The organism is Novosphingobium sp. Fuku2-ISO-50, assembly GCF_001519055.1.
Classification (GTDB): Bacteria; Pseudomonadota; Alphaproteobacteria; order Sphingomonadales; family Sphingomonadaceae; genus Novosphingobium.
In genome coordinates this window covers 1-115,343 of sequence record NZ_KQ954294.1, presented here as the reverse complement: position 1 = coordinate 115,343, position 115,343 = coordinate 1, and the positions used below count along the sequence as shown (strand labels likewise).

Below are 115,343 nucleotides of genomic sequence, written 5' to 3'. Positions count from 1 at the left end.
CGTGCGCATAAGTCCAGGCGGTGCCCATGCCGTTCCAGTCCTCAAGGGCGGAACCGAGCGCGCGGTGACGGCTGGAAAGTGCGGAATGACGCCAGGAATCGGGCATGAACAACCTCTTGTGCAGCAGGCGGCGCGCCCGGTCGAAAAGACCAGTGGCCGGCCTGAAATTGGTTTCCTCTACGGAAAATCCGTTTATCAAGGGGGGTGTCTTCTGTCGAGGCGCCATTTGCCTCATTGACAATTATATTTCCTCTTGAGAAAGTTTCCGCTCATTCACGCTTGGAGTCCGTCATGTCTCCCGCTTTGTTTTTCCCCTGTCAAAGGGTTCTGACTGCATGAGTACCGGAACCGCGAGCAACCGGCCGCGCTATGCCCCGCTTGCGCCCGATCCGCGGGCGCGGGCGCATCTGCTGGTGACGGATCATCAGGACATCGCCGAGGCCGCCTTTGCGCCGGGCATCGGCCTGGCCGATTTTCCCGAGCGCTGGGATGTGGTGGCCCATGCGCTTGTCCTGCCCGAACCGTTTGGCGGGCCCGGCGTGCAGCATTTCCGGTCGGCAAGCCATTTGCTGGCTCTGTTGCGCCATCGCCTGGCCGCCGAGACGATGGGGCTGCGGCTTTATGTCACCGGCAGCGAGCCGTTTGTCTGGGATGCCGCGCGGGTGGCGATCGAGGCGGGCATGGGGCGCGAGGAAATGCGCCTGTTTGCGACCGGAAAGCCGGTGCGCCGGGTCAGTTGCGTGCATTGCCGCACGATCAATCCGGGCGTGACCACGACTTTGGTGACATGCGCCGGCTGCGGCGTCGTGCTGACCGTGCGCGACCATTTTTCCCGCGTGCACAATGCCTGGATGGGCGTGCAGTGCGATGCCGAAGTGCCGGGCGAAGTGCCGGCGATCGAGGATCTTTCCGCATGACGAATGCCCGAACGCTCCATCTGAAAGTTGCGCGTGCCGATGGGATCGCACCGACCTTGCGCCGCGTGCATCTGGTCGCGGCGGACGGCGCGCGGCTGCCCCCTGCCGCGCCGGGCGCGCATATCACGCTGACTCTGCCTGCGCCTGCGGGCGGACGGCCCCTCCACAATTCCTATACGCTGGTCTCGGCCGATCCCGAGGCGGGGTACGAAGTGATCGTGCGCCTGTCCGAGCGTTCGCGCGGGGGATCGCGCCATGTTCACGAGAGCCTCGCGCCCGGCGACGGGATCGAGGCGACGGCGCCGCACAATCTGTTTGCGCTGCACAGCCAGGCCAAAAAGCATCTGTTGATCGGCGGCGGCATCGGCGTGACTCCGATGATCGCCTTTGTCACCCATTTGCGCGAACAGGGTGCGTCGTTCGAACTGCACCAGATTGCGGCCCCTGCCGAAGTCGGCGTCTTCGAAGCGTTGCTGGCGCCGCGTGCCGGAGAGCGCATCCATATCCACGCCGGTCGCGACGCGTTCGGCCTGACTGCGCTGCTCGCCGCGCAGCCGCTGGGGACGCATGTCTATGCGTGCGGCCCCGCCGGGCTGATGGACGGGGTCGAAGCCGCCGCCGCCGCGCTCGGCTGGCCCGAAACCCATGTGCATCGCGAGGATTTCGGCGCGGCAGGGGGCGAACCTTTCGTGCTGCGCCTCGCCGCGTCGGGGATCGAAATCGCGGTGGCGGGCGATCAGACCATGCTCGAAGCGATCGAGGCGGCGGGTGTGGACACGCCGTCGCTGTGCCGCGGTGGGGCCTGCGGCGTGTGTATGCTGCCGGTCAGCGAGGGCACACCCGAACATCGCGATCATTATCTGAGCGAAGCCGAGCGCGGGGCAGGCTGCCTCGTCATGCCATGCGTCTCGCGCAGCCGCAGCGCGACGCTCGTGCTCGACATCTAGTTTAGACCTGAGGATTTTTTGAACAATGGCGACCCGGTTCAAGTCCGACGAGACGTTTCGCGACGATTATCGCTATGGCAACAGCGATGAGGGCGTTTTGCGCTTTCCATTTCCGTTCGTCGAAGACAGCTACATGTATTCGGTCAACATGGAGCCGCATACCCGCTCCGCAACGCCGGGGGTGTTTGCCGCCGCGTTCGATGTCGACGAACACTATGTCACCGAATGCGCCGAACGCGCCAGGGCGCTGGCGCTCGAACCGGGCCGCTGCATGGTGCTGCCGCACATGCGCGATGCGGAATGGGACACGCTCGAGCTGATCATGGAAAGCCTGGCGCTCGATTATCCCGATCAGTTCACGCTCGAACGGCACGGGCTCGACTGGACCTGGACCAATCGTCCGCTGGGGATTCACCAGAGCTTTCGCTTTGGCGATGCCACGACTTTGCCGCATCCGCCGTTCGAATATATCGTGCGTCAGGCGCAGGGCGATTTCACCTTGCAGGATCAGCGCGACGGCACGCTTTATATCGACGGCGGCGTTGCCACGACTCCGGCCGACTGGAGCCTGGCGTTCGATGTGGGGATGACGTTCCACGAATGGCATGGGCCGGTGCCGCTGGCGCATCAGGCCGGGGTATTCGACCGGGCGCTGCAATATCTCATGCGCATCCGCTATGGCGAGCCCGCGCGGCGGCTCAACTGGACGATGACGGTCCATCCCCGGCTCGACACGTCGCCCGAAAACTATCCGCTGTGGGGCCCCGATCGCGCCGGTCTGACGGCTGAAAACATAGGTTCGCAACTGTTTCTGCGTGTCGAATTGCAGAGCCTGTTTCGCCTGCCGCGATCGAATGCGCTGCTGTTCGGGATTCGCACGTATCTGGCCAGCCTCGATGATCTGACGCGCGTGCCCAAGTGGGGGCGGCGCCTGCACCGGGTGATGCGCGATCTGCATCCCGACATCGCCGGGTACAAGGGCCTGACTCGCTATCACGACGTGCTGGTCGCGCATCTGGCCCAATTCGACGACGGTGAGCCGACGACGCCGGGCATCGCTGCGGACATTGCGGTGTTGCCCGCCTGATTGCATGCCAATGCTTGTCTTTCCGGGCTTTGCGCTTCTATGCTGAACGCCTTGGAGGACATGATGGCACGACGCGCGCGCGGGACCGAAGATCAAAACCGGACAGGGCCGGATGCACCGCCGTCGGCGGAGCATTTCCCGACCGGCTCGGGTGCGCCGCGCAACGATCCGCGCGCGCTGGAAAAGGCGCTCGGGCTGCGCGTGCGGCAATTGCGTCGTCAGCAGGATCTGTCGGTCGCCGATCTCAGCGCAGCGGCGGGGCTGTCGACCGGCATGCTGTCGAAAATCGAAAACGGGCAGATTTCGCCTTCGCTGACCTCGGTGCATTCGCTGGCGCAGGCGCTCAATGTGCCGATTTCGGCCTTGTTCGCGCTTGCCGAAGACCGGCAGGATTGTTCCTATGTCGCCGCCGGGCAAGGGGTGAAGATCGAGCGGCGCGGCACCAAGGCGGGCCATATCTATCAATTGCTGGGCCATTTGCTCAGCGGCGATCTGGCGATCGAGCCCTACATGATCACGCTGTCGGCCGATGCCTTGCCCTATACCAGCTTTTCGCACAGCGGGACCGAGCTGATCTACATGCTTGAAGGCGAGCTTTGCTATCGCCACGGCGATCGCAGCTATGATCTCAAGCCGGGCGATACGCTGTTGTTCGACAGCCAGGCCCAGCATGGCCCCGAAACGATGGGGCAGGGCGTGATTCGCTATCTTTCGATCATCGTCTACCCGCGCGCGGGCAATACCGGCGGCTGAACGCCCGATTGCGCGCCATCGGCGTGCGCCGGACATTCTTTTTAAGAAATTATTTTTCTCCATAGTTGACCCATGCGGACCTGCCGGTTATCCCATGATCACCGGGCGGGAGAAGTTTGGATGTGCGCAAACGTCGCGCTTCACAGTGGGGTTGTGGGTTTTGCCCAAGTCCTGCCGCGAGTGCGGGGCGGGATCGTCATTCAAATTGCGGCGTTTTCCCAGTCGTCATGCCCAATCAGCGATTTTGTTGTGGCGAACAGTCGTTCGCGCTTTTGTGATCATCTCGGGTTTTCGCGTTGAATTTTCAGTAAACACGCGAAAACCTTGCCTGGAGACGGGAGGCATTCATGGCCAAGCGAATTGCAGTGATTGGTGCCGGTGCGAGCGGACTTGCCGTGTTGCGGGCGTTTCAAAGTGCCAAGGCCAAGGGGATCGACGTTCCCGAAGTGGTCTGCTTTGAAAAGCAGGAAGATTGGGGCGGCCTGTGGAAATACACCTGGCGCACCGGGCTCGATCAGTATGGCGAGCCGGTCCATGGCTCGATGTATCGCTATCTGTGGTCCAATGGGCCCAAGGAATGCCTTGAATTCGCCGACTATTCCTTTGAGGAACATTTCGGTCGCCCGATCCCGTCGTATCCGCCGCGCGCCGTGCTGCATGACTATATCATGGGCCGGGTCGAAAAGGCCGGGGTGCGCCCGTTCGTGCGTTTCAACAGCCCGGTCCGCTGGGTGTCGTGGGATCCCGAAACCAGCCTGTTCACCGTGCGGGTCAAGGACCAGATCGCCGATGAAACCTATGAGGAAACGTTCGATCACGTGATCGTCTCGTCGGGCCATTTCTCCACGCCCAACGTGCCCGAATTCGAAGGGATCGAAACGTTCCCCGGTCGGGTAATGCATGCGCACGATTTCCGTTCGGCCGATGAATTCGCCGGCAAGGACGTGCTGATGGTCGGCAGTTCCTATTCCGCCGAAGACATCGGGACGCAGTGCATCAAGTATGGCGCCAACTCGGTGACCTTCAGCTATCGCACCAATCCGCTGCCGTTCGACTGGCCCGAACAGTTCGAGCAGCGCCCGTTGCTGACCAAAGTCGAAGGCGATATTGCGCACTTCATCGACGGCACGTCCAAGAAAGTCGACGGCATCGTCTTGTGCACGGGCTATATCCATCACTTCCCGTTCCTGCCCGACGAACTGCGCCTGATTACGCACAACCGGCTCTATCCGGGCAACTTGTGGCAGGGCGTGGTCTGGCAGGACAATCCGAACCTGTTCTACGTCGGCATGCAGGACCAGTATTTCACGTTCAACATGTTCGATGCGCAGGCCTGGTTCGTGCGCGACCTGATCCTGGGCAAGCTCGACCTGCCCGATGCCGAGACCCGCGCGGCCAGCATCGCCGATTGGCAGGGCCGCGAGGAAGCTGCGGGCACTCCGGAAGAGCAGATCGATTTCCAGGCTGCCTATGTCAGCCAGCTGATCGCCGCGACCGACTATCCCACGCTCGATACCGCCGCCGTGGCCGCGCTGTTCAAGCAATGGGAGCACGACAAGGAGGCCGACATCATGGGCTATCGCGATCATTCCTATCGCTCGGTCCTGACCGGCACGGTCAGCCCGCGCCATCACACCCGCTGGATGGAAGCGCTCGACGATTCGCTCGAAGCGTTTCTCGCCACCAGCGACGCCACGGTCTGATCGCGAAGGAGCGGTAGGCGATTCCATGACAAGCGCCGCTCTCGCCGAAGTGCCTTTCCCGACCCCCGGAGACGTCCTCATCGTCGTTTCCGGGGGCGGCGAGGCCCGGTTCGATCTTGCTCCGGGCGACCGGGTGCGGATCATCGATCCCGAAGGGCTTCAGCCGGGCGTGCTCGTGCTGCGCGGGCCCGAAGGTGAAGACCGCATCGCGCTGTTTGGCGATGCATCGCCCGCCGGGGCGGACCATGGCTTTACCGCGCAGACGGCGCTGTCGTGCACGCTGTCGGCCCCCGGCACGGCGATGGCGCCCGATGCGCAGGACGCGGCCACCGATCTGCATGTGCGCATCGCGCGCGCCGATCCGGCCAGCGACTTGCCCCCGCCCTTGGCCGAGCCGCTGCTCGATCTGCGCGTGCCGGCGGCGAGTGCGCGCGCCTATCGCGTGCGGGCGGGCGATTATATCCAGATCATCGATGTCGCCGGGCGGCAATGTTCGGACTTTGTCGCATTCGATGCCGCCGCGCTCGATCAGGGGCGCGAACTCGGGATCGATGCGACAGTCACGCGCACGCTGATGGGGCGCAGCTTTTCCAGCCCCGGGCTGCATGCGCGCTATTTCGATGCGGGGCTGCGGCCGCTGGTCGAAGTGGTGCAGGATACCGTCGGGCGCCACGATACTTTTCTGCTCGCTTGCGCTGCCAGGTATTACGACGATCAGGGCTATCCCGGGCATCCCAACTGCACCGAGAATTTCAACCGCGCGCTCGAACCGCATGGCGTTGCGCCGCGCGCGGGTTGGCCGGCGATCAACTTCTTTTACAACACCTTCGTCGGCGCCGATGAAACGATCGCGATGGACGAACCGTGGTCGCGACCGGGCGACTATGTGCTGTTGCGCGCGCTGACCGATCTGGTTTGCGCTTCATCGGCCTGCCCCGACGACATCGATCCGGCCAATGGCTGGAATCCGACCGATATTCACGTCCGCCTCTATGACAGGAGTGCCGCGCCCGCCGCCGGCAATGCCCATCGCATGACACCAGACGCACCCGCCCGGCTCACCCGCGAGACCGGATTTCACCCGCGCACCACAGATCTCACCCGCCAGATGGTCGATTATCGCGGATTCTGGCTGCCCACGGCTTATACCAATCATGGCGCGATCGCCGAATACTGGGCCTGTCGCCAGCGGGCCGCGCTGATCGACCTGTCGCCATTGCGCAAGTTCGAAGTGACCGGCCCCGATGCCGAGGCGCTGATGGATCTGGCCGTGACGCGCGACATGACCAAGCTCGCCGTCGGGCAGATCGTCTATACCGCGATGTGCCACGAAACCGGCGGGATGATCGATGACGGCACGGTGTTCCGGCTGGGCCCGACCAATTTCCGCTGGGTTTGCGGCGATGACTGGTGCGGGGTCTGGCTGCGGCAACTGGCCGCCGAACGGGGGCTGCAGGCCTGGGTCCGTTCGTCGACCGATCAGCTTTCCAATGTCGCGCTGCAAGGGCCGCTGTCGCGCGCAATCCTGTCTCCGCTGGTGACGACCCCGGCGCATCGCCCGACGGTTGCCGAACTGGGCTGGTTCCGCTTTACCACCGGGCGCATCGGCGACATTCCGGTGGTCGTTTCGCGCACCGGCTATAGCGGCGAACTCGGCTATGAAATCTGGTGCCATCCGACGCGCGCGCCGGATCTGTGGGATGCGCTGATCGAAGCCGGTGCGCCGCACGGGATCTTGCCCTGTGGGCTCGATGCGCTCGACATCCTGCGGATCGAGGCGGGGCTGGTGTTCGCCGGCTATGACTTCTGCGATCAGACCGATCCGTTCGAAGCCGGGATCGGCTTTGCCGCGCCCAAGTCGAAGCGCAGCGCGTTTATCGGATCCGAAGCGCTCGCGCGCCGCCGGGAGCATCCGCAGCGCGTGCTCGCCGGGCTGGCCATCGAAGGCGCAGAACATGTCGGCCATGGCGATCCGGTCTATGCCGGTCGCGTGCAGGTCGGCGTGATCACCAGTGCCACGCGCTCGCCCATTCTGGGGCAGACCATTGCGCTGGCGCGGCTCGATGTCAGCCAGGGCGCGCTCGGCACTGCGCTGACCATCGGCAAGCTCGACGGTCAGCAAAAGCGCATCGGCGCCGAAGTCGTGCGCTTTCCCCACTACGATCCGGACAAGACGCGCGTCCGTTCCTGATCCCCCGCTATTGCCCAACGGCAAGAAGGACAAATGATGGCAAGTGTGGCGCAGGCCGAAAGTTCCGGCATCCCGGCAGAGACGGCTGGCCTGCAACGCGGGATCGACTGGACCGGCGCGTTCTGGATCGCCAGCGGCGTGCCTGCGCTGGTGCTGTTTTCGATCGGCACGATTGCCGCCTCGGTCGGCATGGCCTCGTGGCTGGTGTGGATGGTCTCGATCCTGTTCGGGTTTGTCCAGGCCTTCAGCTATGCCGAAATCGCCGGGCTGTTTCCCAACAAGTCGGGCGGGGCCTCGGTCTATGGCGCGGTTGCCTGGGCGCGTTATTCAAAGCTGTTTGCGCCGGTTTCGGTGTGGTGCAACTGGCTCGCCTGGTCGCCGGTGCTGACGATCGGATCGGGACTGGCGGCGGGTTTTTCGCTGTCAATCCTGTTCGGGCCGGATGCCGCGATCAACACCTGGCATCTGACTTTGCTCGATCTGTCGTTCCTCAAGGCGGGGTTGTCCTTGCGGATCAATGCCACGGCGATCATCGGCGCGGCGTTTTTGCTGATTGCCTTTGCGATCCAGCATCGCGGGATCAGCTCGACCGCGCGCACGCAAGTCGTGCTGGGGGTGATCGCGCTGCTGCCGCTTTTGCTGATCGGTCTGGTCCCGCTGATCACCGGGGACATGCCGCGCCACAATCTTTGGCCGATCGTGCCGCTGGCGCACGATGCCGCAGGGCACCCGGTCAATGGCCATTGGGACGCGGCGGGGATCTCGATTTTCCTCGGCGGGCTGTTTGTCGCGGCCTGGTCGACTTATGGCTTCGAGACGGCGGTTTGCTACACGCGCGAATTCCGCGATCCCAGCAAGGATACGTTCAAGGCGATCCTCTATTCGGGTCTGTTGTGCATTGTCGTGTTCACGCTTGTCCCGATCAGCTTTCAGGGCGTGCTCGGGCTGAACGGGATGCTTTCGCCCGAAATTGCCAACAACATGGGCGTGGCCAAGGCGATGGCCGGGATGATCAAGGTCGGGCCGGTGATCGGCCCGGTGATCGGCAATATTATCGTGGTGATGATGATTCTGGCGCTGCTGCTGGCGATCATCATGTCGATGGCCGGGTCATCGCGCACGCTCTATCAGGCTTCGGCGGACGGCTGGTTGCCCAAATATCTCAGCCGGGTGAACCGTGCCGGTGCGCCGACGGCGGCGATGTGGACCGATCTCGGCTTCAATCTCCTGCTGCTGTCGATGTCGGACTATGTCTTCGTGCTCGGCGTGTCGAACGTCTGCTATATCCTGTTCAACTTCCTCAATCTCAATTCGGCGTGGATTCACCGGCTCGATCGGCCCGGCTGGGAACGGCCCTATCGCGCGCCGACGCTCTTGCTGGCGGCGGGCACGATCCTGTCGTTCGTCAATCTCGCCCTGATGGGCGTGGGCGCCGACATGCTGGGCAAGGGCACGCTTTACACCGGGATTGCCTGCGTCGCGCTGATCGTGCCGGTGTTCATGTGGCGCCACTATGTCGTCGACAAGGGCCGCTTTCCCGAAGACATGCTTGAAGACCTGCACTTGCGGCCCGAACCCGGCGTCAAGACCGGCGCGGGATACCTGCCGCATCTGACCGTTCTGGCGGGCATCGCCGTCATCGCGGTCAGTCACTGGCTGGCGGTTTTGCCCTAAGCGGCAGGTTCGCGAAAGGCTTCGTCGATTTCGACTTGCCAGCCGATGGCGAGGCGGTTGGTTTCGTTGGCCAGCCCGACGATCGCCAGCAATTCGCCCAATTGTTCGTCGGTCATGCCCTTTTCGCGCGCGGCGGCGGTATGCGAGGCGATGCAATAGGCGCAATTGTTGGTGGCGCTGACTGCGACATAGATCATTTCCTTGGTCAGCGGGTCGATCGCCGAAGGGCGCCCCATGACCTCCTTGATCGCGCTCCAGATCCGGCGCAGCGTTGCCGGGTGATGCGCGATCACCAGCCAGAAATTGTTGATCCAGTCGCGCTTTCGCGTGGCGCGGATGTCATCATAGACCGCGCGGACTTCGTCGCTGGCATCGGCATAGACAATCGGTTTGGGCATGGCGGTTCCTGAATCGAGAGTGGGGGGCGATCAATCCTGAGGGACGATCGCGACGACGCGGGCGGGAAAGCCCGAACCCTTTTCCGGCTTGGGAAAGCTGACCATGACCAGCGCGCCCGCTTCGGGCACCTGATCGAGATTGGCGAGCAGCTCGATCTGGAAATGGTTGGTGCCCAGAATATAGCTTTCGAGCGAATAGTCGTCGCGCGTCGTGGCCACGCCCGGATCGGTGTCGGTGGTTTCATGGCCCGAGCTGGTGATGTGGCGCGTTTCATACAGATACGTCAGCACCGGGCGGCTCCATCCCGGATAATGCGCAACCCCTTTGGCATCGACATTCTGCAGCGCATCGTTGTCGGGCCAGCGATGCGACCAGTCGGTGCGCAGCGCGACAAAGGCGCCTTCGGGAATCGGCCCATGGCGGCTTTCCCACGCGCGCACATCGTCCATCGTCACGACATAGTCGGGATCGCGCGCCACTTTGTCATGCACGTCGATGACCACCAGCCGCAGCAGGAATTCGCGCGGATCGATCTGGTCGACCGTATGCAGCCCTTCGTGGAAGTGCGCGGGCGGATCGACATGGGTGCCCCATTGCCCGGGGTGGGTGAAGATGTCGATGTTGAACTGATCGTGCTTGATCGTGAAAGGGCGTTCGACGTGTTCGTCGGGCATGCCTTTCCAGTGCGGCGTGCCAGGCGCAAAGCTGTGCGTGAGGTCGACGAACCGACCGGCGTGGAGCGTCCGGTACGCCTGATCAAAGGCTGCTGCGCCGGAATCGGGCGCGGCCTGCGCGCTTGCCGCCATGATGGACAGCGATGCGGCGATCGCCAGCGGCATGCGGAAGATGGTGCGCATGATGGGGGTCTCCTTCAAACCGGGAATGGATGCCGGGGGCCTGTTTCGCCCCGGCCGAACGTATGGGCAAGAGCCTGCATCCCTTTTTGCGGGAGGGCCTTTTTGCGGGAGGGCCTTTTTGCGGGAGGGCGCAGCAAGGGCGGCCCGGACGACGCGCTGCCATGCTATCGATGCAAGGGGTGTCTGCATGGAGCGTTTCAGGCATTACAACTTTTGCGCGTGTTGACAGATTCTGTATCATTCAATACGTTTCGCCGACCTGACCGGAATTTGCAAGTACCCGGCGATGCAGGCGAGCCCGATGGACCTCAGCAACGACGACATTTCCGGCCCGCGCGCGGGCGAGCGGCTTGGCGGGCATCTCGGTCTGGCGGCGGTGATTGGCCTGTCGGTGTCGGTGATCGCGCCGTCGATGGCGGTTGCGTTCAATGCGACGCTGGCGGCGGGGGCCGCTGGCGATGCGGTGCCGCTGGTGTTCCTGCTCGGGGCGGTGATCATGGTGCCGATCGCGCTGGCCTTTGCCGGATTCAGCCGCGCGATTTCGTCCGCCGGGTCGGCGATGACGTTTGTCGGCGCCAGTCTGGGCGCGCGTCCCGGCGCATTGGCGGGCTGGGTGCTGATGCTCGGCTATGCCGGATTTGCGGCGGGAAGCTGCGGCCTTGCCGGGAATTTCGTCGATGCGGCGATGGCGGGGCTGGGCTATCCGCCGGTGAGTTTCGGCGGGGTGCGGCTGTGGTTCATGCTGGGCATGGCGACGATGATCGGATCGACCGCGCTGGCCTACAGCAATGTCGATGTGGCGACACGGCTGATGCTCTGGCTCGAAGGGGTGTCGCTGCTCGCGGTTCTGGCGTTGGTCGTGGTGATCATGGTGACATGCCATCCGGGCGCGCGCGAATTGGCCCATGGCTTTGTGCCCGGCCGCGCGAGTGCGAGCGGGGGCGGGGGCGGCTGGTCGGGCGTGGGCTATGCGATCGTCTTTGCGTTCCTGTCGTTCGGAGGGTTCGAAGGGGCGGCGACGCTGGGCGAGGAAACCGCCAATCCGCGCCGCGACATTCCGCGCGCGATGATCGGGACGATCGCGACGCTGGGCATGATTTTCGTGATCATCACGCTGGCGCAAGTGATCGGCTTTGCCCATATTCCGGGCGCTTCGCTGGCGGCGGCGGATGCGCCGCTTGACGTGCTGGCCACGCATTATGTCGCGCCATGGTTTGCTGTCGCGCTCGATCTGGCCAATGCGGTCTCGGCCTTTGCCTGCACGCTGGGCGCGGTGACGGCGGCGGCGCGGCTGGCCTTTGCGCTGGGTCGTGCCGGAATCCTGCCGGGGCTGGGGCGGGTCCATCCGGTTCACGGCACGCCTGCGCTGGCGGTGATTGCGGTCGGCACGGCCTGTCTTGCCGCGTTCTGCCTGTTTGCCCCGGCGGTCGGCGCGGGGCGGTTCTATGGCTATGCCAGCACGATCGGCGCGCTTGGCGTGATGGTGGTCTATGGCGCGGTGCTCGGGGCCTTTTGCGTCGGTGGGCAGGCCGTGCGCGCGGCGCTACCCGGCTCCGGCCCGGCCCGTCTGGCGATCGGGCTTGCCGGGGCGATCGGCGTGTGCTGGCCGCTTTACAATACGCTCTATCCCGTTCCGGCCTATCCCGACCGGTTGTGGCCTTATGTCGTGCTCGGCTGGATCGGGCTGGGCGCGGGATTGATCCTGCATCGTTTTCCGCGCGCGCGGCGCGTGCCCGCTTTGGAAGGAACTGCGTCCTGATGTCCGCGACTGCCCTCTTGCCCGAGCCGCTCGGCTTTATCGGAACGTGCGACTTGTCCGGCCATTTCCGGGGCAAGGGCTTTCCCATGGCCGATCTGGCCGGGCGGATGCGTTCGGGCTTTGGCCTGGCGCCGACCAACATCATGATGTCGGCATTCGGGCCGATCCATGCGACGCCGTTCGGCACGACCGGCGAGCTTGTGCTGAAGCCGGTGGCGGAGTGTGGCGCGCTGGTGCCGATGGGGATCGCGGGGACCGACGTGACGCTGTTTCCCGCCGATCTGGTGACGCAGGAGGGCACGCCCTGGGTCTGCTGCCCGCGCGGATTTCTGACACGCGGGCTCGCCGCGCTGGAAGCTGCGGCGGGGCTGCGCGCTTATGCGACGTTCGAGCAGGAATTCGTCCATACCGGCATCGCCGAGCGCCCCGGCATGCCCTATCGCTTCGATGCCTTTGTCGAAGCCGGCGGCTTTGGCGGGACACTGGTTGCCGCCTTGCGCCGCGCCGGATTGACGCCGGATTCGTTCCTTGCCGAAAACGGGCCGAGCCAGTTCGAAGTGACGATTGCCCCGACGATCGGCGCGCGCGCCGCCGACGAAGCGGTAATCGCGCGCGAATTGACGCGTGCGGTCGCCGCCGCGCAAGGTCACCGCGCGATCCATGCGCCCATGCTCTCGCCCGATGGCGCGACCAGCGGCACGCATATTCACATCAGCCTGCTCGATGCCGACGGGCTGGCCGTGATGCACGATCCGGCGCGGCGCCTTGGCCTGTCGCACGTGGGCGAAGCGTTCGTTGCCGGGATCGTCGCGCATCTGCCCGCGCTGGTCGCGCTGACGGCGCCGTCGGTGGTGTCGTATTATCGCCTGCGTCCCGGCAAGTGGGCGCCGACGCGGGCCGATGTTGGCGTGTTTGACCGGGGCCGGGCGATCCGCCTGTGTGCGAGCAAGGCCGATGATCCCGAGGCGGAGCGGCGGCGCTACAACATGGAATTTCGCGTCTGCGATGCGACGGCGAGCCCCTATCTCGCGCTCGGCGCGCTGATCCATGCCGGGGCCGACGGTATCGCGCGCGGTCTTTCGCTCGATCCCGCCGCGCCGTCGCCCGCCTTGCCCGCCAGTCTGGGCGAAGCGCTCGACCTGCTGGAGACATCCGACGCCGTGCGCGGGTTTCTCGGCGCAGAGCTGGCGGGGGCCTATGTCATGCTCAAATGCTCGGAAATCGCCGCGCTCGACGGCCTGACCGATCAGGAGATTTGCGACCGCTATGCCGCTGCATACTGACAGGACGGGCGCGCTGCTCGGCCCCGGCGATCCGGCTCCGGTCGAGGCGCTGCGCCTCGATGGACGTTCGCCTTTCGTGCTGACCGGCGATCATGCCGGGCGGGCGATACCCCGCGCGCTGGGCGATCTGGGCGTGTCGGCGGCCGAGCTTGATCGCCATATCGCGTGCGACATCGGCATTGCCGGAGTGGGGCGGCGGCTGTCGGCGCTGCTCGATGCGCCTCTGGTGTTGCAGACCTATTCGCGGCTGGTGATCGATTGCAACCGCGATCCTGCGGTCGAAAGCTCGATCGTCACGCTGAGCGAGGCGACCGCGATCCCCGGCAACGAAGCGATCCCGGCGGCGCAACGCGCGGCACGGCGTGCGGCGATCTTCGACCCCTATCACGCAGCCATCGCCGCCTGTCTCGACCGCCGCGCCGGGCGCGAGACGATTCTGGTTTCGCTGCATTCGATGACCCCGATCTATCTCGGTGTCAGCCGGTCGATGCACGCCGCCGTGCTCTATGATCGCGACGATCGTTTCGCCCGGGCGCTGGCCACCGCGCTGCGCGAACCGGGCGACTGCCTGATCACCGAAAACGAGCCTTACGCGATGAGCGCGGACAGCGATTACACCGTGCCCGTTCATGCCGAGGGCCGCATGCCCTGTGCCCTGGTCGAATTGCGCCAGGATCTGATCGCCGAGCCGGCGATGCAGGATGCGTGGGCCCATCGCCTGTCCCAAGCGCTCATCCGCGCGCGAACCCTTTTTTCAGGAGAATGTCTGTGACCACGATCACGAGCCGCGATGTCCCGGTCAAACCGTCCGAAGCGGCCTTGCTGTTTGTCGATGTGCAGAATTACGGCTGCGACCCGCGCGGGAGCGAATATGCCGGGCTCGATCCGGCCGAGCGCGAGGCAAAGCTGGGCTATTTCCTGCGCACGCTGCGCGAAACCGCGCTGCCCAACATGGTGCGCCTGCGTGCCGCCGCGCGCGAGGCCGGGGTCGAAGTGATCTATACCGTGATCGAAAGCCTGACCCGGGACGGGCGCGATCGCGGGCTCGATTACAAGGTCACCGGATTCCACGTGCCCCCGGGATCGTGGGACGCAAAGATGGTCGATGATCTCTTGCCCGGACCCGACGAGATGGTCTTTCCCAAGACGTCGTCATCGGTGTTCATTTCGACCAACCTTGACTATATCCTGCGCAATCTCGGCACGCGCTATCTGATCGTCGCCGGTTGTCTGACGGATCAATGCGTGGATTCGGCGGTGCGCGATGCGTGCGATATCGGCTATCTGGTGACTACGGTGACCGATGCCTGCGCGACGCACAGCGAGGAACGGCATGTCTCTTCGCTGCGCAATTCGCGCGGTTACAGCCGTCAGGTGACCACGGAGCAGATCGTCGCCGAACTGGCGGAGTACCGTGTGAATGCCGATAACCCAGTCTGACCCCCGTGCGACCGCGCCGCAGAGTGTGGCCGCCGCGATTCGCGAAGGGATCGGCACGCTGACTCCGACCGAGCGCAAATGCGCCGGAGTCCTGCTTGCCAATTATCCGGTCGCCGGGCTTCAGACGGTCAGCGCGCTGGCCCACGATGCCGGGGTCAGCGGGCCGACCGTGCTGCGGCTTGTCGCCAAGCTCGGCTTTGGCAGTTATGGCGAATTTCAGCAGCGGTTGCGCGACGAACTGGCCGCGCGAATGCGCATCGCGCCTGCCGATGCGATCGCGGCTGCCCCGGAGGCGGATTTTGAAGCGAGCGCCGTGCCCGAGGGTGGGGACGAGGTCGATGATTTGCTCGACCGGTTCCGGCGCTCGCTGGTGCGCACGGTGGACGAGACGCTGAAATCGATTCCGCGCGCGACATATACGGCGATCGGCGCCGTACTCGGCAATCCGCGCCGCCCGGTAACGATCATCGGCGGCCGGTTCACGTCGTGCGCGGCGTCCCAGCTCGCGCTGCAATTGCGCGAAGTGCGCCGCGATGTGGAACAAGTGACGGGCCCGACGGCGCGCTGGCCGGAATACCTGATCGATGTGACGCGGCGCGACGTGTTCGTGGTGTTCGACATTCGCGGCTATCAGCCCGATGTCGTGCGCTTTGCCAAGGAAGCGGCGCGGCGCGGCGCCGAAATCATCCTGATCACCGATATTTACCTCTCGCCGGTGGCCGCCGTCGCCGACCATGTCGTGTCGATCAGGACCGACGGCCTGTCGAGCTGGGAATCGATGACTTCGCTCAGCGCGCTGGTCGAAACGATCATGACGTATCTCAGCATCGCGCGCTGGTCCGAGATCAAGGCGCGGATCGAAAGGATGGAATCGATCCGCAGCTATCTCGAAGGATCATCGGACCCGCTCTGAGCGGTCTGGCGGCGCAGCGCCCGCGCGCTGGAATATATGATACAGCTTAAAAAGAATTTCCGGTATGCTGTAACGCCCCATACACTTTGGACAGCGATGGCGCCGCGCGCGGTCATCTGTTCATTCAACGGGGTCAGGCATCCGATGTTCATGCGTCCTTGTCACTCGCGCCGCCGTGCGCTGCTCGCCATAGCCATGTCCACCACGGCGCTGCTGGCCCAGCCCGCCTCCGCCGATGCCCCGGCCGATTCGACGTCTGGGGCAAGCGGCGCCAATGCCGAAATCGTGGTGACTGCGGAAAAGCGCGCTTCGACCGTACAGAGCACGCCGATCAGCATGACCGCGATTTCGGGCGAACAGCTCGCCGCGCGCGGGATCACGCAGATGATGGCGGTGATCCAGTCGACGCCGGGCCTGTCGACGCGCAGCGCGGGGCCGGGCCAGACCGAGCTTGAGGCGCGCGGGCTCGCCTCGTCGGGCGGATCGTCGCCGACGGTGGGCTTTTATCTCGATGATACCCCGCTTAACCCGCCCGCCGCCGCGCAAGTCGGCAAAGTGGTGATCGATCCCGATTTGTTCGATCTCAAGCGCGTCGAAGTGCTGCGCGGGCCGCAGGGCACGCTCTATGGTTCGGGTTCGATGGGCGGCACGGTCAAGCTGGTGACCAACGAACCCGATCCCAGCGGCATTCACGCCGCCGTCGACGGCAACATTTCGGCGACGCAAAGCGGCGGGATCAACGGCGGCGGCAGCGCGATGATCAACCTGCCGCTGGGCGCCAATGCCGCCTTGCGCGTGGTGGCGACCGACAAGCATCGCAGCGGCTGGATCGACCGGGTCGTCCTGTCCGATTTTCCCGCCGAAACCAACCCGAACTGCGCTCCGTTCAATGGCTGCACACGCGGCGATGTGGCCCATGCGCCGGTTGCCAGGACCTATCACGATGTCAACGACGTCGATCTTCAGAACGTGCGCGCCTCGCTGCTGCTTCAGCCCACCGACCGGCTGAAGCTGGTCGGCACGTTCTTCTGGCAGTTGATTCGCCAGGGCGGCTATGACGAATTCGACATCCCGCCGGGCTCGACCCGCATGGCGCACTATTCGGCTGTCGATACCGCAGAACCCATTCGCGATGTCGTCACGATCGGCTCGCTCAGCGCGACGTATGCCTTTGACGGGGTCAGCCTGACCAGCGCGACATCGTATTGGAAGCGGAATCTCAGCCAGACGCAGGATGCCTCGGAATCGGTCTACAACTTGTTCGGGCTGAGCTCTTACGTGCCCGTACCCTATAGCGAGGTCGACCCGTCGCATCAGTTCAGCGAGGAAGTGCGCCTGGCATCAACCGGCACCAGCCCGCTGCAATGGGTGGCCGGGCTGTTCTACAGCGATTTTCATTCGACCTGGATCGAGCTCAGCGCCAATCCGGCGCTGTCCGGCCTCTCCCCGGCGGGCACGAACCCCGACGGGATTCTGTTCGATTCCAACAATCCCTATCACATCATCCAATATGCGGCGTTTGGCGAGGCTTCGTACAAGTTTTCGCCCGAACTCAAGTTCACCGCCGGGGTGCGCTATTTCAACTACAAGTCGACGATGACCAACGATCAGTGGGGCATCGCGTCGCAGACCGGGACTGCCGACCATCTCGTCGAATATATCGAGGCGAAAGATCACGGCTTCAATCCGAAGTTCAACTTGTCCTATACCCCCAGCCGCGATCTCACTTTGTACGGCACGATCGCCAAGGGCTTTCGTCCGGGCGGGGTGAACCAGTCGGTGCCGGTATCGGGGCCGGGATCGTGCCTCGCCTCGCTGCAGGCGGTCGGGCTTAACCAGGTGCCGCATTCGTTTGGCCCGGATTCGATCTGGAACTACGAAGTCGGGGAAAAGGCACGGCTGGCCGGCGGCCGACTGACGATCAACAGCAGCCTGTTCTATCTGTCCTGGCAGAACGTGCAGCAGAATGTCGCGCTGACCTGCGGCTATCTCTATACCGCGAACGCGGGCAAAGGGCACAGCTATGGCCCCGAAACCGAAATCACCGCGCAAGTGACCAAATCGCTGACTTTGACGCTCAGCGGGAATTACATTGCCGCCTCGATCGACAAGGTCAACGCGCAGACCGGGCTGGTGGCGCCGCTGCCGATCCTCAATGTGCCGAAATATACCGTCAACGGATCGGTGGTCTATGCGCACGAAGTGGGCAAGGATGCGACGCTGGTCACCCGCATCAGCGACGTGTTCGTCGGGCCGGTCAAGGATCAGGCCTATTTCTACTATGACATCCCGACCTACAATCTGGTCAATTTCCGCACGAGCCTTGAAAAGGGCCCGATGACGCTGGCACTGTTCGTCGACAATGTGACCAACAAACACGCGATCTATTCGATCAACAACACCAGTTTCCAGTTCAACATGCCGGCGCTGATGCGCGCCTCTACCAATCAGCCGCGCACGTTCGGGTTCGATGTCGGTTACCGTTTCTGATCGGCGCTTCTGATCGACCGTTCAGGCTGCCGTCGTGTGGTTCCATGGCGCGGCAGCGAGGCGGCGGGCAAGGAAATCGATCAGGACGCGCACGCGCGCGGGGCGTTCGCGACCGGGCGGGGTGACCAGGCTGAGCGCAATGTCGGGCGCGCGCCAGTCGGGCATGACTTCGACGAGCGCGCCGCCGGCCAGGTGATCCCAGACCATGAAATCGGGCTGGACGGCAAGACCTTCGCCCGCAAGCAGCGCAGGGGTCAGCGCGTCGGCGTTGTTGGCGGCAAGCCGGCCCTGCATCGTCACGACGTAGTCGCCCTCGGTCGCATGGGTAAAGCGCCAGTGCGCCGGGCTGTCGAGATTGGTGTAGAGCAGCGCGCTGTGCGCCGAAAGCTCGCGCGGGTGCCGGGGCACGCCGTGGCGCGCCAGATAGGCCGGCGCGGCAACGAGCGGGCGGCGCACAGTGCCAAGCCGCCGCGCGCGCAGCGATGAATCGGCAAGCCCTGCGATACGCACGACAAGGTCATGCCCGCCACCCACGACATCGACGCGCGCGTCGGACAAATCGAGATCGATCGACACTTCGCCATGGCGTGCGAGGAATTCGGGCAGGATCGGCACGACATGGCGCAACCCGAAACTCATCGGCAGGGCCAGCCGGACCAGCCCGCGCGGTATCTCGCCCTCGGCCCGCGCGCCGGCCTCGGCGGCTTCGCCATCGGCCAGAATGCGCCGTGCACGGTCGAGCGCGGCGCGCCCGCTTTCGGTCAGGACGATGCGGCGGCTGGTGCGGTGAAGCAGCGGCACGCCGAGGCGCGCTTCAAGCCGGCTGATCGCCTTGGACACGGTCGGGCGCGACAGCCCCAGCGCGTCGGCAGTGGCGGCGAACGAACCGAGATCGACCACTTTGCCGAAAATTGCCCAGGCTTCGAGATCGGGCAGGTTCATCGATAAAAATCCTTCACCAGTGAAGTTCCATCATTGCCATTTTCCTGCAAAAGCCAATCCCTAGGGCGTAAACTCATAAACCACGCCATCGAGGCGGCAAAATGGCGAACATATCGGGCGGAAATGCGCGCCGCGAAGGCTGGTTGCCTTTGCCAGCGCATTTCTGTTCGAGATGGAAGCCATTTTGCCGTCCCTTCGGGATTTGACCCAAAAGGCCCATCGCAGCGTTGGATAGGTTTGAAATAAAACCACTATTCCTGCACCTATCCGCCTCGCGCTGGGCCTTTTGGCCTCAAACCTCGATGGTGTGGTTTATGAGTTTACGCCCTAGATTGGGGGCAATCGCCGGGGGACAGATCCCCGGCATATCGGAGACATCGGATGATCGAACTGCGTCCCTTTGCCGCTATCGGCCATGCCAATCATGGCTGGCTCGACGCCCGCCATCACTTTTCCTTTGCCGACTATCACGACCCGGCGCGGATGAACTGGGGCAATCTGCGCGTGTGGAACGATGACACGATCGCGGCGCAAAGCGGCTTTCCGCCGCATCCGCATCGCGACATGGAAATCGTGACGTATGTCCGCACCGGCGCCATCACGCATCAGGACAGCCTGGGCAACAAGGGGCGCACGGCGGCCGGCGATGTGCAAGTGATGAGCGCGGGCACCGGCATCACGCACGCCGAATACAACATCGAGGATGAGGCGACCACGCTGTTCCAGATCTGGATCATGCCGACACGGCGGGGCGAACAGCCCGCCTGGGGCGCGCGTCAGTTTCCCAAGGGCGATCGCGCCGGGCAATTGGTCGTGCTCGCCTCGGGCTATGCCGATGACTTGCCCGGTGGCGGGGGGGAAGCCCTGCCGATCCGTACCGAGGCGCGGCTGGTTGCGGGCACGATCCGCGCCGGGGAAAGCGTGACGTATCCATTGGGTGCCGAGCGCAAGGGCTATCTGGTCCCGGCGACCGGGCGGATCGTCGTCAACGGCGTCGAAGCCGGCACGCGCGATGGTCTGGCCATAGCGGACGAAGAAACCATCACGATTACCGCGCTCGACGAGGCCGAAGTCGTGCTGGTAGACACACTGTAAAGCCGGGAGGCCCGACCATGTCCGATGCCGCTGTCGAAGCCGTGATCGTTCCGCCGCTGCGCGACCTCGGCGACGGGTTTACCGTGCGGCGCGCGCTGCCCGCGGTCCATCGGCGCATGGTCGGGCCGTTCATCTTTCTCGATGAGCTTGGCCCGATCGCCTTCACCGGGGATCGGGCGCTCGATGTCCGGCCCCATCCGCATATCGGGCTCGCCACGATCACCCATCTGATCGAGGGCGAAATCCTGCACCGCGATTCGCTGGGCCATGTCCAGCCGATCCGCCCCGGCGCCGTCAACTGGATGACCGCCGGGCGCGGCATCGTTCATTCCGAGCGCACCCCGCCCGCCGCGCGCGGGGTGGGGGCGCGGCTCCATGCGATTCAGCTGTGGGTCGCGCTGCCCGTTGCGCAAGAGGAAATCGCCCCGTCGTTCCGCCATTATCCCGCCCAGGCGCTGCCCGTGGCAGAGGATCGCGGGGTGCGTCTGGCCTTGCTGGCGGGGGTGGCGGATGGGATGACTGCGCCGGTCGAGACCGCCTCGGACATGATCCTGGCCGAGTTGATGCTGGCGGCGGGCGGGCGCTATGCCTTTGGCGCGGCCCATGTCGAACGCGCGGTCTATGTGGTGTCGGGCGCGGTACGCGTCGAAGGGCAGGAGGGTGCATTTGCCGCCGGGCAACTGGTCGTGCTCAAACCCGGCGCGGAAGTGGTGCTCGCTGCCGATATGCCCAGTCGGCTGATGCTGGTTGGTGGCGAGCCATTTCCCGAACGACGCTATGTCTGGTGGAATTTCGTCTCGTCGCGGCCCGAGCGGATCGAGGCGGCCAAGGCAGATTGGCGCGCGGGGCGTTTTGACGGCGTTGCGGGGGATGACGAATTCATCCCCCTGCCGCCCGACGTGCCCGGAGTGCGGCTGGTTTAAACCAGATTGTTGCGCGCCAGCGTGGTGCCTGCGCGCCAGGACACGCCGATTTCGTGCCAGTATCCGGCGATCTTTTCGTGCGGTGCGATGTCGAGCAACTCTTCGACCGGCGAATCGAAGTACGCCAGGTCGAAATCGCCCTTGAAACAGCGGCCGCGTTCGACGTCGAAGCTCGCCATCGTGACGACTTCGTCGAGGCTTTGCGTGCCGTCGGTTTCGATCGTGGGGAGCCAGCGGTTGTGCGCCATGGGCAGGCCGTTGACGAAGCCGGGGGCATCGGCGGGGCCGGTGATCGTAAAGCGCCCTTCGGCGAGGCGACGGTCGGATGCGGCGAGCGTGACGCCGAAGGTGCCGCCGGTTTCGAGGCGCGGGCCGGCCTTGCCGACGACGACGGGGCGGCTCATGTGGATGCTGCCGAGCTTTTTGGGATAGCCCTGATGCTGCCCGCGCAGCATGGCAAAGTCCTTGTCCACCCAGATATAGACGCAGCGCGACCAGGTCTTGCCCTGAAACTTGCAGCGCACGACTATGAACATTTCCTTGTACTGCACGCGCACCGGATCGAGGATTTGCGTCGGATCGTCGCTGGTCGATTGCCAGTCGGCCCAGATCGCGGCGACCGCGCCGGGGTCTTCGTCGGCCAGCGTAAAGCCTTCGGGCAGGAGCGCGGCCACTTTGGCCGGGTCGGTGCGATATTCGAGCGTGATCAGTTCGCCCGAATAGTGCCACGGCACCGGCGGGACGATGCTCGCCTTGCCGGTCGGGGTGCGCGGATAGAACAGGCCCTTCAGGTCACTCATGTTTGCCTCGTTGTGCTGGTGCGGCCTCACGGGGAAATCGGGATCGCGCGGCCATGGTCGCGGTGGTTCTATCGCATTGGCGCGCGCAAGCTTGGCCGCAACGGCCAAAGCCAATTGCCCTTGCGTCGGGTTATGAAGGGCGGGACGAATGGACACAAAGGGATCCCCGCCCATGACTACCGAATACCGCCGCATCCTGCTCGACGGCTATCCGATCCTGGCCACGCGCCATGGCGATGAACTGGTAACGCGCGACGGGCGCAGCGTCGGCGTCGATGAGGCGGTGCATCTGGCGCCGTGCAACCCGTCAAAGATCATCTGTGTCCATTTGAACTATCACAGCCGGGTGCAGGAATTCATCACGAAGCTGCCGGCCGCGCCGACCTATTTTCAGAAGCCGGTGACCGCGCTCAACACGCACAAGGGCGCGGTGGTTCGCCCCGAACGCTGCAAGTGGCTGAATTACGAAGGCGAAATCGCCATCGTCATCGGCAAGACGGCGCGCAATATTTCGCCGGACGAAGCGGGCGACTATATCCTCGGCTACAGCGTTTCCAACGATTACGGCCTGCACGATTTCCGCGATACCGATGCCGGCTCGATGCTGCGCGTCAAGGGCTCCGACACGCTCTGCCCGATCGGCCCCGGCCTCGTCACCGGCTGGGATTTCCGCGACAAGATGATCCGCACGTATGTCAACGGGGAATTGCGCCAGGAAGACACCACCGCCAACATGGAATGGGACATGCATTATCTGGTCGCCGACATCGCGCGGACGATCACGCTCGAACCGGGCGATGTGCTGTTGTCCGGCACGCCCGCCAACAGCCGCCCGGTCCAGCCCGGTGATGTGGTCGATGTCGAAGTCGAAGGGCTGGGCCGCCTGTCGAACACCATCGTCCATGGCCCGACGCCGATCCGCGACGATTGCGGCGCACAGCCGACCGAGTCCGAAGAAGTGATCTCGACCGCGATGGGCGGCGACTGGGAACATCGCGGCAAGCGCGCGGCAGGCGGGCAAGGCGCGGCATTCTACGAATCCGCGCTCGACAAGAAGTAAGAGGGCTTTGTCTGTGATGTCGGGCACCGGTCCGGTGCCGGACATCATCAAAGGCATATCGGCGTTGCCACAGGGGCAACGCCGCGACATGGTGCCGCGATGGGTCAACCGGTCATCGCGGCACAATTCCTGCGTCACGTTGCCAACTGCCTCGAACTGACGGGGCGGTCGGCGGCGGATCTGCTTGGCGAAGTGGGGCTCGATCGCGACGCCATCGAGGGCGCCGATGTCGAAATCCCGCTCGAAACCTTCCTGATCTTTTTCGAGCGCGCCTCGGTGCTGGCGCGCAATCCCGCCTTCGGGCTTCACGCCGGGCGGCTGGTCGGGTCTGACAGTATCGGCCCCTTGAGCTTTCTGTTCCTCAGCGCGCCCGATTTGCGCGGCGCCTTTGCCAGCTTTACCCGCTATCTCGACACCATGCAGCAAGCCTCGCGCAATCGCTTTGCCGTCGAGGGGCCGTTTGCGATGTTCGAATACAAAGTCGTCGATCCCGCGCTGCCGTTTCGGCGGCAGGACGCGGAATATTCGATCAGCGCGATGTTCAGCCTGGCGCGGCAATATACCGGCGGCGCGATCGAATTGTCCGAAGTGCGCTTTGAGCACGAGCGCGCGGGGCCTTACGGTGTCTATCGCGACTATTTCGGCTGCGACGTGTTCTTTGAACAGGATACCAACCTGCTGGTTTTTCCGGAACGGCACCTCGCGCATCGCGGCCGCGTGCTCAGCCCCGTGCTGCATCCGATTCTGGAAGACCATTTGCGCCGTCGCGCCGGGGCTGGCCACGAAGGCAGCCTGACCGAGCGGGTCAAGGCGATGATCGCCCATGCCCCGCTCGACCGCCCGCCGCAAGTGACCGAAGTCGCGGCCCGTCTCGGCCTGTCGCAGCCCACGCTGCACCGCCGCCTGCGCGCTGCGGGGACAGGTTGGCGCGTGCTGCTCGATGAACACAGGATGGTCGCCGCCGAACGCATGCTGCGCGAAACCAGTCGCAGCGTGGCAGACGTTGCCCTGACGGTGGGCTATGCCGAAAGCGCGAGCTTCAGCCGGGCGTTCTCGCGCCACTATGGCCGCAGCCCGAGGGCGTGCCGGGGGTAACTGCAAAAAAGAAGGGGTGCGCCGGGCGAACCGGCGCACCCCCAGGGTGGAATGTGTTGGTGTTCGCGCTCAGTAGCGCAGCGTTACGCTCGCGCCCCAGGTGCGGGGCTTGGCATAAGTCTGGTTGGTGGAGCCGAGCAGGCCTGCCAGATCGAGATTGTAGACGCGATACCATTTGTCGGTGACATTGTTGACGAAGCCGGCGACTTCGACTTTGCCGTCGAGGATCGCATAGCTCACGCGCACGTTGCCGATGGTGCGGCCCGGTTCGTAGTCGTCGGGGGCGTTGTTGGTTTCGAAGAAGCTGCCCGATTCGTGCTTCCAGTCGGTGCCGAGTGTCAATTGGCCGGGGCCGACCGGGAACTGGTAATGCACCTGCCAGCCAAGCGAGAAGTCGGGCGCCTGCGGCAGGACGCGGTCGGCGACGAAGCCGTCGGGCAGGGTGATGTTTTTCACCTTGGACGACAGGAACGTCATGAACGTGCCGAGGTAGAGCCCCTTGACCGGGCGCGTGTTGAATTCGAACTCGGCGCCGTGTTCATAGGCCTGATGGTTCGAGATGTACTGGTTTACCCCGACATTCTGAAACGCCTGATAGCCCTGATAATTGTAGAAGAATACCGAGCCGTTGAAATGGGTCGTGCGATTGAGCAGGGTCAGCTTGAAGCCGCCCTCCCAGTTGGTCAACACTTCCTGCCCGAACGGGATCGCCTGAACCAGCGGTGCGCCGGTCGCGGTCGAAACCGCCGCGCTGTCGGTATAAGGCGCAGGCGAGGAAACCGTGCCGAACCCGCCCGCCTTGGTGCCGCGATTGACCGAGGCATAGATCAGCGTGTTGCCGTCGGGCTTGTAATCGACTTCGGCCTTGCCCGACCAGTTGTTGAACGTGGCAAAACGCAAGTTTGCAACATCGGGGATCGTCGTCGCCCAGTCAAACAGCAGCGTGCCGTTCGAATAGTCCTGAAATTCGATGTGCTTGCGGTCATGCGAATAGCGCAAGCCGCCGATCAGCGAGACCGTCGGCGTCACCGCATATTCGCCTTGCGCAAAAGCGGCGAGCGAATCGGTGTTCTGCGTGCCGCCATAGTTGAGCGTGCCGAAGCCGGGAACGGTGCCCGCCGGGCTGACCACCTGATACTGGTTCGCAGTGTGGATGTTCATGGCGTAAAGCCCGGTCACCCAGTTCAGCGCGTCGGTCTTGCCCGACAGGCGCAGTTCCTGCGACATCTGATACATGCGCTGATGCGTGTCATAGTTGAACGCGGCATTGGGCGACATGTCGGAATCTTCGCCGTAGTCCTTGGTCATGTGCTGGTAATCGGAAATCGATGCCAGCTCGCCCCACCCGAAATCGTGGGTATAGCGCGCGCTGATGTCCCAATACGTGCGGTTGAAATAGGGCACGCGGTCTTCGCTCTGGACGAAGGGGCTGCCCGATGTGTTGGTATAGCCGTTGGCGTCGGCGCCTTGCGCCGCACCGCCCGGATTGCCGCCCGGAACATTGGCGGCATAGTTGCCGAGGCCATGGTCGTTGGGATCGGGATAGGCTGCGGCCCAGCTGTAGAGGCCGCCGCTGCGCTCGTGCGCATTGCGCAAGGTCTGGACTTTGACGATCAGCTTGTCAGCCGGGCTGAGATCGGCGGCGATCTGCCCGCGCAGGCCATAGAACTTGGTGTTGCCAAGGCTCGGGCCCATCGTGTTGGTGATATAGCCGCCCGCGTCGTTGGTGGTGAACGACAGGCGCGCCCGCACGGCATCCGAAAGCGCGCCGCTGAGCGCGCCTTCGGTCGCGACCTGGCCGTAAGAGCCGGTGGTCAGCGTCACGAAAGCTTCGTTCTTTGCGGTCGGCTTGGCCGAAACGAACTGGACCAGCCCGCCGGTGGCGTTGCGGCCAAACAGCGTGCCCTGGGGCCCGCGCAGGACTTCGGCGCGCTCGAGGTCGAAATTCATGCCGGTGATCGCGCCCAGCGAGGCGATGTAGACTTCATCGTCGTAGAACGCGATCGGCGCTTCCTGCGCGTCGGTGAAGTCGTTTTGCGAGACGCCGCGAATGTTGAACACGGTGATCGTCGGCGAATACTGGTTGACCTCGAGGTCGGGCACCTGGCCCGCCAGCGCGGTCACATCCTGCCGCCCGATCGCGGCGATGGCGTCCTTGCCGAGCGCGGTCACGGCGATGCCGATCTTCTGCGCGCTCTGTTCGCGCTTTTGCGCGGTGACGACGATTTCGCCCGGTTGGGGGGCGGCGTCCGCTGCACGCGCGGCTTGCGGAATCAGCGCTGCGGCCAGCGCAAAAAGCGCGACCCGCGCGGAAAAAGTCCCTCTGATGCTCATGGTATGCAAAACTCCCCGCGATGGCGGCTGGCCATTGCGGCCACGACCGATCGGACGTTTTGACGCCCTGTGATTGCATCATGCTGCGGCTTTGCTGCGCGCACTTGTCAGATGCGGCCAATCAGCGCGCAGGCGGAAAGAAGGCGCGCTCAGGCCGCCGCGTGCAGCCTGCGATGGACGCGGCTGGGGATGCGCAGCAGGACAAAACTGATCAGGAACAGCGCGATGCACACCAGCTCGACCAGTCGATAGCCCTTTCCGTCGATAAGCGGCGCAGCAATCAGCGGGCCGCCGCCCAGCCCGATCATCTGCATCGCGATGGCAAACGACATCATCCGCCCGCTTTCGTCGAAATCGCCGATCCGCCCGAGAATGAACGGCAGGACGAAGTTCCACAGCACGTTGAATCCGCAGACGCCGAGCGTAAACAGAATGGGCCCCGGATGGCCGAGCAGGAGCGCGATGCTGGCCGCCCCGCCCAGAATGCCGCCCGCGATCGCCAGATCACGCGGAATGCGCTCGGCCAGAAAGACCGAGGCCAGCGCCCCGCCGACCGCGAGTATCTGCGACAGGAACAAGGCGTTGGCGACATCCTGTTCGCCGATCCCCGCGCTGGTGCCGACCAGAAACAGCACCGCCCACGCGATCCCTTGCGCAATGTTGTAGGCGAGCACGGCGGCCAGCGCGATCACCAGCATGGCAATCGGCAACTGGCGCACGCCGGGCCGCGCCGCTTGCGCCGCGCCATAGCCATGCGGCACCAGCGGCACGGTCACGAGCGCCAGCCCGGAGAGCGCGGCAAAGACCAGAAACATGCCGGAAATGCCCGCAAAATCGAGAAACACGGGCAAATACCACAGCCCGAACGCGCCATAAGTGAGCAAGAGCGCGAGATAGAGCGCGACATTGCGCTCTGCCTTGGCGGTGATCCCGACGAAGGTAAAGCTGATCGAGATGATCGTTCCTTCGCCAAATCCGGCGATCAGCCGCAGCCAGCCGAACGAAGGCGCGTGCGTCGCCATGGCCGAGGCGATGTCGCCAAATGCCGCAATCATCAGCCCGCCGCCGACGATCGCGCGCCAGTCGATCCGCGTGCCGATCAGCGCCATGAACACCGTCGCCAGGGCAACGCCCAGCATTTCGAGGCCGACCAGATCGACCGCGCGCGAATCCGATACGCCAAGATGGGTGACATAGCCCTGCACGATGCCGGGCTGGATGATGAACGACAGCACGCCGATCGTGCCCAGCGCGATCGCGCTGACGATCGCGGGCAAGCCGTTGACATTGATCTCCCTGGGTCGCCGTTGTGTCATGCGCGCCGCTTTTCCATTATGATTTCGCCCCAGCCGAGATTGTCATGCTGCGCGAAGCCGGGCTTGGCCGATATGGCCAATGGTTGCGGTCGTCGGTCACGCGCAGCCCTTTCGCGAGCACGATCGAAAATATCATGTTGTGACGATTATGATCAATTCGTGACCGCCCTCTTGCGATAGCCTCGCGCTCATAAAAGCCAGGGGAGATCTGTCATGCCAAAGGCGCCGGACGCTACGCCATTTCTGTGCTATTCCCAAATGGATCAACTGCATCAGCATCGCCACGTCGGGTTTCGGGATCAGCCGAATCGGGCCCGGTCCAGCCAGATTCACGCCAGCGCACTCAACGGCTGGGACGCCCTGGTCGAAGCCGCCGACGTCCCGGAAATCCATGCATTGCGCGATTTGCGGCCTTGCGATATCAGCCGCCCGTCGATTCCGCTCGCCGAATTTGTGCGGTTTTCGGAAAGCATCGTGGCGCGGCGGCGCGACGCGTCGATTCCCTGGGCTGCGGGCATGCGGTTCGATCTGGGTGCGCTCGGCGGGGCGCTTGGCGAACCCGTGCTTGGCGCAACGCGCGTGGGCACCGCGTTGAAGCGCCTGGTCGACTTGTTCGTCGTCCTGCAGGACTGCACCGAAATGACGCTCGATCGCGAAGAGACCATGGCCAGCGTCAGCTATCGCATTCTCGATCCCGACATCTGGCCGCGTCATTACGATGCGATGTTTACCCTCGGCATTGTCGCGCAGATCATCCGGCGCGGCGCGCACGCGCTAAGGGGCGGTGGTGAAAATGGCTGGGCTGGCTGGGACAAGGTCGAATTCACGTTCGAGGCCGAAGCGCACGAAATGCGCGGCGACATCGGCAAAGTGGTGAACGCGCCGTGCAGCTTTGGCGCCGATACCAACCAGATCCGTTTTCCGGCGGCGATGCTCGATTTGGCGCTGCCGGCGGCGCGCCCCTCCAACGACATGTCGGTGGTCAATCGGGCGATCGTCGAACACCGCCGCCGGACCCCGCTGGTCGAACGGTTGGCGCAAGTGGTGTGGCGCGACATGAATTGCCGCTCGATCGAGCAGGAGCGTATCGCGCGTGAAATCGGCATGTCGAGCCGGACCATGCGGCGCAAGCTGGCCGAGGAGGGCAGCTCGTTTCAGGAAGTGCTCGACGAATGCCGCATGCGTCAGGCCCTGTTTGAATTCCGCACCCGGCCCGATCTGTCGATCGCGGAAATCGCGCTGCGTCTCGGCTATGCCGAACACAGCAATTTCACCCGCGCGTTTCACCGCTGGAGCGGGGTTTCGCCCCAGGCATACCGCGCGCAGATGATGCAACAGGCGCATTGATGACCCGCCTGTTGCTGCTCGAAGGCAATCCCGCCGATCGCCGGGCCGTCGCCCGCGAGCGCGGTGTCCGCTGGTCGAGCGAAATCTATGCCGAAACGATCGCGGCGCATTTCCCCGATCTGGCGCTCGATGTGGCCTTTGGCGCCGACCCCGGCGAAGGTCTGCCCGATGGGCGCGACTGGACGGACTATGCCGGGCTGGTCGTGACCGGTTCTGCGCTCCATGCCTATGACAGCGACGAGGCGGTCACCGGCCAGATCGCGCTGATGGTCGCGGCGGCAGAGCGCGGCCTGCCGGTGTTCGGGTCGTGCTGGGGCCTGCAGATCGCGGTCGTGGCCGCCGGTGGAGAGGTCGCGCGCTCCGCTCGGGGGCGAGAAGTCGGCATCGCGCGCAAGATCGCTCTGACCGAGGCTGGCCGTGCGCATCCGATGTTTGCGCAAAAAGGCGCGGTGTTCGACGCGCCCTGCATCCACTACGACGAAGTGACGCGCCTGCCCGACAACGCGACGCTGCTCGCGGGTAATGGTCACAGCGCGGTTCAGGCTGCGCTGATCCCGCTGGGGCGCAGTACGGTCTGGGCGGTGCAGTACCATCCCGAATTCGATCTGGCCCAGATCGCGCAGCTCAACCGGCTCGATCAGGACGAGATGGTCGCGCAGGGCTTTTTTGCCGACCGCGCCGCAATCGCGGCACACAATGCCAAGCTCGAAGCCCTCCATGCCGATCGCACGCGCGCGGATCTCGCGTGGCAATTGGGCGTCGATGCCGATGTGCTCGACGATCGCCGCCGTGCGGCGGAGATCATTGCCTGGATCGAGCATGAAGTTTTGGGGCGGGGCTAGTGGTCCGATTCTGACATTTGCACCCGCTCTCGGCTAGGTAGTGCGCAAATGTCAGAATCTTTTTGGGCCACTGGAAACTTTTGATTCTAGTGGATTTTCTGTTTTTGACATTTGCGACCGTGCTATCCGGATGGCGGGATGCAAATGTCAAAAACAATCCACCAGGCCCGCCCTTCATCCGGTCCAGCCGTCTTCCGGCTTGTCGAACCAGACGTGGACCTGGCTGGTGCCGGTGGCGTTTTCGTAGTCGGAAAACTGCCGGCCTTTGGCTTTCCAGTCGCGTCCGCCGCAGGCCGCCGCCATCATCAGGTAATGGCCAAAGCGCGCTTCGGGGGCGTGGCGCAGATAATCCGGCATCGTGTCGATCACGGCGGCGTGGTTGCCTTCGGCAAACCAGCGCAGGCGTTCATAATCGGCTTCGCGTGCGGCGGGGCTGGAAATGTGAATCGGGTCCGACGTTTCGTGCAGCGGGATGTCGCGGAACGACCAGAAACGGTGGCTCATCGATCCGCTGGCGATCAGCACCACGCGCTTGTCGGATTGCGCGATGGCCTGGCCGATGCCTTCGCCTACGCGCAGGAAATCCTCCGGGTCGGCGGAATAGGCGTGGCTGACCGAAACCCATTCCTCTTCGCCCTGCAGGAAGGTCGACAGATTGACCGTGGGATAATGGATCGGCAGGCACGGATCGTCGATCGCGGTGGTGCGGATGCCGTTGGCCGTGGCCTTTTCCGCCATGGCAAAGGCGAGCTCGGGGCTGCCTTTCAGGTCATAGGGGATCTGGCGCATGCCGCGCGGCAATTCGTCGGAGGTATAGAGCCCCGACCGGCGCCCCTGCGCCGCGATGCAGAATTCGACGATGGTGAACCAGTGCGAATCGAACAGCACGATCGTATCGGGCTTCAACACGTCGAGCACTTCGGATTTCAGCCGGTGGAGCCCGGGGACAAGGCTGATTTCCTTGCCGTCGTTCAATTCGTAGCGATCCTCCTTCGACATCATGATGGTCGGGGCGTGAGCAACAATTCCGGCACCGATGATTTCGCCCATGGCGAAGGCTCCCTGATTGGCTGAAATGGCGTTGAACGAGTCTTTAGGCACTGGGCGCGCCCTTCGGAACGGGCGGGGCCAAGTCTGTCCGTTTCTGCCAAGTGCATCACGGGTGGGTCGGTTTAGCTGGTGGGCATCAAGGGAGTGATCCGATGCCATTTGCCTTTTCGCGTTCGACCGACCCGCATGTCGACCTTTCGTCGCAAGATGCGTTCAATGACGGGGCGCCGTTTGCGACCTTTGACCGCATGCGCCGCGAAGAACCGATGGCCTGGTCGGACATGAGCAATGGCGACCGGGGCTTCTGGTCGGTGACCCGCCATGCCGACTTGCTCGAACTGAACCGGCAGGCCGATCTGCTGTCTTCGGCCAAGGGCATCCGCATGGAGGACCAGTCCGAAGAGGAATACGAAGCGCGCAAGACCTTTCAGGAAACCGACGCGCCGGTACACCGCGCCTTTCGCGCGCTGGTATCGAAAGCCTTTGCCAAGCACACCGTCGCCGGGTTTGAAGATCAGATCCGCACGATCGTCACCGACTTGCTCGATGTCGCGTTGGGCGAGGGCGAATTCGATGCGGTCGATCGCATCGCCCGGCGCCTGCCGATGCAGATGCTGGCGCAGATCATGGGCGTGCCGGTCGAAGACGGGCCGATGCTGGTCGAATTGGGCGATGCGCTGATTTCCAATTCCGACCCGGACTATACCGACTTCGTCATCGACAAAGTCGATACCGAGGCATACCGGCTCTTGCCGTTCCGCTCGCCTGCGGCGGTCAAGCTGTTCGACTATGCCAATGATTTGCTCGACCGCATGGACGCGGGCGAACAGATCGGCGTGCTCAATCTCGTGCGGCAGACCACCAGCCACGGCACGCAGATGTCGCGCGATGAATTCCGCAATTTCTTCTGCCTGCTGGTTGCGGCGGGCAATGACACCACGCGCTACAGCCTTTCGGCGACGATCCATGCGCTGGCCAACAACCCGCATCTCTTGCGCCAGTTGCAGGCCGGGAATTTTGAAAACTGGGAAGCGGCGGCGGACGAAATGATCCGCTGGGCCTCGCCCACCACGCATTTCCGCCGCACCGCAACGCGCGATTTCACCTTTCACGACAAGTCCGTGCGTGCCGGCGACAAAGTCCTGCTGTGGTTTCTTTCGGGCAACCGCGATGAAACCGCGATTGCCGATCCCTATACGCTGCGGCTCGATCGTCCGCGCAATCCGTTCCTCTCGTTCGGGCAGGGCGGCCCGCATATCTGCCTCGGCATGTGGCTGGCCAAGCTCGAAGTCGCGATCGTCATGCAGGAACTGGCCAAGCGGCTCGATACGATCGAGCAAGTCGCCGAACACAGCTATCTGCGGTCGAATTTCATTCACGGGATCAAATATTTGCCGGTTCGCGTCAAAGCACGCTGAAAACAGCGCCGCGCAAACCACCAAAAGGCCGATTGGGGAGTATCAATGCACAAGCTTTCGCCGGTTTCGGCCGATCAGACGCGCTCGGTCGCGTTCGAGCGCTGCCGCCTGCTGTTCGCCGACCAGCTCAATCTCGCGCGCGGCAAATATGTTCCGATGACCGAGGCAGGCAAAGGCCATGCCCGGTTTTGCGTCGGCACGTATGCGGTCACATATGACAAGGCGCTTGTCGCAGCGCCCGGCGGCGGGATGCTCGACGGGCTGCCCGATATGGAAATGGTGTTCGATCCCGATACCTTGCGCCCGTCATGGGAAGCGGGCACGAAAATCGCGCTGGGCGCCCTGCACTTCAAGGGCGAACCCTTTGCGCTGTGCGGACGCGGCGCGCTGATCCGCGCGATTGCCGCCTGGCGCGCGCGGGGGCTCGAACCGATGGTCGGGATCGAGATGGAAGCCTATGTCTTTCAGCGCGATGCAAACGGGCAATGGGTGCCTTATGATACGCCCGGCGCTTTCGTCTATGGCACCGGGCCGTTCACCGACCCGGCGGGACTGGTCGATGCGATTTGGGAAACCGCGCATGCCTGCGGCATTCCCATCGAATCGATCAATGCCGAATACGACGCGCCGCAATTCGAATTGACGCTGCGCTTTGCCGACGCGCTCAAGGCTGCCGACGATGCCTTCCTGTTTCGCCAGATGGCGCGCGAAGTCCTGCTGCGCAAAGGCTATCTGCTGTCATTCCTGCCCAAGCCGTTTGCCGACAAGAGCGGCAGCGGGCTTCATTTCAACATCAGCTTTCGCGATGCGCAGGGGCATAACGTCTTTGCCGACGATGTGGCGACCGGCGCGCTGTCGGACACGATGCGCGGGGCGATTGCCGGGATGCTGCATCATCACGAGGCGCTGGCCGGGATTCTGGCTCCGCTGACCAACAGCTATGCCCGGCTGCAACCGGCCAGCCTGTCGGGATACTGGGCCAACTGGGGCATCGACCATCGCAGCGTCACAGTGCGCGTTTCGGCGGAAACGGGCGCGGCGGCGCGGATCGAACACCGCATGGCCGATTGCGCGGCAAGCCCCTATTTCGCCGTCGCCGCGTTGCTTCAGGCGGCGCTGATGGGGGTCGAACAAGGGCTCGAACTGGCGGCGCCCGAAACCGACGACGGGCTGGAGACGATCAACACCGATCGCCACACGCCGCATGACCTTGGCGCCGCGCTCGACGCGCTGGAGGCCGATACCGTGCTGACAGAGGCGATCGGGGCCGAGCTTGTCGCCAATTACCTCGCGATCAAGCGCGAAGAGCTGCGCATTGTCGGCGAGTGCGACGACGCGGGCCAGATCGCCTATTACCTGCCCTATATCTGAAAGATTCCCCATGGACACGCGCATCGACATCGCCGGCCATTCGGTATCGCCCGATCACTATATCGGCGGGCGCCGGGTATCATCGCCTTATACGTTCGAAACCCGCTGCCCGTTTGACTGGTCGTGGAAACTGGCCGACATCGCGCGCGGCACGATCGCCACGGCTGCACAGGCGGCAGAGGCGGCCACGCAGGCCTTTCCGGCCTGGGCGGCGCTGAGCGCGGCGGAGCGCGGCGTCTATCTGCATCGGCTGGCCGATCTGATCGAGGCCAATGTCGAAAAGCTGGCGATGATCGAATGCCTTGACATGGGCATGCTGCTCGAAAGCCTGCGGCTGCGCGTGATCTTGCGCGGGGCGACCAATTTCCGCAACTACGCCGATCTGGCGAGCGCGCATGAAGAGCGCGTGTGGTCCTCGCGCGGGACGGCAAACCGGGTAATCCGCCAGCCTGCGGGGCCGTCGCTGATCATCACGCCGTGGAACGCGCCGTTCATGCTGTCGACATGGAAATGCGCGCCGGCGCTCGCGGCGGGCAATACCGTGATCCTGAAGCCCGCCGACTGGTCGCCGCTGTCGGCCTCGGTGCTGGCCGACCTGATCGACGAGGCGGGTTTCCCGGCAGGCGTGTTCAACATTGTCCAGGGGCTCGGCGCGGAGCTCGGCAATGCGCTGACCGGCGATCCCCGGATCAAACGGATCAGCTTTACCGGCAGCGTGCCGACCGCGCGGATCATCGGCAAGGCGGCGGCGGAAAACATCGTGCCGTTTACCGCCGAACTGGGCGGCAAGTCGCCCTTGCTGGTGTTTGCCGATGCGGACATCGATGCGGCGGCGAAAAAGGCCGCCGGGCAATATGACGACAGCGGCCAGGTCTGCATGGCGGGCACGCGGATCATCGTCGAAGACAGCGTGAAGGACGCCTTCCTCGAAAAATTCCATGCCTATGCCGATGCGCATGTCATGGGCGACAGCCGCGATCCCGCCACGACGATGTCGGCGCTGATCCATCCGCGCCATGTCGAACGCGTGCTCGGCTTCATCGATCGCGCCCGCGCGGCGGGCGATACGATCGTGCGCGGCGGGAAGCTGTGGAAAGAGGGCGGCAACTGGATCGAGCCGACGCTGATCGTGCCCCGGGACAACGATGCCGAAGTCGTCCAGAACGAAGTGTTCGGCCCGGTTTTGACATTCCAGACGTTCCGCGACGAGGCCGAAGGCGTCGCGCTGGCCAATTCGACCGCTTATGGCCTGTCGGGCATCGTCTATACCGGCAGCGCCGCGCGCGCCGAACGCGTCGGGCGGCAGGTTCGCGGCGGCACGGTCTGGGTCAACACGTTCCTTGTCCGCGATCTGACCGCGCCGTTTGGCGGGATCGGCATTTCGGGCATCGGCCGCGAAGGCGGCGACTACGCGCTCGATTTCCATTCCGACCTGAAAACGCTGCAAATCCTCGAAGGCAGCGTCGCCTGAAATAGGCCTGAACCGCCCCGGATGGGGCGGTTCAGGTGTCAGGGCAGGGATTTCAGGCCAGGGCTTTGGCCATGACCCGCGCGAGGCGATCGGCGAAGGCGCGGGCATCGTCGGGCAGTTCGCCATCGGCAATGCGCGCTTCGTCGAGCAGCAAGTGCGCGCCGTCGGCTTTCAGCTCCGCATCGTCGGGCAAGGCGGCCAGCCCGGTCACCAGATCATGGCGCGGGTTCAGTTCGAGCACCGGCCTGGCCCCGTGCGGCGTCTGGCCATTGGCGCTGAGCAGGCGTTCGAGCTGACGATCGATGCCGTGTTCGCTGGCCACGAGGCAGGCCGCGCTGGTGGTCAGACGTTCGGACGTGCGCACATCGGAGACCGCTTCGCCCAGCCGTTCCTTGACATAGGCGATAAAGGCCTCGGCCTCGGGCGCGGCGGGTTCGGGCGGCTGTTCGCCTTCGAGCGGTTCGATCAGGCCGAGATCGGTCTGGCCTTGCGTGACCGATTTGAACGGCTTGCCGTCGTAATCCACGCCCGATGCCGCCCAGAAGCTGTCGACCGGATCGGTCAGCAGCAGCACTTCGATCCCGCGTGCGCGGAATCCTTCGATCTGGGGCGAGGTGGCCAGCCGGTCGCGATCGGTGCCGGTGGCGTAATAGATCGCGGTCTGGTTGTCGCGCATCGTGGCGACATAGTCCTTGAGCGAGCGCCAGCCATTGCCGCCATCCTTTTGCGCGGCCGTGCTGCGGAAGCGGGCGAGGCCGAGCAGCGTTTCGCGGCGACCGTAATCTTCGTAGATCCCTTCCTTGAGCACCGCGCCGAATGCGTCCCAGAAGGCCGCATATTTGTCGGCGTCGCTGTTCGACAGCTTGTCGAGCTCGCTCAGGATCTTGTTGGCCACGCCCTTTTGAATCGCGGCGAGCAGCGGGCTTTCCTGAATCATCTCGCGCGACATGTTGAGCGGCAGATCGGCCGAATCGACCAGCCCGCGCACAAAGCGCAGATAACGCGGCAGCAGCTCCGCCTCATCGGTGATGAACACCCGGCGGACATAGAGCTTCATCCGCCCCTTGCGATCGGGATCGAACAAGTCGAACGGGCGGCTTTCGGGAACGAAAGCCAGCACATTGTATTCGTGCTTGCCCTCGGCGCGGTAATGCAGCGTCAGCGCGGGCTGATCGAACTGACCGGCCAGACTGCGATAGAAATCGGTATAGTCCTCGGCGCTGATGTCCGATTTGGGCCGGGTCCACAGCGCGCTGCCATCGGTGATGTCACCGGGTTCCGCATCGGGCTTTTCGATCAGCGCGATCGGCACGGGGACATGGCCTGACTGCGCGCGCACGATGCGCTCGACCGTGTGGCGCTCGGTGTATTGGGTCGCATCGTCCTTGAGATGCAGCACGACGCGCGTGCCGGGGGCCGGGGCCTCTGCGAGATCGGCGGGCTCGATGCTGTAGGTGCCGAGCCCGTCGGAGGTCCAGCGAAAGGCCAGTTCGGTCCCGGCGCGGCGCGAAAAGACCTCTACCTGATCGGCGACCATGAAGGCCGAATAGAATCCGACGCCGAACTGGCCGATCAATTGCGCCTTTTCGCCGTCCCTCGCCGCCGCCAGACCTTCCATGAAGGCGCGGGTGCCCGAACGGGCGATCGTGCCCAGCGCCTCGATCATGTCGGCCTCGGTCATGCCGATGCCGTTGTCGGTAACGGTCAGCCGCTTTGCCTCGGGATCGAGCGCGATGGTGATGCGCGGGGTTTCGCTGCCTGCCAGATCGGGGCGGGCAATCGCCTCATAGCGCAGCTTTTCGCAGGCGTCGGCGGCATTGGCGATCAGTTCGCGCAAGAATACGTCGCGATCGGAATAGACCGCATGCACCATCAGGTGCAGCAAACGGGCGACATCGGCTTCGAACGAGCGCGTCTCGGGCGCAGTGGTTTCGCTGGTGCTCATGGCGTTTCCGGTGGATCCCCTTTGACGTGGTCGGATGCACCGGAAATGGCGAGCGCGCAGGCCGCTTTCAAGACCGGCCCCGCATGGGATTACGCCGGCTGCAGCTCTTTCACCAGCCGCAGGATGTCCGCCGGGCGGGCGAGGTCGGTGCCGGGATGGAGCACCGCAGCGGTGCCGGCAGCCACACCCATGCGGAACGCGGCGTCGTCGCTCTGCCCGGCGCACAGTGCAAAGACCATCGCGGCGAGAAAGCTGTCGCCTGCGCCGACCGTGCTTTTGGCTTCGACCGGGATTGCCGGGTAATCGATCACGCCGCCTTGGCGGGCGAGGATCGCGCCTTCGTGGCCCAGCGTGACGGCGACCATCTGTGCCTGGCGCGCCTCGATGATCGCCATCGCCGCTTCGGCCACCGCCGCGCGCGTCGGCAGGCTTGTCCCGGCCAGCGCTTCGAGTTCGCCCCGGCTCGGCTTGACGAGGGTAATGCCGCCACCGGCAAGCCCTGCGCGCAGCGCTTCGCCCGATGTATCGAGCACCACGCGCACGCCGCGCGACGCCATCATACGGGCGGCTTCGGCGTAGAAATCCTTGGGCACCCCGCGCGGCAGCGACCCGCTCATGACCAGATGGCTGCATTCGATCGCTTCGAGCCAGGCGAGCGCGGCGCGCCATTCCGCTTCGCGCACTTCGGGGCCTTCGGGGGTGATACGGTATTCGAGCCCGGACGATTTTTCCAGCGTGGTGACCGCGATGCGGGTGTGGCCTGCAATCGGTACGCGCGTGCGCACCAATTGGTGCAGGTCGAGCAAGCCGTCGAGCGCGACCCCGGTCGGCCCGCCCGACAGATAGACGCAGCGCACATTGCCGCCCAGCCGCACAAACACCCGCGCGACATTGATCCCGCCGCCGCCGGGGTTGGAATATTCGCGCGCCGTCCGGATCTTGTGCGTGGGAAAGACCTTGTCGACTTCAAAGGCGACGTCGATCGTCGGGTTCATCGTCAGCGTGGCGATCGCCGTGTCGGGGATGGCGCGATCGCCCAGGCTGTCAGACGGCGAAGCGGAGGGCATAAGCGGATCGGGCCTCTTGCGCAGATGATGGGGCAGCACTTTTGCATGCGAGTGTTACAGAGCGATTGACGGTCGTCAAAGCGCCAGGAGGCAAAGAGCGGTGGGTGCCCTTGTTCGCACAAGGGGGCATCGGTATGCCGCAACAGCTATTCGGCGGGGATCATGACATCAGTATGACGGGGATGGCGTATGACGGGCGCATGTTGACCGGGCGTTCATCGACCCGCTGGGGGATTCCCGTGCTGTTGGGGGCCATCGCGGTGCTGACCGTATGGCTGCGGCTGCGCCATGCCGCCGCGTCGATGGTCTTTGACGAAATGGCCTCGATGTATTTTTCGGACCAGCCGTGGAGCCGGCTGTGGGGCTGGTGGATGGCGCGCGAGACCAATCCGCCGTTGTTCTATTCGCTGTTGAAGGCGTGGCGCATGGTGGTGCCGATGGGGCACTGGTGGATGCGTGCGCTGCCGCTGACGATCGCGCTGGCGCATCTCGTGGTGTTTGCGCGGTTTGTCCGGGCGCGGCTGGGCTGGCCGGCGGCCATGCTCGGTCTCCTGTTGTTTGCGGTGTCGTGGTCCGACATCTATCAGGCGGCCTATCTGCGCGGCTATGGCCTGGCCAAGCTGATGGTGCTGGTCTCGTTCATCGGGCTGGTCGATGCTCTTTCGGGGGAACGGGCGCGCGCCTGGCGGGGTTGGGCGCTCTATGTCGCGGGCGCGGTGGTGGCGATCTATTGCCACACGACGATGCTGCTCTGGCCGGTCATCGCGACATTTGCGGCGCTGGCCGATGCGATGGTGTGCCGCGATCGACGCTGGCGGTCGATCGTGGCGCTGCCGATTGCCATGCTGATCGCGGCGAATATCGCGATCGTGGCGCTGTCGGGCTGGGTGCTGGCGATGGCCGTGGTGCAATTGCAGAGCCGGGCGGCGGCCAATCTGTCCTGGCTGCAGCCGCTTGACTGGGCCGATTTCCGGACCACCTGCAATCTGCAATTGCTGACCGGCGGCACGGTGGGTGCGGGGCTGATGGCGGCGCTGATGCTGATCGGCGCCTGGCGCTGTCGGGGGCGGCGGGACGTGCGGCTGGCCGTGCTGGTGGTGATCGGCACGCTGGTCCTGTTCAAGGCGACTGACAGGGTTCACCCGATCATTTCCGATTTCACGCTGCACTGGTGTTACAGCTTTACCGCGCTGATCGCCGCCGCCGCGTTGCCGGGGGCTGTCGCGGGCGAACACCCGGCCTGGCGCGTGATGCGGCGCATTTCGGCGCTGGCGGTGCTGGCCTCGGTCGCCTTGGCCGGACTGATCGACTTGCTGGTGATCGACTATATCCAGCAGCCGCAGGATTGGCGTTATGCCGTCCACCGGGTGGCCGACGATCCCGGCGCGGTCCTGCTGGCGTCACACGAATCCATCGGGGTGGTGATCGAACAGACCTGTCTGGTCGAATTCGGCACGCCGAACTGCCCGTTTCCGCTGGTGGTCATGGCCGATCCGAAACAGACCGACAACTGGGCGTTCGGCGGCTATCGCGGACATCTCGTCGCGCCTGCAGGCGTGCGCGCCGCGCTGGGGCGAAACCGCGTCGTGTTTGCCTTCAGCCGCTATTACTACACCCCGTTGCAGCACCTCGGGCTCGATCCGCGCGACTGGTTCGAAGTGATGTGGGACGATGGCGAACTGATCGGCCCTATCCCGGTCACGGCGTTCGATCCGCCCCGCCCGGGCGACCCGCCGCGCTTGCCCGATCCCGATGCGCAATATACCGGCGCGCCCGAATAGAAGTGATGGCGAAACGGAGTGATGGGCAGCTCAGTGCCCCGACTGATTGCGCTTCATGCTTTCGGCCATCCGCGCCAGCTGTTCGGGCGTGGCTTCGGTCTGGAACCGCGCTTTCCATGTCGCGGCGGGCATGCCGTGGATGGCCTCGCGCGCAGTCGTCTTGTCCAGCGGGGCGCCGGCCTCGATGATCCAGTCGGCCAGGCAATTGCGGCAAAATCCGGCCAGCCCCATCAGATCGATGTTCTGCGCATCGTGGCGCAGGCGCAAATGGCGGACCAGTCTCCGAAAGGCCTCTGCCGCTACGGAATCGGGCAGGGTGTCGATCGGATCGGGCGCTGCGCCGGTTGGGAAATTCGTATCCATGGGAATGGTCCTGAGGGGATTGGGCCTTGGGTTTTAACGCGCCTTGGGCCATAGCGCCGACGACGTCCGGTGGCCAGTTGTTCTCATGCAGTGGGGCCGCAAAGGGCACACCCTGGCAAAACGAGGCTGACACTGTGGCGAACACGGATCCGACGATAGAGGGCCCGCGCGGGCGCAAGGTCAAGATCCTGGCAACGGTCGGCCCGACCAGCCGGTCCCCCGAAATGCTGGAAAAGCTGTTTCGCGCCGGTGTCGATGCGTTCCGCGTCAACATGAGTCATGGCGATCATGCAACGCACGCCGAAACGATTGCCGCGATCCGCGCGCTCGAAACGCGGGTGAACCATCCGATCACCATCCTGTGCGATCTGCAGGGGCCAAAGCTGCGCGTCGGCGTGTTCAAGGGCGACCGCGCGGTGATCCGCCATTCGGCCCATTTTACCCTCGACCGCAATCCCGAGCCGGGCGATGAAACGCGCGTCTGCCTGCCGCATCCCGAATTGTTCGGCGTCCTGCAAAAGGGGCAACGGCTGCTGATCGACGATGGCAAGCTGCGGCTGCGGGTGATCCGTGCCGATGCCGATGCGATCTTGTGCTCCGCCGAAGTCGGCGGGGTGATTTCCAACCGCAAGGGCGTCAATGTGCCCGACGCGGTGGTGCCGGTGCCCGCGCTGACCGACAAGGACCGCCGCGATCTCGCCTTTGCTCTCGAGCAACAGGCCGACTGGATCGCGCTGTCGTTCGTGCAGCGGCCCGAAGACCTTGCCGAAGCGCGCAAGCTGATCAGCGGGCGCGCCGCGCTGATGGCCAAGATCGAAAAGCCCGCCGCGATCGGTCGGCTCGACGAGATTATCGAACTGTCCGACGGGATCATGGTCGCGCGCGGGGATCTGGGCGTCGAGCTCAATCCCGAGGAAGTGCCGCCGCTGCAAAAGCGCATCGTCGCGATGGCGCGGCGCCAGGGCAAGCCGGTGGTCGTTGCCACGCAGATGCTCGAATCGATGATCGAGGCGCCGACGCCGACCCGCGCCGAAGTGTCCGACGTCGCCAACGCGGTCTATGACGGCGCCGACGCGGTCATGCTGTCGGCCGAAACCGCCTCGGGCGCCTGGCCCGAAGAAGCGGTGACGATCATGAACCGCATCGCCGTGCAGGTCGAACGCGATAGCGGCTATCAGGCGCGCGTCCATTTTACCCAGACCCCGCCCGATCCGACCACCGCCGACGCGCTGGCCGGGGCTTGCGCCTCGATCGTCGCGACTTTGCCGATTTCGGGGATCATCGTGTTTACCGGATCGGGCTCGACCGCGCGGCGCGTCGCGCGCGAACGCCCCGGTGTGCCGATGCTGGTGCTGACGCCTGCTTTGCGCATCGCGCGGCGGCTCGGCCTGTTGTGGGGCGCGCACGCGGTCACCACCAAGGACATCGGCAGCTTTGAGGAAATGATCGCCAAGGGCAAGCGCATGGCGCTGCGCCACGGGTTTGGCGTCGCCGGGTCAAAGCTGATCGCGCTGGCCGGTGTCCCGTTCGGCACGCCGGGGTCGACCAATCTCCTGCACGTGGTCACGCTCGTCGGCGACGAACTCGCGCGCTATGGCGAAGGCAACAGCGACGGCTGATCAACGTAATGTCAGCCTGACGCCAAAGCCGATGAACAGCGCGCCGCAGGCCCGGTCGATCCGGCGGGCAAAGGCGGGGCGGGCCATGATCGGGGCAAGGCTGCGCGCAAAGGCGATCAGCGCGGCAAACCAGACCAGCGTCAAGCCGACATGGATGCCTGCGAGCAAGAGCCCGTCGCGCGCATTCGTGCCTTGCGGCAAAAACTGCGGCAGCAGGGTCAGATAGAATACCCCGACTTTGGGATTGAGCAGATTGGTCAACAGCCCGCGCCGAAAGGCTGTCCGCGCGGGCGCGCTGCCCGGCTCGGCGGGGTGATGCGGGCGAACGATCAGGCCGATCCCGATCCAGCCGAGATAGACGGCACCCGCCATGCGCAACCAGCCAAAGGCAAGCGGGCTGGCCACAAGCAGGGCGCCGAGCCCCATCGCCACGCCAAAGCCCCAGATCAGGCAGCCCAGCGCAATCCCCAGCGCGGCGCGCCAGGCCGCCCGGGCCCCGCCAAGCCCGGCGGTGCGCAGGACCAGCATGGTATCGGTGCCGGGGGTTAATGTCAGCAGCGCCGCGACGGGTACAAATGCGGCAACCGTTGCCGCCGCGATCATCCCGCGATTATCCCGCGCGCGCGCCGAACAGGGCGCTGCCGATACGCACATGCGTCGCGCCGAGCATGACGGCGGTCTCGAAATCCTCGCTCATGCCCATCGACAGCCCGGACAGGCCATTGTCGGCGGCGATCTTGCCCAGCAGCGCAAAGAACGGGGCAGCCTCGATCCCCGCCGGGGGGACGCACATCAGCCCTTCGACCGGCAGGTCGGCGGCGCGTGCCTCGCTCAGCAAGCCGGGGACATCGGCAATCGCGCAGCCGCCTTTCTGATCTTCCGCGCCGATATTGACTTGCACGAACAGCGGCACGCGGCGGCCTGCCTTGTCCATCGCGCGGGCCAGCGCATGAAGCAGCGAGGGGCGGTCGAGCGAGTGAATCGCGTCGAACAGCCGGACGGCGTCTTCGGCCTTGTTCGATTGCAACTGCCCGACGAGATGGAGGCGGATGTCGGGATGGGCCTCGATCAGCGCGGGCCATTTGGCTTGCGCCTCCTGCACGCGGTTTTCGCCGAACACGCGCTGGCCTTCGCCGATCAGCGGCATGATCGCTTCGGCAGGCCTGGTCTTGGAAATCGCGACGAGCGTGACATCGGCGGCCTTGCGCCCGGCCAGCGCGGCGGCGCGGGCGATCCGCGCGCGGATCGCGGCAAGGGGGGGAAGAGCGAGGTCGTTGAGGTGGCTGGCGGCAGTCATGCGCGGTGCTATAGCGCGCACATGGCAAATCGCCAGCCTGTCGCGACATCCGTGCGCCCGAGATCCGTACCTCGCCTTGTCCTGTTGAGCGATGCGCGCAACGACGCCTGGCTCGAACGCGCCTTGCGCCGCCTGCCGCCGGGATCGGCGCTGGTGTTTCGCCATTATCATCTCGATCGCGCGGCGCGCGCGGCGCGGCTGCGCCGGCTGGCGCGGGTGGCGGCCCTGTGCGGGATCGCGATCGTGCAGGCGGGGGTGGGCTATGGCCCGGCGCCCATTCTGTCGCGCAGTCGGTCGCGTATGGGCGCCTTGCGGCTGGCCACCGCGCATGATTTGCGCGAAATCGGCGCGGCGGCGCGGGCGGGGGCCGATGCCGTGCTGCTGTCGCCGGTCTTTCCGACGCGATCACACCCCGGCGCGCGCGTGCTGGGTGCCTTGCGCTTCAATCTGCTCGCGCGGCTGTCACCTTTGCCGGTACTGGCCTTGGGGGGCATGACGCGGCGGCGGTTTCGGCAGGTTCGCGCGCATGGATTTGCGGCGATTGACGGGTTGACCTGAAAACTGGCGGAATTCCTCGACTCGTGGAAAATCCTAGGATTCTTGACGTTTCATACCCCTTTGGCGCATGATGCGCGTGAGTACAGGAAGGGTTTTGCAGGTATGGCATCGCGGGCATTCACTCCGGCGCGCAAGGGCGCCGGGTCCGGTTCGGGGGGGCGTGCGGCTCGTTCGGACTGGCGTGCGATCCTGCGCCGCAGCTTGCGCCGCAGTGCCGAACTGATCGGTGGCGCGCTGCTGTTTGCCACGCTGGTGTTTCTGGCGCTCGCGCTGGCCAGCTATACCCAGACCGATCCTTCGGGCTCGACCGCGTCGGGCAGCCCGGTCGAAAACTGGATGGGGCTGGCCGGGGCCTGGGCGGCGGAACGCGTGCTGATGCTGTTTGGCTGGCCGGGCGGGCTGATTTTGCCGTTGTTGTTCATTTTTGCACGGCGGCTGTGGGATGGCACCGGCGATCTGATCGAAGAAGTCGAAGACGATGCCGATGTGCCCGCACTGGTCGCAGGCTGGCGGCTGGCGCTGATGCTGGCGCTGGCGGCTGTGCTGATCGATGCGACGCTGGCGCTGGCGTTTCCCCGCGCGGGCGGCACTCTGCCGGCGGGCGTCGGCGGCGTTGCCGGGCTGATCGGGGCAGGGGTCGTGCACTGGTGCGCGCATTTCGCGGGCGCCGCTTCGGGCTGGGTGGTGATCGCGCTGGCGGTGATCCTTGGCGGGGCCGGGCTGTTTACAGGCGGGCGCGTGTTCGTGCTCGAAGGCTGGGCATTCAATCCGCTGGCGCTGCTGCCGCGCCGTCGCGAGGTCGATGGCGATTTCGACGACGAGGACGCCATCGCGCCCGCGCCGCGTGCCCGCGCCAAAAGCGGCGATACGCAGGTCGTGCCGCAGATCGAAGAACCGCGCGGTGCCTCCGGGGGCGCGGGCGAAGAGCACGCCTCGCCGCGCCGCCCGACCGAAATCACCGATCCGAGCCGCAGCCCGGCCCCGGCGCCGCTGCAAAAGGCGCGGCAGGGCGATCTGTTCGACAAGTTCGAATTGCCGCCGATCGATCTGCTGGACGAACCGCAAGTCAGCACCGCGCCAAAGATCGACAAGCTGGCGCTCGAACGCAATGCGCGCCTGCTTGAAAACGTGCTCGACGATTTCAACGTCAAGGGCGAGATCATGGCCGTGCGCACCGGGCCGGTGGTCACGATGTACGAACTCGAACCCGCGCCGGGGATCAAGGCCAGCCGGGTGATCGGCCTTGCCGACGACATCGCCCGCAACATGAGCGCGGTTTCGGCGCGCGTCTCGGCGATTCCGGGGCGCACGGTGATGGGTATCGAATTGCCCAATGTGGTCCGCGACATGGTCTCGTTTCGCGAACTCGTCGGCTGCGACCGCTTCGTCAATGCCAAGGGGCTTTTGCCGATCATCCTGGGCAAGGACATCACTGGCGAACCGATCGTCGCCGATCTTGCCGCGATGCCGCACTTGCTGGTCGCCGGGACGACCGGCTCGGGCAAGTCGGTGGGGTTGAACTGCATCCTCTTGTCGCTGCTCTATCGGCTGACCCCGCAACAGTGCCGTCTGATCCTCGTCGATCCCAAGGTGCTGGAATTGAAGAGCTATGACGACATTCCCCACTTGCTGTCGCCGGTGGTGACCGAGCCGGCCAAGGCCGTGCGCGCGCTCAAGTGGGCGGTCGAGGAAATGGAACGCCGCTATCGGCAGATGAGCTCGATCAGCGTGCGCAATCTGACAGGGTTCAATGAAAAGGTCCGCGCCGCCGCCGCCAAGGGCAAGCCGCTCGGTCGGCGCATCCAGGTTGGCTTTGACCCCGACACGGGCGAGGAAATCTACGAGGAGCAGCAGCTCGATTACCAGACGCTGCCGCAGATCGTGGTGATCGTCGACGAACTGGCCGACCTGATGGTCACGGTGGGCAAGGAAATCGAAGTGCTGATCCAGCGGCTGTCGCAAAAGAGCCGCGCGGCGGGCATTCACCTGATCATGGCGACGCAGCGTCCCTCGGTCGACGTCATCACCGGGGTGATCAAGGCCAACTTGCCCACCCGGATCAGCTTTGCCGTCACCAGCCGGATCGATTCGCGCACGATTCTGGGCGAACAGGGCGCCGAACAGCTGCTCGGCAAGGGCGACATGCTCTACAAACCCAACACCGATCCGGTCAAACGGGTCCATGGCCCGTTTGTTTCGGACGAGGAAGTCGAGCGCATCGCGGACCATTGGCGCAAGCAGGGTTCGCCCGAATACGTCGATTCGGTTACCGAAGAACCCGCCGAGGGCAGCTTTGGCTTCGACGATCTCGAAGCGACCGCGTCGGACAACCCGGAGGAACGCAAGTACCGCCAGGTCTGCCAACTGGTGTTCGAAAGCCAGAAGGCCTCGGCCAGCTGGATTCAGCGCCAGATGGGCGTCGGCTACAACACCGCGTCGAAATGGATCGAGCGGATGGAAGCCGACGGCCTGGTCGGCCCGCCGAACCACGTCGGCCGCCGCGACATCTATCGCGACAAGGATGGCAATCCGCTTTGAAACAGGTGCGCGCTTAACCATTCCAGCGTCCTGCCGTTCTCGTCACATGACCGGCGGGGCGTGCCACCTCCATCCCGAACGGACGACCCGTCGGTCACTGTGCGGGAAGGATCGTGCGCGGCATGGAAGCGCTGACCCAGTGCTGGTATACCCGGATGCATCGTCCGGAGCGCGCGCGCCATCGCGAAAGCGACGGCTCGGTGACCAGCACCTGCCGCTATTGCCGGCGCCCGCTGGTCAGTTGGGACCGCGTGAACTGGAGCTTGTCCAACGGGCTCGATGTCTCGCACCTCGCCGAGATCACCAGCGGCCGCACGCTGACGCTGATCGACACGCTCGATGATCTGATCATCCGCCGGTTTCCCGTGCGCCATCTCGGCAGCGAAGCCGAAGTCGATGCCTTGAAGCAGGAATTGCGCGCCGAATACGCGCTCGACGAACCCGGATCGACTCTGGTCCTGCGCGATAGCGCCCAGCCGCGCGGGCGCCGCCGGGCCAAGGCGCCGCCCGACCTGCCCCCGGGGATTACTCCAAACGTGACCGACCTTCCGTCAGATCCAGCCTGACCTCTGCGGGGGGTCTGATCCTGGCCGGGGGGGCTTCATCCCGCATCGCTCAGGCGAAGCTGCCACAGGATGAAGGCGAATTCCTCGGCGGTTTCCTTCAGGCTTTCAAACCGGCCCGACTTGCCGCCATGGCCTGCGCCCATGTTGGTTTTCAGCAAGAGCGCATTGTCGTCGGTTTTCAGTTCGCGCAGCTTGGCCACCCATTTGGCCGGTTCCCAATAGGTTACGCGCGGATCGTTGAGCCCGGCGGTGACCATCAGCGGCGGATAGGCCTGCGCGCGCACCTGATCATAAGGCGAATAGGACCGGATCAGGTCGAACGCGGCCTTGTCCTCGACCGGATTGCCCCATTCGGGCCATTCGCCGGGCGTCAGCGGCAGGGTTTCGTCGAGCATGGTGTTGAGCACGTCGACAAACGGCACATGCGCGACGACCGCGCCCCACAGATCGGGATCGGAATTGATCACCGCGCCCATCAGCTCGCCGCCCGCCGAGCCGCCGCTGATCGCGATCCGCCCGGGCTGGGTCAGGCCGCGTTCGATCAGGCCTTTGGCGACATCGACAAAGTCGTTGAACGTGTTGGTGCGCTTGTCGAGCTTGCCGTCCTTGTACCAGCGCCGCCCGAGGTCGTCGCCGCCCCGGATATGCGCGATGGCAAAGACCATGCCGCGATCGACCAGGCTCAGCCGTCCGGTCGAAAAGCCCGGCCCGATGGCAATGCCATAGGCGCCATAGCCATAGAGATAGAGCGGGGCGGGCCCGGCAATGTCCTTGCGCGCCATGATCGAGACGGGAACCATCGTGCCGTCGCGCGCCTCGATCTCCAGCCGCTCCGTCCGGTACAGCGCGGCATCATAGCCAGACGGAATTTCCTGCACTTTCAGCGGTTCGAGCGCGCGCGTCGCGACGTGGTAATCATAGACCGTCGCCGGGCTGATCATCGATTCGTAGGTCAGGCGCAGCCGGTCGGTCGTCCATTCGGGATTGTCGGCCAGCCCCGCCTCATAGCTCGCCTCGGGAAAAGTGATCGGCTCGATCCGGGCGGGATCGGCGTAAGAGCGCACTTCGATCCGGTCGAGCCCGCGCACCCGACCTTCGGTCACATAGAAATCGCGGAACAGGTCAAACCCGGTCAGGTAGAAGTCTTCGGTGCCTTCGACCAGCGTGGTCCATTCGTGCGGCTTTGACAGCGGCGCGGTGGCGAGGCGGAAATTTTCGTGCGTGTCGTTGGTGTGGATATAAAGCACGGGCTCGGTGCCGTCGCCGAGGTCATGGACGTCGACGTCGTATTCGACCCCCGTTTCGCGCGCGCGCACCAGAATTTGCGGCGCGGTCGGGTCGGCGGCGGGGACGAGCCTCGCCTCGCCGGTTTCATGATCGCCGGTCGACAGCACCAGCCAGCGTTCGCTCGCCGAAAGCCCGACGCCGACGCGAAAGCCTTCGTCGGCTTCGTGATAGAGCACGGTATCGTCGCTTGCCGCCGTGCCGAGCCGATGGAGCAGCACGGTATCGGTGCGCCACTGGTCGTTGACCCGGGCATAGACCAGGGCGCTGTCGTCGCTGGTCCAGACGAGGCCCGACAGCGTGTCGGGGATTTCGTCGGGCAGCATGTCGCCGGTCGCGATGACCTTGATCCGCGCGACAAAGCGCTCCGAGCCGTTGTCGTCGATCGCATAGGCCAGCAGGCGCCCGTCATTCGACACCGAGATCGCGCCGAGCCGGAAATAGTCCTTGCCCGCTGCCGCTGCAGTTTCATCGAAGATCAGCTCGTCTGCCGTGGCATCGTCTCCGGCCGAAATCGGGCGGCGCCACCACTTCTTGTATTCGGCGCCTTCCTCGTATTCGATCCAATAGAGAAAGGCGCCGTCCTTCTGCGGCACGGAGCGGTCGGCTTCCTTGATGCGTCCGCGCATTTCGGTGAACAAGTGGTCGATCAGCGGCTGCTGCCCGGCCATCGCGGCGTTGAACCAGGCGTTTTCCGCCTCCAGATGGGCGAGAATGGCCGGGTCGGTCACCTCGGGATAGCCGGCATCGCGCAGCCAGGCGTAATCGTCGGTCACGGTCACGCCGTGGCGGGTAAAACGGGTCGGGCGCCGTTCGGCGACAGGTGGGGTGGTTTTGGCCATAGTCCGCATCTATGTTGGCGCCATGGTCCCGGCAAGGCCGGGCAAGCACTCCTTGATGGATTACCCTTATGTTGATGAACACCCATGAGGCGCGGCTGGACGCGCTGCGCAAGCGTCTGGCGAGCGAAAACCTCGACGGCTTTGTCGTGCCGATCTGCGATGAACACATGAGCGAATATGTCGGCGCCTATGCGCGGCGGCTCGAATGGCTGACCGGGTTTGCGGGATCGGCGGGGACGGCGGTGGTGCTGCGCGACAAGGCGGCGATGTTTGTCGACGGGCGCTATACGCTGCAAGTGCGCGCGCAAGTCGACGCGCGGCTTTATGGTTTCGAGCAGGTTCCGGCGACGAGCCCTGCCGCATGGCTGGCGGGCGAGGCCCCGGCGGGCGCGCGAATCGGCTATGATCCCTGGCTGCACACGCGCGGCTGGGTCGAGGCCACGGCGCGGGCGCTGGCGGCGTCGGGCGGCGAGCTGATCGCGGTTTGTGCCAATCCGGTCGATGCGGTGTGGGCCGACCGGCCCGCGCCTTCGCTTGCGCCGGCGGTGCCGCATCCGCTGGACTTTACCGGGGTCGATGCGGCGGACAAGCGCGCCGCCGTTGCGCGCTGGCTGGGCGAGCGGAATTGCGACGCGGTGGTGATTGCCGCGCTCGATTCGGTGGCCTGGCTGTTCAATATCCGCGGTTCCGATGTCGAACGCACGCCGGTCGCGCTGGCCTTTGCGCTGGTCCATGGCGATGGCAGCGCGGATCTGTTCCTCGCGCCCGAAAAAGTCACGCCCGAGCTTGTCGCGCATCTGGGCGATGGTGTCCGGCTGGCCCCGCGCGATGCTTTCGTGCCCGCGCTCGCCGCGTTGTCTGGCAAGCGTGTCGCGGTCGATCCCGATCGCAGCGTTGCGGCGATCTTTCAGGCGCTCGATATGGCCGGAGCGGCGATTGTCGCGCTGACCGATCCGACGATCGTGCCCAAGGCGGTCAAGAACCCGGTCGAAATCGCCGGGCACCGCGCGGCACAGGCGCGCGACGGCGCGGCGGTGACGCGGTTTCTGCACTGGCTCGATCGCGCAGGCCCGGCGGGCGGCGAGACAGAGCTTTCGGCCTCGGCCCGGCTCGAAGGCGAACGGCGCGCGACCAATGCGCTGATCGATCTGTCGTTCGACACGATTTCGGGCGCGGGGCCCAACGGGGCGATCGTGCATTACCGCGCCGAGCAGGCGACCTGTCGCGCGATCGAGCCCAACAGCGTCTATCTCGTCGATTCGGGCGGGCAATATCGCGACGGCACCACCGACATCACGCGCACCGTCTGGATCGGCCCCGACGCGCCGCCGCAAGATGTGCGCGATTGCTTTACCTGCGTGCTCAAGGGGCACATCGCGCTTGCCCGCGTGACATTCCCGCGCGGCACCTGCGGCGCGCAGCTCGATGTGCTTGCGCGGCAGTTCCTGTGGGCCGCAGGGCTCGATTATGCGCATGGCACGGGCCACGGCGTCGGCAGCTTTCTGTCGGTACACGAAGGGCCGCAGCGCATCGCCAAGTCGCAAGGCGGGCAGGCGGGCACCGGGCAGGAACTCCTGGCCGGGATGATCATCTCGAACGAGCCGGGCTATTATCGCAGCGGAGCCTTCGGCATTCGCATCGAAAACCTGGTGCTGGTCGAAGACCGGGCGATCGCCGGTGCCGAAGCGCCGTTCCTGGGCTTTGCCACGCTTACCCTGGTGCCGATCGACCGGCGGCTGATCGATCCCGCGCTGCTCGATGCGGGCGAGCGCGGCTGGATCGATGCCTATCACGGGCAAGTGCGCGCGGTGCTGGCGCCTTTGCTCGACGGGGCGGACCGCGCCTGGCTGGAGGCGGCGACGGCGCCGCTGTGATACGTGGATCGTTCATGATATGTTCTGTCTCGACCGAGTCGTTCGGTCGGCTGATGAAAGGTGTGGCTGATGATTGGCTATGTCACTTTGGGGACCAGCGATCTTGCGCGAGCAGGCGCGTTCTATGATCCGATCGCTACAGAACTGGGCACGGGGCGGATGTACACGACCGACCGGGCGATCATCTGGGGTACACCCGGCGGCGCTGCGGGCATCGGGCTGACTCTGCCGTTCGACGGGCAACCGGCGAGCGTCGGCAACGGGGTCATGGTCGCGTTTGAAGCGCGGGACGCGGCGCAAGTCGATCGCATCTATGATCTGGCGCTCGCCCATGGCGGCACCGACGAAGGCGCACCGGGGCCGCGCGGCGACGACGGCACGTTCTATGCCGCCTATTTTCGGGATCCCGATGGCAACAAGCTCAATGCCTTTGTCATCAGCGCAGGCTGACAGGCTGGTGCGATTTGGCGGACGACGCGACAATGTGCGACAATAAAGCCCGGGTTTCGGCATAGTTGAGCGACACATTCGCCCTATATCCTCGATCAGAAAGTCGCGGGGCGGTTGACGTCCAGCCCCCTGTTCAAACCCGGATCGGCATCCCCCGCATGATCCCGGGGCCGCCTTGCGGCTTTCCCCCCCGGTTGCGAACCCGCCCCTTACGGATCGCGCCATGTTCTCCCAGGAGGGAACGAGGATATGAAGAAAGTGCTTTTCGCAGGCGCAGCCTTTGCCATGCTGGCAACGTCGGCGCTTGGTATCGCAGCGACGGTTCCGGCGACGGCGCCTGCTGCTGCACCGCATCGCGCGCCCGATGCGACCTTTGCGCAAGTCAAGGTCGAGGCGGACAAGCTGTGGGATCGGCTCGATGCCAATCATGACGGCAAGATCGACAGTACCGACCGCGATGCTCGCCTGCTCGAACGCTTTGCCAAATGGGATACCAACCATGACGGCGTGATCAGCAAGGATGAATTCCTCGCGTTTGTTCACGCGCGCGAAGCCGAAGGCAAGGATCATCGCCACGACGGTCCCGAAGGCGGGCCGGAACGCGGCTGGGACCATCGCCCGGGCCAGGGGCCGATGGGTATGCATGGTGGTCGCGGCATTGCCATGGCGATCATCGGACCCGCGCTGCATGAAGCGCGCAAGGATGGCGTGATCACGCGCGCCGCGTTCGATGCCGCGCTCAAGGCCCGCTTCGACAAGCTCGACACCAACCACGACGGCAAGTTGACGCACGAAGAGCTGCGCGCTGCGCGGCACGAGTGGGGTCATGAAGGCCGGGGTCATGAAGGCGGGGGTCATGAAGGATGGCGCCATCACGATGATGGCGACATGCCGCCGCCTCCCGGCGACGAATGAGTGGTGCAATCGATGTCGACCGCACTGGAACCTCTGACCCAATCGGATATGAACGGCGGGATGACCGATATTTCCCGTACCGAAATCCTGCTGGTCGATGACGAGACCGCCTTGCGCGAACCCCTGGCCGACTATCTGTCGCGCCAGGGGTTCGGCGTGACTCAGGCGGGCAGCGCCGCCGAGGCGCGCGGGTGTATTGCTGCCGCGCATTATGACCTTGTCCTGCTCGACATCATGATGCCGGGCGAAGACGGGTTGTCGCTGTGCCGCCATCTTGCCGAAACCAAACGCATGCCGGTGATTTTCATCACGGCGCGCGGGGAATCGACCGATCGCATCGTCGGGCTGGAAATCGGCGGCGACGATTACGTGGTCAAACCGTTCGACCCGCGCGAACTGGTCGCGCGTATCCGCAGCGTCCTGCGGCGTGCCGGACGCATCGCGCCCGAAGCCGGCGAAGCGGTGGTCTATGAATTCGAAGGCTGGCGGCTCGATCCGCTGAAGCGTCGGTTGATCGATCGCGAAGGCGCGGTGGTGTCGATTTCCTCGGCGGAATTCCGCTTGCTTCTGGCGTTTCTCGATCATCCGCGCCAGGTGCTCGATCGCGACCGCCTGCTCGACATGGTCCAGGGGCGAGAGGCGCATCTGTTCGACCGCGCCGTCGATAACCAGATCAGCCGCCTTCGCCGCAAGATCGAGCCCGACAGCCGCAATCCGCAATTGATTCAGACGGTCTGGGGCGGCGGCTACATGCTCGCTGCCGAAGTGCGCAAAATCGCGGCACTGGACTGACCCGCGTGGCCGATCGCCTTTCGTTTCCGGGGCGCCGCCTTTCGCTGTCGTGGCTGCGCAGCCTGCAGGGGCAAATCCTGCTGGCGATCGCGGCGGCGCTGCTGATTGCGCAAGGGCTGTCGGCCTGGCTGATCTGGCGCGAGGTGCATCAGCGCCATGTCGCCACTCTGGTCAACGGCACGGTGATGCGCATGCTGGGCGACCGCGCACTGATGCCCAACCCGGATCATACCGGGCCTGATCACACTGGGCCTGATCATGCCGGTCCTGATCATGCCGGTCCTGATCATGAGGGACATGGCGGGCATGAGGGGGGGCGCGATCTGCTTCCCCCGCCGCCGCCCCCGCTCGATGATCGGTTGCGCCTGCCGCGCCCGCTGCATGTGCGGATCGATGCGGCATCGCCCGAACAGCCGGGTGATCGCCATCTCGGCGAAGTCGAGACGCAGCTTCACGAAGTGCTCGAATCCCAGAGCGAGCAGACCGGCCCCTTGCTGGTGGTCGAGCGCGATCCGGAGCGCGACCCGCTGTTGCGCCCCGTTCTGCCGGCGCTGCGCGCCCGGTTCCGCTTGCCGGGCGACGGCGCCTTGCCGCGATTGGTGGTCGCGTCGGAGCGGCAGGCCGATGGCAGCTGGCTGACCGTGCGCAGCTTCATGCCAGCCAGCGAAACGCAGTTGCTGCTCGGCCTGCTGCGCCAGACGATCCTGACGTATATCGTGCTGGTCGGCGTGGTCGGGCTGATCTTGCGCCGCATCACGCGCCCGTTGAGCGCCTTGACCCGTCGGCTCGAAAGCTTTGCCGCCGATCCCGGCGTTCTGGACCAGCTTGAGCCGCAAGGGCCTGCCGACATTCAGCGGCTGATCATCGCGCACAATGCGATGGAGGCGCGGATCAGCGCGCTGCTCGATGAAAAGGATGTCATGCTCGGGGCGATCGGCCACGATCTCAAGACGCCGCTCGCCGCGCTGCGCGTGCGGATCGAGGCGGTCGAAGACGACGTCGAGCGCGGGCGCATGGCCGCGACGATCGAGGACATCAATCGCTCGCTCGATGACATCCTCTCGCTGGCCCGTGTCGGGCGTCCCTCCGACCCGATCGAGGCGACCGAGATGTCCGCTCTGGTCGCCGATATCATCGGCGAATACGAGGACATGGGCGACAATGTCACACTGGGCGATGCCGAACGGATGGTCGCGCCGGTGCGCGCCACCTGGCTGCGCCGCGCGCTGCGCAATCTGGTGTCCAATGCGCTGCGCTATGGTCACTGCGCGCGCGTGACGCTGCGCCGCGAGGGACGCGAGGCGGTGCTGATCGTCGAAGATGACGGGCCGGGGATTCCCGAAGGCGACATTGCCCGGATGATGGAACCGTTTACCCGGCTCGATCCGTCACGCAACAGCGCGACCGGCGGCACCGGGCTGGGCCTGACGCTGGCGCGCGCGATCGCCGATCAGCATGGCGGTTCGCTGATATTGGCCAATCGGCTCGAACAGGGGCGGCTCGAACAGGGGCGGCTCGAACAGGGGCGGCTCGAAAAGGGGCGAATTGTCGGCCTTTGCGCCACTTTGCGCGTGCCTCTGGCCTGAATCGGGCGGCGGCGTTCATGTCGCTCGTCGGTCGGGATGGGCCATCGGTCGATGGCGCGCCGCCAAACTGATTGCCATTGCAACCAACGCCTTGCTAGGATCGCGTCATCTTGCCCCCGGGTCGGGTGGCTTTTCCAGACTAAGGTTGACGATGCCGCGTTCCGAAAAATGGTCCTTTGCCGCCCGTTCATGCGCCAGGTTCGCCCTTGCCGGCTCGGCGCTTTCGCTGATTTGCGCGGCGCCTGCGCTGGCGCAAGCCCCGGTCGCGTTCCCCGCCGACGGCACGCTGGCGCATAGCGCGATCCCCAGCCACTATGCCATCGCGATCCGCCCCGATCCCAAGGCGCTGACGTTTACCGGCACATTCGCGATCGACATCGACGTGCCGCAGGCAACCGATGCCGTGGTGCTCAACGCGGTTCAGCTCAAACTGGGCAAGGCCGACCTCGTTGCCGCAGGGGGCCGGGTCACCCCGCTGACCATCGGCTATGACGAAAAGGCGCAAACCGTGCGGCTGGCCGCGCCGGGCATGATCGCGCCGGGCCGCTATCGCATCGAAGGCAGCTATGCCGGGCATATCGATACCCAGGCCGACGGCCTGTTTGCGCTCGATTATACCGGCAACGACGGCAAGCCGACCCGCGCGCTGTTTACCCAGTTCGAGCCGAGCTATGCCCGCCAGTTTGCGCCGATGTTCGACGAACCGTCGTACAAGGCGACGTTCGATCTGTCGGTGGTCGTGCCCGAAGACCGTCTGGCGATCAGCAACATGCCGATCGCCAGCGAGCAACCGGCGGGCAAGGGGCTGAAAAAGGTCACGTTCCGCACCACGCCGAAAATGGCCTCGTATCTCCTGTTCTTTGGTGCGGGCGACTTTGAGCGGACGGCGAAAATGTCCGGCGCGGGCGTCGAGGCGGGGATCGTTGCGCCACGCGGCAGCGGCGAACAGGCCCAATTCGCGCTCAACGAACTGGCCGGGCTGATTCCGTATTACAACGACTATTTCGGGCAGGCCTATCCGCTGCCCAAGATCGACAACATCGCCGGGCCGGGCCAGTCGGAATTCTTTTCCGCGATGGAAAACTGGGGCGCGGTGTTCACGTTCCAGCGCGATCTGCTCGACGATCCCAGGACCACTTCGCCGCGCTCGCGCGAATTCATCGCGGTGGCGCAGGCCCACGAAGTCGCGCACCAGTGGTTTGGCGATCTGGTCACAATGGCCTGGTGGGACGATTTGTGGCTCAACGAAGGCTTCGCCAGCTGGATGGAAAACAAGGCGATCGACCATTTCCATCCCGACTGGTTCGAACTGCTGACACGCGTTTCGGGTCGCGAGGCGGCGATGGGGCTCGATGCTTTCCGCACCACGCATCCGGTCGTGCAGCATATCCGCACCGTCGATGAAGCCAATCAGGCCTTCGATGCGATCACCTATCAAAAGGGTGAAGCGGTGCTGGCCATGCTCGAAGCCTATGCGGGCGAAGACACCTGGCGGCAGGGCATCCGCGCCTATATGGCCGCGCACAAGTTCGGCAACAGCCACACCGCCGATTTGTGGTCTGCGGTCGAAGCGGCCGGGGCCACCGGGCTGACCACGATCGCCACCGATTTCACCACCCAGCCGGGCATTCCGCTGGTGCGCGCGGGCGATGCGCAATGCGCCAACGGCAAGACCACGCTGTCGCTGACGCAGGATGAATTTACCCGCGACCGCGTCGGCGAGGCATCGACGCGGCGCTGGCATGTGCCGCTGCTGGTTTCGGTCGGCGGCGCGCCGGTGCGCTCGATCATGGCCGGGGGCAAGGCGACGCTGACTCTCGATGGCTGTGGCCCGGTGGTGATCAATGCGGGGCAGTTGGGCTATTACCGCTCGCTCTATACCCCCGCGGCCCTGACCGGGCTGACATCTGCCTTGCCGCGCCTGACGCCGATCGATCAGATGGGGCTCGTCGCCGATCAGCTCGAGCTGGCCTATGCCGGGTATCAGCCGATGGGCGGTGCGCTGGGCCTGCTGGCCGCAGTACCGGGCAATGCCAATGCGCGCGTCGCCGAGCTGGCGGTGAACCGTTTTGAGGGGCTTTACGACCGGCTTGACGGCGATGCTGCCGGGCAGGCGGCGTTGACCGCGCGCGCGGTCGCGCTGTGGAAGCCGCGCCTCGATGCGCTCGGCTATGATCCGCGCGCCGGCGACACGGTGCCCGATGCGCTGTTGCGATCGCGGCTGGTATCGGCGCTGGGGCATGTCGGCGAACCCGGCGTCGTGGCCGAGGCGCGCCGCCGTTTTGCCGCGCTCGATACCGATCCCCACGCGCTCGACGGCGCGCTGAAGCAGGACTGGATCGGGATCATCGCCCGCAATGCGAGCCCTGCCGAATGGGACAAGCTGGAACGCATGGCCGAGGCGAGCACGTCGACCGTCGCCCGGTCCGACTTGTTTGCGCAGCTTGGCGCGGCGCGCGATCCGGCGCTGGCGCAGCGGGCGCTCGATCTTGCGCTGACCGACAAGCCGGGCAAGACCACTTCGGCGGCGATCATTGCCACCGTCGCGGGCGAACACAGCGAATTGGCGTTCGATTTCTTCCGCGCGCATCGCGACACGGTGCTGGCGCTGCTCGATGCTTCGGCGCGCACGACCTATGTCGAACGGATCGCCGCGCGCGCCGACAGCGAGGCGATGGTCGGCAAGCTGACGGAATACGAAGCGACGTTGCCCGACGATGCCAAAAAGCCGGTCGAACGCGCGCTCGCGCGGCTGCGGAACCGGCTGGCGATCAAGGCGCGCGTGGCGCGCGAAACGGTCGCGTGGCTCAAGGAGGCTGGGCTTAAGGCAAACTGATCGCGGCGGGTTTTGCATCCGACCGTTGATGCGGGTAAAGGCCGGGCTGTCATGACCCGGCCCCCCTTTATCCTGCTTGATGATGCGCGCGAGGACAGCGCGGCGCCTTCGCGGCTTTACCGTGATCCGGTGGAGATCGTCGTTGCGCGTCGGCCGGAGGACGTGCTGCCCGCGCTGGCCCGGATCGGCTCTGCGCCGGGCCATTGGGCGGGGATGATCGGCTATGAAGCCGGGCTTGCGCTCGAACCCCGGCTGGCCCCGCGTGCGGCGGCGCGCAGCGGCGCGGCGGGGCCGCTGGTGTGGTTTGCGCGCTTTGCCGACATGACGATGATGGACGGCGACGATGTCGACGCCTGGCTGGCGCGCGAAAGCGGCGGTGCAGGACGGGACGGGGGCGGGCGGTTGGGGCCGATGATGCCGCTTGTGTCCACCGGCGGCTATGCCCGCGCTTTTGCCGGGGTGCAGGATGCCATTCGCGCGGGCGATACTTATCAGGTCAATCTGACATTCCCGCTGGGCGGGACGTGGCGCGGCGATCCGCTGGCGATTTACCGCGCGCTGCGCCGCGATGCGCGCGCAGGCTATGGCGCGGTCTTGTGGGACGGATCGCACTGGACGCTGTCGGCCTCGCCCGAACTGTTCGTCGAAATCGATGGCCGCGCGGCCAAAGTCCGCCCGATGAAAGGCACCGCGCCGCGCGGGCGGACCGAGGCGGAAGACGCCGCGCACCGCGCCCGGCTTATGGCCAGCGCCAAGGACCGCGCCGAAAACCTGATGATCGTAGACCTGATGCGCAACGATCTGTCGCGCATGGCCGATCCGGGCAGCGTGCGCGTCGAGGCGCCGTTTGCCATCGAAAGCTATCCCACGGTGCACCAGATGGTCACGACCGTGCATGCCCGGCTTGCTCCGGGCAAAGGTGCGGTCGATCTCGTGCGCGCGATCTTTCCGTGCGGCTCGGTCACCGGCGCGCCGAAGATTCGCGCGATGGAATTGATCGATACCCATGAACGCGATGCGCGCGGGGCCTATTGCGGGGCGATCGGCCATATTGATCAGCCGGACGGTCCTGAGACTGGCACTGTTCAGACTGGTCGGGCGGTGTTCAATGTGGCAATCCGCACGATACGGCTTGCCCCCGACACTCCGGGGGCGGGTGGCGGGCGTGCCGTGATGGGGGTGGGATCGGCGGTTGTCGCTGATTCCGCGATGCTCGATGAATGGCGCGAATGCATGATCAAGGGGAGTTTCCTGCGTTTGTCCGCTGGCCAGGCTGATCTGATCGAGACGATGGCGTTTGATCCGGCAAAGGGGATCGCGCTGATCGAGTTTCACCTTGAACGGCTGCGTGCGAGCGCGGTCGCGCTGGGCTTTGCGTTTGACCGCCATGCCGCGCGCAACGCGATTCAGGCGTTGTGCTTCGATCTCGATGCGCCGTCCAGAGTGCGGCTGCTGCTCGCCCGGTCGGGGGCTATCGCGCTCGAAACCGGCGCGCTGCCGGTGGTGGTGGATCGGCCGATGGTCTGCGCCGTGTTGCCCTTGCCGGTGGCCGCCGACGACTGGCGCCTGGCGCACAAGACCACCGACCGCGGCTTTTATGACGCGGCGCGCCGCGCGGCGGCGGGCGCCGGGGCGGACGAGGCGCTGTTTGTGCGCGATGACGGGCTGATCACCGAGGGCAGCTTTACCAATCTCTTCGTGCGGCGCAGCGATGGCCGACTGGTCACGCCGGGCGCCGAATACGGCCTGTTGCCCGGCGTCTTGCGACGCAGCCTGATCGAAGCCGACAAAGTGGTCGAAGGCGCGATCACGCTCGATGACTTGCGCGAAGGGTTCCTGCTCGGCAATGGCTTGCGCGGCCTGATGCCCGCGCGCCTTTTGGAACAAGCATGACACCATCTGAAATGCCCGGAGCCGAACATGTCAGCGCGGCGCTGTTCCGGATCGCCCCTTCGCGTACCAATGCCATGACCGACCGCGCCATCGCGCTGCGTGCGGCGGGGCGCGACATCATTTCGCTCTCGGTGGGCGAGCCCGATTTTCCCACGCCCGATCATGTCAAGGCGGCGGCCAAGGCTGCGCTCGATGCCAATGACACGCGCTATACCGCCGTTGCCGGGACGCAGGCCCTGCGCGAGGCGGCGGCGCTGCATTATCGCCGCGATCTCGGCATCGACGTGCCGCCGGAGCGGATCATCGTTTCGGCGGGCGGCAAGCAGTCGATCTTTCACGCGCTGATGGCCACGCTCGATCCCGGCGACGACGTGCTGATCCCCGCGCCGTGGTGGGTCAGCTATCCGGAGATCGTGCGCTTTGCCGGGGCCAACGTGGTGCCGCTGCAGACCGATGCGGCGGGCGGATTCCGGATCACGCCCGAACAGCTCGATGCCGCGATCGGCCCGAACACGCGCTGGCTTTTGCTCAACAGCCCCGGCAACCCGACCGGCGCGACGTATTCCGCCGCCGATCTGGCCGCGCTGGGCGCAGTTTTGCGCCGCCACCCCCATGTGCTCGTGCTGAGCGATGACATCTATGCGCCGTTGCGCTATACGCCGGGCGACCATGCCACGATCGCGGTGGTCTGCCCCGATCTCGCCCCGCGCGTGCTGACGGTGTCGGGCGTATCGAAAAGCCATGCCATGACCGGGTTTCGCATCGGCGTTGCCGCCGGGCCGGAATGGCTGATCCGCGCGATGGGCAAGCTGCAGTCGCACAATTCGGGCAATCCCTGCTCGATTTCGCAGGCGGCGGCGGTCGCGGCTTTCAACGGGCCGCAGGAATTTCTGCTCGACTGGCGCGATCGCTTTCGCGTCCGGCGGGACCGGGTGGTGGCGGCAATCAACGCCATTCCCGGATTGTCGACTCCGGTGCCCGATGGCGCCTTCTATTGCATGATCGATGCTGCGCCGCTGATCGGCCGCTTCACCGATGACGAAGGATTGGTAATGCATTTGCTCGATCATGGTGTAGCGGTCGTCGCAGCGTCGGCCTTTGGCGGGCGCGACGGATTCCGCATCAGTTTTGCCGCCGACGATACCCTGCTCGATCGCGCCGTTGCGCGGATCGCAGAGGCGCTCGCATGATCGAATTTGCCATCCTGTTCGAAGATGCCGAAGCGCTGGTGATCGACAAGCCCGCCGGGCTCCCGCTCGATCAGCCGCGCGCGGGCGGGCCTTCGCTCGAAGACCAGCTCGATGATTTGCGCTTCGGGTTTCAGCGCGCGCCGGTGCCGGTGCATCGGCTCGATCGCGATACCTCGGGCTGTCTTTTGCTGGCGCGCCATCCGCGCGCGCTGAAGCGCTATGCCGCCGCGTTTGAAGCGCGTCAGGTGGGCAAGACGTATTGGGGCGTGGTCGCGGGCCCGATCGACGAGGACAGCGGCACGATCAGCCTGAACCTGTCGAAGATCAGCAGCGAACGCGAAGGCTGGCGGATGATCCCGGCGCGCGCGGGCAAGGCGGCAGTGACCCATTGGCGTGTGCTCGATCGCCGCGAAGGGATGACGCTCGTCGAATTCACCCCCGAAACCGGGCGCACGCATCAGATCCGCGTCCATGCTGCATCGGGCCTGGGCCATGCCCTGCTCGGCGATCCGGTTTACGGCAAAGCGCTGCCCGGCAAGCGCACGATGCTTCACGCCGCCCGGCTCGAAGTGCCGCGCGAGGGCAAGGCGCCGATCGTCGCCTACGCGCCGATGCCTGCCGATTTCATCGCGCTGGGGTTTGCGGAACCCGAGCGGTGAACGCCATCGCGGCGCTGATCGAACGCGCGCATGGCCTGGCCAGCGAAGCCTTCATCACCGCCACCGGCCCGGGCGGGCAGAATGTCAACAAAGTCGCCACCGCCGTTCAGTTGCGCGTCAATGTCTATGCGCTGCGGCTTTCGCCCGAAGTGTTTGCGCGATTGAAGACGCTTGCCGGAAGCCGGATGACGGCAGGCGGCGAGATCGTGCTGACCGCGCGCCGCTTTCGCACGCAGGAAGCCAACCGCGCCGACGCACGCGAACGTCTGGCCGAGCTTTTGCGCGAGGCGATGACGCTGCCCGAAAAGCGCGCCAAGTCACGGCTCAATCGTGTCGGCAAAGTGCAACGGCTGGCGGGCAAGAAGATTCGCGGCGAGGTCAAGGCCGGGCGCGGCAAAGTGCGCTTCGATTAGCGCCAATCAGTGCTTGGGCTTGGGCTTGGGCTCGGGTAAATCCGCCGTTCCATCGCCCAGATCCGCCGGCACCGTCGCGTCGACCAGCGGCGCCGCCGGGCGCTGGTCGAGCATGGCGGCCGCGGCGTCGAGTTGGCGCGCCTCGCCCTGGGTCACCCCGCCGGGGCCGGGGTCGCTGTCGCGCGAACATCCGGCGAGCAGCAAGGGCGCCAGGCCCAGTGCGATTCGCCGAATCATCTTGAGCCAAATCGCGTTGATCACGATTCACGAGCCTTCCCGGTTCGTCATTCCCGCGAAGGCGGGAATCCAGTTCTGACGGCCAATGCATCGCGTCGACCCAACAGGTGTGTGCCAGCGCGTCCTGGATTCCCGCCTTCGCGGGAATGACGAGACAGGTTGGGCTTTGAGCCGCTCGGTCTTATTGCGCGGGCGGCTGATGGCTGGTTTCGCCGTTACTGTTCTGCTGCTGCTCGGCTTCGGCGGCGGCGGCGCGTGCGGCTTCGGCGACCGAGGCGGCGTTTTCGGCATCGCTGGTGGCGGCGGCCTGCGCCGACAGCGCGGCGTTCGAGGCATCGGCCGCCGGATCGCGCGCAGGCGGCGGCGCGGCGAGCGACGGCGGCCCGGCGGGCAAGTCGGCCGCGGGCATTTCGACATTGTTGGGGGTGGCGTCATCGCTCGCCTGATCATGGTGTCCGCAGCCGGCGAGCAGGAGCACGGCCAGCAGGGCGGCGGGGGCGATTTTCGTCATCAAGATCCTCGTGTATGCGTCACCGGGGGGTGTTTGCGCCTGTTCTAGCCAGCGCGTCGCGTCATGTCCAATCGTCTGCCCGCGCAAACTGGTCGGGGAGACAATCACCGCTTCATATAACAAAAGCTTTATATCTCTTGCGCCATATAAGGATGTCTTTATATCGCGCTGGAATGAGGCCCGTGATCCCCTTGCTCGAAACCTTGCGCGCGCTGGCCGATCCCACGCGCCTGCGGATCATGCGTCTGCTCGCCAGCATGGAGCTGGCGGTGGGCGAACTTGCGCAAGTGCTCGGGCAAAGCCAGCCGCGTGTTTCGCGTCATGTCAAGATTTTGTGCGATGCGCACCTTGCCGAGCGCCGCCGCGAGGGCGCCTGGGTGTTTCTGCGCGCGGCGAGTGCACGCGGGGGCGCCCCGCTGATCGATGGGGTGGCGCAATTGCTCGCGCTTGCCGAAGAGGCCGATTCTGCCTTTGCCGGGCAATGCGCCGAAGATCGCGCGCATCTCGATGCCATCCGCTCTGCGCGTCAGGCCCATTCTCAGGACTGGTTTGCGCGCCACGCTGCCGAATGGGACCGTTTGCGCAGCCTGCATATCGCCGACGGGCCGGTCGAGGCGGCGCTTTCCGAGCTGCTCGGCGGTTCGCCGATCGGGCGCCTGCTCGATGTCGGCACCGGCACCGGGCGCATGGCCGAACTGTTCGCCGCCGACGCCGCGCATGTGACCGCGCTCGATCATAGCCCCGACATGCTGCGCCTGGCGCGCACGCGGCTGCAGAACCTGCCGGCGGGCAAAGTCGAGCTGGTGCAGGGCGATTTCGCGCAATTGCCTTTCGCGGCCGCCAATTTCGATACCGTGCTGTTTCATCAGGTGCTGCACTATGCCCAGGCGCCCGAGGCGGTCCTGGCCGAAGCTGCGCGCGTCACCGCGCCGGGCGGGCGCATCGCCATTGTCGATTTCGCCGCGCACGATCGCGAGGATCTGCGCAGCCAATATGCCCATGCCCGGCTCGGCTTTGCCGATGCGCAGATCGCCGCGCTGTTTACCGAGGCCGGGTTCGAACCGCTGGCCGAGCGCGCGCTCGCCGGCAAGGAACTGATTGTCAAGCTGTGGACCGCCGAGCGCCGACCACCCGTCCGCCACGGCGCGTCCCAATGATCGAGACCCTTATGATCGATGCCCCCCTGTTCGCCGAGATGACCGGCGATGTTCGCGTCAGTTTTGAATTCTTTCCGCCCAAGTCCGAAGCGATGGAAGCGCAACTGTGGGATGCGATCGGCGCGCTGGCGCCGCTTGATCCCGCGTTTGTCTCGGTGACTTATGGCGCGGGCGGGTCGACGCGCGAACGTACCCATGCCACCGTTGCCCGTCTGGTGCGCGAAACCGCGCTGGTCCCGGCGGCGCATCTGACGTGCGTCGGCGCGAGCCGGGGCGAAATCGACGAGATTGCCGATCGCTATTGGGAAGCCGGCGTGCGCCATATCGTCGCCTTGCGCGGCGATCCGCCGCCGGAATCGGGCGGGCGCTTTACCCCGCATCCCGATGGCTATGCCAATGCTGCGGACCTGGTCGCGGGGCTGGCTGCGCGCCATGGCTTTGAGCTGTCGGTCGCCGCCTATCCCGAACTTCATCCCGAATCGCCGAGCGTCGAGGCCGATCTCGACAATCTCAAGCGCAAGATCGACGCGGGGGCGAGCCGCGCGATCACGCAGTTCTTCTTTTCGGCCGAGACCTATTTCCGCTTTCTCGATCGCGTGCTCGCGGCGGGGATCAGCGTGCCGGTCCTGCCGGGGATCATGCCGGTGACCAATCTTGCCGGGATCCGTCGCATGGGCGGCAATACGCAAATCCCCGATTGGCTCGAAGCGATGTTTGCAGGGCTCGACAACCGCCCCGGGCCGCGCGCGCTCGTGGCCGCCGTGGTCGCTGCCGATTTGTGCCGCCGGCTTTATGAAGGCGGTGTGCGTGATTTTCATTTTTACACGTTGAACCGCGCCGATCAGGCCTATGCCATCTGTCAGTTGCTCGGCCTGCGCCCCAAGGACACCCGCTCATGACTCTCATCCCCAGCGCTGCGCGCGTCGCGTTCCTGGCCGAAGCGGCCAAGCGCATCCTGATCACCGACGGCGCCTTTGGCACCGAGATTCAGCGCTGCGGCCTGACCGAGGCGGACTATGCCGGGACGCTCGGCCTGACGCATGATCAAAAGGGCAATAACGACATCCTCGCGCTGACCGCGCCGCATGTCCCCGAAGCGATCCATCGCGCCTATTTCGCCGCCGGGGCCGACATTGCGGAAACCAACACCTTTTCGGCCAACCGGATCAGTCAGGCCGATTATGGCGCCGAACATCTGGTGCGCGACATCAATCTGGCCAGCGCGCGGCTTGCCCGCCGCGTGGCCGATGAATTCACCGCCAGGGACGGGCGCCCGCGCTTTGTGGCCGGCGCGATCGGCCCGACCAACAAGACGCTCTCGCTCAGCCCCGATGTCAACGATCCCGGCTATCGCGAAATCGACTGGGACACGCTGGTCGATGTCTATGCCGAACAGGCCTTTGCGCTGGTCGAAGGCGGCGCCGATTTCATCCTCGTCGAGACGGTGTTCGACACGCTCAATGCCAAGGCGGCGATCATGGCGGTGCGCCAGGTCGAACAGAAGCTGGGCCGCGAAGTGCCGCTGATGCTGTCGATGACGCTGACCGATCTGTCGGGGCGCAATCTGTCGGGGCATACGGTCGAGGCATTCTGGTATGCCGTGCGCCATGCCCGGCCGCTGACTGTCGGGCTCAATTGCTCGTTCGGGGCGAGCCAGCTGCGTCCGCATGTCCGCGTGCTGTCGCAGATCGCCGATGCGCTGATCATGATCTATCCCAACGCCGGGCTGCCCAACGAACTGGGCGAATATGACGAGGCGCCGCCGACCACGGCGGGGCTGGTGCGCGAATGGGCCGAGCATGGCCAGGTCAATGTGCTGGGCGGGTGTTGCGGATCGACGCCCGAGCATATCGCGGCAATGGCCCGCGCGGTCGAAGGCCTGCCGCCGCGCGCGCTGCCCGATGTGCCGGTCGCGACGCGGCTTGCCGGGCTCGAACCGTTCATCATGGCCTGATCGCCGCTTTTTCCTTATTTCTTGCAAAGACCTGTCATGACCGAACAGACCACACCTGCTGCAACCGGCGCCCGTTTCGTCAATGTCGGCGAACGCACCAATGTCACCGGCTCGGCTGCGTTCAAGAAACTGATCCTGGCGGGCGACTATGCCAAGGCTGTCGAAGTGGCGCGCCAGCAAGTCGAAAACGGCGCGCAGATCATCGACGTCAACATGGACGAGGGCCTGCTCGACGCGGTGGCGGCGATGACCACCTACCTCAAGCTGATCGCTGCCGAGCCCGACATCGCGCGCGTGCCGGTGATGATCGACAGCTCGAAGTGGGAGGTGATCGAGGCGGGGCTGAAATGCGTTTCGGGCAAGCCGATCGTCAATTCGATCTCGCTGAAGGAAGGCGAAGAGGCGTTTTTGATCCATGCGCGCAAATGCATGGATTATGGCGCCGCCGCCGTGATCATGGCGTTTGACGAAAAGGGCCAGGCCGATACCCGCGAACGCAAGGTCGCGATCTGCCAGCGCGCCTATGCGCTGCTGACGGGTATCGGCTTTCCGCCCGAAGACATCGTGTTCGACCCCAATGTCTTTGCCGTGGCGACCGGGATCGAGGAACACGACCGCTATGCGCTCGATTTCATCGAAGCCGCGCGCGAAATCCGCGCGACCTGCCCGCATGTCCATATCTCGGGCGGGCTGTCGAACCTCTCGTTCAGCTTTCGCGGCAACGAGACGGTGCGCCGCGCGATGCATTCGGTGTTTCTCTATCACGCCATCCCGGCGGGCATGGACATGGCGATCGTCAACGCCGGCCAGCTCGACATCTATGACGCGATCGACCCGATCCTGCGCGAGGCGTGCGAAGACGTCCTGCTGATGCGTCGCCCCGATGCGACCGAGCGGCTGATCGCGCTCGCCGAAAGCTTCAAGGGCCGCGACGCGGTTGCCGAAAAGGCCGCCGAGGAATGGCGCGGCTGGCCCGTCGCGCGTCGGCTCGAACATGCGCTGGTCAAGGGCATCGATGCCCATGTCGTCGAGGATACCGAAGAAGCGCGGCTGACCCATGCGCGTCCGATCGAAGTCATCGAAGGGCCGCTGATGGCCGGGATGAACACGGTCGGCGACTTGTTTGGCGCGGGGAAAATGTTCCTGCCGCAAGTGGTCAAGTCGGCGCGCGTGATGAAAAAGGCCGTCGCGCACCTGATCCCTTATATCGAGGCGCAAAAGGAAGCGGGCGCGCGGGCCAAGGGGCGGATCATCATGGCCACGGTCAAGGGCGACGTCCACGATATCGGCAAGAACATCGTCGGCGTCGTGCTGCAATGCAACGGCTATGAAGTGATCGACCTTGGCGTCATGGTGCCCTGGACAAAGATCCTCGAAACCGCGCGCGAACGCGATGTCGACATCATCGGCCTGTCGGGGCTGATCACGCCGTCGCTCGATGAAATGGTCACCGTGGCCGAGGAAATGCAGCGCGCGGGGATGACCATCCCCTTGCTGATCGGCGGCGCGACGACCAGCAAGGTCCATACCGCGCTGCGCATCGATCCCGCCTATGACGGGCCGGTGATCCACGTCCTCGACGCCAGCCGCGCGGTCGGCGTGGCCAGCCAGCTTCTGTCCGATACCCAGGCCGACGCGTTCATCGCGGCCACCGCCGACGAATATATCGCCGTGCGCGAGGCGCGCGCGGGCAAGGGCGGGTCAAAGCTGCTCACCCTCGAACAGGCGCGCGACAATGCCTTTGCACCGGACTTTTCCGACAAGGCGCCACCGCCAGAACAGCCCGGTCGCCATGTCTTTGATGCGTGGGATCTTGCCGATCTGGCGCAATATATCGACTGGACCCCGTTCTTCCGCGCGTGGGAACTGGCGGGCAATTATCCGGCGATCCTCGACGATGCCGTGGTCGGCGAAAGCGCGCGCGCGCTGTGGGTCGATGCGCAGGCGATGCTGGCGCGGATCATCGATGAAAAATGGCTGACCGCGCGCGGCGTTGCCGAATTCTGGCCTTGCGCGCGCGATGGCGACGATGTTCTGCTCCATCTCGATGGCGGCGATCGCGAGGTGCGGCTGCCGTTCCTGCGTCAGCAATTCGCCAAGAGCCGGGGGCGGGCCAATTTCTGCCTTGCCGATTTCATCGATCCGGCGGGCGACTGGATCGGCGGTTTTGCCGTCGGCATTCATGGCATCGATCCGCATCTCGAACGGTTCCGCAGCCAGCACGACGACTATTCCGACATCCTGCTCAAAGCGCTGGCCGACCGTTTCGCCGAAGCCTTTGCCGAACGGCTGCACGCCCATGTCCGTACCACGCTGTGGGCTTATGCGCCGGGCGAGCAATTGACCAACGAGGCGCTGATCCGCGAGCACTATCGCGGCATCCGCCCCGCGCCGGGCTATCCCGCGTGCCCCGATCACAGCCTCAAGCCGATCCTGTTCGACTTGCTCGATGCGACCGCCTCGACCGGGATCACGCTGACCGAAAGCCAGGCGATGCTGCCCACAGCGGCCGTCAGCGGGTTTTATTTCGCCCATCCCGAAAGCCAGTATTTCGGCGTGGCGACGATCGGCCGCGATCAGGTGGCAGACTATGCCGCGCGGCGCGGCATCGATCTGGCCACGGCAGAGCGCTGGTTGCGGCCCAATCTGGATTGACGCTGTTTTTGGGGGATGAAATGCGCGCGGGGCGGCCCCATATCGGGCGTTCCCCCCGGAACGGAGCGACCGGCATGAAACCCCAAGGCAACACGATTCTCATCACCGGCGGCGGCAGCGGTATCGGTGCGGCGCTGGCACAGCGGCTGCACGACGCCGGCAATACGGTGATCGTCGCCGGACGCCGGGTCGAGGCGCTGGAGCACGCGATTGCAGGGCGCCCCGCGATGCATGCGCTTCAGCTTGATATCGACAGCGCCGAAGGCGTCGCCGATTTCGCAAAGCGCGTGCTGGCGGCATTCCCTGCGCTCAACGTGGTGATCAACAATGCCGGGATCATGCGCTTTGAAGCGCTCGATACCGCGCGCGATCTGACCGATGCCGAAGCGACGATCACGACCAACCTGCTCGGGCCCATTCGCCTGATCAATGCGCTGATCGACCATCTGGTCGCGACAGACGATGCGGCGATCATCAATCTCACCTCGGGCCTCGCCTTCGTGCCGCTGATCGTTTCGCCGACCTACAATGCGACCAAGGCGGCGATCCATTCCTATACCATCAGCTTGCGCGAAGCGCTCAAGGGGCGGGTCGAAGTCATCGAACTGGCGCCGCCTGCGGTGCAGACCGGGCTGACTCCGGGGCAGGAAAGCCGCCCGGGCTATCAGCCGCTCGACGAATTCGCCGACGAAGTCCTGGCTTTGCTGACCGCGCAGCCGACGCCCGCCGAAGTGCTGGTCGAACGCGTGAAATTCCTGCGCAATGCCGAGGCGGAGCACCGCTTCGATCAAACCATGGCGCAATTGAACGCCTTTGCGACCCAGGCGCGCGAAGCCGGCGGGTGAACTTGAAAGTGGCGTGATTGCCGCTTTGGCAGGCGGCCATGGCTGTGGCATAGCCCTCGGCGTGATCGAACCGCACCTGACCGCCCTTCGCCCTGATCTTGAGCAAGCGCGCGCCGAGCTTGCGCGCGTGTTCGGCTTTCCCGCGTTTCGCGGCGTGCAGGAAAAAGTGCTTGCGCGCGTGCTCGCGGGCGAATCGACGCTTGCGGTCATGCCGACCGGGGCGGGCAAGTCGCTGACCTACCAATTGCCGGCGGTCATGCTGCCGGGCACGTGTGTTGTCGTCTCGCCGCTGATTGCGCTGATGCACGATCAGTTGCGCGCGGCGAGTGCCAACGGCATTCGCGCGGCGACGCTGACGAGCGCCGATACCGACCGGGGCCAGACGATCGAGCGGTTCCGCAATGGCGAGCTGGACTTGCTGTACATCGCGCCCGAACGCGCCAGTCAGCCGCATTTTCGCGAACTGCTCGAATCCGCGCAGATCGCGTTGTTTGCCATCGACGAGGCGCATTGCGTATCGGAATGGGGCCACGATTTCCGCCCCGATTACCGCCTGTTGCGGCCCTTGCTCGATCATTTCGGCGATGTTCCGCGCCTTGCGCTGACGGCGACGGCCGATGCCCATACCCGCGCCGACATTCTCGAACAGCTTGGCATTCCGACCGACGGGCTGGTCATCGCCGGGTTTGACCGGCCCAACATCCGCTATGCGATCACCCCGCGCGAGAATCCGCTGCGGCAATTGAACCGGTTGCTGGCCGAACAGCCGGGGCCGGGGATCGTCTACGCCCCGACTCGCGCCGGGGTGGAAAAGCTGGCCGCACAATTGGGCGAAACCGGGCGCCGCGTCCTGCCCTATCATGCCGGGCTGGCCCCCGATGTGCGCGCGGCCAACCAGGCGGCCTTTGTCGCGTCCGAAGACATGGTGATGGTCGCGACGGTCGCTTTCGGCATGGGCATCGACAAACCCGATGTGCGCTTTGTCGCGCATGCGGCGCTGCCCAAATCGATCGAGAGCTATTATCAGGAAACCGGGCGTGCCGGGCGCGACGGCGATCCGGCGATCGCGCTGATGCTGTGGGGGGCGGAAGATTTTGCCCGCGCCCGCGCGCGGCTGGGCGAACTGGACGAGGCGCGCCGCGTCGGCGAGCGGGTGCGGCTCGATACATTGGCCAGCCTGGTCGAAACCGCGCGGTGCCGCCGCGCCATCCTGCTCAAGCATTTCGGCGAAAACCCGCCCGAGGCTTGCGGCAATTGCGACAATTGCCTGCATCGGCCGGTGGTCACCAATGTCACCGATCTGGCGCGCAAACTGCTGTCGGCGGTCTATCGCACGGGGCAGGCCTTTGGCCTCGGCCATGTCGAAAAAGTGCTCACCGGGGCAAGCGATGATCGCGTGGTTCAGCGCGGGCATGACCGGCTGACCGTGTTCGGGATTGTCGATGACGAAGAGGCGCGCCTGATCCGCCCGGTCAGCCGCGCGTTGCAGGCGCGCGGCGCGCTGGTTCAGACCGAGCACGGCGGGCTGATGCTGGGCGGCGATGCGCGCGCGATTCTCAAAGGCGAGGCGAGCGTCGATCTGATCGTGCCGGCGAAATCGGACAAGGCGGACCGGCCCGCGCGGCGACGCAAGGGCGGCGCTGTGGCGATCGATGCGGCCAATGATCCCTTGTTCGAAGCCTTGCGCGCATTGCGCCGCGACATCGCGCGCGAAGCCGGGGTGCCGCCTTATGTCGTGTTCCACGATTCGACTCTGCGCGAAATGGCCGAATCGCGGCCCGCGACTTTGACCGAGCTGGCAGCGATCAGCGGTGTCGGCGCGCGCAAGCGCGATGCCTATGGCGAGCGGTTTCTCGCCGCGATTCACGATTTTGCTGTGGGGGCCGCATGACAGAAGACGACGGCGCATGGTTTGCGCCCAAACGCTTTGGCTATGGCGCGGGATTGCCGATTGCCTGGCAGGGCTGGGCGCTGATCGCGGGGCTCGTCGGCGTCTCGATGGCGCTGGTCTTTGCGCTTGCCCCCGCGCATCAGGGCTATCTCGCCATCGCGGTAATCGGGATCAATCTGCCGGCCATGCCGCTGATCGCGAAAAAGACTCGCGGCGGGTGGAAATGGCGCAATGGCCGGGAATGAGACAGGTCGTCGGCCTGCGTCGACAGGGTGGCTCAAGTGGGGCACAAGCGGACCTGACCGATAGGAGCCTGGTTCATGAAGCGTCTCGCCCTTCTTGCCGTCGCGTTTACGGCGCTATCCGGGCCTGTCTTGGCCGATGCGCCGCGCGCGCCCTATATGATCGCCGAGACCGGGCAGCGCTTTGCCGCGTTGCAGGCGGCGGTCGACGCAATCGGCGATCGGCGCGGCACGATCATGATCGCGCCGGGCCTCTATCGCGATTGCGCGGTACAGACCAAGGGCGATGTCGCGTTTCTGGCGACCGTTCCCGGACAAGTGACATTCGACGGCGCGATCTGCGAGGGCAAGGCGGCGCTGGTCGTGCGCGGGCGGCAGGCGCGCGTCGAAGGAATCATTTTCCAGAATCAGCGCGTGTCCGATGGCAATGGCGCGGGCATCCGGCTCGAACACGGCAATCTGGTGGCGCGGCAGGACTGGTTTCGCGACAGCGAGGAAGGCATTTTGTCCGCCGATGATCCGGCGGGCAGCGTGTTGATCGAGCATTCGACCTTTTCGCGGCTGGGGCGCTGCGACCGGGGGCTGTCATGCGCGCACGGGATCTATATCGGCGGCTATGAAAGCGTGACTATCCGCAACAGCCGTTTCGAGGCCGGGCGCGGCGGGCACTATGTCAAAAGCCGGGCCGGGCGCATCGAGGTTACCGATTGCAGCTTTGACGATTCGGCGGGCCACGCGACCAATTACATGATCGATCTGTCGACCGGCGCGACCGGGGTGATCCGGGGCAACTGGTTCGTCGACGGCCCCGACAAGGAAAACCGCACCACGTTCATTTCCAACGCCCCCGAAGGCCATGCGCACAGCGCCGCCGGGCTGACCATCGAGGGCAATGTCGCGCGGCTGGCACCGGGCGCGAAATACGACACGGCGTTTGTGGTCGACTGGTCGGGCGATGCGATCCGGCTGGGCGCCAACACTATCGGCACGGGGATTCGCCGCTTCGAAAAGCGCTGACTCTCAGCCGAGCAGATGGCCCGATCGGTCGCGCTTGGTTTCGAGGTAGCGGTGATTGTGCGGGTTTGACGGCAATTGGTGCGGCACGCGTTCGATCACATCGACTCCGACGGCGCGCAGCGCTTCGACTTTGGCCGGGTTGTTGGTCATCAGCCGGATCGCGGGCACGGCCAAGAGGTCGAGCATCCGCGCCGCCACCGGAAAATCGCGCGATTCGTTGGGCAGGCCGAGCCGTTCGTTGGCATCGACCGTGTCGAATCCCTGATCCTGCAACTGATAGGCGCGCAGCTTGTTGATCAGGCCGATGCCGCGCCCTTCCTGCCGCAGATAGAGCAGCACGCCCCAGCCGCCTTGCGCCGCTTCGTCGGCCATGGCGTGGAGCGCGGCATCCAGTTGCGGGCCGCAATCGCATTTCAGGCTGCCGAGGATGTCGCCGGTCAGGCATTCGCTGTGCAGGCGCACCAGCGGCACGCGGTCGTGATCTTGCGTGCCGATGATCAGCGCGACATGTTCGCGCAAGTCGTCACGCGCGCGAAAGGCAACGATTTCGGCGTCTTCGGCTGCCGCCACGGGCAATCTGGCGCGCGTCTGGATCGACAGCGCGGTGGGATCGCGAAAGGCGGCAAGATCGGCCGGGGTAACGGTCACGGCAACATCGCTGCCGGTCGCAATCAAAAAGGCGGGGAGGATCCCGGCAAGCCGCGCCAGTTCCATCGCCGTGCGCGCGACATCCGCATCGGGCAGGGGATCGGCGCGGAACGGCCCGCGCAAGGGGCTGTCGAGATCGCGCGCCGGATCGGCCAGTTCGCGCGCAGCATTCAGGCTGAACGGTTCGGCGGCGCGGATCATGACCGGCGCGGCAGGATCGTATTCGCGGCTGTTGCCCAGTTTCAGCGTCGCGGCGCGCGCCGCCGAAATCAGCATGCGCGCGGCATAGAGGCCGGGCTGGGCATAGCCGGTTTCCGCCGGCAGCAGATCGAGCGCGCCGTCATCACCCTCATCGGGCGCATGATCGGGTTTAAGGCGGATCGCCCAGCCATGGCGCAGCGCGTCGAGCGCGCGGGCGACAAGGCGGCTGCTGTCTGGCGGTGTGTCGGTCATGCGGCGAACCGGGTCATCAGCGGGATATGGTCCGACGGCTGATCCCAGCGGCGGGTTTCCTCGATCAGCCGGTGTTCGCGCGAGCGTTCGGCAAGATCGGGCGAGGCCCACATGTGATCAAGCCGCCGACCCTGATCCTTGTCGCGCCAGAACGAGCGGTAGGACCACCAGGAATAGTTGCGCTCGGGCGCCGGGATATGTTTGCGCCCAAGGTCGACCCAGCCGTGCGCCGCCGCCAGTCCGTTCAGCGTTTCGACCTCCAGCGGCGTATGCGAGACGACTTTGAGCAGCGCCTTGTGATTGTAAACGTCGGATTCGAGCGGGGCGATGTTGAAATCGCCGACCAGCAGCGTCGGGCGGCCCCCATCTTTCGATCCCAGATCTTTGGACCATTGTGTCATGCGGGCGAGGAAATCGAGCTTTTGCCCGAATTTCGGGTTGGCCTCGCGGTCGGGAATGTCGCCGCCTGCGGGGATATAGACGTTTTCGAGGAACAGGCCCTGTCCGGTCAGCTCGACGCCGACATGGCGCGCTTCACCATTGGCCTGCCAGTCGTGCCGCGCGGTTTCGGCGAACGGCAGGCGGCTGACCGTGGCGACGCCGTGATAGCCCTTTTGCCCGTGAACGGCGATGTGACCATAGCTCAGCCGCTCGAACATTTCGCGCGGAAACAAGCTCTCGGTGCATTTGATTTCCTGCAGGCACAGCACATCGGGCTGCTCTTGAGTCAGGAATCGTTCGACCTGGTCAATGCGCAGGCGGACCGAATTGATATTCCAGGTGGCGATCGTGATCATCGTGGGAGGTCTAGAGCATCGCGCAAAAAAGTGGGAACCGGTTTTTTGCAAAAAGCGATGCGACCTCAAGAAACGCGCATCGCGCAAAAAAGCATGCCCTGAGCGAAGCCGAAGGGTGGGAACCGGTTTTTTGCAAAAAGCGATGCGACTTCAAAAACGCGCATCGCGCAAAAAAGCCAGACCGGCGGCTTTTCAGTCCGCGAGTCTGGCCTTGAGGTGAGAGAGTGGAAAACCCCCGCCCCAAGGGGGGCGGTATGGGGCGAGGGTTCCAGCTGCGTTCGTCACGCTGTGACAAGACGACCCGGGGGGCTGTAGCGGGCAACAGGGGGGAACCCGCTTGGACCGTCTTGCTGAAACCGTTCTACCCCGGTCTCGCTTTCTCCCCGATGAACGGGGCGTGCAGGAAATCGGCAGATTGTCGCAGGGGTTTCGCAAGGTTGCATCAACACATCCTCCCGCGTTTGCCGGGGTTCAGCCGGCGCGGTGGCTCTGTTGGCGCGGGTCGGTCCAGCGGAACATCGAATCGCCGACTGCGACGCCGTATTGCGGGTTGATCAGGCGGACCATGGTGCGCCGCGATTGCGCATCGGTGGCGATCCACGAATCGAGTTCGAGCCCGCCCGGCGCGGATGGCTTGCGCAGCATCAGCAGAGTCAGCGTGCCATATTCGGGATGGCCGGGATCGCGCACCGCCATGCTGATCAGGTCGGGCCGCCCGGTCGGGTTGAGCCGGGCAAAGCGCACGACGTCCTTGTCGGGATCGAGCAGCGCGCCCAGCGGGCTGTTGCGAATCGGCCAGCGCTGCACCTGACGCACTTCATAATCGATCATCGTCAGCGAAGCGCCGTCCGACACGATCAGCAGCGGCACGCCGGGCTGATACTGAAAGCGGATCTTGCCCGGACGCTTCATCGTCAACGTGCCGGTCAGGCGTCCCCCATTGGCGTCGGTCTGGATGAAATCGGCGCGCATCGTGCCGATCGCGCGCAAGGCGGCGACCGCCTGGGCGATGTCGCCTGCCGTATCGGCCTGCGCGGCAGCTTTGTTTGCCTGCGCGGCAATCTTATTTGCCTGCGCGGCGGCGGGGGGCGTCAAAGCAAACACCCCCGTCGCGCCGGCGACGAGGGCTGCTGAAGCAACGGCGCTGAAAGCGCGTCGCGCAAGGCTGCGGTTCGTGGTGCGGGTCATGGCCTGTGCGCTAGCAACTGGTCATTGAACCCGGCGTGAACCCGCAATCGCCTTACTTGATCTTGGCTTCCTTGAACTCGACGTGCTTGCGCGCCACCGGGTCGTACTTGCGGAAGCTGAACTTCTCGGTGGAATTGCGCGGGTTCTTCTTGGTCACATAGAAGAAACCGGTGTTGGCGGTCGAGACCAGGCGGATCTTGACGGTGGTAGGCTTGGCCATGACTCTATCCTGAAACCTTATGTCCTGAGATCGGCGTCTTGCAAAAAGAACGGGCGGCCTTTTGCCGCCCCTGCCTCTCGCGCAACACCAAGCTGCTCTACAGGGGCCGCGCGTTGCGGCAGAATCGCCCCGATGTCAAGCCTGCGCTAGCCTTCGTCGCTCGCAATCGCGCCGCCAAACGGCGGTAACGGGTCGATCAGGCCATAGCGTTCGTGGCTCGGGCTGTGGCGCAGCGCGGGCAGGTCGAGCGGCGGGACATCGACCCGGGTGTCGGGCAGGCGATCGAGCAAGTTGCGAATCAGCGTCAGCCGCCCGCGCTTCTGATCGTTGAAATCGACCAGCGTCCAGGGCGCGTGAGGGGTATGCGTGGCGGCGAGCATTGTCTCGCGGGCGCGGGTATAGTCATCGTAGTGCTTGCGCGCGGCGATATCGATCGAGGACAGCTTCCACCGCTTGAACGGATCATCGCGGCGCTCGGCAAAGCGCTTTTCCTGCTCGGCCTGATCGCAGCACAGCCAGTATTTGAACACGAGCACGCCGTCATCGACCAGCAGGCGCTCGAACACCGGCGCCTGCGCCAGAAAGCTGCGCACCTGATCCTCGTCGGCAAAGCCCATGACCGCCTCGACGCCGGCGCGGTTGTACCAACTGCGGTCGAACAGCACGATTTCGCCGGCAGTGGGCAAATGCGCGATGTAGCGCTGAAAATACCATTGCCCCTGTTCGCGCGGCGCAGGCTTGTCCAGCGCGATGGTACGCACCTGCCGCGGGTTCAGCTTTTCCGAAATGGCGTGGATCACCCCGGTCTTGCCCGCAGTGTCGCGCCCCTCGAACAGCACGAGCACGCGCGCGCCGGTCTTGGCCGCCCAGCGTGCCGCGATGCTCAGCTCCTCCTGCAAGGGTTCAAGCAGCGCGGCGTACTGCTTGTGGCCCAATTTGTCTGAAGAATGGGGCATCAAACCGCACTCATGCGCGCAGCAGCCAATACAGCGCAAAGCTGCCGGCGAGGATGCGATAGATCGCAAACGGGATGAAGCCGTGGCGGCTGATATAGCCGATGAACAGGCGAATCACCACGAGCGAGACGACGAACGAAACCACCGAGCCGATCGCGATCTGGGTAAAACCGATCGGACTGCTGTGCGCGGCGAGAGCGTGGCGATTGTCCCACAATTGCTTGGCCGTGGCGCCGAACATCGTCGGTACGGCAAGGAAAAAGCTGAATTCGGCGGCTGTCTTGCGGTTTTCGCCCATGGCAAGCGCGCCCATGATCGTCGCGCCCGAGCGCGATACGCCCGGGATCATCGCGATGCACTGGACCACGCCGATCAGGAACGAGCGCCGGACCGGCAGCGCACTGACCGGCTCATAGGCGCGTTGGCGCGCGAGCCGTTCGATGACAATGATCGCGACGCCGCCGACAATCAGCGCGACCGCGACCACGCTTGGCGATTCGAGCAGGAGATCGATCTTTTTCTTGAGCAGGACGCCGAGCACCGCCGAAGGGATGAACGCGATCAGCACATTGCGGATGAAGTGCAGCGATTCGCGTTCACGCCGCAGCGCCCCATGCGCAACATCGACGAACGTGCGCCAATAGACCACCACGACCGCCATGATCGCGGGCAGCTGGATGACGATATTGAAGACTTCCCAATCTTTCAGGTCATAGCCGAAAAGATCGGTTGCCAGCACCAGATGGCCGGTCGAGGAAACGGGGAGAAACTCGGTAAGTCCCTCGACGATGCCGAGCACGACGGCGGTAAGGTTCAGGCTGTCCATAGACGCGTGGGATTGCCGCAGCGCAGCAAGCTGTCAAGGCTTGGCGCGCTGCGGTCATCGTTTACATTACCAGATATGCACGCGCTCTTCGGGCGGCAGGTAGAGCCTGTCGCCGGGCTTGATGGCGAAGGCCTTGTACCATGGGTCAAAGTTGGGCAGCACCGCGTTGACCCGCGCCATCGCCAGCGAATGCGGGTCGGTCTTGAGCAATTGGCGGCCAAAGGCTTCGCGCAGTTTCCAGCGGTGTGCCTGCGCATAAGCGAGGAAGAAGCGCTGGTCCCCGGTCAGCCCGTCGATCACTTTGGCAGGCTTGCCGTGAAGCGAGAGGTGATAGGCCTCATACGCCATCGACAGTCCGCCGAGATCGCCGATGTTTTCGCCCAGCGTCAGCTTGCCGTTGTGGCAGGTCTTGCCCTCGTCATACGGGCATTGCCGGTCGTATTGCGCGACCAGCCTGGCGGTCAGCGTCTCGAACGTCTGACGATCGGTTTGCGTCCACCAGTTGCGCAGGCGGCCGGTGCCGTCGTAGCGCGATCCCTGATCGTCGAAGCCATGGCCGATCTCGTGGCCGATCGTCGCGCCGACTGCGCCGTAATTGACCGCATCGTCGGCTTTGGGATTGAAAAACGGCGGTTGCAGATAGGCAGCGGGGAACACGATCTCGTTCGAGGTCGGATTGTAATAGGCATTAACCGTCTGCGGCGTCATCAGCCACCTGGTCCTGTCGACGCCTGCCGCCAGTTCGCGCAAGCGATCCTGCCAGCGCCAGCGTTCGGCAGCGATCGCATTGGCCAGCGGCGCGTCGGGCCGGATGACGAGCCCGTCATAGGTCTTGAACGTTTCGGGATAGCCGATTTTCACGCCGAACTGGTCGAGCTTGGTTCGTGCCGCTGCGCGCGTTTCCGGGGTCATCCAGGCGAGATCTTTCAGATTGGCCGCCATCGCCGCGCGCAAGTTGGCCACGAGCTTTTCCATTGCCGCCTTGCTCGACGGCGGAAAATTGCGCGCGACATAGATCTTGCCGATTGCTTCGCCCATCTGGCCTTCGACCGTGCCGACCGCGCGTTGCCAGCGCGGGCGCTGCTGTTCCTGGCCCGACAGCGCCTTGCCGTAAAAGGCGAAAGCGGCGTCGTCGATGTCCGAGGGCAGGACAGCGGCGTGCGCGATCAGGAAGTGCGCCGCCATCCATGCCCGGATCGTCGCCGGATCGGTCGTGCCGAGCAGTTTCGCCAGCGCGGGCATCCCCCCGCCGAGCCTGGCCAGATCCGCCGCAGACACGTCGAGCGCAGCCGCATGGGCCGCATCGGGCGGTACTTCGCTGACGATCAGAAACGCCACTTTGCCCAGCGCGCTGCCCTCGACCAGCGGCGCCAGCGGGAAATCCGATCCCCAGCTTTCGAACGTTGCGACCGGCACCACATTGGTAGTCAGCAGCGGGTTGCGCGACAGACCCCGGTCCCAACTGACGAGCGCGATCTGATGCTCGAATTCATAGACGCGCTCGGCCGTGGCCGCCGCATCGGCATAGCCCGCCTTGCCGAGCAGGAATGCCAGCATGGCCTTGTATTTCGTGCGCAAGTCGATGTTGCGCACGGTATCGCCGAGGTAATAGTCGCGATCGGGCAAGCCGAGCCGGCTGATCGAGGCAAATGCCGCATTGGCAGTCGGGGCGTTGGGATCGATGTCGACGTCAAGGCCGATCGGCGAGGGCATGCCCGGCTCGCCCATCAGCGCGGCGAGCTGCGCGCGGGTCGTGGCGGCGCGGATGCGATCGAGAAAGGGCTGCGCCGGCGCCATGCCGGCAGCGTCGATCGCGGGCCGGTCGAGAAACGCGCGATAGCTGTCGGCCAGGCGCTGTTCGATGCTGCCGTCCGGGTGCGGCACGGCGGCCAGATCTTCGATGATCGCGCGGACCGCGTGTTCCGAGCCGACGCGCAGCGCGAGCACATTGCCGCTATAGACATAGCGATCGGGGATGACTTCGGCGTGCGCCCACTTGCCGTTGACATAGGCAAAGAAATCGTCGCCCGGGCGCGCGCTGCGATCGATGTCGGCAGTGTTTACGCCCCAGCCGCCAAACGTGGGCAACGGATAGTCTGCGCCTTCGGCATCGGTCGCCGTCGCGGGGGTCGCGGCCATCAGCGTGATCGGCGCTGCGGCGCAGAGCAGGGCGGAGAGAGCGGCAAGCGGGCGGTAAGGGATCTTGGGCATGCGCCGGGGCAATCTCGCGAAAGACGGGGGAAACTGGTTTCACCCGGTATCAAGCGGTCGAGCCCTCGGCAATTGTCCCGTAGACTTATTCGTCGAGAAGCGTCGCCGCGCCATCGAACTGCAGGCGCGCCAGCCGGGCATAGAGCCCGCCCTCGGCGGTGAGCGAGGCATGGGTGCCCTGTTCGACGATGCGCCCTTGCTCCATCACGATGATGCGGTCGGCCTGGCGCACGGTGGCCAGGCGATGGGCGATGACCAATGTCGTGCGCGATTGCATCAGCCGGTCGAGCGCATCCTGAACCAGCCGTTCGCTTTCGGCGTCGAGCGCACTGGTCGCTTCGTCGAGCAGCAGGATCGGCGCGTCGCGCAACAGTGCGCGGGCAATGGCAATGCGCTGACGCTGCCCGCCGGACAGGCGCGTACCGTCTTCGCCCAGGAACGTGTCGAGCCCTTCGGGCAAGGCCCTGAGAAAGTCTTCGGCATTGGCCGCGCGCGCGGCGGTCCAGATTTCCTCGTCGCTGGCGCCCGGCTTGCCATAGCGCAAATTGTCGCGCGCACTGCATGCAAACAGCACGCCTTCCTGCGGCACCAGCGCCATGCGCGCGCGCACTTGCGCGGGATCAGCCTCGCGCAAGGGGACGCCGTCGATGCGCAGCATGCCGGCCTGCGGATCGTAGAACCGCTCTGCCAGCAGGAACAGTGTCGACTTGCCCGCGCCCGAAGGGCCGACGATCGCCACGGTTTCGCCCGGTTCGACCGACAGCGAAAAATCGCTCAGCGCGGCGACTTCGGGACGGCTGGGATAGCGGAACGACACATTCTGAAAGGCGATCTGCCCGCGCGGCGGCCAAGGCATCGCGATCGGGCGTGCAGGGGCCGCGATCTCGGGGCTGACGTGCAGGAGCTCGCTCAGCCGCTCGGCGGCGCCCGCGCCGCGCACGAGATCGCCATAGACTTCGGTCAGCGCCTGAAACGATCCGGCGACCAGCCCGCCGGTCACCACGAAGGCGAGGATCGTGCCGCCGCTGATCTTCCCTGCGGCGGCGGCGAGCGCTGCCTGCCACATCAGCGCGGTAAGCCCCCCCAGAACCATGACGATGACCACGGCGGTCAGGACCGAACGGATCATGATCCGCAGGCGCGCCGTGGCAAACGTGCTTTCCACCGCTTCGCTGAACCGGCCCAGTTCGCGCTGTTCCTGACCGAACGCCTGCACCACTTTCATGGCGCCGAGCACTTCGGCAGCGCGCATGCCGACATTGGCGACGCGGTCCTGGCTCTTGCGCGAGGCGAGGCGCAGGCGCCTGCCGAATACCGTGATCGGCACGATCACCACCGGGATGCCGATCAGCAGTTCGGCGGTCAGCGCCGGGGACATGGCAAACAGATAGATGATCCCGCCCAGGGCCATGATCATGTTTCTGAGCGCGATCGAGACCGTCGTGCCCACCACTTGCTCGATGATCGCGGTGTCCGAGGTCAGGCGCGAGGAAATTTCCCGGGGGCTGTTTTCCTCAAAGTAGCTGGGCGGCATGCTGAGCAGGTTGGCCTGCACTTTCATGCGGATGTCGGCGACGACGCGTTCGCCCAGCCAGGATACCAGATAGAACCGCGTCGCCGTCCCCACGCCCAGCACCGCGACAACGCAGAACAGCACCTGAAACCAGTGGCTCAGCGTTGCAGCACCGGCGCCACGGGCGAAACTGTCGGTGATCATGCGCAGGCCATAGGGCACGGCGAGCGTCGACAGGGACGTGATCAGCAAGGCCGCGGCCGCCCCTGTGACTTTGGTGGGATAGACCAGCGCCTGTTCGAGGATCATGCGCAGCGGCCCCAGCGAACGCTTGCGCGCCTGCTCTGCAGCGGCGGCAGCGTCTGCGGAATCGGAAAGCGGGGTCGGCAATGTCGTTTGGGCGTCCATGGCGCACCGCCTAGAGCATTTTTGGGGGCAACGGTATGGGCCAAATCGGGGGGCACGGTTAAATTCGGGAAATGAAATCAGGTGCAATGTCCGTGCTGCATTGCACAAGGGGCGCTCTCGGGGCAAAGTGACCACAACGAAAGCGCATTGCCTTGGCGCGATGGCGCCGGAATCAGGATACCAATCGGGATACCAGTTGCATGTTGTACAAGGCTTATGAAATCCAGCGCTCGCTGCTCAATGCAGGCAGCGCCATGGCCGCGATGGCGGCCGATGTGCTCAATGATCCGCGCTATCCTTTTGCCGGGAATGCGGCGAGCCAGGCGATGGCTTCGGCGCTCGACGTCTTTGCCCATGCTGCCGCGCCGCGCGGAAAACCGGCGTTCGGCATCAAGACGGTGCAAGTCGACGGGAACGCCCACGCCGTGGTCGAAACCACCGTCGTTCACCGCCCGTTTGGCGATCTGAAGAAATTCACGCACGACGGCCTGCCCGAGGACGCGCCGCGCCTGTTGATCGTCGCGCCGATGAGCGGGCATTATGCCACGCTGTTGCGCGGCACGGTCGAACGCATGCTCGAACGTCATGTCGTCTATATCACCGACTGGGCCGACGCGAAGCTGGTGCCGGTCGCGGAAGGCCGCTTCGATCTTGACGACTATATCGACTACCTGATCGGCTTTCTCGAATATGTCGGCCCCGGCGCGCACATGATGGCGGTGTGCCAGCCGTCGGTCCCCGCGTTTGCCGCGACGGCGGTCATGGCCAAGGCCGGCCATCCCTGCCGCCCGGTCACGCTGACGATGATGGGCGGGCCGATCGACACGCGCGAAAGCCCGACTGCGGTCAACGATCATGCCATCACCAAGTCCTATGTCTGGTTCAAGCACAACGTCATCACCGACGTGCCGGTCAATTATCCCGGCGCCGGGCGCAAGGTCTATCCGGGCTTTGTCCAGCTTGCCTCGTTCATGTCGATGAATCTGGGCAGCCACATGATGAGCCACTATGGGCTGTTCAAGCACATGGTCCAGGGCGATGGCGAAAGCGCCGATGCGACCAAGAAGTTCTATGACGAATATCGCTCGGTCTGCGACATGGCTGCCGAATTCTATCTGCAGACGGTCGACGTGGTGTTCCAGACTCACGCGCTGCCCAAGGGCGAATTGGTCCATCGCGGCCATGTCGTCGATCTTGGCGCGATCACCGATACGGCTATCTTGTGCATCGAGGGCGAACGCGACGACATTTCCGGAATCGGCCAGACCCGCGCCGCGCTGAAAGTGACGCCCGGCGTGCCCGAGGCGCTCAAGAAATATCACCTCGCGCCCGAAGTCGGCCATTACGGCATTTTCAACGGCACGCGCTGGCGCTCTTCGATCGCGCCGGTGGTGGACGAATGGATCGCCCGCCACGACCGCCGCGGGCAGGGCAGCAAACTGACCGCCGTCGCCTGAATTTCCGCCCCGAACCGGGGCGGAAATCAAAGTGTCAGACGAAAAACTGGGTGATCCATTCGCAGATCAGGGCGGGCTTGGGCTCGCCTTCGATCTCGATGGTGATCTCCATCGTCTGCTGCCACTGGCCGGGGCGCTTTTCGTCAATTTCGAGCAGCTTGAAATGGCCGCGAATGCGCTTGCCCGAGCGGACGGGCGACAGAAAGCGGGTCTTGTTGCCGCCATAGTTGACGCCCATCTTGATCCCGGCGGGGCGGGGAATATCGCTTTCCTGCGTCAGCAGCGGGATCAGCGACAGGGTCAGGAAGCCATGCGCGATCGTGCCGCCAAACGGAGTCTTGGCGGCGGCTTCGGGATCGATGTGGATGAATTGGAAATCGCCGGTCGCTTGCGCAAACTGGTTGATCCGTTCCTGGCTCACTTCGACCCATGCGGATGAGCCGATGACCTGGCCGACCAGATCCTTCATGGCATGGGCGTCGATAAATTTGGGCATGCTCGTCCCTTTGGCTTTGTCGTTGCGGCGCCCGTCATGCCGCCTCGTTTCCGATCGCGCAACCGCGATTTTAATCACCTGATTAAGCGGGGCGGAGCGGTCTCGGCAGGGGCGCTGTCATCACCGAGCAAGGGTCCGGCAGTCGGCGGATGGCGCAGGGCGATTTCCGGCTCGGGGGTTGCGCTGCGAGACGGGGGGCGGATCAGGGGGCGGCGGATCAGGGGGCGGCGGATCAGCCGTTCGATCCGGCGCGCTTCGGCAGCGGCCTCGTCGAGGCGCCCGACATACGCGGCAAGCCCGCATTGCAATCCGACCAACATATAGCAGAACGGCTGAAACGCGATGCCGACAAAGCTGCCGCCGACCAGATAGACGATCTGCGCCTGTTGCAAGGCATCGGCCAGGGGGCTGATCCACGCTTTGTCGTCCGGGGGGGCAGCATCGGGCGCACTCCCGGACTTTTCAGGCGCAGCGTTTCGATAGCGGCGGCGGATTCGCTCCATCTGGAAGACGCCGAGGATGTGCAGCAGCAGCCACAGGGCAAGTCCCGGATAGCCCTGTTCGCCAAGCATTTCGAAATAACTGGAATGATAGGCGCGGGCATGTTCGAGGACATGCTCGGTGCCGATCGGCGTGTTCTTGCCGTCGGTCGAGGTGACCACTTTGTCATAGCTGACGGTGTCCTGGCGAAACGCGTCGAAGCCGCCGCCGAACGGGTGCGTCTTGGCAAATTCCCAGGTCCATTGCCACACCGCGACACGCGTGCTGGCGGACTGGTCGGACTGATGGTTGCCGATCGTGCTCATCCGCTCGGTAAAGCTGGCCGGCAGCAGGGGCAGTGCGATCGCCGCGCCAAGCCCGATCAGCGCGAGATAGAGAAGGCGCCGCTTCGTGCTGCGCAGTTTCAACAGGCCGAGCACCGCGACACAGATCAGCCCGGTGCGCGCCTGTGTGCCGATCGGCATGAGAATCGCCGAAAACGCGACGCCGATGGCAAACAGTCGGACCAGCCAGCTCGGGCGGAATATCGTGCCGTAAGAGGCCAGCCAGAAGGCCAGCGGGATGATGCAGATCGCCACGGTCGAAATGATCGAGCCTTCGTAAAGCCCCGTGTTGTCGTCGACGAGCAGCTTCAATTCGCCATAGCCACCCCCGCCGGTCAGCGTCTTGAGCGCCCCGTCGATAGTGATGACGCTGACGCCCAGCACCATGATCAGCGCCAGCGCCTCGATTCGCAATCGCGTGCGCAGGGTCAGCGGCAGGAACGTGGCAAAGACCAGCGCTTTCCACACCCAGTCCCATTTCGCTGCCGCTTGCTCCGGGAAATCGGCGTCCAGCGTGGTCAGCCCGCAATAGACCAGCAGCGCGAGCATCAGCCCCTGGCGCGACGACAGGCGGATGCCGCTCTTGTCTTCGCGCGCGGCCCACATCACCACGGCCAGGACAAAGGCGACCAGCGAGATCGACAGCGATCCCAGCGGACCCCAGCCGATCTTCTGCGGGGAAACGATGTCGATATAGGCATAAGCCAGCACGAGCAGGAACGGTCGGGCAAAGCCGGCCATGAAAAATGCCAGCACAAAGGCGGTCAGCGCAAGATTGGTCACGGCTGCCGCCCCCGCTCCGACGGCCTTTGGGCCTGTGAAGGATCGCGGGGCTGGGCAGGATCACGCGGCTGGGCAGGATCGCGCGGCAGGGCCGGATCGTCATCGAGATCCGGGCGGCTCACCAATCGCCACACGGCGATCGCCATGACAAAGTGCGGAACGGCGAGGGCAAACAGATCGATCATGGGCGCTCGATGAAAATCCCCGGTTTCGCTGTGTCCTGTCTGGGCCCTGTCGGGTTGATAGCGCGTTAAGGCTTGCTGTGCCATGTTTGCGCCATGACCCGCTTTCCGCACAAGACGCGTATCCTGCATGTTCTCGATCACGCTTTGCCGTTGCAAAGCGGCTATACCTTTCGCACGCGCGCGATTCTGAAAAGCCAGGAGGCGCTGGGGCTTGATGTCCGCGCGGTCACCGGGTTGCGCCACTATGCCGCGCCGGTCGAAGGCGCCGTCGACGCCGATGGCGCGGAAGTGATCGACGGGCTCCATTTCTGGCGCACCTCCGGCAGCGCGCAGGGCGCGCCGGGCCTGCGCGAATGGCGCGAGGTGCGCGCGTTGACCGATCGCATTGTCGAAGTGGCGCAATTCTGGCGGCCCGATGTGCTTCATGCGCATAGCCCGGCCCTGTGCGGCATGGCCGCATTGCGCGCGGCGCGGCGACTGGGTGTGCCGCTGGTCTATGAAATTCGCGCCTTCTGGGAAGATGCGGCCGTCGGCAACGGCACCGGCAGCGACCGGTCGTGGCGCCATTGGTTGACGCGTCAGCTTGAAAACCGGGTGGTCACAGGGGCCGACGCCGTGGTCACGATCTGCTCGGGATTGCGGGATGATCTGATCGCGCGCGGATTTTCCGCCGATCGTATCAGCATCATGCCCAATGGGGTCGACCTTGCCCTGTTTGGCACGCCGTTGGCGCGCGATGCGGCGCTGGCCGACGAATTGGGGCTGGGGACGGGGCCCGTGATCGGATTCCTCGGCAGTTTTTACCCTTATGAAGGGCTCGATGACCTGATTGCGGCGATGCCGGCGATCGTTGCCGTGCATCCCGATGCGCGGCTTCTGCTGGTTGGCGGCGGGCCGGCGGAGAGTGCCTTGCGGGCGCAGGCGGCGGCATCGTCGGCGGCCGATGCCATCCGCTTTGTCGGCCGGGTGCCGCATCACGAGGTCGATCGCTATTACGCGCTGGCCGATGTCGTGTGCTATCCGCGCAAGGCGATGCGGCTGACCGATCTGGTCACCCCGCTCAAGCCGCTCGAAGCCATGGCGCAGGGCAAGCTCGTCGCGGCCAGCAGCGTCGGCGGGCATCGCGAGCTGATCGAGGACGGTGTGACGGGCGCGTTGTTTGCCCCGGATGATCCGGCGGCGCTGGCCGAAGCGATGAACCGCCTGCTTGCCGAACGCGACGGATGGGACGAGCGGCGGGGTGTGGCCCGCGCCTTTGTCGAGCGGGCGCATGACTGGGGTTGCAACGTGCGGCGTTATCTTCCCGTTTACCAAGCGGTGCTAGCCATCGAGAGTGATAGTAAGGGTGATTCTGGTCCGTTAGCCGCCTGAAGCCGCGCGAATTGCGGGCCGGGGCGAAGACCGGATGAGAACCAGCAGGGACGAAGAGCAATATCGTGACCAGACCAGCCCGCACGCAGCCTTTTCCGCAGCCGTCATCGCGCCGGACCCCGTCGCAGGCGAGCATTGCCGGTCATCGCCTGTTTCCGGCCGTTTGCGCGCTTTGGTTTGCCGCGCTGTTCGGGCTGGGCAGCATGGCGGCGAGCGCCGATGCGCTGGCAGTGCTGGTTGTCCATTTGCATCTGCCCGCGATTCTTGCCGCGGCAGCCCCGCCACTCGGGCAGACCGGGCGCTTGCTGATTGCGCTGGGGCTGGCCGGGCTGGGCGGTGGGCTCGGTCTGCTGATCGGCCTGATGCTCCATGCGCGCGCGCCGCTGTCCGGTGGAAAGGCGATTCGGGCAAAATCCGGCGCAAGGTCATCTGCGGCCATGCCGGATGACGGCGGAATTGCCGGAAAGGCCGCAGAGGCCTCGCCGTCTCAGCCATCCGGGGCCCAGGCCATGCGCGTGCGCAATCGCGATGCGCATCCCGACGCGCCGCCGCGCCGACCGCTGGTGGTGACCGAAGACGTGCTGCCTTATGCGGTGCCCGAGGTCGCTCGCTCGATTGTTGCGCCGCCGGCCTGGATCGCGGCGGAACTGTCGCAAGACGCGCCGGACCAGGACGCGCCGGACCAGGACGCGCCGGACCAGGATGGGCCGGACAATACCGGTCCGGACAAGATTGACGCCGACCACGACGATGCGGATGCGCCGCTCGGCGCATTTGTTCCGCCCGTTTCCACCCCGATCGATCACGCGGACAATCTGCCGCCATTTCTGGCTGCAGCCTTGGCCGCGACGCGTTCCGCCGCAGCGCCAGCACCGCTGTCGCCGGTCGATCCGATCATCCTCCCGGTAGAGCCTGTCGCTCCGACCCCCGATCCGCTTTGCGCCGACATCGATGCGGATGCGGCGGATAAGGCGGATGCCGTCGACGCTGCTCCCCATGCGCAATCTGACGGGCATGCCGCAACGGCCCCGCTTCCTCTGGCCAGCCAGGCCGCTGCGGCGCCGCAAGCGCCGATTGCCGAAGTCCCGCTCGCCAGCCTCGGTCTGGTGCAACTGATCGAGCGGCTGGCGCTGGCGATTGCCGCGCGTCAGGCTCGTCAGACGGTGCCGGTCGCAGCCGTTTCCGGCTCCGCCCCGGTGGCGCCTGCCGCCGATGCTGTCGACCCGCGCATGCCGCTGCATCGCTTCGACCCGTTGACCATGGACCCCACCGGCCCCCTGCTTCGTGCCAAGCCTGCGCGGCTGGGTCGTATCGGGGACAGTGCGCCCGAGGCCGACGCCGAGACGCCGCCCGCTGGCGGGGCGCCTTTGGCCGATGCAGGCGTTTATCTGCACGATCCGCTTGGCGATGCCGGTCTGGCTGCGCACACTTGGGCCGAGGCCGACGACGAAGACCTGCCGCCTCCGTCTCTGGCCCGCTTTCTGGGCGGGTCGGTCGGTCGGCACGTCGTCGATGCGGAATCGTTCGATCCGATGCCGGTCGAGGCCTTTGATGGGGATACTGGCGATGGGGATACTGGCGACAGCGATCCTGCCGACGAACCCGAAGATGGTGAAACCGGGGCCGCCGAAGCGCGCTATTCCTCGCTCGTCACCATGGCGATGCCGCGCCCCGAACTGGTTGCCGTCGCTCCGGTGCGCGGCCATGGCGATCGCGACGGAGCGCATGAAGACGGCCCGGTGGTTCCCTTTCCGGTCCCGCCGACGCGCCTGCCCGGCACCGAGGCCCGGTCGATTGCGGACGGCGCGGAATCACCGTCCGAATCGAAGCCGACCGATCGCGATCAGGCGGATCGCGCGCTGCGTGATGCCCTGGCAACCTTGCGCCGGATGAGCGCGCAGCGCTGAAAGCCTGATCCTTCCGGCAAAAGCCTTTGCCGGAAGGCTGGGCGCCTTGCCCCGGCGGTATTCACGCCACACCTTGGGGCAAACTGCATGCCTGCCTTTGTTCGTTGATCGGACAGCGCGCAGACGCGGTTGCAAAATAACATTCATGCAGTCATGGGGAAACTTCGCGCAACTTTCGTTGCCTCTCGGGCAAAGTGATTCGCGCGAATGACCGACCTCTGGTTTCAGGAATGTAGGGAAGATGGGTTTTCCGCCGGTTCAGGGCCTTTATGATCCGCGTAACGAGCACGACGCCTGTGGTGTGGGCTTCATTGCCCAGATTTCGGGGCAGAAGAGCCACGCGATTATTAAACAGGCGCTGGAAATCCTGCGAAATCTCGACCACCGCGGGGCGGTGGGCGCCGATCCTTTGCTCGGCGACGGCGCGGGCATTCTGATTCAACTGCCCGATGCGCTGTTCCGCAAGTGGGCGCAATCGGAGGGCAAGGCGCTGCCGCAGGCGGGCGATTATGCCGTCGCGATGTGTTTCATGCCGCAGGATGAACCCAGCCGCAGCTTCATCACCGAATTTTTCGAAAAGTTCATTGCCAAGGAAGGGCAGGAACTGATCGGCTGGCGCGATGTGCCGACCACGATCGACGGGCTCGGCGCGGCGGTGATCGCCGAAATGCCGGTGATCCGTCAGTGCTTCATCAAGCGCGGCGAAGGCACGCCCGATCAGGACGCGTTTGAGCGCAAGCTGCTGGCGATCCGCAAGCAGACCCAGAATCCGCTCAAGGCGCTGGCCGAAAAGCACGGCCTGCCGGGCATCAGCCAGCTTTATATGCCGAGCTTTTCGTCGCGCACGATTGTCTACAAGGGGCTGTTGCTGGCAACGCAAGTCGGCAGCTTTTACGACGATTTGCGCAATCCCGACTGCGTCTCGGCGCTGGGCCTCGTGCACCAGCGCTTTTCGACGAACACGTTCCCCAGCTGGAAGCTGGCGCACCCCTATCGCTTTGTCGCGCACAACGGCGAAATCAATACCGTGCGCGGCAACGTCAACTGGATGAATGCGCGTCGGCGCACGATGGAATCCGAACTGCTCGGCCCCGATCTCGACAAGATGTGGCCGTTGATCCCGCATGGCCAGTCCGACACGGCCAGCCTCGACAACGCGCTCGAACTGCTGGTGGCGGGCGGATACAGCCTGGCCCACGCGGTGATGATGCTGATCCCCGAGGCATGGGCGGGCAATCCGCTGATGGATGCCCGGCGGCGCGCGTTCTATGAATATCACGCGGCGCTGATGGAGCCGTGGGATGGCCCGGCGGCGGTCGCCTTTACCGACGGACGCCAGATCGGCGCCACGCTCGATCGCAACGGCCTTCGCCCCGCGCGCTTTTCGATCACCCGCGACGGGCTTATCTGCATGGCCTCGGAAAGCGGCGTTCTGCCGTTTCGCGAAGAGGACATCGTGCGCAAGTGGCGGTTGCAGCCCGGGCGCATGCTGCTGATCGACCTCGAAAAGGGGCGGATCGTCGAAGACGAGGAAATCAAGGCCGAACTCGCCGGTGCCGAGCCTTATGAAGAATGGCTCGCCGCCGCGCAGTACAAGCTGAAAGAGCTTGAACTGGTCGAGCCCGAGCACGGGCCCGCTCCGGTCGAGACCATCGCCCTGCTCGATCGCCAGCAGGCGTTTGGCTATACGCAGGAAGACATCTCCCGCTTTCTCGAGCCGATGGCGATCGTCGGCGAAGATCCGCTTGGCTCGATGGGCACCGACACGCCGATTGCGGTGCTGTCGAGCCGGTCGCGTCTGCTCTACGACTATTTCAAGCAGAATTTTGCCCAGGTCACCAACCCGCCGATCGACCCGATCCGCGAAGAGCTGGTGATGAGCCTCGTTTCGATGATCGGCCCGCGCCCGAATCTGCTCGGCCGCGTTGCCGGTGCGCACAAGCGGCTCGAAGTCGATCAGCCGATCCTGACCAATGACGAGATCACCAAGATCCGGTCGGTCGAAGCCACGCTCGACGGTGCATTTCGCACGGCGACGATCGACATGACCTGGGATGCCGTGTCCGGGGCTGCGGGCCTTGAACAGGCGCTCAAGGAAATGTGCTGGGCGGCGACCGAGGCGGTGCTGGCGGATCAGAACATCCTGATCCTGTCCGACCGTGCGCAGAATGCGCATCGCATCCCGATGCCGGCCTTGCTGGCGACGGCGGCGGTGCATCATCACCTCGTGCGGCAGGGTTTGCGCATGCAGACCGGGCTCGTCGTAGAAACCGGCGAAGCGCGCGAAGTGCACCATTTCTGCGCGCTCGCGGGCTATGGCGCAGAGGCGATCAACCCCTATATCGCGTTCGAAACGCTCGAAGAGATCCGGGTGGCAAAGGATCTGCCGCTGTCGGCCTATGATGTTCAAAAGAACTATATCAAGGCGATCGGCAAAGGCATTCTCAAGGTCATGTCCAAGATGGGCATCTCGACCTATCAGTCCTATTGCGGCGCGCAGATCTTCGATGCGGTCGGGCTGTCGAGCGATTTTGTCGAAAAGTATTTCACCGGCACAGCGACCTCGATCGAGGGCGTGGGCCTGCGCGAAATCGCGGAAGAGACCGTGCGTCGCCACGCGGCGGCCTATGGCGACAATCCGATCTATCGCAAAATGCTCGATGTCGGCGGCATCTATCAGTCGCGCCTGCGCGGCGAAGAACATGCCTGGACGGCGGGCAACATCGCCAGCCTGCAACACGCGGTGCGCGGCAACCTGCCCGACAAGTACCGCGAATTTGCGCAGACCATCAACGATCAGTCGGAACGGATGCTGACCATTCGCGGCCTGATCGAGCTCACGCCCGCCGACAAGCCGGTGCCGCTCGATGAAGTCGAACCGGCGGTCGACATCGTCAAGCGTTTCGCCACCGGCGCGATGAGCTTTGGCTCGATCAGCCGCGAGGCGCATACCACGCTGGCCATCGCGATGAACCGCATCGGCGGCAAGTCGAACACCGGCGAGGGCGGGGAAGAGCCCGATCGTTTCAAGCCGCTGGCCAATGGCGATTCGATGCGTTCGGCGATCAAGCAGGTGGCCTCGGGCCGCTTTGGCGTCACCGCCGAATATCTGGTCAACGCCGACGACATCCAGATCAAGATGGCCCAAGGCGCCAAGCCCGGCGAAGGCGGCCAGTTGCCCGGCGACAAAGTCGACAAGGTGATCGGTCGCACGCGCCATTCGACCCCCGGCGTGGGCCTGATCAGCCCGCCGCCGCATCACGACATCTATTCGATCGAAGACCTCGCGCAGTTGATTCACGATCTCAAGAACGTGAACACCCGCGCGCGGATCTCGGTCAAGCTGGTGTCGGAAATCGGCGTCGGTACGGTCGCTGCGGGCGTGTCGAAGGCGCGCGCCGACCATGTCACGATTTCTGGCTATGAAGGCGGCACCGGCGCTTCGCCGCTGACCAGTCTGACCCATGCCGGGTCGCCCTGGGAAATCGGCCTGGCCGAAACGCAACAGACGCTGCTGCTCAACAATCTGCGCAGCCGCATCGCGGTCCAGGCCGACGGCGGGTTGCGCACCGGGCGCGACGTGGCGGTGGCCGCGCTGCTCGGCGCGGACGAATTCGGCTTTGCCACGGCGCCGCTGATCGCGTCGGGCTGCATCATGATGCGCAAGTGCCATCTCAACACCTGCCCGGTGGGTGTGGCGACGCAAGACCCGGTCTTGCGCGCGCGCTTTACCGGCAAGCCCGAGCATGTGATCAACTACTTCTTCTTCGTTGCCGAAGAACTGCGCGAAATCATGGCCGCGATGGGCTTCCGCTCGATTGCGGAGATGGTTGGCCGGGTCGATCGGCTCGACGCGAAAAAGGCGATCCATCACTGGAAGGCGCAAGGGGTCGATTTGTCGCGCCTCCTGCATCAGGTCGATCCGGTTCCCGGCACGACGCTGGGCTGGAGCCAGACACAGGACCACGGGCTCGAGGCGGCGCTCGACAACGACCTGATCGCGGCGGCGCGTCCGGCGCTCGATCATGGCACGGCGGTGCGCATCGAACGCAACGTGATCAACGTCAACCGTACGGTCGGCGCGATGCTGTCGGGCGAAGTGGCGCTGCGCCATGGCCATGCCGGGCTGCCCGACAATACCATCCATATCGCGTTTCGCGGTGTGGCGGGCCAATCGTTCGGCGCCTTCCTGGCGCATGGCGTGACGCTCGATCTGGTCGGCGATGGCAACGATTATGTCGGCAAGGGGCTGTCGGGCGGGCGGGTCATCGTGCGCCAGCCCTCGCATGTTGCGCGCGATGCGACCGACAACATCATTGTCGGCAACACCGTGCTTTATGGCGCGATCGCGGGCGAAGCCTATTTCAACGGGGTCGCGGGCGAGCGGTTTGCCGTGCGCAATTCGGGCGCGATCGCGGTGGTCGAAGGCACCGGCGATCATGGCTGCGAATACATGACCGGCGGCGTGGTCGTCGTGCTGGGCAAGACCGGGCGCAACTTTGCCGCCGGGATGTCGGGCGGGCTGGCCTATGTCTATGACCGCGACGGCCTGTTCCCGCGCCTCGTCAACCCGGCGATGGTCGATCTCTCGCCCATTTCGCCCGAGCGCGATGAAGACGAGGGGACGGGGCGCCCGCAGCAGCGCGCGATCGACATTCATGACTATGGCATGGGTGACATGCTGCGCCATGATGCCGAGCGTCTGCGTATCCTGATCGAGCGGCATCTGCTTCACACCGGCAGCCAGCGCGCCCGCGCGATCCTTGACAACTGGGCCGAGGAATTGCCCCGTTTCGTCAAGGTCATGCCGCGCGACTATGCCCGTGCGCTGCGTATGCTTGAGGCCGAGCGCCTCGCCGCCGCCCAAGACGCGGCCGAATAAGGAATTAGGACAATGGGTAAGCCCACCGGTTTTCTCGAAACCGATCGCCATGACCGCGGCTATGATGCGCCTGCGGAGCGTTTGAAGCACTATCGCGAATTCATCGTGCCCCACGATGATGCGACACTGCGCGGCCAGGCGGCGCGCTGCATGAACTGCGGCATTCCGTATTGTCACAACGGTTGCCCGGTGAACAACCAGATCCCGGACTGGAACCATCTGGTCTATGAAGCGGACTGGCGCGACGCGCTCGACAATCTGCATTCGACCAACAATTTCCCCGAATTCACCGGGCGCATCTGTCCCGCCCCGTGCGAGGCGGCCTGCACGCTCAACATTGTCGACCAGCCGGTGACGATCAAGTCGATCGAATGCGCGATCGTCGACAAGGGCTGGCGCGAAGGCTGGATCGAGCCGCAAGTTCCGGCGAAAAAGTCGGGCCGGTCGGTCGCGGTGGTCGGCTCGGGCCCCGCCGGGCTTGCTTGCGCGCAGCAACTGGCGCGTGCGGGCCATTCGGTGACGGTGTTTGAAAAGTCGGATCGGGTCGGCGGGCTGTTGCGGTATGGCATTCCCGACTTCAAGATGGAAAAGCATCTGATCAACCGGCGCATGGTGCAGATGATGGCCGAAGGGGTCGAATTCCGCACTTCGGTCGAAGTCGGCGTGACGGTGTCGATGGCCTCGTTGCGCGAAAATTTCGATGTCGTGGTCATGGCCGGTGGCTCGGAAGATCCGCGCCCGCTGCTGATCCCCGGCTTCGAACTGCCCGGCGTGCGCTTTGCCATGGAATTCCTGACGCAACAGAACAAGCGCAACGCCGGCGACGATGAAATCCGCGCCGCGCCGCGCGGTTCGCTGCTCGCCACGGGCAAGCATGTCGTGGTGGTCGGCGGCGGGGACACCGGCTCGGACTGTGTCGGCACCTCGAACCGTCAGGGCGCGCTGTCAGTGACGCAGCTCGAAATCATGCCGCGTCCGCCCGAAAAGGAAGACAAGGCGCTGACCTGGCCCGACTGGCCGCTGAAGCTGCGCACGTCGAGCAGCCATGAAGAAGGCGTGGAGCGCGAATTCGCGGTCTTGACCAAGCGCGTGACCGGCGAAACCGAAGTGACCGGGCTCGAATGCGTGCGCGTCGAATGGGTCGGCGGCAAAATGCAGGAAGTGCCGGGCAGCGAATTCACGCTGAAAGCCGATCTGATCCTGCTCGCGATGGGCTTTGTCGGCCCGCGCAAACAGGGCCTGATCGAACAATCGGGCGTCGATCTCGACCCGCGCGGCAATGTCCGCGCGACGATGCAGGACTACAAGACCAGCGTCGAAAATGTCTTTTCCTGCGGCGACATGCGGCGCGGGCAAAGCCTGGTGGTCTGGGCCATCCGCGAAGGCCGCCAATGCGCCCGCGCCGTGGATGAGGCGCTGATGGGCGTGTCCGAATTGCCCCGGTAAACCGGCGTGAAATGCAGAAACGAAAAGGGGCGTCCGATGCGGGTGCCCCTTTTTTGCGATAGTGCCTCTTTCGAGCGGGCTATCGAAATGACTGCAATTGTGTGGAAGTGTCATAGCATCCTCAATCCTCGTCATTCCCGCGAAGGCGGGAATCCAGTTCTGTTGTTTCATGACTACGCAACTGTTGAGCCTGGATTCCCGCCTTCGCGGGAATGACGGGGGCGTGGCGACGTTCGGTCGAATCCTGCATCGGCCCCCGACGCGCGCGAAGGCCCCAATCGCGCTTTTTTTGTGGCGGTGGCGTGGCGGGGGTGTCGTTTCCTTGACTAGTCACGAACTTGTCATCTAGCGCGCAAGGATTCGTTTGACCGGGAGAATCCGCCGTCTTTCAGATTGCCGCCTTGCCATACCGCACCTCTGGTGACGGTCTGTCCGCACCGACCGAGATCCTGCTCATCACCTCGCGTGGGACGGGGCGCTGGGTCGTGCCCAAGGGCAATGTGGGCAAGCGCGAGGCGCCGCACATGGCCGCCGCGCGCGAGGCGCTGGAAGAGGCGGGGGTGACCGGGGCGGTCTGTCCCAGTTCGCTGGGCAGCTATTTCTATCGCAAGACGCTGTCTTCGGGCGCGGCGATTCGCGCCGAAGTGCAGGTCTTTCCGCTCGCGGTGACCGAAGAACGCGACGAATGGCCCGAATCCGGGCAACGCACCCGCCGCTGGTTTTCGCTGAGCGAGGCTGCTGCTGCGGTCGACGAAGCCGATCTCGGCATGCTGATCCGCAGCTTTCGCGCGTCGGAAGTGCGCGCGCTTACCAGTACCGCGCCATTGCTCGCCCGGATCGCCGGCGCGAAGGAGAAATTGGGAATGTTTCACTGGTTCCAGTCGCTCTTGCCAAACCAGGGCAATTTCTTTGCCTTGTTCGAGGCACATGGCGAAACGCTGGTCGCTGGCAGCAATGCGCTTGTCCGCATGCTTCAGGGCGGCGATGCCATGGCCCAGCACGTGCGCGAAATTTCCGAGCGCGAACAGGATGCCGACGCGATCACGCGCGAAGTTCTGGTCTCCGTGCGCAAGACCTTTCTCACCCCGTTCGATCGCGGGGCGATCACCTCGCTGATCGGGGCGATGGACGATGCCATCGATCAGATGCACCAGGTCGCAAGCGCGGCGGCGATCTATGAAGTGACCGTGTTCGAGCCGGAAATGCAGGACATGGCGGCGATCATCGTCGAAGCGGCGCGGCTGATTTCCGAAGCGCTGCCGCTGCTGCGCGCGATTCATGGCAATGCCGCCCGGCTGCACGAATTGACCGAGCGGCTGATCCGGCTCGAAGGCCGCGCCGACGAGATCCACGATACCGGCCTCGCGCGTGCCTATCGCACCCACGGCGTTACCGCGCCGATGCGCTTTTTCGTCAGCCGCGAACTTTACAGCCATCTCGAACGCGTGGTCGACCGCTTCGAGGATGTCGCCAACGAGATCGACAATCTCGTCATCGATCACGCCTGACAGGACGCGCGAACCATGCAGCATCTCGGCATTGCATTGCCGCTGATCATCGCGTTGGTGGTCATGGCGTTTGCCTTCGACTTTCTCAACGGGCTGCATGACGCGGCCAATTCGATCGCCACGGTGGTTTCGACCCGGCTGCTGACCCCGGTTCAGGCGGTGCTGTTTGCCGCCGTGTTCAACTTTGCCGCCTATTTCCTGTTCGGGCTCAAAGTCGCCGAAACCGTGGGCAAGGGGATCATCAACAAGGATGTGGTGACCCCGGCGGTGGTATTCGGCGCGCTGGTTGGCGCGATGACCTGGAACGTGATCACCTGGTGGCGCGGCATCCCTTCATCGTCGAGCCATGCGCTGGTCGGCGGGCTGCTCGGCGCGGGGATGATGCACGCCGGGCCGAGCGCGATCGTCTGGGGCGGGCTGACCTCGACCACGGTGGCGATCGTGCTGTCGCCGATGATCGGCCTTGCCGTGTCGATGCTGTTGATGCTGGTGACATCATGGCTGTTTGTCCGGGCGACGGCGCGCACGGCGGAAGGCATGTTCAAGCGGCTGCATCTCGTGTCGGCGGCTGCCTATTCGCTCGGCCATGGCGCCAACGATGCGCAAAAGACGATGGGGATCATCACCGTCCTGCTCTATTCGCAAGGCTATCTCGGCGGCAGCTTTCACGTGCCGACCTGGGTCGTGCTGGGTTGCTATACCGCGATTGGCCTCGGCACGCTGTCGGGCGGGTGGAAAATCATCGAAACGATGGGCAGCCGCATCACCCGGCTGACGCATCATCAGGGCTTTTGCGCTTCGGCGGGCGGCTCGATCATGCTGTTTGCGGCCAGCTCGCTCGGCATTCCGGTTTCGACCACACACACTATCACCGGCTGCATCGTCGGCGTCGGCGCGGCACGGCGCACGTCTGCGGTGCGCTGGAGCGTGGCGCAGCGGGTCGCGGTCGCCTGGGTGGTCACGATCCCGGCCTCGGCGGCGGTCGGCGCGCTGTTCTACGAAATTGCGCGGGTATTCTGAAGAGTCGGTTTGAAGAGCCGCACCGGGCTTCTCAATCCAGCAGGTCTTCGTAAAAGGCTCCGAACGGGCGCGTGGGGTGGCGGATCTGGATTTCCAGCACCCACAGCCCGGCGCCCGGGACATCGTCGAGCGTGCCAAGCTGGCCGCCGGGGGGCAGTGCGCGGTGCGGATAGTCGCTGACGCGGTGGCCCTTGATTTCGAGATTGAGCTCCCAGCCCAGCTTTTCGGCTTCGTGCGCGGCGGCTTCATAAAGCGCGATGCCGCCGACATCGCCGTCGTGCCAGATCTTGCGCACGCGCTCGAACAACGTTTTGGCGGCTTTGGCACAGGCCGCCATTTCGGCATCATGGCCGGTAACGAAGGTCGCGCCGGCATCGCCTTCGTGGCCGAGGAACACCGGGCCCATGTCGATGAAGAAGATGTCGTCTTCGCCCAGCACGAGGTCGCCGTCATTCTTCTCGCTGAAAATCTTGAGCGTGTTGGGGCCAAAGCGGATCACCAGCGGATGCCAGTCGAGTTCCATGCCGTGGTGCGCAAGAATGTCTTCGCCCAGCGCAATGGCCTCGCTTTCGCGCATGCCGGGGGTGATCGCGGCGGCAATCGCCTCGAGCGCGCGCCAGGTCTGGGCTTGCGCCGCGCGCATCGCGTCGAGCGAGTAATTGGCGCCGATGGCTTCGCGGGGATGGCGGGCGTGGTGCGTGGTCATGGCCATGGCGTAGAACGCGGCGCGGATCGGGGCAAGGTTGCAAAGGAGGGGCAGGGCCCTTGCCGTGTCGTGGCAAAAGTGCGATCCCAGATCGCACGTTTCTCCCGCCCCGCAAGGATGGATTCATGTCGTTTTCTGCCAATGCGTTGAAATTCTATATCGACGGCCAATGGGTCGATCCGGTCGGCTCTGCCACGCTCGACGTGATCAATCCGGCGACCGAGGCGCCGTTCATGACGATTGCGCTGGGCGGCAAGGGCGATGTCGACCGCGCCGTGGCGGCGGCGCGCGAGGCCTTTGAGACATGGGCTTTTTCGACGCGTGAAGAGCGGCTGGCACTGCTGCGTCGGGTGCTCGACGAATACAATCGCCGGTTCGAGGACATCGCCCGGGCGGTAACCGCCGAAATGGGCGCGCCGATCGATTTTGCCCGCGATGCACAGGCCTGGGCCGGGCGCGCGCACATGGAAGCGGCGATCAAGGCGCTGGAAGACTTTACCTTTGAGGAAACGCGCGGAACGAGCCGGGTGATCATGGAGCCGATCGGTGTTGCCGCGCTGATCACACCATGGAACTGGCCGCTCAACCAGATCGTGTGCAAAGTCGCGCCGGCTTTGGCCGCGGGCTGTACCGTGGTGCTGAAACCTTCGGAAATCGCGCCGGCGAGCGGGCTGATCTTTGCCGAGATCATGGCCGCGGCCGGTACGCCGCCCGGCGTGTTCAATCTCGTCAACGGCAATGGCCCCGATGTTGGGCAGGTTCTGGCGGAACACCCCGGCGTCGACATGGTCTCGTTTACCGGATCGACGCGTGCGGGCATTCTCGTGGCCAAGGCGGCGGCGAACACCGTCAAGCGCGTGGCGCAGGAACTGGGCGGCAAATCGGCCAATATCATCCTGCCTGACGCCGATCTCGCTTCGGCGGTCGAAAGCGGCGTGCGCGGCTGTTTCAGCAATTCGGGCCAATCATGCGACGCGCCGACGCGGATGCTGGTGCCCGCCGATCGCCATGCCGAAGCGCTGGAAATCGCCCGCGCCACTGCCGCGACGATGGTGGTCGGCGATCCGCTTGCCCCCGCGACCACGCACGGGCCGGTGATCAGCGACGTGCAATGGACCAAGATCCAGCGTCTGATCCAGACCGGGATCGACGAAGGCGCGGTGCTCGTGACCGGCGGCACCGGGCTGCCCGAGGGGATCGACAAGGGCTATTTCGTGCGCCCCACGGTGTTTGGCGGCGTGACGCCGGACATGACCGTCGCGCGCGAAGAGATCTTTGGCATGGTCCTGTCGATCATGCCCTATGGCAGCGTCGAACAGGCGATCACGATCGCCAACGACACCGTCTATGGGCTGGCCAACTATATCGCCGGCAAGGACATCGAACAGATCCGGAGCATTGCCCGCCGCCTGCGCAGCGGCACGGTGCAGATCAACTATCCCGAATGGGACGTGTTTGCGCCGTTCGGCGGTTACAAGCAGTCGGGCAATGGCCGCGAATATGCCGATTACGGCATCCACGACTTCCTCGAAATCAAGGGCGTCATCGGCTGGGGGTGAGGGCTGGGGGTGAAATCAGTCGGGCAGTTTCCAGTCGATCTCGCCGCGCCCGTGCGCGGCGAGAAAGGCGTTGGCCTGACTGAACGGGCGGCTGCCGAAAAAGCCGGTGTGGGCGGACAAGGGGCTGGGGTGCGGCGCCTTGAGCACCAGATGCGGCCCGTTCATCAGGCCCGGAATGCGCGCGGCCTTTTTCTGCGCATGGCTGCCCCACAGCAGGAACACGCAAGGCTTGGGCTGCGCCGCCACTGCCGCGACCGCAGCATCGGTAAAGGCCTCCCAGCCGCGCTTCTGGTGTGATCCGGGCTGGGCTTGTTCGACGGTCAGCGCATTGTTGAGCAAGAGCACGCCCTGCCGCGCCCAGGCATCGAGATGGCCATGGCGGGCCGGGGGAATCCCCAGATCGGCGTAGAGTTCCTTGTAGATATTGACCAGGCTGGGCGGCACGCGCACCCCCGGTTGCACCGAAAATGCCAGACCGTGCGCCTGACCGGGCCCGTGATAGGGGTCTTGCCCCAGGATCACCACACGCACCTGATCGAGCGGAGTGAGCGCCAGCGCGGCCAGGCGGGTTCCCTCGGGCGGATAGATCACTTTGCCCGCCGCTTCTTCGGCACGCAGCCAGCCGCCCAGCGCACGCAACGGCGGTGTGGCGAGGACGGGGGCGAGCGCGGGGCGCCATGTTTCGGGAAGGTCGGTCATCTGTGGCACCGCTTTGCCACGCGGCCCCGATATTGCCAACCGCCCCCACAAAAACCGGTTTCCACCCTTCGACTTCGCCCAGGGCAGGCTTTTTTGCGCGATGCGCGCTTTTGGTCTCGCATCGCTAAAAGCAAAAAACCGGTTTCCACTTTTTTGCGCGATGCTCTAAGCGTCGCCCCATGGCCGTATATCTCCACGAAGAAGACCTGCCCGCCGATGCGCTGGCGCCTGGCATTGTTGCCGTCGATACCGAAACGATGGGGCTGATCACCCGACGCGATCGGCTCTGCGTGGTGCAGATTGCCGATGGGCGGGGCGATGAACACCTCGTGCGGTTTGGCCCGAACAGCCGTTATGACGCACCCAATCTCAAGGCGGTGCTGGCAGACCCGGCGCGGTTGAAGCTGTTTCACTTTGCGCGCTTCGATCTGGCGGCGATCCAGCATTACCTGGGCGTCTCGGCGACACCGGTGTTTTGCACCAAGATCGCCTCGAAACTGGTGCGCACCTATACCGATCGCCACGGCCTGAAAGATCTGGTGCGCGAATTGGCGGGCAAGGAGCTTTCCAAGCAGCAGCAGTCGAGCGACTGGGGCGGCGCGGTGCTGAGCGATGCGCAGATGGAATATGCCGCATCCGACGTGCGCTATCTCCATGCCTGCCATGCCGTGTTGGTCGAACGGCTGGCACGCGAAGGGCGCACCGCGATCGCGCAGGCCTGTTTCGATTTCCTGCCCCATCGTGCGCTGCTCGATCTTGCCGGCTGGGCCGATGCCGACATCTTCAGTCACGAATAGACGTCTCGTGCGCTTGGGCCGATCACGTCACGCTCTGCTGCCCGGACCCGGGGCATGACGCTGCGTGCCGACCGGCAGCGCGACCGGCGTCAGGTCTTTGCGGCCCCCGGCGGGTCGCATGATCGCACCGTGCGCATCCTGTCGGTGGTCTTGCCGGGGATGATCGGCGCGCTGGTGGCGGTCATGGTGCTTGCCCCGCTCAGTCCGCGTGGCGAAATCAGCTTTCTGCTCGACCGCACCAAAGTCGCGATGGTCGATGATCGCATGCGTGCGCTCGGCGCGATGTATCGTGGCGAGGACGATCACGGGCGGGCCTTTTCGGTGACCGCCGGCAGCGCGGTTCAGCACACCGCGACCCAGAAAATCGTCGAAATGAAGGACGTGACCGCGCGGATGCTGCTCGACGACGGGCCGGCGATTCTGGTCGCCGATGCCGGGACGTATGATTTCGGGCAGCAGGAAATCACTGTGCCGGGGGCGGTCAACATCCAGACCGCCGACGGCTATCGCATGGTCACGCAAGGGGCGGGCATCGACCTCGATCATCGCCGGATGGTCAGCCATGGCGCAGTCGAAGGCCGCATTCCCACCGGCACATTCAGCGCCGATCATTTCGTTGCCGATCTCGATACGCGCGTCATTCGGCTCGACGGGCACGCCCGGCTGCGCATGGTGCCGGGCAAGCTGAACATGCCGGGCAAGCTGCCTGCGGGCAAGACCGCGCCAGTCATGGGGGCGGCCCCCGTAGCAACCCATTCTTCCACGCTTTCCAGGCAGGTAACCAAGCCGTGACTCACGCGCCTATCGCATCGTCCTTTTCGCGCCCGAGCCATACCCGGCTGGCGTTCCGCAGTCTGGTCGGCGGCTTTGCCCTGACGGCGGCGGCGATTGCCGGGGCGGGGCATTTTGCGCTGGCCGCGACGGTGCCGCACAACAGCGAAGCGCCGGTCGATTTCGCCGCCGATCACATGGAATTGCAGGACAAGCAGAAGCGCGTCGTGCTGACCGGCAATGTCGACATTACCCAGGCCGAACTGCGCCTGACCGCCGACCGCACCTTGATGGCCTATACCGACACCGACAAGCTGACGCTGCAGCGGGTCGATGCCACCGGGCATGTCGTGGTGACGCGCAATCAGGAACGCGCCAGCGGCGATGTCGCGGTCTATGATCTGGGGCGCAAGCTGATCACCATGGTCGGGCATGTCGCGCTCGACCGTGCCAATGGCGATACGCTGAACGGCGGACGGCTGGTGATCGATCTCAATACCGGGATTTCAAACATCGACGGCCATACGGCCGGTCCGGCCAAGGCGCTTGCGCCGGGTCAGCCCGACAACCGTGGCCGGGTCAGCGGTACGTTCAATGTGCCGAAGAAGAGCGACAAAAAGCCCTGATCATTCTTCCGTGCGGATCAGCACGGTTTCGCCGATCAGCAGGAACAGCAGGAACGGCGACCACGCGGCCAGAAATGGCGTGTAGCCGCCGAAATTGCCCATCGCCAGCGCCGCGTTGTCCACCACGAAATAGGCAAAGCCCAGCGCCATGCCGATCACGGCGCGCACGAACAGCTTGCCCGATCGAGCGAGGCCGAACGCGGCGACGGCGCCGAGCAGCGGCATCAACACCGCCGACAAGGGCCCCGAAAGCTTGTGCCACCATTTCCCGTCGAGTTCGCTGGTGCGATACCCGGCGGCGCGGATCGCGGTGATCGAATCCGACAGGCGCCAAAGCGATTCGCCGTCGGCATCGGTCTTGCGCACGATGACCTGTGCCGGATCGACGCCGGTGGCATAGACGTGCGCGGCCCCGAGATCGGTGCGCCGCGCGCTCTGCACGTCAAAACTGGAGGGATGATCAAAGCGCCAGCCGGGATGGGCAAATCGGGCATGGGGCGCATGGACGATTTCCGTGACCATGCCGGTCGGATCGCGGCGATACCAGCTGACATCGCCCATATCGGTCGTGGGCCCGCGCCCGGTGACGGTGCGCGCGAACAGGATATTGGGCCCATCCTGCATCCACACATTCGTCTTCAGGTCGGTGTCGGGCGGGACCGCGCCGTAATCGACATCCTGCCAGGCCTTGAGCGTGGCCGTCGCGCGGACGTTCACCCGTTCGTTGAATGCGAAAGTCAGCACGCTGGTCACGGTTGCGACGAGGAACAGCGGCGCCAGTATCTGATGCGCCGAGAGGCCGGCGGCCTTCATCGCGATCACTTCGCTGTTCTGGTTGAGCGTCGCCAGCGTGATGATGGTCGCCAGCAGCACCGAATAGGGCAGAAAGCGGCTGACCAGTTGCGGCAGGCGCAGCGCGACAAAGCGCAGCAGTTCCATTTGCCCGTTGCCCTTGGTGGCCAGGATATGGCCGCTTTCGCTCAACAGATTGAGCATCTGGAGCACCAGCACGAGCATCAGCAGCACGGCGATGATCCGCGCCGAGAACATTCGCGCGATGTACATCGTCATTGTGCGCGAGGGGAAGAAATCAAACAGCATGGGGGGCACCCGTTCCGCCGGAGACCTGCGGTGTTTCGACGTGTGGTGAACCGTCTTGCGGTAGCTCGCCATCATGGGGGGCATGATGATGGTGCTTCTGCCGCCCCCCGAATTGGCGAACGAGGAGCTTGGCTAGGCGTGAAAAAACGGATTCGAGGCCGCCGATCGGCTGGCCACCGGGCACATAGGCGAGCGTCCAGTACATCCACACGATCAGCGCGCCAAAGACCACGAACGGCCCCCACAGCGCCAGCATCGGGTCAATCCGGCCCAGGCTCGACACGTCCTGCCCATATTCGTTGACCTTGTGATAGGCGACCACCATCACGATCGACACAAACACGCCAAGCGCCGAGGAAGACCGTTTGGGCGGCACTGCCAGCGCCACGGCGAGCAACGGCAGGAGGAACATCATCGCGACCTCGACCAGTCGGTAATTGAGGTTGGCGATGCTCTGCGCGCGCATTTCCGGGGTGGCGTTCGGGCTCCAGCCGATGCGCAGCAATTCGGGCAGAAAGTATTCGCGATCCTTGTCGCCGCGACGGCGGAACTGTTCGATCTTGGGCAAGTCGATCGGCAGGTCATGGCTGGCGAAAGTCAGCACGCGCGGATTGCGGATGGTTGGTGATTCCTGGACGATCTGCCCGTCGGTCAGGCGCAGGATCACCGTGTCGGGATTTTCGCGATTGGCAAAGAACTGCCCTTCACGCGCGGAAATCACCATGACCTCGCCGCTGGCCGTGGCGATTCGGGCAAAAATGCCTTCGAGTTGCCTGCCGTCGTCGCGGCTCGATTCGACGCGCAGCGCGGTGCGATCCTGCAGCGAGTTGAATTCGCCGACCTTGATCGAGGCGCCGAGCGCGCCCGACCGCAGTTCGAATTGCAATTCTTCGTAATAATAGCGCGACAGCGGCTGGATATAGCTGACAATCACCAGATTGAACGCGGCCAGCACGATCGCGAACAGGAACGGCACACGCAACAGGCGGGTATAGCTTAGCCCGACCGCGCGCATCACATCGAGCTCGGAACTTGTCGCCAGCTTGCGGAATGCAAACAGGATGCCGAGCATCAGCCCGAGCGGAATGGCCAGGCTGGCATATTCCGGCATCATATTGGCCAGCATCTTGAACACGATCGCCACCGGACCGCCCTGCGTCGCGACGAAATCGAACAAGGTCAGCATCTTGTCGAGCGCAAGCAACGAGGCCGCGATGAAGAAGACTGCCAGCATCGGCATGATGACCAGCCGTGCGATATATCTGTCTATAGCGGTGATGAATTTCACGAAGCTGGCCAGTGCTGTCCGTTTATCGCCTGCCGGTTCGACGTCGGGAGGCCGCGTTCCGGGGTTTCCATCCGCCTAGCCGGGTTCATGCGGGGACGAAAGGGCAAAAGGCAGGCGACAGGCACCGCGCCCGATTCTGTTGCCGGAAATCAGGCTTTTTCAAGCGTGCAGCGCAGCGGATGTTGGTTCTGCTGGGCGAAATCCATCACTTGGTTCACTTTGGTCTCGGCGATTTCATAAGGAAAGATGCCGCAGACGCCGACGCCGCGCTGATGAACATGGAGCATGACGCGGGTCGCCTGTTCAAGATCCATCTGGAAAAAGCGCTTGAGCACCATCACCACGAATTCCATCGGTGTGTAATCGTCGTTCAGCATCAAGACTTTGAACATACTTGGCTTTTTAGGCCTGGTACGGGTGCGTGTGGCGATCCCCACCTGACCGTCGCCGCCATGGTCGTTGTCCCCATCATCGTCTGCGCCATGGGGGGCGTTCATCGCCGGCGCGTGCATCGTCGACCCTTTGATCGTCGACACCGGGCATGCGGCGACAAGGAGCATCGGCCCGGATTCGGGAGGCTGAGGGAAAAGATCACGCTGCATGGTCGTGCCAATATCGCATCGGACCGGCCCCCATACAAGAGGCGAGAGGGATTTCGGGGCATGGGTCATGCGTGGTGCGTGCGGGTGGCATGTCTGCCGACCTATCCCGCGCCGCCCCCTAATAAAATGCAAACGGGCCGGACGGGTTAAACCCGTCCGGCCCGCAGCAATGTTCGGGCGCGCGGCCCTGTTTCGATCAGGCGGCGTGCTTGACCTTTTCGACCGCGAGGCTGACGCGGTTGGAAATCGGCTGGAACGCTTCGTTGGCCAGCTTGAGCACGGCTTCGCTGTTCTTCGAGCTGGCTGCGACAACGGCGTCGAACTGCTTGCGCAGGAGGGCCGACTGCTTTTCGAGCAGTTCGCTGGGCGACTTCACCGCGGTCAGGCTCTTGAATTCGGCGGCAAGCGCTTCAAACGCCGACTTGCTTTCGGTCGCATAGCCCTTGGTCAGTTCCTGCAGTCCGCTGGCGAGGATCTTGCTCGATTCGACCAGAGCTTCGACGTTGCCCTTGGTGAATTCGCCGATTTCGCCAAAGCTGGCCTGGCTCTTTTCGAAAGCGGCCTTGGCCTTTTCCGAAGCGTCCTTGATCGCGGTCTGGAACTTTTCGGTGTATTCGGTGGTGGTGGCGGTCATGGTGCGGTATTCCTTCCTGGATGCCGTCGCTGTCCGCGGAAGGGGTGCGGCGGCGGATTTTACGGGTTGCGGTGCCTTGGACGCCGTGACCACGGGCTTTGCAGCCGGTGGAGTCGGGCGGGCCGTGCGCATCGCACGCTTGGGTGGCGGCGCTTTGGCGGGCGAGATGGCTGTAACGACCGGGGCCGTAACGACCGGAGCTTTGGCGACTGGCGTTTCAACCACCGGTGCCGCTGCGGGCTTGGCTTCGACTACTTGCTTCGTGCGACGCCCCACAATCTTCTTGGCAACGATCTTCGTGGCCGGAACGGGTGGTGTCGCTGGTCCTGCGTTGCTGACAGCATCCGGCACAATGGCGACCGGCGTTGCCACCGGGCTATTCGCAACGGGCTTGTCGGCTTTTGCCGAAGTGGCTTCGCCACCGGCTGGGGCCTTGCTCTGTTCAACAGAACCCGATTCGACGGAATCGACCATTGTCGCATGCTCCTTAAGCTGCTGCATTCCGGCTGGGACGGTTAAAACAGGCCATCCCGCCGGTCTTTGCTGCATCGCAAAATTAGAGCAATTGCATGTGCGAAGTCAAGCATTTTTGTGCAGTGCACAATATCCGTTTTGATGGGAATTCCTGCGGTTCCGGCAAACGTTTACTTCTGCTTGACGTAGCGTCCGGGAGCATCCTCGATCGCGGTATCGCCCGGCCCGCCGGGAACCCGGCGCCCGTCGGCGGGCACTTGCGCATCGCCGAACGCGCGAATCCATTCGACCCAGTCGGGCCACCAGCTTCCCTTGGTTTCCACCGCGCCCGCGATGAATTCGTCGAGCGTCTGCGGATCGTCGGGGTTCAGCCAGTACTGGTATTTGCCTGATTGCGGGGGATTGACCACGCCGGCGATATGGCCCGATCCCGCCAGCAGGAACTTCCATGGGCCGGACAAGTGCCGCGTCAGTTTCCACACGCTTTCGGCAGGGGCGATATGATCGGCCCGCCCGGCCTGGATATAGCAGGGGGTGGCGATGCGATGGAGATCGATCGGGGTGCCGTCGATGCTCAGCGAATCGGGTACGACCAGACGGTTGTCGCGATAGAGCTCGACCAGATAGGCGCGCAGCCAGCGGAACGGCAGGTTGGTGGTGTCGCCGTTCCAATAGAGCAGGTCGAACGCCGGATAGTCATCGCCCAGCAGGTAGTTGTTGACGACATAGTTCCACACGAGATCCGATGATCGCAGCATGTTGAACGTCGCAGCCATATAGCGTCCGTCGAGAAAGCCCTCGCTCGCCAGGTTTTCGAGCATGCGGAGCTGCGCATCGTCGATGAAATGCTTGAGATCACCGGCCTTTTCAAAATCGACCTGGGCCGTGAAGAACGTCGCCGAGGCCACCTTGGCGGCTTCGCCCCGCCGCGCCAGCAGCGCCAGCGTCGCTGCCAGCGTCGTGCCCGCGACGCAATAGCCGATGGTATGCACGGCCGGAACGTCGAGCCGCGCGCGGACCAGATCGATCGCCTCGATCTGCGCCAGAGCGTAATCGTCCCAGGTCAGCTCCGCCATCTCTGCATTGGCCGAGCGCCAGGAGACGATAAAGACCGTCAGCCCCTGCGCCACGGCCCAGCGGATGAAGCTGTTCCCGGGGTTGAGGTCGAGAATGTAGAATCGGTTGATCCACGGTGGAAAGATCAGCAGCGGCACCGCGTCGACGGTTTCGGTGGTCGGGCTGTATTGAATAAGCTGAAACAGCGGGGTTTCGTGGACCACTTTGCCCGGTGTCGAGGCAATGTTGTGGCCAAGGTCAAAGGCATCGAGCCGGGTATGGGTCAGCTGCCCCTTGCGCAAGTCGGCCAGGAGATGCTCGACCCCGCGCACCAGATTTTCGCCGCGCGTTTCGAGCGTGCGTTCGATCACCAGCGGGTTTGTCAGCGGAAAATTGGCCGGGCTGAGCGCTTCGGTGATCACCTTGATCGCAAAGCGCACTTGTTCGCGCCGTTCCGCCGGAATCCCAGCCAGATCGTCGGCCATCGCGCCCAGCCGCTCGGCAAGCAGCAGATAGGTCTGATGGATCAGCGCAAAGACCGGCTGTTCGCGCCATTTGGGATCGGCAAAGCGGCGGTCGCGGCGCGGCAGGTCGGGAGCCGATTCTCCCGATGCAGGCGTTCCTGCACCGGCATAGCTGGCCATGATCTGCGTCCACAGCGCGACGCTGTCATCCCACAGCTTCTTTTGCGCGTCGGGTCGGGCCAGCGGTAATTGCTCAAACCATTCGCCCATCCATGTGGTCCAGCGCGCCGGATCGCCAAGGCGCGCCATCAGCGGTTCAATCCGCCCGGCCTGTTCGGCCCCGAAATCGAGCCACATCTTTTGCAGCTTGGCCGCCGACATGGCCCAGTGCTGCAGATCGGCGGGATCGGGCGGGGTGGCTTCGGTGGTGGGCATGAACGGGGCGAACAGCGCCTGCATCGCCTCACCCTGCTTGCGCATCAGATCCTCGATCACGATCGTTTCGTCGAGGATAGCGCCTGAATCGTGATGCGGCGCGGCATCATGCGGTGCGATTCCCGGCGTTCCTCCGCTGCGTCCGGTCGCTTTCGTCCTGGTGCCCATGGAATCCCCTTTGCGTTACCGCCTTCTTAGCTCGACTTTGTACGTTTAGGTAGCGATGCAGAGGGCTTGCATCATACGCATGACGCGTGGTTTTGGAATATATTGCGGTTCCCGGTTTGGCGGGGAGTGTTGATTAATGTCGCCGACCCAGATTTGGAGTCGGACGGCAGCGATGGCGTCACTGAGCGTCAGACTGGTCTTTCGGTACCAGGCGGCGGCGTAAGGCGTGCTTGCGCTGGTGAGCAGATCGCAGGCCCATAACGATATGAGGCTGTAGAGGCCGAGAAGCGCCGGGGTGGTTCGGGCAATGGCGTGATCCGACCATTGCCGCTGTGTCTCGACGCCCAGGTGAGCCCGGGTTTCGGCGAACGTGACCTCGATCTGCCAACGGCGGACGAACAGCGCGATGATATCGGCGGGTTCAAGTGTGATGTCGGTGCTGAAGAATGCCTGGGGAGCGCGTTTTGCATCGGGGTCGCGCACCAGCACCCAGCGGACCGGCAACACCGGGGTGCCGGTCCTGTACCACAAGGCGCGGTGTCGGATGTGATCTCGAGGGTTTTGCCATCGACTTGGCCATACCAGGCCGAGACGATGACCCTTGTCCAGATCGTGGCTGGGTTGGGCCAGTTCATGGACCGCGAAGCTGCTGTAGCCGACGAAGATTATTCGACGTCCTGGCAGCCAGCGACACAATTGCAGCGCACCCTGACGGGCCCAGTCCGTCAGCAGTTTGTGACGCCGACCGCGTTGCTGGTTGGATCGTTCCGAAGGGGCGAGCAGTGTCAAGGCCGGCAAGGCCTTGATGAGGCTGGCCCATGGCACCGGCGTAAGCACCATGAAACTCAACCAGCGCAGTCCACTGGCCTTGACAAAATGGCCGTGGCTGGAGCGTACCGGGTCGCGGTATATTCCCCGTGCCTTGATCTGCGCAGGAGCAAGGGACGTGTCCTCGACGAGTTCGTCGCGGTGACTGGATTTCACCGCAAGCATGCGATGCGCCTGCTGCGGAAGAAGCGGTCAGTGAAGGCGGGAGGCTCCCGCATCGAACGAAGGATCTACGACGAAGCAGTGAGGACGACGTTGGTGCTGCTCTGGGAGGCTTCAGACCGTTTGTGTGGCAAACGACTCCAGCCGTTGATTCCGATCCTGGTGGAGGCGATGGAGCGCCATGGGCATCTGGAATTGGCGCCGGAGATAAAAACGAAGCTGGCGACGATGAGCGCTGCGACGATCGACCGGGCACTATCGAGCGCATCCACGTCATCGACTGTGACCTCGGCAAATCCGGATCTACAGCGACGATGCGCGATGGTTTCCAGGAACTCGTCAGCGAAGTTGCACTTGCCAAAGCCGGCATCGTCATGGGGCTCGAGGTCTCACGCTTGGCGCGCAATTCTGCCGACTGGCACCGGCTACTTGAACTGTGTGCGCTCACCGCGACCCTCATTCTCGACGAGGATGGCATCTACGATCCCGCCAGCTTCAACGACCGCCTGCTACTCGGACTCAAGGGCACGATGAGCGAAGCAGAGCTACACATCCTCAAGGCGCGCATGCGCGGCGGACAGATCAACAAAGCGCGCCGCAATGAACTTGAGATGGGACCGCCAGTGGGGATAGTCTATCGCCCAGATAGATGCCTCGATCTTGATCCAGACCTTGAAGTTCAGGCGGCACTGCGCCTGCTGTTCGACACCTTCGAACGCACCGGGAGCGCGATGCGAACCGTCAAGTTCTTCCTGGAGGAAGGCATTCTTTTCCCTCGGCGTCTTCGTTCCGGACCCAACAAGGGCGATCTATTGTGGGCCCCACCCCGGCATGCCCGGATCCTCCAGGTGCTTCATAATCCGCGATATGCCGGCGCCTTCGTCTATGGGCGCACACGGACCCGCCGTCGGCCTGATGGCGGCAGCACCACTCGCACGCTGCCAATGGCGGAGTGGCAGTTTGTGACGCCCGATCTGCACCCAGGATACATCGATTGGGAACGGTTTAAGGCCAACCAGGCGAGTCTCGCAGACAATGCACAGGCCGACATTCTATCCAATGTGCAACTGTAATGCTGGTGGAATTTACAATTCGCCGCACCTTCTGGGATTATTTCGCCGTCGAAAACTTCGCAAAACTCGAAAAATACAACTCAAATATTTCACACCTTAAATATTATTTTCAATAATAAAGGTCATTATTTTTAAGTAATTTTATCTGATATTTCAAATCATAAATCACAAATCATATTTAAATGGAAAAACCCAACCAAACTGTTGTAGGAAATATTTAGGATAATATTCATAACATCTTTATAAGTAAATATTCTATCGAGAGAAGCGTCGCCAGATTGGAGGCAATTTTGGCAATTTTGACAATTTTCTAAACGGAATAGGCTTTGACAAAAGCTATTACCACGCTGTTAATCAGAGGCGTAAACCGAATCGGATAAATTTAACGGCAGCACGAACAATATCGACCATGGCGAATGCGGGCGCACGGGGACTCTATGAGATCAGATCGTATAAGCAAGGTTTTGGCCTTGGAGGCTCTCGTTCGGGAAATTGTCGCGGATAATGACACTACAGGCGCATGCCGTAGCAATTCTGCGCATCATGAAACTTTTTTGACCGCTGTCCGGGCGGAAATTTCCCGCCGCCGCGGTCGCCGCGCACTGTTTTCGGAGTACGACATTTTTGCAGACCCGGCCTGGGATATCATGCTTGAGATGTATGTAGCGAACGCTACCGACACCAAGTTATCAATCACCGCAGTCGGCCTAGAGGCAGGCGTTGCGCCAACCACCGTCTTGCGCTGGATTTCCGTCCTTGAAAACTATGGGTTTGTAAAGCGCACCGCAGATGTGTCAGACAAGCGCCGGCACTGGGTATACTTAACCAAGAAAGCAACAAATATGCTGCAGGAGCATTTTAAATTCACTTAAAATAGACCCGCAACATCAAGTTTCTTCAAAGAAATTCATAAATTAATTCTAATTTAACTAGATCGTTGTGGCAATTTAACGCGTCGGGGATTCCCTACGAAGTAGATTTGTGATTCAAGACTGATTTTTGGAGCGTGCCTATCCGCTTAAGGCATGCACCCACTAGATATGGTATGATGGGTCCATTGGCCTGAGTAGAGTTCAGCAAAGGTCGGCGCCTCGATATCACTGGCGATCCCGAGGAGGGATCGGAAGGCGTTGAACGGGTAGAAGCGGCGATTGAAGCGGAAAGTGAACTCGTTGAGGTAGGCTTGCAGATGCTTGGCGCTGACGCCGTGGTGGATGCCGTTGAGCCACGCTTTGAGGTTTGAGAACACCAGATGGACGATGGGCAGGAACTCTTCGGACACCTCCGGGTCGCCACACTGGGCGATGGCGTGATGGTCGTAACCGCCGCCCTGCAACCCGTTATAGCCGCTCCAATCATCGGTGATGACCAGCGTTCCCGGCTCGACCGCGCTCTGTACAAAGCCACCAAGGGCACCGGCACTGCGGTCTGCACCGATGGCCAATCGAACCCTTCCGGCATAGCGTCCGTTCCGGCGGCGGTCCTGGCCAGTGCCAGGCTCCCGGTGACGAACTTCGACGGCGGCGACCACCAGCGTTTTGTGGTGGGTTCCCCGGCCTTCGCCGCGCGTTCGCCCGCCGATCCAGGTCTCATCGACCTCGACATGCTGACCGCTCTGCCCGCCGATCCGATCCTGATCGGGGCGCGCCATCGCGGCGCGCAGTTTATGGAGCAGGCCAAAGGCCGTCTCGTACCGGGTCAGGCCAAGCTGGCGCTGCAACTGGACGGCAGATATGCCGGTCGTCTGACTCGCAACCAGGTAAGCGGCCCAGAACCACACGCTGAGCGGGATGTGGCTTCGTTCCATGGCCGTGCCGACCATCAGGCCGGTCTGACGGCGACACGAGCGGCACATCAGGATGACAGGCCGAGTGGTGAAACGAAACGGATCGCCGACGACGCCACAGCGTGGGCACGCAAATCCATCAGGCCAGCGAGCTTTTTCAAGCCAGGCCGCGCAAGCGCCATCATCCGGGAAAAGCCGCTGGAACTCGGGGAGGGATTTCGGGAACGGCAGCTTGTCGCGGTCAAGAACGTCCACAATCCCCACCCTTTACAACCGCTTTGGGTGGCACCAAGCCGCAGGAAAAGTCAGGCGCGCGCCACAAGGCAGCCACTAGATGTAGTGGGTGTATGCGTCAAGCGGATAGGCACGTTTTGGAGATCGGTCATGGATCGTGCGGTTGACGAACTGAGCGACGAACAGTGGGAACTTCTTGAAGCCGCTGTGCTGGTGGTGGCAAAGGCAAGCGAGGCGTAGCTACCCAGGTCCCCGGCTTATGGGATTAGGCGGAGACGGCGCCGAGTATGGTTTGGTAGGGATTGCTTCCCGTCAGACGCGCGGTATCCACGGTTGATCGCAAAGCGGCCTCGGCATCTGCGGCCCATTTGGCGCGATAGCCATTGGTCACCTTTCTCTGGATGACACTTGGCCTCAGCGCCCTCTCACTTACGTTGTTTGTGGCATCGACCTTTCCGGCGAAGTCGCAGAATACGAGCAACTGATCGCGGGCTCGCCGGATTTGGCCAAGCAGCTCGTCGGCCAGCGGACAATCGGTGGCGCTGGCAAGGATGGCGTTGAGATCACGTTCGAGCGCCCGCTTATCGCAGCGCCGCAGACTGCCAGGAACCGATCGTGCTGTTCGAATACCAGCCCGGCCGCGGACAGCAGTACCCGCAAGCTTTTCTGGCCGGATACAACGGCCTGCTGATGACCGATGGATATGACGCATGGCGCGCGTTGGAGGGGGCTACCCATCTGGGGTGCATGGCCCATGCGCGCAGGAAATTTACCGACGCGATCAAGGGCAGGAAAAAGCCAGGTGGCCCAGCGGTCGAGGCGCTCAAATTCTTTGAAGCCCTCTATGAGGTCGAGCGACTGGCACGCCAGACGCTGCCCGAAGGCGAAACGCGCGAGCAGTACACCCTGCGGTTGCGCCAACAGCACAGCGTGCCGGTGCTGGCTGCATTCAAGACATGGCTCGACGAGCTGGCCCCGCAGGTCCTGCCCAAAAGCTACACCGGCGAGGCGATCGCTTACGCGCGCAACCAATGGGATTATCTGACCCGTTATGCCAGCAACGGGCGCGCGCCGATCGATAACAACTTGCTGGAACGCGATATAAGAGTCTTTGTAACCGGCAGAAAAAACTGGCTATTCAGCGATACAACGGCCGGCGCCAAGGCAAGCGCCACCATCTACAGCCTCATGCTTACATGCAGGGCATGCGGCGTGGATCCGCACGACTGGCTGGCTCATGTCCTAACCCAACTGCCCCAACGCGGACCAGACGCCGATATCGAGGACCTGTTCCCGTTCAACTCCGCGGCCAAAGACGCCGCGCCCGCTGAAAACATAACCTGATCTGCCAAGTCCGCAGATCTCAGCCAATCCCTGCCACAAACTCAACCCGCAACATGCCGCTGGTGCCGACCATGTGCGTCGAAATTCGCGCTTACTGGAGACCTATTGATTCAGAGTTCTATCCAATGTGCAAATGTAATGCTAAAATTCATTCCATTTTTAAAAAAAATCATCGCCAGACATGTCAATAATTGACTTTTTCAAAATAACCAAAGCCGTGTCTATGTGAATCCCAGCCACCTGAGCAGACGCAAGATTCTGCGAAACTCGATCAAAATTCCGGAGAAGATTTTCAGTTTGAATGATCAGGGCCTCAACCTCTGACTTCAGACTTTCTGGGAAAGCCAAGGCTAATCTCCTCACAGGGCGCAGCGATCTCCACGCTCATACGAGGCAACTCTAAATACCTATTTGTTAAAATTATCTTAACCAAAAGTTAGCTCAATACGAAAAAAAATCAGGAGATCATTGAATAGCCCCTAGATTTCTGGACGCCTACTATCGGGGCTGACGTGCCTCTGACGTGATGGCGTGGACGACTCCTGCACCAGCGTAGCTGTGTCATAATGCGGTCGTTGTAGTTCCATGTGTGGACGACTCCCGCGGCGCAAGAGTTTTTGTTTAGCAATGAGCGCCAGTCGGGTGCATCCATGTGTTCGGCCTGTTCGCGCAGCACCGTCTGGCTGCTGGCCCTGATGAAGTCCGCAGGCCGGCTCCCTAATCACGTCATCGCGCTCGAAGCGCTGTGACCCCCTGGGTTTTGCCGACCCCCGGTCTGACCGGTTTGTCATCACTACTCAGCTACTCCTACGCCATCCTTCCGCCGGACGTTATCCGGCAGCACGGACGACGGTCACGCGGCTGAAGCCGCGTAGACTTCTTTGCGCGACATCACTGCCCAAGCAATGCGCGCTGTTTTGTTGGCGAGCGCGACTGTCGCGATCTTCGCTGGCTTGCGCTCCAGGAGCTGCGCCATCCATGGC

General features: G+C 64.3%; 95 protein-coding genes and 3 pseudogenes (1 of these 98 running past the window's edge). 60 read left to right on the top strand and 38 right to left on the bottom strand.

Annotation, left to right across the window (positions count from 1 at the left end):
• Nucleotides 1–106: the 5' portion of an aminomethyl transferase family protein gene (locus AQZ50_RS13560; RefSeq protein ID WP_067747053.1), read on the bottom strand. Its footprint begins 1,028 nt before the window's first position; only the first 106 of its 1,134 coding nucleotides appear in the window; its start codon is at nucleotides 104–106; its stop codon lies off the left edge, out of view.
• Nucleotides 107–335: 229 nt separating this feature from the next.
• On the opposite strand from AQZ50_RS13560, the gene AQZ50_RS13555 reads away from it, so the two are divergent.
• The 7 genes from AQZ50_RS13555 (at nucleotide 336) to AQZ50_RS13525 (ending at nucleotide 9,272) form a co-directional block, all read left to right on the top strand.
• Nucleotides 336–917 carry a dimethylamine monooxygenase subunit DmmA family protein gene (locus tag AQZ50_RS13555; RefSeq protein ID WP_067746994.1) on the top strand — a complete coding sequence of 194 codons (582 nt, stop codon included), beginning with the start codon at nucleotides 336–338 and terminating at the stop codon, nucleotides 915–917.
• A complete protein-coding gene (locus AQZ50_RS13550) occupies nucleotides 914–1,864 on the top strand; it encodes a PDR/VanB family oxidoreductase (protein WP_067746993.1) in 951 nt (316 codons plus the stop codon). The genes AQZ50_RS13555 and AQZ50_RS13550 overlap by 4 nt, the downstream gene beginning before the upstream one ends.
• Before the next feature lie 25 nt (nucleotides 1,865–1,889).
• Nucleotides 1,890–2,951, top strand: a complete 1,062-nt coding sequence (locus tag AQZ50_RS13545; RefSeq protein WP_067746992.1) for a heme-dependent oxidative N-demethylase family protein — start codon at nucleotides 1,890–1,892, stop codon at nucleotides 2,949–2,951.
• Nucleotides 2,952–3,014: 63 nt separating this feature from the next.
• Nucleotides 3,015–3,704, top strand: coding sequence for a helix-turn-helix domain-containing protein (locus AQZ50_RS13540; RefSeq protein ID WP_231730289.1), 690 nt, complete (start codon nucleotides 3,015–3,017; stop codon nucleotides 3,702–3,704).
• 347 nt (nucleotides 3,705–4,051) lie between these two features.
• The gene (locus tag AQZ50_RS13535; RefSeq protein ID WP_067746990.1) at nucleotides 4,052–5,407 is read left to right on the top strand and encodes an NAD(P)-binding domain-containing protein; all 1,356 of its coding nucleotides are present in this window, start codon (nucleotides 4,052–4,054) and stop codon (nucleotides 5,405–5,407) included.
• Nucleotides 5,408–5,432: 25 nt separating this feature from the next.
• Nucleotides 5,433–7,598, top strand: a complete 2,166-nt coding sequence (locus AQZ50_RS13530) for a trimethylamine N-oxide demethylase (protein WP_067746989.1) — start codon at nucleotides 5,433–5,435, stop codon at nucleotides 7,596–7,598.
• A gap of 36 nt (nucleotides 7,599–7,634) precedes the next feature.
• Nucleotides 7,635–9,272, top strand: coding sequence for a trimethylamine N-oxide permease (locus AQZ50_RS13525; protein ID WP_067747052.1), 1,638 nt, complete (start codon nucleotides 7,635–7,637; stop codon nucleotides 9,270–9,272).
• Here the strand turns inward: AQZ50_RS13525 and AQZ50_RS13520 are convergent.
• Complete coding sequence (locus AQZ50_RS13520) at nucleotides 9,269–9,670, bottom strand: carboxymuconolactone decarboxylase family protein (protein WP_067746988.1); 402 nt, start codon at nucleotides 9,668–9,670, stop codon at nucleotides 9,269–9,271. The two genes, AQZ50_RS13525 and AQZ50_RS13520, sit on opposite strands and share 4 nt — an antisense overlap.
• 30 nt (nucleotides 9,671–9,700) lie before the next feature.
• Entirely contained in the window at nucleotides 9,701–10,528 is an 828-nt protein-coding gene (locus tag AQZ50_RS13515) for a cyclase family protein (protein WP_067746987.1), read from the bottom strand.
• A 301-nt stretch (nucleotides 10,529–10,829) separates the two neighbouring features.
• Between AQZ50_RS13515 and AQZ50_RS13510 the strand changes: the two genes are divergently transcribed.
• From AQZ50_RS13510 to AQZ50_RS13485, 6 genes are all read left to right on the top strand, one after another.
• Nucleotides 10,830–12,287, top strand: coding sequence for an APC family permease (locus AQZ50_RS13510; protein ID WP_197412490.1), 1,458 nt, complete (start codon nucleotides 10,830–10,832; stop codon nucleotides 12,285–12,287).
• Nucleotides 12,287–13,570 carry a type I glutamate--ammonia ligase gene (locus AQZ50_RS13505; RefSeq protein ID WP_067746985.1) on the top strand — a complete coding sequence of 428 codons (1,284 nt, stop codon included), beginning with the start codon at nucleotides 12,287–12,289 and terminating at the stop codon, nucleotides 13,568–13,570. The genes AQZ50_RS13510 and AQZ50_RS13505 overlap by 1 nt, the downstream gene beginning before the upstream one ends.
• Nucleotides 13,554–14,342: an N-formylglutamate amidohydrolase gene (locus AQZ50_RS13500; RefSeq protein WP_067746984.1), complete on the top strand. Its 789-nt coding sequence runs from the start codon at nucleotides 13,554–13,556 to the stop codon at nucleotides 14,340–14,342. The genes AQZ50_RS13505 and AQZ50_RS13500 overlap by 17 nt, the downstream gene beginning before the upstream one ends.
• Entirely contained in the window at nucleotides 14,339–15,010 is a 672-nt protein-coding gene (locus AQZ50_RS13495) for a cysteine hydrolase family protein (RefSeq protein WP_197412489.1), read from the top strand. The genes AQZ50_RS13500 and AQZ50_RS13495 overlap by 4 nt, the downstream gene beginning before the upstream one ends.
• Entirely contained in the window at nucleotides 14,991–15,923 is a 933-nt protein-coding gene (locus AQZ50_RS13490) for a MurR/RpiR family transcriptional regulator (protein ID WP_082703650.1), read from the top strand. The genes AQZ50_RS13495 and AQZ50_RS13490 overlap by 20 nt, the downstream gene beginning before the upstream one ends.
• 150 nt (nucleotides 15,924–16,073) lie before the next feature.
• Nucleotides 16,074–18,413 carry a TonB-dependent receptor gene (locus tag AQZ50_RS13485; protein ID WP_197412488.1) on the top strand — a complete coding sequence of 780 codons (2,340 nt, stop codon included), beginning with the start codon at nucleotides 16,074–16,076 and terminating at the stop codon, nucleotides 18,411–18,413.
• A 21-nt stretch (nucleotides 18,414–18,434) separates the two neighbouring features.
• On the opposite strand, the gene AQZ50_RS13480 is transcribed toward AQZ50_RS13485, so the two are convergent.
• Nucleotides 18,435–19,355, bottom strand: a complete 921-nt coding sequence (locus tag AQZ50_RS13480) for a LysR family transcriptional regulator (protein ID WP_067746981.1) — start codon at nucleotides 19,353–19,355, stop codon at nucleotides 18,435–18,437.
• 381 nt (nucleotides 19,356–19,736) lie between these two features.
• Here AQZ50_RS13480 and AQZ50_RS13475 point away from each other — a divergent pair, with 381 nt between their 5' ends.
• Both AQZ50_RS13475 and AQZ50_RS13470 read left to right on the top strand, forming a co-directional pair.
• Entirely contained in the window at nucleotides 19,737–20,450 is a 714-nt protein-coding gene (locus AQZ50_RS13475) for a pirin family protein (protein WP_067746980.1), read from the top strand.
• A gap of 17 nt (nucleotides 20,451–20,467) precedes the next feature.
• Nucleotides 20,468–21,373, top strand: a complete 906-nt coding sequence (locus tag AQZ50_RS13470) for a pirin family protein (RefSeq protein ID WP_067746979.1) — start codon at nucleotides 20,468–20,470, stop codon at nucleotides 21,371–21,373.
• Here AQZ50_RS13470 and AQZ50_RS13465 read toward each other — a convergent pair.
• Nucleotides 21,370–22,173, bottom strand: a complete 804-nt coding sequence (locus tag AQZ50_RS13465; protein WP_067746978.1) for an acetoacetate decarboxylase family protein — start codon at nucleotides 22,171–22,173, stop codon at nucleotides 21,370–21,372. The genes AQZ50_RS13470 and AQZ50_RS13465 overlap by 4 nt on opposite strands.
• A 172-nt stretch (nucleotides 22,174–22,345) precedes the next feature.
• Here AQZ50_RS13465 and AQZ50_RS13460 point away from each other — a divergent pair, with 172 nt between their 5' ends.
• Nucleotides 22,346–23,233 (top strand): fumarylacetoacetate hydrolase family protein, encoded by an 888-nt coding sequence (locus AQZ50_RS13460; protein ID WP_067747050.1) that lies wholly within the window; start codon nucleotides 22,346–22,348, stop codon nucleotides 23,231–23,233.
• Nucleotides 23,234–23,332: 99 nt separating this feature from the next.
• Nucleotides 23,333–24,328, top strand: a complete 996-nt coding sequence (locus AQZ50_RS13455; protein WP_067746977.1) for an AraC family transcriptional regulator — start codon at nucleotides 23,333–23,335, stop codon at nucleotides 24,326–24,328.
• A 69-nt stretch (nucleotides 24,329–24,397) separates the two neighbouring features.
• Here the strand turns inward: AQZ50_RS13455 and AQZ50_RS13450 are convergent, their stop codons facing one another.
• On the bottom strand, nucleotides 24,398–26,662 hold the full coding sequence (locus tag AQZ50_RS13450; protein ID WP_067746976.1) for a TonB-dependent receptor: 2,265 nt from the start codon (nucleotides 26,660–26,662) through the stop codon (nucleotides 24,398–24,400).
• A gap of 149 nt (nucleotides 26,663–26,811) precedes the next feature.
• Entirely contained in the window at nucleotides 26,812–27,978 is a 1,167-nt protein-coding gene (locus AQZ50_RS13445) for an MFS transporter (protein WP_067746975.1), read from the bottom strand.
• Between the two features lie 213 nt (nucleotides 27,979–28,191).
• Between AQZ50_RS13445 and AQZ50_RS13440 the strand changes: the two genes are divergently transcribed.
• The gene (locus AQZ50_RS13440; protein WP_082703649.1) at nucleotides 28,192–29,325 is read left to right on the top strand and encodes an AraC-like transcriptional regulator QhpR; all 1,134 of its coding nucleotides are present in this window, start codon (nucleotides 28,192–28,194) and stop codon (nucleotides 29,323–29,325) included.
• A complete protein-coding gene (locus tag AQZ50_RS13435; protein WP_067746973.1) occupies nucleotides 29,325–30,167 on the top strand; it encodes a type 1 glutamine amidotransferase in 843 nt (280 codons plus the stop codon). Before AQZ50_RS13440 ends, AQZ50_RS13435 begins: the two co-directional genes overlap by 1 nt.
• Nucleotides 30,168–30,341: 174 nt before the next feature.
• On the opposite strand, the gene AQZ50_RS13430 is transcribed toward AQZ50_RS13435, so the two are convergent.
• Entirely contained in the window at nucleotides 30,342–31,217 is an 876-nt protein-coding gene (locus tag AQZ50_RS13430) for a 3,4-dihydroxyphenylacetate 2,3-dioxygenase (protein ID WP_067746972.1), read from the bottom strand.
• A gap of 152 nt (nucleotides 31,218–31,369) precedes the next feature.
• Here AQZ50_RS13430 and AQZ50_RS13425 point away from each other — a divergent pair, with 152 nt between their 5' ends.
• The 3 genes from AQZ50_RS13425 to AQZ50_RS13415 are packed head-to-tail and all read left to right on the top strand — an operon-like array spanning nucleotide 31,370 to nucleotide 35,477.
• On the top strand, nucleotides 31,370–32,635 hold the full coding sequence (locus tag AQZ50_RS13425) for a cytochrome P450 (RefSeq protein ID WP_067746971.1): 1,266 nt from the start codon (nucleotides 31,370–31,372) through the stop codon (nucleotides 32,633–32,635).
• A 45-nt stretch (nucleotides 32,636–32,680) separates the two neighbouring features.
• A complete protein-coding gene (locus AQZ50_RS13420) occupies nucleotides 32,681–34,006 on the top strand; it encodes a type I glutamate--ammonia ligase (protein WP_067746970.1) in 1,326 nt (441 codons plus the stop codon).
• 10 nt (nucleotides 34,007–34,016) lie between these two features.
• Nucleotides 34,017–35,477: an aldehyde dehydrogenase family protein gene (locus tag AQZ50_RS13415; protein ID WP_067746969.1), complete on the top strand. Its 1,461-nt coding sequence runs from the start codon at nucleotides 34,017–34,019 to the stop codon at nucleotides 35,475–35,477.
• 52 nt (nucleotides 35,478–35,529) lie between these two features.
• Here AQZ50_RS13415 and htpG read toward each other — a convergent pair whose 3' ends face one another.
• Both htpG and AQZ50_RS13405 read right to left on the bottom strand, forming a co-directional pair.
• On the bottom strand, nucleotides 35,530–37,422 hold the full coding sequence (gene htpG / locus AQZ50_RS13410) for a molecular chaperone HtpG (RefSeq protein ID WP_067746968.1): 1,893 nt from the start codon (nucleotides 37,420–37,422) through the stop codon (nucleotides 35,530–35,532).
• A gap of 89 nt (nucleotides 37,423–37,511) precedes the next feature.
• Nucleotides 37,512–38,489, bottom strand: coding sequence for a 1-phosphofructokinase family hexose kinase (locus AQZ50_RS13405; protein WP_231730288.1), 978 nt, complete (start codon nucleotides 38,487–38,489; stop codon nucleotides 37,512–37,514).
• A 134-nt stretch (nucleotides 38,490–38,623) separates the two neighbouring features.
• On the opposite strand from AQZ50_RS13405, the gene AQZ50_RS13400 reads away from it, so the two are divergent.
• The gene (locus tag AQZ50_RS13400) at nucleotides 38,624–40,270 is read left to right on the top strand and encodes a hypothetical protein (protein WP_231730287.1); all 1,647 of its coding nucleotides are present in this window, start codon (nucleotides 38,624–38,626) and stop codon (nucleotides 40,268–40,270) included.
• Nucleotides 40,271–40,300: 30 nt separating this feature from the next.
• Here the strand turns inward: AQZ50_RS13400 and AQZ50_RS13395 are convergent, their stop codons facing one another.
• Nucleotides 40,301–40,633 (bottom strand): DUF1244 domain-containing protein, encoded by a 333-nt coding sequence (locus tag AQZ50_RS13395; RefSeq protein WP_067746967.1) that lies wholly within the window; start codon nucleotides 40,631–40,633, stop codon nucleotides 40,301–40,303.
• A gap of 134 nt (nucleotides 40,634–40,767) precedes the next feature.
• Here AQZ50_RS13395 and pyk point away from each other — a divergent pair, with 134 nt between their 5' ends.
• Nucleotides 40,768–42,252 (top strand): pyruvate kinase, encoded by a 1,485-nt coding sequence (gene pyk / locus AQZ50_RS13390; protein WP_067746966.1) that lies wholly within the window; start codon nucleotides 40,768–40,770, stop codon nucleotides 42,250–42,252.
• Here pyk and AQZ50_RS13385 read toward each other — a convergent pair whose 3' ends face one another.
• Complete coding sequence (locus tag AQZ50_RS13385; RefSeq protein ID WP_067747047.1) at nucleotides 42,253–42,855, bottom strand: LysE family translocator; 603 nt, start codon at nucleotides 42,853–42,855, stop codon at nucleotides 42,253–42,255.
• A gap of 7 nt (nucleotides 42,856–42,862) precedes the next feature.
• Nucleotides 42,863–43,549 carry a YggS family pyridoxal phosphate-dependent enzyme gene (locus AQZ50_RS13380; RefSeq protein WP_067746965.1) on the bottom strand — a complete coding sequence of 229 codons (687 nt, stop codon included), beginning with the start codon at nucleotides 43,547–43,549 and terminating at the stop codon, nucleotides 42,863–42,865.
• A 21-nt stretch (nucleotides 43,550–43,570) separates the two neighbouring features.
• On the opposite strand from AQZ50_RS13380, the gene AQZ50_RS13375 reads away from it, so the two are divergent.
• The 3 genes from AQZ50_RS13375 (at nucleotide 43,571) to AQZ50_RS13365 (ending at nucleotide 47,211) form a co-directional block, all read left to right on the top strand.
• Nucleotides 43,571–44,107 carry a thiamine phosphate synthase gene (locus tag AQZ50_RS13375; protein WP_197412487.1) on the top strand — a complete coding sequence of 179 codons (537 nt, stop codon included), beginning with the start codon at nucleotides 43,571–43,573 and terminating at the stop codon, nucleotides 44,105–44,107.
• A gap of 102 nt (nucleotides 44,108–44,209) precedes the next feature.
• On the top strand, nucleotides 44,210–46,645 hold the full coding sequence (locus AQZ50_RS13370) for a DNA translocase FtsK (RefSeq protein ID WP_067746963.1): 2,436 nt from the start codon (nucleotides 44,210–44,212) through the stop codon (nucleotides 46,643–46,645).
• Between the two features lie 113 nt (nucleotides 46,646–46,758).
• Nucleotides 46,759–47,211: a hypothetical protein gene (locus tag AQZ50_RS13365; RefSeq protein WP_231730286.1), complete on the top strand. Its 453-nt coding sequence runs from the start codon at nucleotides 46,759–46,761 to the stop codon at nucleotides 47,209–47,211.
• A gap of 35 nt (nucleotides 47,212–47,246) precedes the next feature.
• Here the strand turns inward: AQZ50_RS13365 and AQZ50_RS13360 are convergent, their stop codons facing one another.
• Nucleotides 47,247–49,346: a S9 family peptidase gene (locus AQZ50_RS13360; RefSeq protein ID WP_067746961.1), complete on the bottom strand. Its 2,100-nt coding sequence runs from the start codon at nucleotides 49,344–49,346 to the stop codon at nucleotides 47,247–47,249.
• 65 nt (nucleotides 49,347–49,411) lie between these two features.
• Between AQZ50_RS13360 and AQZ50_RS13355 the strand changes: the two genes are divergently transcribed.
• The 10 genes from AQZ50_RS13355 (at nucleotide 49,412) to arfB (ending at nucleotide 61,945) form a co-directional block, all read left to right on the top strand.
• Complete coding sequence (locus AQZ50_RS13355; protein WP_067747046.1) at nucleotides 49,412–51,211, top strand: aminopeptidase P family protein; 1,800 nt, start codon at nucleotides 49,412–49,414, stop codon at nucleotides 51,209–51,211.
• A gap of 69 nt (nucleotides 51,212–51,280) precedes the next feature.
• The gene (locus AQZ50_RS13350; protein ID WP_067747045.1) at nucleotides 51,281–51,661 is read left to right on the top strand and encodes a VOC family protein; all 381 of its coding nucleotides are present in this window, start codon (nucleotides 51,281–51,283) and stop codon (nucleotides 51,659–51,661) included.
• Nucleotides 51,662–51,910: 249 nt separating this feature from the next.
• A complete protein-coding gene (locus AQZ50_RS13345) occupies nucleotides 51,911–52,576 on the top strand; it encodes an EF-hand domain-containing protein (protein ID WP_067746960.1) in 666 nt (221 codons plus the stop codon).
• Nucleotides 52,577–52,636: 60 nt separating this feature from the next.
• On the top strand, nucleotides 52,637–53,368 hold the full coding sequence (locus AQZ50_RS13340; RefSeq protein ID WP_231730285.1) for a response regulator: 732 nt from the start codon (nucleotides 52,637–52,639) through the stop codon (nucleotides 53,366–53,368).
• Between the two features lie 5 nt (nucleotides 53,369–53,373).
• A complete protein-coding gene (locus AQZ50_RS13335; protein ID WP_231730284.1) occupies nucleotides 53,374–54,954 on the top strand; it encodes an ATP-binding protein in 1,581 nt (526 codons plus the stop codon).
• Between the two features lie 151 nt (nucleotides 54,955–55,105).
• A complete protein-coding gene (locus tag AQZ50_RS13330; protein ID WP_067746959.1) occupies nucleotides 55,106–57,790 on the top strand; it encodes a M1 family metallopeptidase in 2,685 nt (894 codons plus the stop codon).
• Between the two features lie 51 nt (nucleotides 57,791–57,841).
• Nucleotides 57,842–59,683 (top strand): aminodeoxychorismate synthase component I, encoded by a 1,842-nt coding sequence (pabB, locus tag AQZ50_RS13325; protein WP_067746958.1) that lies wholly within the window; start codon nucleotides 57,842–57,844, stop codon nucleotides 59,681–59,683.
• Complete coding sequence (locus AQZ50_RS13320; protein ID WP_231730283.1) at nucleotides 59,680–60,873, top strand: pyridoxal phosphate-dependent aminotransferase; 1,194 nt, start codon at nucleotides 59,680–59,682, stop codon at nucleotides 60,871–60,873. The genes pabB and AQZ50_RS13320 overlap by 4 nt, the downstream gene beginning before the upstream one ends.
• Nucleotides 60,870–61,532 (top strand): RluA family pseudouridine synthase, encoded by a 663-nt coding sequence (locus AQZ50_RS13315; protein ID WP_067746956.1) that lies wholly within the window; start codon nucleotides 60,870–60,872, stop codon nucleotides 61,530–61,532. The genes AQZ50_RS13320 and AQZ50_RS13315 overlap by 4 nt, the downstream gene beginning before the upstream one ends.
• Nucleotides 61,529–61,945: an alternative ribosome rescue aminoacyl-tRNA hydrolase ArfB gene (gene arfB, locus AQZ50_RS13310; RefSeq protein ID WP_067746955.1), complete on the top strand. Its 417-nt coding sequence runs from the start codon at nucleotides 61,529–61,531 to the stop codon at nucleotides 61,943–61,945. Before AQZ50_RS13315 ends, arfB begins: the two co-directional genes overlap by 4 nt.
• Before the next feature lie 6 nt (nucleotides 61,946–61,951).
• Here the strand turns inward: arfB and AQZ50_RS13305 are convergent, their stop codons facing one another.
• Together AQZ50_RS13305 and AQZ50_RS13300 are read right to left on the bottom strand one after the other, a co-directional pair.
• On the bottom strand, nucleotides 61,952–62,206 hold the full coding sequence (locus tag AQZ50_RS13305; RefSeq protein ID WP_231730282.1) for a hypothetical protein: 255 nt from the start codon (nucleotides 62,204–62,206) through the stop codon (nucleotides 61,952–61,954).
• Between the two features lie 157 nt (nucleotides 62,207–62,363).
• Nucleotides 62,364–62,693: a hypothetical protein gene (locus tag AQZ50_RS13300; RefSeq protein ID WP_067746954.1), complete on the bottom strand. Its 330-nt coding sequence runs from the start codon at nucleotides 62,691–62,693 to the stop codon at nucleotides 62,364–62,366.
• A 173-nt stretch (nucleotides 62,694–62,866) separates the two neighbouring features.
• On the opposite strand from AQZ50_RS13300, the gene AQZ50_RS13295 reads away from it, so the two are divergent.
• From AQZ50_RS13295 to AQZ50_RS13260, 8 genes are all read left to right on the top strand, one after another.
• Nucleotides 62,867–63,850: an ArsR/SmtB family transcription factor gene (locus AQZ50_RS13295; RefSeq protein ID WP_067746953.1), complete on the top strand. Its 984-nt coding sequence runs from the start codon at nucleotides 62,867–62,869 to the stop codon at nucleotides 63,848–63,850.
• Nucleotides 63,847–64,749 (top strand): methylenetetrahydrofolate reductase [NAD(P)H], encoded by a 903-nt coding sequence (metF, locus tag AQZ50_RS13290; protein WP_067746952.1) that lies wholly within the window; start codon nucleotides 63,847–63,849, stop codon nucleotides 64,747–64,749. Before AQZ50_RS13295 ends, metF begins: the two co-directional genes overlap by 4 nt.
• On the top strand, nucleotides 64,746–65,804 hold the full coding sequence (locus tag AQZ50_RS13285) for a homocysteine S-methyltransferase family protein (RefSeq protein ID WP_067746951.1): 1,059 nt from the start codon (nucleotides 64,746–64,748) through the stop codon (nucleotides 65,802–65,804). The genes metF and AQZ50_RS13285 overlap by 4 nt, the downstream gene beginning before the upstream one ends.
• A 36-nt stretch (nucleotides 65,805–65,840) precedes the next feature.
• Nucleotides 65,841–68,459: a methionine synthase gene (gene metH / locus AQZ50_RS13280; RefSeq protein WP_067746950.1), complete on the top strand. Its 2,619-nt coding sequence runs from the start codon at nucleotides 65,841–65,843 to the stop codon at nucleotides 68,457–68,459.
• 74 nt (nucleotides 68,460–68,533) lie between these two features.
• Nucleotides 68,534–69,304 (top strand): SDR family oxidoreductase, encoded by a 771-nt coding sequence (locus tag AQZ50_RS13275; RefSeq protein ID WP_067746949.1) that lies wholly within the window; start codon nucleotides 68,534–68,536, stop codon nucleotides 69,302–69,304.
• Between the two features lie 76 nt (nucleotides 69,305–69,380).
• Nucleotides 69,381–71,195, top strand: a complete 1,815-nt coding sequence (gene recQ, locus AQZ50_RS13270) for a DNA helicase RecQ (protein WP_067747041.1) — start codon at nucleotides 69,381–69,383, stop codon at nucleotides 71,193–71,195.
• Nucleotides 71,192–71,440, top strand: a complete 249-nt coding sequence (locus AQZ50_RS13265; protein ID WP_067746948.1) for a hypothetical protein — start codon at nucleotides 71,192–71,194, stop codon at nucleotides 71,438–71,440. The genes recQ and AQZ50_RS13265 overlap by 4 nt, the downstream gene beginning before the upstream one ends.
• A 75-nt stretch (nucleotides 71,441–71,515) precedes the next feature.
• Nucleotides 71,516–72,454, top strand: coding sequence for a right-handed parallel beta-helix repeat-containing protein (locus AQZ50_RS13260; protein ID WP_067746947.1), 939 nt, complete (start codon nucleotides 71,516–71,518; stop codon nucleotides 72,452–72,454).
• Between the two features lie 3 nt (nucleotides 72,455–72,457).
• Here the strand turns inward: AQZ50_RS13260 and ribA are convergent, their stop codons facing one another.
• The 8 genes from ribA to AQZ50_RS13220 form a co-directional block, all read right to left on the bottom strand.
• Nucleotides 72,458–73,555 carry a GTP cyclohydrolase II gene (gene ribA, locus AQZ50_RS13255; RefSeq protein WP_067746946.1) on the bottom strand — a complete coding sequence of 366 codons (1,098 nt, stop codon included), beginning with the start codon at nucleotides 73,553–73,555 and terminating at the stop codon, nucleotides 72,458–72,460.
• A complete protein-coding gene (locus AQZ50_RS13250; RefSeq protein WP_067746945.1) occupies nucleotides 73,552–74,352 on the bottom strand; it encodes an exodeoxyribonuclease III in 801 nt (266 codons plus the stop codon). Before AQZ50_RS13250 ends, ribA begins: the two co-directional genes overlap by 4 nt.
• A gap of 471 nt (nucleotides 74,353–74,823) precedes the next feature.
• Nucleotides 74,824–75,540: a LolA family protein gene (locus tag AQZ50_RS13245; RefSeq protein ID WP_067746944.1), complete on the bottom strand. Its 717-nt coding sequence runs from the start codon at nucleotides 75,538–75,540 to the stop codon at nucleotides 74,824–74,826.
• Nucleotides 75,541–75,592: 52 nt separating this feature from the next.
• Nucleotides 75,593–75,760, bottom strand: a complete 168-nt coding sequence (gene rpmG / locus AQZ50_RS13240; protein ID WP_067746943.1) for a 50S ribosomal protein L33 — start codon at nucleotides 75,758–75,760, stop codon at nucleotides 75,593–75,595.
• Nucleotides 75,761–75,906: 146 nt separating this feature from the next.
• Complete coding sequence (gene ppk2, locus AQZ50_RS13235; RefSeq protein ID WP_067746942.1) at nucleotides 75,907–76,716, bottom strand: polyphosphate kinase 2; 810 nt, start codon at nucleotides 76,714–76,716, stop codon at nucleotides 75,907–75,909.
• A gap of 10 nt (nucleotides 76,717–76,726) precedes the next feature.
• On the bottom strand, nucleotides 76,727–77,542 hold the full coding sequence (locus tag AQZ50_RS13230) for an undecaprenyl-diphosphate phosphatase (RefSeq protein WP_067746941.1): 816 nt from the start codon (nucleotides 77,540–77,542) through the stop codon (nucleotides 76,727–76,729).
• A 66-nt stretch (nucleotides 77,543–77,608) separates the two neighbouring features.
• Nucleotides 77,609–79,753 (bottom strand): M13 family metallopeptidase, encoded by a 2,145-nt coding sequence (locus tag AQZ50_RS13225; protein WP_067746940.1) that lies wholly within the window; start codon nucleotides 79,751–79,753, stop codon nucleotides 77,609–77,611.
• Nucleotides 79,754–79,838: 85 nt separating this feature from the next.
• Entirely contained in the window at nucleotides 79,839–81,674 is a 1,836-nt protein-coding gene (locus tag AQZ50_RS13220; protein ID WP_067746939.1) for an ABC transporter transmembrane domain-containing protein, read from the bottom strand.
• A 200-nt stretch (nucleotides 81,675–81,874) separates the two neighbouring features.
• Between AQZ50_RS13220 and AQZ50_RS13215 the strand changes: the two genes are divergently transcribed.
• Nucleotides 81,875–83,131: a polyhydroxyalkanoate depolymerase gene (locus tag AQZ50_RS13215; RefSeq protein ID WP_067747040.1), complete on the top strand. Its 1,257-nt coding sequence runs from the start codon at nucleotides 81,875–81,877 to the stop codon at nucleotides 83,129–83,131.
• 34 nt (nucleotides 83,132–83,165) lie between these two features.
• Here AQZ50_RS13215 and AQZ50_RS13210 read toward each other — a convergent pair whose 3' ends face one another.
• The 3 genes from AQZ50_RS13210 to AQZ50_RS13200 form a co-directional block, all read right to left on the bottom strand.
• On the bottom strand, nucleotides 83,166–83,627 hold the full coding sequence (locus tag AQZ50_RS13210; protein WP_067747039.1) for a MaoC family dehydratase: 462 nt from the start codon (nucleotides 83,625–83,627) through the stop codon (nucleotides 83,166–83,168).
• Nucleotides 83,628–83,701: 74 nt separating this feature from the next.
• Complete coding sequence (locus tag AQZ50_RS13205; protein WP_067746938.1) at nucleotides 83,702–85,234, bottom strand: putative O-glycosylation ligase, exosortase A system-associated; 1,533 nt, start codon at nucleotides 85,232–85,234, stop codon at nucleotides 83,702–83,704.
• Nucleotides 85,231–85,419, bottom strand: coding sequence for a hypothetical protein (locus tag AQZ50_RS13200; RefSeq protein WP_067746937.1), 189 nt, complete (start codon nucleotides 85,417–85,419; stop codon nucleotides 85,231–85,233). Before AQZ50_RS13200 ends, AQZ50_RS13205 begins: the two co-directional genes overlap by 4 nt.
• Nucleotides 85,420–85,512: 93 nt before the next feature.
• Here AQZ50_RS13200 and AQZ50_RS13195 point away from each other — a divergent pair, with 93 nt between their 5' ends.
• The 6 genes from AQZ50_RS13195 (at nucleotide 85,513) to AQZ50_RS13170 (ending at nucleotide 97,553) form a co-directional block, all read left to right on the top strand.
• On the top strand, nucleotides 85,513–86,790 hold the full coding sequence (locus tag AQZ50_RS13195; protein WP_067746936.1) for a TIGR04063 family PEP-CTERM/XrtA system glycosyltransferase: 1,278 nt from the start codon (nucleotides 85,513–85,515) through the stop codon (nucleotides 86,788–86,790).
• Nucleotides 86,791–86,855: 65 nt separating this feature from the next.
• Entirely contained in the window at nucleotides 86,856–88,697 is a 1,842-nt protein-coding gene (locus AQZ50_RS13190; protein ID WP_067746935.1) for a hypothetical protein, read from the top strand.
• A 241-nt stretch (nucleotides 88,698–88,938) separates the two neighbouring features.
• Nucleotides 88,939–93,579 carry a glutamate synthase large subunit gene (gene gltB / locus AQZ50_RS13185; RefSeq protein ID WP_067746934.1) on the top strand — a complete coding sequence of 1,547 codons (4,641 nt, stop codon included), beginning with the start codon at nucleotides 88,939–88,941 and terminating at the stop codon, nucleotides 93,577–93,579.
• Nucleotides 93,580–93,591: 12 nt separating this feature from the next.
• Entirely contained in the window at nucleotides 93,592–95,025 is a 1,434-nt protein-coding gene (locus AQZ50_RS13180; RefSeq protein ID WP_067746933.1) for a glutamate synthase subunit beta, read from the top strand.
• Between the two features lie 401 nt (nucleotides 95,026–95,426).
• A complete protein-coding gene (locus tag AQZ50_RS13175; RefSeq protein WP_231730281.1) occupies nucleotides 95,427–96,533 on the top strand; it encodes a DUF47 family protein in 1,107 nt (368 codons plus the stop codon).
• 15 nt (nucleotides 96,534–96,548) lie between these two features.
• The gene (locus AQZ50_RS13170) at nucleotides 96,549–97,553 is read left to right on the top strand and encodes an inorganic phosphate transporter (RefSeq protein WP_067746932.1); all 1,005 of its coding nucleotides are present in this window, start codon (nucleotides 96,549–96,551) and stop codon (nucleotides 97,551–97,553) included.
• 31 nt (nucleotides 97,554–97,584) lie between these two features.
• Here the strand turns inward: AQZ50_RS13170 and AQZ50_RS13165 are convergent, their stop codons facing one another.
• Nucleotides 97,585–98,259, bottom strand: coding sequence for a M24 family metallopeptidase (locus tag AQZ50_RS13165; RefSeq protein WP_067747037.1), 675 nt, complete (start codon nucleotides 98,257–98,259; stop codon nucleotides 97,585–97,587).
• Between the two features lie 125 nt (nucleotides 98,260–98,384).
• On the opposite strand from AQZ50_RS13165, the gene AQZ50_RS13160 reads away from it, so the two are divergent.
• Nucleotides 98,385–99,818: an aldehyde dehydrogenase family protein gene (locus AQZ50_RS13160; RefSeq protein WP_067746931.1), complete on the top strand. Its 1,434-nt coding sequence runs from the start codon at nucleotides 98,385–98,387 to the stop codon at nucleotides 99,816–99,818.
• A gap of 15 nt (nucleotides 99,819–99,833) precedes the next feature.
• Here the strand turns inward: AQZ50_RS13160 and ung are convergent, their stop codons facing one another.
• Nucleotides 99,834–100,517 (bottom strand): uracil-DNA glycosylase, encoded by a 684-nt coding sequence (ung, locus tag AQZ50_RS13155; protein ID WP_067746930.1) that lies wholly within the window; start codon nucleotides 100,515–100,517, stop codon nucleotides 99,834–99,836.
• 179 nt (nucleotides 100,518–100,696) lie between these two features.
• On the opposite strand from ung, the gene AQZ50_RS13150 reads away from it, so the two are divergent.
• The 3 genes from AQZ50_RS13150 to AQZ50_RS13140 are packed head-to-tail and all read left to right on the top strand — an operon-like array spanning nucleotide 100,697 to nucleotide 102,711.
• Nucleotides 100,697–101,314 carry a ribonuclease D gene (locus AQZ50_RS13150; RefSeq protein ID WP_067746929.1) on the top strand — a complete coding sequence of 206 codons (618 nt, stop codon included), beginning with the start codon at nucleotides 100,697–100,699 and terminating at the stop codon, nucleotides 101,312–101,314.
• 54 nt (nucleotides 101,315–101,368) lie between these two features.
• Nucleotides 101,369–102,106 carry an LPS export ABC transporter periplasmic protein LptC gene (gene lptC / locus AQZ50_RS13145; protein ID WP_082703647.1) on the top strand — a complete coding sequence of 246 codons (738 nt, stop codon included), beginning with the start codon at nucleotides 101,369–101,371 and terminating at the stop codon, nucleotides 102,104–102,106.
• Nucleotides 102,103–102,711 (top strand): LptA/OstA family protein, encoded by a 609-nt coding sequence (locus AQZ50_RS13140; protein WP_231730280.1) that lies wholly within the window; start codon nucleotides 102,103–102,105, stop codon nucleotides 102,709–102,711. The genes lptC and AQZ50_RS13140 overlap by 4 nt, the downstream gene beginning before the upstream one ends.
• On the opposite strand, the gene lptG is transcribed toward AQZ50_RS13140, so the two are convergent.
• The 6 genes from lptG to AQZ50_RS13110 form a co-directional block, all read right to left on the bottom strand.
• Nucleotides 102,712–103,812, bottom strand: coding sequence for an LPS export ABC transporter permease LptG (gene lptG / locus AQZ50_RS13135; RefSeq protein WP_067746928.1), 1,101 nt, complete (start codon nucleotides 103,810–103,812; stop codon nucleotides 102,712–102,714). It abuts the gene before it with no gap.
• Nucleotides 103,802–105,100, bottom strand: a complete 1,299-nt coding sequence (lptF, locus tag AQZ50_RS13130) for an LPS export ABC transporter permease LptF (protein ID WP_082703646.1) — start codon at nucleotides 105,098–105,100, stop codon at nucleotides 103,802–103,804. The genes lptG and lptF overlap by 11 nt, the downstream gene beginning before the upstream one ends.
• A 149-nt stretch (nucleotides 105,101–105,249) precedes the next feature.
• Nucleotides 105,250–105,612, bottom strand: a complete 363-nt coding sequence (gene clpS / locus AQZ50_RS13125) for an ATP-dependent Clp protease adapter ClpS (RefSeq protein WP_369801426.1) — start codon at nucleotides 105,610–105,612, stop codon at nucleotides 105,250–105,252.
• Between the two features lie 286 nt (nucleotides 105,613–105,898).
• Nucleotides 105,899–106,336 carry a phasin family protein gene (locus AQZ50_RS20500; protein WP_231730279.1) on the bottom strand — a complete coding sequence of 146 codons (438 nt, stop codon included), beginning with the start codon at nucleotides 106,334–106,336 and terminating at the stop codon, nucleotides 105,899–105,901.
• A 644-nt stretch (nucleotides 106,337–106,980) separates the two neighbouring features.
• A complete protein-coding gene (locus AQZ50_RS13115) occupies nucleotides 106,981–108,810 on the bottom strand; it encodes a PHA/PHB synthase family protein (protein WP_067747033.1) in 1,830 nt (609 codons plus the stop codon).
• Between the two features lie 168 nt (nucleotides 108,811–108,978).
• Nucleotides 108,979–109,926 carry a hypothetical protein gene (locus tag AQZ50_RS13110; protein ID WP_197412496.1) on the bottom strand — a complete coding sequence of 316 codons (948 nt, stop codon included), beginning with the start codon at nucleotides 109,924–109,926 and terminating at the stop codon, nucleotides 108,979–108,981.
• Between AQZ50_RS13110 and AQZ50_RS20750 the strand changes: the two are divergent.
• From AQZ50_RS20750 to AQZ50_RS13100, 3 genes and pseudogenes are all read left to right on the top strand, one after another.
• Nucleotides 109,864–110,181 (top strand): annotated as a pseudogene (locus tag AQZ50_RS20750) (transposase); the annotation flags it as partial. The gene AQZ50_RS13110 and the pseudogene AQZ50_RS20750 overlap by 63 nt on opposite strands.
• Nucleotides 110,182–110,237: 56 nt before the next feature.
• On the top strand, nucleotides 110,238–110,996 hold the full coding sequence (locus AQZ50_RS13105) for a recombinase family protein (RefSeq protein ID WP_231730278.1): 759 nt from the start codon (nucleotides 110,238–110,240) through the stop codon (nucleotides 110,994–110,996).
• 554 nt (nucleotides 110,997–111,550) lie between these two features.
• Complete coding sequence (locus AQZ50_RS13100) at nucleotides 111,551–111,868, top strand: MarR family winged helix-turn-helix transcriptional regulator (RefSeq protein WP_156427361.1); 318 nt, start codon at nucleotides 111,551–111,553, stop codon at nucleotides 111,866–111,868.
• 146 nt (nucleotides 111,869–112,014) lie between these two features.
• On the opposite strand, the gene AQZ50_RS13095 is transcribed toward AQZ50_RS13100, so the two are convergent.
• Together AQZ50_RS13095 and AQZ50_RS20990 are read right to left on the bottom strand one after the other, a co-directional pair.
• Nucleotides 112,015–113,037 (bottom strand): IS1595 family transposase, encoded by a 1,023-nt coding sequence (locus tag AQZ50_RS13095; protein ID WP_067747032.1) that lies wholly within the window; start codon nucleotides 113,035–113,037, stop codon nucleotides 112,015–112,017.
• 244 nt (nucleotides 113,038–113,281) lie between these two features.
• Entirely contained in the window at nucleotides 113,282–113,614 is a 333-nt protein-coding gene (locus tag AQZ50_RS20990; protein WP_369801425.1) for an IS66 family transposase, read from the bottom strand.
• Between AQZ50_RS20990 and AQZ50_RS13090 the strand changes: the two are divergent.
• Nucleotides 113,596–114,360: pseudogene (locus AQZ50_RS13090) on the top strand (IS66 family transposase); the annotation flags it as partial. The gene AQZ50_RS20990 and the pseudogene AQZ50_RS13090 sit on opposite strands and share 19 nt — an antisense overlap.
• A gap of 853 nt (nucleotides 114,361–115,213) precedes the next feature.
• Here the strand turns inward: AQZ50_RS13090 and AQZ50_RS20495 are convergent.
• Nucleotides 115,214–115,343 (bottom strand): annotated as a pseudogene (locus AQZ50_RS20495) (IS110 family transposase); the annotation flags it as partial.

Coding starts and splice junctions, on each gene's coding strand:
- gltB (WP_067746934.1), top strand. CDS start 88,939: ATGGGTTTTCCGCCGGTTCAGGGCCTTTATGATCCGCGTAACGAGCAC.
- AQZ50_RS13530 (WP_067746989.1), top strand. CDS start 5,433: ATGACAAGCGCCGCTCTCGCCGAAGTGCCTTTCCCGACCCCCGGAGAC.
- ribA (WP_067746946.1), bottom strand. CDS start 73,555: ATGACCGACACACCGCCAGACAGCAGCCGCCTTGTCGCCCGCGCGCTC.
- AQZ50_RS13180 (WP_067746933.1), top strand. CDS start 93,592: ATGGGTAAGCCCACCGGTTTTCTCGAAACCGATCGCCATGACCGCGGC.
- AQZ50_RS13525 (WP_067747052.1), top strand. CDS start 7,635: ATGGCAAGTGTGGCGCAGGCCGAAAGTTCCGGCATCCCGGCAGAGACG.
- AQZ50_RS13330 (WP_067746959.1), top strand. CDS start 55,106: ATGCCGCGTTCCGAAAAATGGTCCTTTGCCGCCCGTTCATGCGCCAGG.
- AQZ50_RS13105 (WP_231730278.1), top strand. CDS start 110,238: ATGCGCGATGGTTTCCAGGAACTCGTCAGCGAAGTTGCACTTGCCAAA.
- ung (WP_067746930.1), bottom strand. CDS start 100,517: ATGACCGACCTTCCCGAAACATGGCGCCCCGCGCTCGCCCCCGTCCTC.
- AQZ50_RS13405 (WP_231730288.1), bottom strand. CDS start 38,489: ATGCCCTCCGCTTCGCCGTCTGACAGCCTGGGCGATCGCGCCATCCCC.
- AQZ50_RS13485 (WP_197412488.1), top strand. CDS start 16,074: ATGCGTCCTTGTCACTCGCGCCGCCGTGCGCTGCTCGCCATAGCCATG.
- AQZ50_RS13360 (WP_067746961.1), bottom strand. CDS start 49,346: ATGCGGACTATGGCCAAAACCACCCCACCTGTCGCCGAACGGCGCCCG.
- AQZ50_RS13200 (WP_067746937.1), bottom strand. CDS start 85,419: ATGATCGATCTGTTTGCCCTCGCCGTTCCGCACTTTGTCATGGCGATC.
- AQZ50_RS13355 (WP_067747046.1), top strand. CDS start 49,412: ATGAACACCCATGAGGCGCGGCTGGACGCGCTGCGCAAGCGTCTGGCG.
- AQZ50_RS20500 (WP_231730279.1), bottom strand. CDS start 106,336: ATGACCGCCACCACCACCGAATACACCGAAAAGTTCCAGACCGCGATC.
- AQZ50_RS13225 (WP_067746940.1), bottom strand. CDS start 79,753: ATGCCCAAGATCCCTTACCGCCCGCTTGCCGCTCTCTCCGCCCTGCTC.
- AQZ50_RS13265 (WP_067746948.1), top strand. CDS start 71,192: ATGACAGAAGACGACGGCGCATGGTTTGCGCCCAAACGCTTTGGCTAT.
- AQZ50_RS13160 (WP_067746931.1), top strand. CDS start 98,385: ATGTCGTTTTCTGCCAATGCGTTGAAATTCTATATCGACGGCCAATGG.
- AQZ50_RS13195 (WP_067746936.1), top strand. CDS start 85,513: ATGACCCGCTTTCCGCACAAGACGCGTATCCTGCATGTTCTCGATCAC.
- htpG (WP_067746968.1), bottom strand. CDS start 37,422: ATGAGCACCAGCGAAACCACTGCGCCCGAGACGCGCTCGTTCGAAGCC.
- AQZ50_RS13520 (WP_067746988.1), bottom strand. CDS start 9,670: ATGCCCAAACCGATTGTCTATGCCGATGCCAGCGACGAAGTCCGCGCG.
- AQZ50_RS13460 (WP_067747050.1), top strand. CDS start 22,346: ATGACTACCGAATACCGCCGCATCCTGCTCGACGGCTATCCGATCCTG.
- AQZ50_RS13455 (WP_067746977.1), top strand. CDS start 23,333: ATGGGTCAACCGGTCATCGCGGCACAATTCCTGCGTCACGTTGCCAAC.
- lptG (WP_067746928.1), bottom strand. CDS start 103,812: ATGCTGTTTGATTTCTTCCCCTCGCGCACAATGACGATGTACATCGCG.
- AQZ50_RS13400 (WP_231730287.1), top strand. CDS start 38,624: ATGCCGCAACAGCTATTCGGCGGGGATCATGACATCAGTATGACGGGG.
- AQZ50_RS13555 (WP_067746994.1), top strand. CDS start 336: ATGAGTACCGGAACCGCGAGCAACCGGCCGCGCTATGCCCCGCTTGCG.
- AQZ50_RS13350 (WP_067747045.1), top strand. CDS start 51,281: ATGATTGGCTATGTCACTTTGGGGACCAGCGATCTTGCGCGAGCAGGC.
- AQZ50_RS13475 (WP_067746980.1), top strand. CDS start 19,737: ATGATCGAACTGCGTCCCTTTGCCGCTATCGGCCATGCCAATCATGGC.
- AQZ50_RS13500 (WP_067746984.1), top strand. CDS start 13,554: ATGCCGCTGCATACTGACAGGACGGGCGCGCTGCTCGGCCCCGGCGAT.
- AQZ50_RS13370 (WP_067746963.1), top strand. CDS start 44,210: ATGGCATCGCGGGCATTCACTCCGGCGCGCAAGGGCGCCGGGTCCGGT.
- AQZ50_RS13540 (WP_231730289.1), top strand. CDS start 3,015: ATGGCACGACGCGCGCGCGGGACCGAAGATCAAAACCGGACAGGGCCG.
- metF (WP_067746952.1), top strand. CDS start 63,847: ATGATCGAGACCCTTATGATCGATGCCCCCCTGTTCGCCGAGATGACC.
- AQZ50_RS13470 (WP_067746979.1), top strand. CDS start 20,468: ATGTCCGATGCCGCTGTCGAAGCCGTGATCGTTCCGCCGCTGCGCGAC.
- AQZ50_RS13340 (WP_231730285.1), top strand. CDS start 52,637: ATGACCGATATTTCCCGTACCGAAATCCTGCTGGTCGATGACGAGACC.
- AQZ50_RS13170 (WP_067746932.1), top strand. CDS start 96,549: ATGCAGCATCTCGGCATTGCATTGCCGCTGATCATCGCGTTGGTGGTC.
- AQZ50_RS13445 (WP_067746975.1), bottom strand. CDS start 27,978: ATGACACAACGGCGACCCAGGGAGATCAATGTCAACGGCTTGCCCGCG.
- AQZ50_RS13220 (WP_067746939.1), bottom strand. CDS start 81,674: ATGGACGCCCAAACGACATTGCCGACCCCGCTTTCCGATTCCGCAGAC.
- AQZ50_RS13480 (WP_067746981.1), bottom strand. CDS start 19,355: ATGAACCTGCCCGATCTCGAAGCCTGGGCAATTTTCGGCAAAGTGGTC.
- AQZ50_RS13465 (WP_067746978.1), bottom strand. CDS start 22,173: ATGAGTGACCTGAAGGGCCTGTTCTATCCGCGCACCCCGACCGGCAAG.
- AQZ50_RS13505 (WP_067746985.1), top strand. CDS start 12,287: ATGTCCGCGACTGCCCTCTTGCCCGAGCCGCTCGGCTTTATCGGAACG.
- AQZ50_RS13450 (WP_067746976.1), bottom strand. CDS start 26,662: ATGAGCATCAGAGGGACTTTTTCCGCGCGGGTCGCGCTTTTTGCGCTG.
- AQZ50_RS13510 (WP_197412490.1), top strand. CDS start 10,830: ATGGACCTCAGCAACGACGACATTTCCGGCCCGCGCGCGGGCGAGCGG.
- AQZ50_RS13345 (WP_067746960.1), top strand. CDS start 51,911: ATGAAGAAAGTGCTTTTCGCAGGCGCAGCCTTTGCCATGCTGGCAACG.
- AQZ50_RS13260 (WP_067746947.1), top strand. CDS start 71,516: ATGAAGCGTCTCGCCCTTCTTGCCGTCGCGTTTACGGCGCTATCCGGG.
- AQZ50_RS13110 (WP_197412496.1), bottom strand. CDS start 109,926: ATGCTTGCGGTGAAATCCAGTCACCGCGACGAACTCGTCGAGGACACG.
- metH (WP_067746950.1), top strand. CDS start 65,841: ATGACCGAACAGACCACACCTGCTGCAACCGGCGCCCGTTTCGTCAAT.
- AQZ50_RS13245 (WP_067746944.1), bottom strand. CDS start 75,540: ATGACCCGCACCACGAACCGCAGCCTTGCGCGACGCGCTTTCAGCGCC.
- AQZ50_RS13295 (WP_067746953.1), top strand. CDS start 62,867: ATGAGGCCCGTGATCCCCTTGCTCGAAACCTTGCGCGCGCTGGCCGAT.
- AQZ50_RS13285 (WP_067746951.1), top strand. CDS start 64,746: ATGACTCTCATCCCCAGCGCTGCGCGCGTCGCGTTCCTGGCCGAAGCG.
- AQZ50_RS13165 (WP_067747037.1), bottom strand. CDS start 98,259: ATGACCACGCACCACGCCCGCCATCCCCGCGAAGCCATCGGCGCCAAT.
- rpmG (WP_067746943.1), bottom strand. CDS start 75,760: ATGGCCAAGCCTACCACCGTCAAGATCCGCCTGGTCTCGACCGCCAAC.
- clpS (WP_369801426.1), bottom strand. CDS start 105,612: ATGCACGCGCCGGCGATGAACGCCCCCCATGGCGCAGACGATGATGGG.
- AQZ50_RS13275 (WP_067746949.1), top strand. CDS start 68,534: ATGAAACCCCAAGGCAACACGATTCTCATCACCGGCGGCGGCAGCGGT.
- AQZ50_RS13430 (WP_067746972.1), bottom strand. CDS start 31,217: ATGGGCGAAATCATCGGTGCCGGAATTGTTGCTCACGCCCCGACCATC.
- AQZ50_RS13380 (WP_067746965.1), bottom strand. CDS start 43,549: ATGACTGCCGCCAGCCACCTCAACGACCTCGCTCTTCCCCCCCTTGCC.
- ppk2 (WP_067746942.1), bottom strand. CDS start 76,716: ATGCCCCATTCTTCAGACAAATTGGGCCACAAGCAGTACGCCGCGCTG.
- AQZ50_RS13425 (WP_067746971.1), top strand. CDS start 31,370: ATGCCATTTGCCTTTTCGCGTTCGACCGACCCGCATGTCGACCTTTCG.
- AQZ50_RS13375 (WP_197412487.1), top strand. CDS start 43,571: ATGGCAAATCGCCAGCCTGTCGCGACATCCGTGCGCCCGAGATCCGTA.
- AQZ50_RS13230 (WP_067746941.1), bottom strand. CDS start 77,542: ATGGACAGCCTGAACCTTACCGCCGTCGTGCTCGGCATCGTCGAGGGA.
- AQZ50_RS13490 (WP_082703650.1), top strand. CDS start 14,991: ATGCCGATAACCCAGTCTGACCCCCGTGCGACCGCGCCGCAGAGTGTG.
- AQZ50_RS13315 (WP_067746956.1), top strand. CDS start 60,870: ATGATCGAATTTGCCATCCTGTTCGAAGATGCCGAAGCGCTGGTGATC.
- AQZ50_RS13535 (WP_067746990.1), top strand. CDS start 4,052: ATGGCCAAGCGAATTGCAGTGATTGGTGCCGGTGCGAGCGGACTTGCC.
- AQZ50_RS13115 (WP_067747033.1), bottom strand. CDS start 108,810: ATGCGCAAGCAGGGTGAGGCGATGCAGGCGCTGTTCGCCCCGTTCATG.
- AQZ50_RS13515 (WP_067746987.1), bottom strand. CDS start 10,528: ATGCGCACCATCTTCCGCATGCCGCTGGCGATCGCCGCATCGCTGTCC.
- AQZ50_RS13415 (WP_067746969.1), top strand. CDS start 34,017: ATGGACACGCGCATCGACATCGCCGGCCATTCGGTATCGCCCGATCAC.
- AQZ50_RS13420 (WP_067746970.1), top strand. CDS start 32,681: ATGCACAAGCTTTCGCCGGTTTCGGCCGATCAGACGCGCTCGGTCGCG.
- pabB (WP_067746958.1), top strand. CDS start 57,842: ATGACCCGGCCCCCCTTTATCCTGCTTGATGATGCGCGCGAGGACAGC.
- AQZ50_RS13440 (WP_082703649.1), top strand. CDS start 28,192: ATGCCAAAGGCGCCGGACGCTACGCCATTTCTGTGCTATTCCCAAATG.
- AQZ50_RS13250 (WP_067746945.1), bottom strand. CDS start 74,352: ATGATCACGATCGCCACCTGGAATATCAATTCGGTCCGCCTGCGCATT.
- AQZ50_RS13395 (WP_067746967.1), bottom strand. CDS start 40,633: ATGGATACGAATTTCCCAACCGGCGCAGCGCCCGATCCGATCGACACC.
- lptC (WP_082703647.1), top strand. CDS start 101,369: ATGACGCTGCGTGCCGACCGGCAGCGCGACCGGCGTCAGGTCTTTGCG.
- AQZ50_RS13300 (WP_067746954.1), bottom strand. CDS start 62,693: ATGACGAAAATCGCCCCCGCCGCCCTGCTGGCCGTGCTCCTGCTCGCC.
- AQZ50_RS13550 (WP_067746993.1), top strand. CDS start 914: ATGACGAATGCCCGAACGCTCCATCTGAAAGTTGCGCGTGCCGATGGG.
- AQZ50_RS13435 (WP_067746973.1), top strand. CDS start 29,325: ATGACCCGCCTGTTGCTGCTCGAAGGCAATCCCGCCGATCGCCGGGCC.
- AQZ50_RS13215 (WP_067747040.1), top strand. CDS start 81,875: ATGTTGTACAAGGCTTATGAAATCCAGCGCTCGCTGCTCAATGCAGGC.
- AQZ50_RS13150 (WP_067746929.1), top strand. CDS start 100,697: ATGGCCGTATATCTCCACGAAGAAGACCTGCCCGCCGATGCGCTGGCG.
- AQZ50_RS13320 (WP_231730283.1), top strand. CDS start 59,680: ATGACACCATCTGAAATGCCCGGAGCCGAACATGTCAGCGCGGCGCTG.
- AQZ50_RS13210 (WP_067747039.1), bottom strand. CDS start 83,627: ATGCCCAAATTTATCGACGCCCATGCCATGAAGGATCTGGTCGGCCAG.
- AQZ50_RS13385 (WP_067747047.1), bottom strand. CDS start 42,855: ATGATCGCGGCGGCAACGGTTGCCGCATTTGTACCCGTCGCGGCGCTG.
- AQZ50_RS13545 (WP_067746992.1), top strand. CDS start 1,890: ATGGCGACCCGGTTCAAGTCCGACGAGACGTTTCGCGACGATTATCGC.